Origin of the sequence: Cupriavidus sp. DL-D2, from assembly GCF_039710735.1 — a bacterium.
GTDB lineage: Bacteria > Pseudomonadota > Gammaproteobacteria > Burkholderiales > Burkholderiaceae > Cupriavidus.
The window spans coordinates 1-83,999 of sequence record NZ_JBDKXK010000057.1 but is presented as its reverse complement, the minus strand read 5'-3'; the positions used below and the strand labels follow the sequence as shown (position 1 = coordinate 83,999).

General features: G+C 63.9%; 68 protein-coding genes and 1 pseudogene. 37 read left to right on the top strand and 32 right to left on the bottom strand.

The features are described 5' to 3' along the window. The 6 genes from ABDB81_RS23775 to ABDB81_RS23750 form a co-directional block, all read right to left on the bottom strand. A partial coding sequence (locus tag ABDB81_RS23775) for a filamentous hemagglutinin N-terminal domain-containing protein (RefSeq protein ID WP_346813771.1) occupies positions 1-5,943 on the bottom strand: 5,943 nt, incomplete at its 3' end. Between the two features lie 104 nt (positions 5,944-6,047). Next, positions 6,048-6,854, bottom strand: coding sequence for a peptidylprolyl isomerase (locus ABDB81_RS23770; RefSeq protein ID WP_346813770.1), 807 nt, complete (start codon positions 6,852-6,854; stop codon positions 6,048-6,050). 12 nt (positions 6,855-6,866) lie between these two features. After that, complete coding sequence (locus ABDB81_RS23765) at positions 6,867-8,552, bottom strand: ShlB/FhaC/HecB family hemolysin secretion/activation protein (protein ID WP_346813769.1); 1,686 nt, start codon at positions 8,550-8,552, stop codon at positions 6,867-6,869. A 77-nt stretch (positions 8,553-8,629) separates the two neighbouring features. Beyond that, complete coding sequence (locus tag ABDB81_RS23760; RefSeq protein ID WP_346813768.1) at positions 8,630-11,110, bottom strand: filamentous hemagglutinin N-terminal domain-containing protein; 2,481 nt, start codon at positions 11,108-11,110, stop codon at positions 8,630-8,632. Positions 11,111-11,607: 497 nt separating this feature from the next. Continuing rightward, entirely contained in the window at positions 11,608-12,594 is a 987-nt protein-coding gene (locus ABDB81_RS23755; protein ID WP_346813767.1) for a tripartite tricarboxylate transporter substrate binding protein, read from the bottom strand. Positions 12,595-12,692: 98 nt separating this feature from the next. Then, complete coding sequence (locus tag ABDB81_RS23750; protein WP_346813766.1) at positions 12,693-13,808, bottom strand: hypothetical protein; 1,116 nt, start codon at positions 13,806-13,808, stop codon at positions 12,693-12,695. 141 nt (positions 13,809-13,949) lie between these two features. Here ABDB81_RS23750 and ABDB81_RS23745 point away from each other — a divergent pair, with 141 nt between their 5' ends. After that, positions 13,950-14,900 (top strand): LysR family transcriptional regulator, encoded by a 951-nt coding sequence (locus ABDB81_RS23745; protein WP_346813765.1) that lies wholly within the window; start codon positions 13,950-13,952, stop codon positions 14,898-14,900. A 64-nt stretch (positions 14,901-14,964) separates the two neighbouring features. Here ABDB81_RS23745 and ABDB81_RS23740 read toward each other — a convergent pair whose 3' ends face one another. The 8 genes and pseudogenes from ABDB81_RS23740 to pcaH form a co-directional block, all read right to left on the bottom strand. Next, on the bottom strand, positions 14,965-17,655 hold the full coding sequence (locus ABDB81_RS23740) for a tannase/feruloyl esterase family alpha/beta hydrolase (RefSeq protein WP_346813764.1): 2,691 nt from the start codon (positions 17,653-17,655) through the stop codon (positions 14,965-14,967). Positions 17,656-17,798: 143 nt separating this feature from the next. Beyond that, positions 17,799-20,117: a DUF2235 domain-containing protein gene (locus ABDB81_RS23735; protein WP_346813763.1), complete on the bottom strand. Its 2,319-nt coding sequence runs from the start codon at positions 20,115-20,117 to the stop codon at positions 17,799-17,801. Then, complete coding sequence (locus tag ABDB81_RS23730) at positions 20,117-20,944, bottom strand: DUF3304 domain-containing protein (RefSeq protein ID WP_346813774.1); 828 nt, start codon at positions 20,942-20,944, stop codon at positions 20,117-20,119. The genes ABDB81_RS23735 and ABDB81_RS23730 overlap by 1 nt, the downstream gene beginning before the upstream one ends. A 598-nt stretch (positions 20,945-21,542) precedes the next feature. Next, the gene (pobA, locus tag ABDB81_RS23725) at positions 21,543-22,730 is read right to left on the bottom strand and encodes a 4-hydroxybenzoate 3-monooxygenase (RefSeq protein WP_346813762.1); all 1,188 of its coding nucleotides are present in this window, start codon (positions 22,728-22,730) and stop codon (positions 21,543-21,545) included. 75 nt (positions 22,731-22,805) lie between these two features. Next, positions 22,806-23,195: a 4-carboxymuconolactone decarboxylase gene (gene pcaC, locus ABDB81_RS23720; protein WP_346813773.1), complete on the bottom strand. Its 390-nt coding sequence runs from the start codon at positions 23,193-23,195 to the stop codon at positions 22,806-22,808. A gap of 96 nt (positions 23,196-23,291) precedes the next feature. Next, a pseudogene (locus ABDB81_RS23715) lies at positions 23,292-24,650 on the bottom strand (3-carboxy-cis,cis-muconate cycloisomerase); the annotation flags it as partial. Between the two features lie 91 nt (positions 24,651-24,741). Beyond that, the gene (gene pcaG, locus ABDB81_RS23710) at positions 24,742-25,308 is read right to left on the bottom strand and encodes a protocatechuate 3,4-dioxygenase subunit alpha (RefSeq protein ID WP_346813761.1); all 567 of its coding nucleotides are present in this window, start codon (positions 25,306-25,308) and stop codon (positions 24,742-24,744) included. A gap of 3 nt (positions 25,309-25,311) precedes the next feature. Next, a complete protein-coding gene (gene pcaH / locus ABDB81_RS23705) occupies positions 25,312-26,025 on the bottom strand; it encodes a protocatechuate 3,4-dioxygenase subunit beta (protein WP_160474057.1) in 714 nt (237 codons plus the stop codon). Positions 26,026-26,128: 103 nt separating this feature from the next. Here pcaH and ABDB81_RS23700 point away from each other — a divergent pair, with 103 nt between their 5' ends. The 3 genes from ABDB81_RS23700 to treF all read left to right on the top strand — a co-directional run bounded on the left by ABDB81_RS23700 (position 26,129) and on the right by treF (position 29,684). Continuing rightward, entirely contained in the window at positions 26,129-27,070 is a 942-nt protein-coding gene (locus ABDB81_RS23700; RefSeq protein ID WP_346813760.1) for a LysR substrate-binding domain-containing protein, read from the top strand. A gap of 192 nt (positions 27,071-27,262) precedes the next feature. Further along, complete coding sequence (locus tag ABDB81_RS23695) at positions 27,263-27,838, top strand: shikimate kinase (protein WP_346813759.1); 576 nt, start codon at positions 27,263-27,265, stop codon at positions 27,836-27,838. Between the two features lie 76 nt (positions 27,839-27,914). Beyond that, positions 27,915-29,684, top strand: coding sequence for an alpha,alpha-trehalase TreF (treF, locus tag ABDB81_RS23690; protein ID WP_346813758.1), 1,770 nt, complete (start codon positions 27,915-27,917; stop codon positions 29,682-29,684). A gap of 484 nt (positions 29,685-30,168) precedes the next feature. Here treF and ABDB81_RS23685 read toward each other — a convergent pair whose 3' ends face one another. Then, the gene (locus ABDB81_RS23685) at positions 30,169-30,852 is read right to left on the bottom strand and encodes a Fe2+-dependent dioxygenase (RefSeq protein ID WP_137926528.1); all 684 of its coding nucleotides are present in this window, start codon (positions 30,850-30,852) and stop codon (positions 30,169-30,171) included. Between the two features lie 45 nt (positions 30,853-30,897). After that, positions 30,898-33,162 (bottom strand): TonB-dependent siderophore receptor, encoded by a 2,265-nt coding sequence (locus tag ABDB81_RS23680; RefSeq protein WP_346813757.1) that lies wholly within the window; start codon positions 33,160-33,162, stop codon positions 30,898-30,900. Between the two features lie 439 nt (positions 33,163-33,601). Here ABDB81_RS23680 and ABDB81_RS23675 point away from each other — a divergent pair, with 439 nt between their 5' ends. Continuing rightward, positions 33,602-33,988 carry a cupin domain-containing protein gene (locus ABDB81_RS23675; RefSeq protein WP_346813756.1) on the top strand — a complete coding sequence of 129 codons (387 nt, stop codon included), beginning with the start codon at positions 33,602-33,604 and terminating at the stop codon, positions 33,986-33,988. Positions 33,989-34,009: 21 nt separating this feature from the next. After that, a complete protein-coding gene (locus ABDB81_RS23670; RefSeq protein ID WP_249359505.1) occupies positions 34,010-34,663 on the top strand; it encodes an MliC family protein in 654 nt (217 codons plus the stop codon). Between the two features lie 75 nt (positions 34,664-34,738). Here ABDB81_RS23670 and ABDB81_RS23665 read toward each other — a convergent pair whose 3' ends face one another. The 5 genes from ABDB81_RS23665 to ABDB81_RS23645 are packed head-to-tail and all read right to left on the bottom strand — an operon-like array spanning position 34,739 to position 39,634. After that, positions 34,739-35,713 (bottom strand): acyl-CoA dehydrogenase family protein, encoded by a 975-nt coding sequence (locus ABDB81_RS23665; RefSeq protein ID WP_137926525.1) that lies wholly within the window; start codon positions 35,711-35,713, stop codon positions 34,739-34,741. A 12-nt stretch (positions 35,714-35,725) separates the two neighbouring features. Continuing rightward, entirely contained in the window at positions 35,726-36,883 is a 1,158-nt protein-coding gene (locus ABDB81_RS23660; protein WP_346813755.1) for an acyl-CoA dehydrogenase family protein, read from the bottom strand. A gap of 30 nt (positions 36,884-36,913) precedes the next feature. After that, positions 36,914-37,933, bottom strand: coding sequence for a tripartite tricarboxylate transporter substrate binding protein (locus ABDB81_RS23655; RefSeq protein ID WP_346813754.1), 1,020 nt, complete (start codon positions 37,931-37,933; stop codon positions 36,914-36,916). Between the two features lie 34 nt (positions 37,934-37,967). Continuing rightward, entirely contained in the window at positions 37,968-38,429 is a 462-nt protein-coding gene (locus tag ABDB81_RS23650) for a MaoC family dehydratase (RefSeq protein WP_160474065.1), read from the bottom strand. A gap of 35 nt (positions 38,430-38,464) precedes the next feature. Beyond that, complete coding sequence (locus tag ABDB81_RS23645; RefSeq protein ID WP_160474066.1) at positions 38,465-39,634, bottom strand: CoA transferase; 1,170 nt, start codon at positions 39,632-39,634, stop codon at positions 38,465-38,467. 110 nt (positions 39,635-39,744) lie between these two features. On the opposite strand from ABDB81_RS23645, the gene ABDB81_RS23640 reads away from it, so the two are divergent. The 15 genes from ABDB81_RS23640 (at position 39,745) to ABDB81_RS23570 (ending at position 52,054) form a co-directional block, all read left to right on the top strand. Beyond that, positions 39,745-40,644 (top strand): LysR family transcriptional regulator, encoded by a 900-nt coding sequence (locus tag ABDB81_RS23640; protein WP_160474067.1) that lies wholly within the window; start codon positions 39,745-39,747, stop codon positions 40,642-40,644. 351 nt (positions 40,645-40,995) lie between these two features. Continuing rightward, the gene (gene napE / locus ABDB81_RS23635; protein WP_137926519.1) at positions 40,996-41,178 is read left to right on the top strand and encodes a periplasmic nitrate reductase, NapE protein; all 183 of its coding nucleotides are present in this window, start codon (positions 40,996-40,998) and stop codon (positions 41,176-41,178) included. 97 nt (positions 41,179-41,275) lie between these two features. After that, positions 41,276-41,602 (top strand): chaperone NapD, encoded by a 327-nt coding sequence (locus tag ABDB81_RS23630; protein WP_160474068.1) that lies wholly within the window; start codon positions 41,276-41,278, stop codon positions 41,600-41,602. Beyond that, positions 41,583-44,078 carry a periplasmic nitrate reductase subunit alpha gene (gene napA / locus ABDB81_RS23625; protein ID WP_160474069.1) on the top strand — a complete coding sequence of 832 codons (2,496 nt, stop codon included), beginning with the start codon at positions 41,583-41,585 and terminating at the stop codon, positions 44,076-44,078. The genes ABDB81_RS23630 and napA overlap by 20 nt, the downstream gene beginning before the upstream one ends. A gap of 9 nt (positions 44,079-44,087) precedes the next feature. Next, on the top strand, positions 44,088-44,639 hold the full coding sequence (locus ABDB81_RS23620; protein ID WP_249359508.1) for a nitrate reductase cytochrome c-type subunit: 552 nt from the start codon (positions 44,088-44,090) through the stop codon (positions 44,637-44,639). Between the two features lie 21 nt (positions 44,640-44,660). Next, positions 44,661-45,260 carry a NapC/NirT family cytochrome c gene (locus ABDB81_RS23615; protein ID WP_137926515.1) on the top strand — a complete coding sequence of 200 codons (600 nt, stop codon included), beginning with the start codon at positions 44,661-44,663 and terminating at the stop codon, positions 45,258-45,260. Between the two features lie 4 nt (positions 45,261-45,264). After that, positions 45,265-45,906 carry a cytochrome c biogenesis heme-transporting ATPase CcmA gene (gene ccmA / locus ABDB81_RS23610; RefSeq protein WP_346813753.1) on the top strand — a complete coding sequence of 214 codons (642 nt, stop codon included), beginning with the start codon at positions 45,265-45,267 and terminating at the stop codon, positions 45,904-45,906. Continuing rightward, on the top strand, positions 45,903-46,571 hold the full coding sequence (ccmB, locus tag ABDB81_RS23605) for a heme exporter protein CcmB (protein ID WP_137926513.1): 669 nt from the start codon (positions 45,903-45,905) through the stop codon (positions 46,569-46,571). The genes ccmA and ccmB overlap by 4 nt, the downstream gene beginning before the upstream one ends. A gap of 52 nt (positions 46,572-46,623) precedes the next feature. Next, positions 46,624-47,334 (top strand): heme ABC transporter permease CcmC, encoded by a 711-nt coding sequence (gene ccmC, locus ABDB81_RS23600; protein WP_346813772.1) that lies wholly within the window; start codon positions 46,624-46,626, stop codon positions 47,332-47,334. Continuing rightward, the gene (locus ABDB81_RS23595) at positions 47,331-47,456 is read left to right on the top strand and encodes a hypothetical protein (protein WP_346813752.1); all 126 of its coding nucleotides are present in this window, start codon (positions 47,331-47,333) and stop codon (positions 47,454-47,456) included. Before ccmC ends, ABDB81_RS23595 begins: the two co-directional genes overlap by 4 nt. Beyond that, positions 47,453-47,908, top strand: coding sequence for a cytochrome c maturation protein CcmE (gene ccmE / locus ABDB81_RS23590; RefSeq protein WP_137926511.1), 456 nt, complete (start codon positions 47,453-47,455; stop codon positions 47,906-47,908). The genes ABDB81_RS23595 and ccmE overlap by 4 nt, the downstream gene beginning before the upstream one ends. Further along, positions 47,905-49,890 (top strand): heme lyase CcmF/NrfE family subunit, encoded by a 1,986-nt coding sequence (locus ABDB81_RS23585; RefSeq protein WP_346813751.1) that lies wholly within the window; start codon positions 47,905-47,907, stop codon positions 49,888-49,890. The genes ccmE and ABDB81_RS23585 overlap by 4 nt, the downstream gene beginning before the upstream one ends. After that, the gene (locus ABDB81_RS23580) at positions 49,887-50,417 is read left to right on the top strand and encodes a DsbE family thiol:disulfide interchange protein (protein ID WP_346813750.1); all 531 of its coding nucleotides are present in this window, start codon (positions 49,887-49,889) and stop codon (positions 50,415-50,417) included. Before ABDB81_RS23585 ends, ABDB81_RS23580 begins: the two co-directional genes overlap by 4 nt. Further along, positions 50,410-51,510 carry a cytochrome c-type biogenesis protein CcmH gene (locus tag ABDB81_RS23575; protein ID WP_346813749.1) on the top strand — a complete coding sequence of 367 codons (1,101 nt, stop codon included), beginning with the start codon at positions 50,410-50,412 and terminating at the stop codon, positions 51,508-51,510. Before ABDB81_RS23580 ends, ABDB81_RS23575 begins: the two co-directional genes overlap by 8 nt. A gap of 205 nt (positions 51,511-51,715) precedes the next feature. Continuing rightward, on the top strand, positions 51,716-52,054 hold the full coding sequence (locus tag ABDB81_RS23570; protein ID WP_137926507.1) for a LysR family transcriptional regulator: 339 nt from the start codon (positions 51,716-51,718) through the stop codon (positions 52,052-52,054). Positions 52,055-52,070: 16 nt separating this feature from the next. On the opposite strand, the gene ABDB81_RS23565 is transcribed toward ABDB81_RS23570, so the two are convergent. Then, positions 52,071-54,197, bottom strand: a complete 2,127-nt coding sequence (locus ABDB81_RS23565; protein WP_346813748.1) for a TonB-dependent siderophore receptor — start codon at positions 54,195-54,197, stop codon at positions 52,071-52,073. 307 nt (positions 54,198-54,504) lie between these two features. On the opposite strand from ABDB81_RS23565, the gene ABDB81_RS23560 reads away from it, so the two are divergent. The 5 genes from ABDB81_RS23560 to ABDB81_RS23540 all read left to right on the top strand — a co-directional run bounded on the left by ABDB81_RS23560 (position 54,505) and on the right by ABDB81_RS23540 (position 59,094). Beyond that, positions 54,505-55,584, top strand: coding sequence for an AI-2E family transporter (locus tag ABDB81_RS23560; protein ID WP_137926505.1), 1,080 nt, complete (start codon positions 54,505-54,507; stop codon positions 55,582-55,584). Between the two features lie 10 nt (positions 55,585-55,594). Further along, positions 55,595-56,503, top strand: coding sequence for a LysR family transcriptional regulator (locus ABDB81_RS23555; protein WP_346813747.1), 909 nt, complete (start codon positions 55,595-55,597; stop codon positions 56,501-56,503). Between the two features lie 138 nt (positions 56,504-56,641). Then, positions 56,642-57,253: a glutathione S-transferase gene (locus tag ABDB81_RS23550; protein ID WP_160474078.1), complete on the top strand. Its 612-nt coding sequence runs from the start codon at positions 56,642-56,644 to the stop codon at positions 57,251-57,253. Positions 57,254-57,304: 51 nt separating this feature from the next. Further along, positions 57,305-58,297 (top strand): pyridoxamine 5'-phosphate oxidase family protein, encoded by a 993-nt coding sequence (locus tag ABDB81_RS23545; protein WP_346813746.1) that lies wholly within the window; start codon positions 57,305-57,307, stop codon positions 58,295-58,297. A gap of 74 nt (positions 58,298-58,371) precedes the next feature. Continuing rightward, positions 58,372-59,094 (top strand): MgtC/SapB family protein, encoded by a 723-nt coding sequence (locus tag ABDB81_RS23540; protein ID WP_160474080.1) that lies wholly within the window; start codon positions 58,372-58,374, stop codon positions 59,092-59,094. A gap of 195 nt (positions 59,095-59,289) precedes the next feature. On the opposite strand, the gene ABDB81_RS23535 is transcribed toward ABDB81_RS23540, so the two are convergent. Genes ABDB81_RS23535 through ABDB81_RS23525 form a run of 3 tightly spaced genes read right to left on the bottom strand, consistent with a single transcriptional unit; the run spans position 59,290 to position 62,637 of the window. After that, on the bottom strand, positions 59,290-59,793 hold the full coding sequence (locus tag ABDB81_RS23535) for a GAF domain-containing protein (protein WP_346813745.1): 504 nt from the start codon (positions 59,791-59,793) through the stop codon (positions 59,290-59,292). After that, entirely contained in the window at positions 59,790-60,767 is a 978-nt protein-coding gene (locus ABDB81_RS23530; protein ID WP_160474082.1) for a tripartite tricarboxylate transporter substrate binding protein, read from the bottom strand. Before ABDB81_RS23530 ends, ABDB81_RS23535 begins: the two co-directional genes overlap by 4 nt. 40 nt (positions 60,768-60,807) lie before the next feature. Then, on the bottom strand, positions 60,808-62,637 hold the full coding sequence (locus tag ABDB81_RS23525; protein WP_346813744.1) for a gamma-glutamyltransferase family protein: 1,830 nt from the start codon (positions 62,635-62,637) through the stop codon (positions 60,808-60,810). Between the two features lie 129 nt (positions 62,638-62,766). Here ABDB81_RS23525 and ABDB81_RS23520 point away from each other — a divergent pair, with 129 nt between their 5' ends. From ABDB81_RS23520 to ABDB81_RS23510, 3 genes are all read left to right on the top strand, one after another. Continuing rightward, positions 62,767-63,711 (top strand): LysR substrate-binding domain-containing protein, encoded by a 945-nt coding sequence (locus tag ABDB81_RS23520; RefSeq protein WP_346813743.1) that lies wholly within the window; start codon positions 62,767-62,769, stop codon positions 63,709-63,711. Between the two features lie 227 nt (positions 63,712-63,938). After that, positions 63,939-64,256 (top strand): YnfA family protein, encoded by a 318-nt coding sequence (locus ABDB81_RS23515; RefSeq protein WP_137924500.1) that lies wholly within the window; start codon positions 63,939-63,941, stop codon positions 64,254-64,256. A gap of 260 nt (positions 64,257-64,516) precedes the next feature. Then, positions 64,517-65,041: a pilin gene (locus tag ABDB81_RS23510; RefSeq protein WP_346813742.1), complete on the top strand. Its 525-nt coding sequence runs from the start codon at positions 64,517-64,519 to the stop codon at positions 65,039-65,041. A 66-nt stretch (positions 65,042-65,107) separates the two neighbouring features. On the opposite strand, the gene ABDB81_RS23505 is transcribed toward ABDB81_RS23510, so the two are convergent. Genes ABDB81_RS23505 through ABDB81_RS23495 form a run of 3 tightly spaced genes read right to left on the bottom strand, consistent with a single transcriptional unit; the run spans position 65,108 to position 68,903 of the window. Next, on the bottom strand, positions 65,108-66,103 hold the full coding sequence (locus tag ABDB81_RS23505; protein ID WP_346813741.1) for a tripartite tricarboxylate transporter substrate-binding protein: 996 nt from the start codon (positions 66,101-66,103) through the stop codon (positions 65,108-65,110). A 58-nt stretch (positions 66,104-66,161) separates the two neighbouring features. Beyond that, positions 66,162-67,337, bottom strand: coding sequence for an acyl-CoA dehydrogenase family protein (locus ABDB81_RS23500; RefSeq protein ID WP_160474088.1), 1,176 nt, complete (start codon positions 67,335-67,337; stop codon positions 66,162-66,164). A gap of 12 nt (positions 67,338-67,349) precedes the next feature. Beyond that, positions 67,350-68,903: an AMP-binding protein gene (locus ABDB81_RS23495; protein ID WP_346813740.1), complete on the bottom strand. Its 1,554-nt coding sequence runs from the start codon at positions 68,901-68,903 to the stop codon at positions 67,350-67,352. Between the two features lie 107 nt (positions 68,904-69,010). On the opposite strand from ABDB81_RS23495, the gene ABDB81_RS23490 reads away from it, so the two are divergent. Further along, the gene (locus tag ABDB81_RS23490) at positions 69,011-69,901 is read left to right on the top strand and encodes a LysR family transcriptional regulator (RefSeq protein WP_160474090.1); all 891 of its coding nucleotides are present in this window, start codon (positions 69,011-69,013) and stop codon (positions 69,899-69,901) included. Here the strand turns inward: ABDB81_RS23490 and ABDB81_RS23485 are convergent, their stop codons facing one another. Then, positions 69,902-70,249 carry a cytochrome c family protein gene (locus tag ABDB81_RS23485; RefSeq protein WP_160474091.1) on the bottom strand — a complete coding sequence of 116 codons (348 nt, stop codon included), beginning with the start codon at positions 70,247-70,249 and terminating at the stop codon, positions 69,902-69,904. Between the two features lie 290 nt (positions 70,250-70,539). Here ABDB81_RS23485 and ABDB81_RS23480 point away from each other — a divergent pair, with 290 nt between their 5' ends. Next, positions 70,540-72,966: a DUF3772 domain-containing protein gene (locus tag ABDB81_RS23480; RefSeq protein WP_346813739.1), complete on the top strand. Its 2,427-nt coding sequence runs from the start codon at positions 70,540-70,542 to the stop codon at positions 72,964-72,966. A 374-nt stretch (positions 72,967-73,340) separates the two neighbouring features. Here ABDB81_RS23480 and pip read toward each other — a convergent pair whose 3' ends face one another. Next, complete coding sequence (pip, locus tag ABDB81_RS23475) at positions 73,341-74,303, bottom strand: prolyl aminopeptidase (protein ID WP_346813738.1); 963 nt, start codon at positions 74,301-74,303, stop codon at positions 73,341-73,343. 137 nt (positions 74,304-74,440) lie between these two features. Between pip and ABDB81_RS23470 the strand changes: the two genes are divergently transcribed. Then, on the top strand, positions 74,441-75,172 hold the full coding sequence (locus ABDB81_RS23470; RefSeq protein WP_160474094.1) for a DUF2076 domain-containing protein: 732 nt from the start codon (positions 74,441-74,443) through the stop codon (positions 75,170-75,172). Between the two features lie 102 nt (positions 75,173-75,274). Next, on the top strand, positions 75,275-76,396 hold the full coding sequence (locus ABDB81_RS23465) for a putative zinc-binding metallopeptidase (protein ID WP_137924509.1): 1,122 nt from the start codon (positions 75,275-75,277) through the stop codon (positions 76,394-76,396). Here the strand turns inward: ABDB81_RS23465 and ABDB81_RS23460 are convergent. Continuing rightward, on the bottom strand, positions 76,380-77,621 hold the full coding sequence (locus ABDB81_RS23460) for an MFS transporter (protein ID WP_171020355.1): 1,242 nt from the start codon (positions 77,619-77,621) through the stop codon (positions 76,380-76,382). The genes ABDB81_RS23465 and ABDB81_RS23460 overlap by 17 nt on opposite strands. 320 nt (positions 77,622-77,941) lie before the next feature. Here ABDB81_RS23460 and ABDB81_RS23455 point away from each other — a divergent pair, with 320 nt between their 5' ends. The 3 genes from ABDB81_RS23455 (at position 77,942) to ABDB81_RS23445 (ending at position 79,726) form a co-directional block, all read left to right on the top strand. Further along, positions 77,942-78,379: a hypothetical protein gene (locus ABDB81_RS23455; RefSeq protein ID WP_137924510.1), complete on the top strand. Its 438-nt coding sequence runs from the start codon at positions 77,942-77,944 to the stop codon at positions 78,377-78,379. Positions 78,380-78,485: 106 nt separating this feature from the next. Then, positions 78,486-78,728 (top strand): DUF3820 family protein, encoded by a 243-nt coding sequence (locus ABDB81_RS23450; protein WP_137924511.1) that lies wholly within the window; start codon positions 78,486-78,488, stop codon positions 78,726-78,728. Continuing rightward, positions 78,725-79,726 carry a 2-dehydropantoate 2-reductase gene (locus ABDB81_RS23445; protein ID WP_346813737.1) on the top strand — a complete coding sequence of 334 codons (1,002 nt, stop codon included), beginning with the start codon at positions 78,725-78,727 and terminating at the stop codon, positions 79,724-79,726. Before ABDB81_RS23450 ends, ABDB81_RS23445 begins: the two co-directional genes overlap by 4 nt. 8 nt (positions 79,727-79,734) lie before the next feature. Here ABDB81_RS23445 and ABDB81_RS23440 read toward each other — a convergent pair whose 3' ends face one another. Beyond that, the gene (locus ABDB81_RS23440; RefSeq protein WP_346813736.1) at positions 79,735-81,297 is read right to left on the bottom strand and encodes a glucan biosynthesis protein G; all 1,563 of its coding nucleotides are present in this window, start codon (positions 81,295-81,297) and stop codon (positions 79,735-79,737) included. Positions 81,298-81,568: 271 nt separating this feature from the next. On the opposite strand from ABDB81_RS23440, the gene bglX reads away from it, so the two are divergent. Beyond that, on the top strand, positions 81,569-83,893 hold the full coding sequence (bglX, locus tag ABDB81_RS23435) for a beta-glucosidase BglX (RefSeq protein ID WP_346813735.1): 2,325 nt from the start codon (positions 81,569-81,571) through the stop codon (positions 83,891-83,893). Positions 83,894-83,999: the final 106 nt, after the last annotated feature.

Here is an 83,999-nt window from a genome sequence, read left to right as displayed (position 1 = left end):
GCTGGCTTCGGTGTCTACCGAGCCGTCTTCGCGCGTGATGCGGAACGCATCGTTGATCGCGCGGATGCTGTCGGCTTCGATGTCCATGTGCATCGCCGACAGGAAGCCGCCGGGTTGCACCACCGTGCCGGTGACGACGTTCCAGCCACCTTGCGCCTTGTATGCGTTGGTGCCGATCGACACCACGTTGGGGCTCAGGTCGAGGCTCCCGGCCTTGACCGTCAGCGTGTCGCTGGCGATCACTTGCCCGGTGTTGCGTAGCTGACCGTCGATGGTCAGCTTGATGTTTTCGCCGCTGATCGTGCCGCCCGTGGGCACGGAGAGCGCTTGTGCGTAGCCTTCTGGTAGGTAGACCTGCGGGACCAGCGCGTTGACCGGCGCACAGATCGTGCTCGATACCGTGCAGCGCGGATCGGGGACGGCTTGCTCCACGTACCAGAGCATCGGCGCGTCGAGCGCCTTGACCTGGTCGTCGCTCAGCGCCGTGCCGAGCGCGATGTTGTGATCCTTTGCGTAGTCGGCCGCGTTCTTGTAGAGCGCCAGTTTTTCCTGATCGGTGACCGACAGGTTGTTCTGGCTATCCCAGGACAGTCCGCTGATAAAGCTCTCCTGGCCCGTCTGGGCCAGCGCGGCCTGCTGCAGTTTCTGCGATTCGGTGTACGGGTCGTAGTAGAACGACACATTGCCCGGGCGTAGTTCCGGCGGGAGTTGGCCCAGCAGGCTGTCGGGCGTGATGCCTGCGAGGACGCCTGTCGCCGGGTTCGGATTGACGTATTGGGCTCGGTCGTTCGATCCCGTCGGGGTCGTGATCGGCGTGCCATCCGGTTTGGCGTTGAAGTGCCAGTCGACCGTCGGCGGCGTGCCGGTGGTCGGTGCGCTCGGCGTAGCAACGATCACCGGCGTGAACTGCCACGGGTCGGTAGGATCGACGGCCGGTGTCGTGGCCGGGAGCGAGCCCGATGGCACCGGCGTGGGCCCAAGCGGAATCACCTGGCGCGGCGCGGTGTTGGCGGGTGTCGGCTGGTCCGGGCTTGTGATGCCGTTGACCATCGATGCACCCGTCAGATCGACCGCCGCACCTAGCAGGTTGCCGGTATTGACGATCTGCCCGCCCGAGTTCACGGTCAGTGTGCTGCCTGCCTGGATGCCCGATGCGATATTGCCGATGGTCGAGCGACCACCGGTGTCGTGCCAGCGATCACCGCCGCTGCGGTCTTCCTGCCAACGGCCGATCCAGTCTGCGTTCAGTGCGATGGCGGTATTGTCCACGCCGCCACTGGCCTGCACGTTGACATCGCGGCCACCGCTGATCAGTGCGCCGTGGTTGTTGAGCGAACCTGTCTGGATGGTGACGTCGCGTGCGGCGGAGATGACGGCAGCCGGGCCGGTCGCGGCGTCTTCCGTGGCTGCGCACTGGCTGTTGCCATAGGTGCCGCCCGGATTGCATCCACCAGCATAGGACGGGTTCTGGCCACCATAGCTCTTGTGCAGCTTAACCGGGTCCAGCGATGTATTGACCAGCGAAGCCGCCGTAATCGAGACATCGCCAGAGATCGATTGAATGGCGCCAGCCTGATTGGTGACCGTGCCGCCCGTCGTGATATCCACCTTGCCCTGCGCAGCCAGCGTCGCGCTGAGGTTCTGCACGTTGCCGGCATTCACCGTCAAGGTGTTCCCTGCGGCGATAGTGCTCGGGGTCTGCTTCCACGCTACCGATTGCACCGTCGGGAAACTGTCGTCCGGGCAATCGCCTCCGGGAACGCAGCCCTGCACGGTGGTCACGTTGACTTCGTTGATGCCCTTGTTCGTGAACGTGCCCGGCGTCGTGATCTTGATGTTGCCTGCTGCGGCGATATCGCCGGCATTGGTGAGATCGCCTGTTCCGGTCAGTGCGAGATTGCCACCCGAAGTGATCTGGCCTGCCTTGCCAAGCTGGTAGGTCGTCGATGACTTCGTGGGAGCCGTGACGGCCGCGTTGTTGACATCCAGACCGACCGTCACCGGCATGCCGGTCAGCGGTGGCGCACCGCAACTATCTCCCGAACAGGGAGGCGGATTGGTGCCAAACAACAGTTGGTTGTCCGCGCCCTTGGATTGCGTCCCGGGTACCGTCTGGCCGAGTTGCTTCAGGTTCGCCAGCAGTGCATTGAATTCAGCCTGGTTCACGGTATCGGTGACGCTGTCCACCAGCGTTGCCGAGCGACTGTTGTCGAGCGCGCCAACATCGAGTGTGACGTTGCGTGCAGCGAAGATGGAACCGCCCTTGTTGGAAAGGTTCGCTGCGGCGATATCGAGGTTTCCACCTGCAACGATCTGCCCGGCGGTGCCATCGGCTTGCTTGACCACGGTGCGATCCACCGTCGGCAAGGCAATGGCAGGGCCTGTGCCATTGACGGGGTCACGGCTCGTGATGTCGACGAGCTGGTACATCGGCAGGTATGTGACGCCGTTTTCTCCGCCCGCCGAGTAGGGCTGATAGCCGATCTCGGGCGCCAGTGCCGTGCCGTCAGCAGTGCGACGAATCTCGCCAATCGTGAGGTTGTGCGTCGCGCCAGCTCGCGGTCCATTGGATTCGCTGAACACCCACTCCGCGTAGTTGCCGATCACCGCGGAGTTGACCAGCGCATCATCCGTGATCTTCCCCGTCGTGCTCCCCGCATCCACCGGCCCGGTGCGATCGTTGATCACCGCGCCCGCCGCGATATGCATGTCACCGTTCGCACCGATCACGCCGCCCGTGTTGGTCACGGTGCCGCCGATATCGATCTTCACGTTGCCATTGGCCTGCGTCTTGGCGCCGGTGTTGTCGTAGTTGCTGCCAGTGACTATTACGTTGCCGAGCGCTTCGGCCACGCCACGGTTGGTGACGTTGCCATCCAGCGCCAGATCGCCGTTGGCATGCAGCGTGCCGGTGTTGGTCAGGTTGCCTGACGACAGCGATACGTTACTGCCGCCGATAATCTGCCCGGTGTTGGTCAGTGCACCACCCGTGGCCAGCGACAGATTGCCCGCCTTCTGGATCGTGCCGCTGTTGCTGATGCCCTGGCTCGCGTTCAGCACGACACTGCCACCGGGAACCGTCCAGGTGCCGGTGTTGTTGATCGCCAGTGCGCCCAGTGTCAGCGTGCCGTTTGCGTCGATCTTGCCCGTCGTGGACGCTGACGGATCGAACACCTGATTGAGGGCGTTCAGCGTCAGGTTGTTGCCGGCCAGCATCTGCCCGCCGACATTGTTGAAGCTGCCGTTGCCACCCTGCACGGCGAACGAGAGGTTGCCGCTCAGCGGATTCTGGCCGCTCAAGTCACCGGCGAACAGCGTGCCGCCCTGGTTGTTCACCAGCGCCCCCGTCGACACCGTCAGTGTCTGCGCGCCGGAGAGCAGCCCTGCCGCGTTATCGAAAGCGTTGGCAACGGTCACGCTGACGTTCTGGCCGCCCAGCACGCCACGGTTCGTCAGGTTCGCAACATTGAGCGTGGCGGCATTGCCTGCCAGCGTGCCGGTATTTGTGACCGATCCACCCGAGACCTGCAGTTGCTGAACGGCGACCGTACCACCGGTGTTGCTGATCGTCGCGCCATTCAGCGCGACGTTGGTTGCGGTGGTATCGCCAGTCAGTGACAGGCTGCGCGTGGCAGCCGCATCAAGCGTGCCGTTCACCGCGTTCTGCTTGCCTGCTGGCGCACCGATCGTCACGTCGCCGCCGCGCAGCGTGGCATCCTTGCCGATCCACGTCAGGTCACCGACCTGCAGCGTGCGTCCCGCCGACACGCCGAGGTTGCCGCCGACCATGGTGCTGCCGGACAACGTCGCGTCCTGCGCAGCGGAGACGCTGGCATTGCCGATACTCGTCAGCGATCCACTGATCGTGGCAGACCCCGTTGCCGCCGACACACTGGCATTGCCACCACTCGATAGACTGCCTGACACCGCGGCATTGCCACCTGCCGTGATCGTGGTGTTACCGTCGCTGGTCAGCGCGCCGTTGACGGCGACATGGCCCCGCGTGGCAGTGATCGTGGTATCGCCCGCGCTCTGTGCCTGGCCGCCCACCGTCACGTCCTGCGCCGCCTGGAGCGCGATGCTGGCATTGCTGCCGATCTGTCCGCTGGTGGTAATGCTCCCAGTCTGCGCGGTGACGTCGAGCTTCCCGGTGGAGATGACCTGGCCGCCCAGGCTGACATCTGTCCCTGCGTTCACGTTCAGCGTACCGGGCGATACCACGTTGCCCGTGGTCGTGACGCTGCCATCGACACCCGTCAGCGATACATTCCCGGTGGTGCTACCTGCAGCACCATGGATGGTCAGGTTGCGCTGCGAGGCAAGATTCAAGTCTCCAGCCGAAACAGCGCTGCCGTCGATGACCGTGTCTCGCGCTGCCTGCAACGCGATGGTTCCCGGCGACGTGACGTCGCCACCCAGGCGGATATCGCCCTGCCCGTCCTGGCCCGCAGCCTTGACGACAATCGTCGCCCCGCTGACCGCACCGCCAATGTCGACATTGGTTGCTGCATCCAATGCCACGGCCTGCTGCGCCTTGACACCTCCCGCGCCCTTGATTGCGCCTGCGGACGACAACACGGCCAGCGTGCTACCCGACTCCAGCGTGCCACCCAGCGTCACATCGCCCGAAGCGTTGACCGTGAAGCCCGCTTCGCCGCTGCCATTGCCCGATGCTTCCAGCGTACCGGCAGCATTCAGGTTCACCGCCTGCTTGGCATAGCTGCTGCCGATCTTGAGGTTGCCGGACGAATCGATAGTCAGGTTGCCGGACGATGCGGCGAGGTTGCCATCGGACCGTACGCCGACACCCGCCGCAGTACTGACGATGCGGATTTGCCCTGCATTCATCGCACCGAACGCTGTGGCGTCTATCGCCAGTCCGTTCGCAGCGGTAGTGGTGGTCGTGGCATTGTTGGCACCCGTGGGCACGGTCGTGAAACCATCGCCATCCGGCTTCACCAGTTGCCGTCCTGCCACCAGATTGATCTGCCGCCCCGCGTTGAGCGCCGCATCTACGCCAATCGATTCGGCTATCAGGTTGATGTTGCCAACCGAGCCCTCGATCCCGGTGCTCGCCGACCCCGGCGTGGGATTGCCGATCTGGATGCGGCCACCTTCCACAAGGAATCCTGCCGTTGCCGCCGCATCGAAGCTCGTGGCAGCGCCGGACGCCGACAACCACTGCGGTGTGCCCGTGGTCAGCGTGACCTGCGAAGTATTGGTGAATCCCGCACCGTTGGTATAGACCCCACCCGGCGCGGCGATGACCACACCGGCCTGGGTGCCAAAGACCTCGACCATGCCATTGATCTGCGCCGGCGCACTGCTGGTCACCTGATTGACGATCAGTCGCGCGGGGCCGGACGCCGCCAGATTGGCATTCGCTGCAACCTGTCCGCCCAGGAACGCGCCACCACCGCTGGTGCTGTTGTTGAGGATCAGCCCGATCGGATCGACGACGAACGAACGATACTGATTCAGCGATACGCCCTGAGCATTCGGCGTGGTGATGCCTACCACGGGCACGCCACCAGCGGGCGCGCCGGGGCCGGCCGTCGTCGAGATCGTCGGGGTAAAGCGGATTGGCGCAGTGGGGTCTGCGATGGGTGCGGCCAATGCTTCGGTCGGCCCGAAGCTCAGTACCACTGGCAGCCGTGACATCGCCCAACCCAGCAGACCCTGCCGAACCGCCCCAACGTGAGTGGCAAGACCATCCACGGGCGTAGCTCCCGCGCCTAGCACGCCGGCCGCCTGCTTCGACTGCTGCAGCGTGATCGACATCGGCCCCAACCACATCGTCGTGGCAATGCACGCCGCAACAGCACGTGCTGCAATGCTGCGACGGCCACGGTCGGCTAGCGACATATCCTCCGGACCCTCCGTAGTGGCAGGGGCGGAAGACGAATAGGCAGGGTACAGCGTGGCCGAGCGGTCGCGTTGCATGGTATGGCTAGACAGGAGGCTTCAGTCGGATGGCACCCGACGGCGAACAGGCAGCCGTCAGGGCTTCAAAAGAACAGCGATGACTTGACGAGCAAAGACGCTGACTACTGGGTGATCTTTGCCTTGGTCAGCAGGCCGGTCACCAGGGTCAGCGTGGCGCGCTCCAGTGCCTGTGCCTGAAGCGCCTGGCGAATACCTGGCGCGGCGGTGTCGAATGACGGAATCTGCGTGGGACGCACGGCATCGATCTTGATGAGGTAACGACGCTCGCCCAACACCACGGGTGCGGGTGTGACAGCACCCGGCGGCAGAGACGCCATCGCCTGCGCAATCGGCAGTGGCAGGTTCTGTGTCTTGCCCTCCTGCACCGGCACCTTGAAGCTGAGCCATTCCATCGCGCCACCCGCGGTCTTCGACGGTGCGAGGCTGATGTCCTGCGCGATCTTCGCGAAGTCTTCGCCGGCCTTGATGCGCGCCAGTGCGGCACTGGCCGTGGCATCGTCGGCCACCTCGATCACGCGCGCCTTGTACTCCTTGTCACCGAGCGTGGCGACGATGGCGTCATACCGCGCACGCACTTCTGCATCGGTCACCGGTGCGGGCTTGATGTGGTCCTTGAGCCAGGCCTGGGTGAGAATCTGGTTACGCGCCTCGCGCAGCAAGGCCTGGACATCTGGCCGCTGATCCAGTGTCTTGTCTTTTGCAGCTTCCTGACGGAACAGCTCGCGCGCGATCAGTTGCTGCTTCATGGCCTCGCGTGCAGGCGCGGAGTCGGGAAGGCCCGCCGCGCGCACGGCGTCGACGATGGCGCTGTCGGGAATCGCCACGCCATTGACCGTGGCGGCGTACGCGCATTGAAGACCCAGCGCCATGACAGCACCCAGGACGGCACGATGGAATTTGGCTTGCATGGTGTCTTGCTCCTAATAAATCCAGTTCAGGGTGGCCAGCACGATGCCGCGCTTCGGCCCAAGGTTGGCGGGCTGCGCCAGCGGCGCGCCCACCAGCAGTTCGCTTGTGAAGGTTTGTCGCGCCCATTGGGCCGACAGGCGGATACCCGCGCCGGCGCCGGCCACGGCTTGCCATTGGCGGGTGGCCACGTACTGCGTTTCGCCGCCATCGAGGAATACGTACGGTTCCATGCGGATACCGGCAATGACAGGCGCATTGACCCACGCGAACTCGTTACGCAGATAGGCACCGCGATCACCGGCGATCACACCTTCGCGAAAGCCACGCACCGTGCTCATGCCACCCGCATAGATCTGTTCCGAGCCGAACAACGCCACGTTGGTCCACTGCCCCACCAACTGGGCGCGCCATGCGAGTTGCACGCGCTCCGCAATCGTCGGCAGCGGCAATTGCGTGGTCGAGTTGGCGTCAAGTTTGTTGAACTGCGCATGTGCTTCGTCGTGCCGGATATCCGATGGATCGGACGTGGCGTGGAACGATGGCAAGCCGCGCGAGTACCCGGCTTCTGCCGTGACATAGCCCTGCTGACCATTCGCCGCAAAGCGCCACAAGCCGTTCCATGCCGCGCGCAGCACCGTCAGCCGTTGCGGGTCGAGCAGCAGATTGTTGATCTCGCGCTCGCTCTTGCGCCATGTGAGCGTGAGGTCCAGCGCCTGCCGGCCGCGCTGGTCGCGCGTGATGACCCGGTTCCAGCCGAACGTGTGCCCGACCGTGCGGCCATAGAGCAGCGCGCTATCGCCAATCGTGTTCTGGTACTCCGACAGCGATGCCGTGTAGCTGAACGTGTTGTAGCCAAATGGCACAGCGGCGGAGGCGACTGCCGCATTGGTATCGGCCGTGCCCACATAGCTCACGCCGAGCGATTCCTGCAGTCCCAAGGCGTTGTCGGCATCGATGCCCAGCCGCGTGCGCGAGATACCTGTCACGCGGCTGCCGTAGTTGTCTACGCCGGCATTGAAGCGGAAGCGGTCGCCTGGCTGGTTGGCCAATGCCACCACCGAACCACCCGGTGTCTGCCCCGGCAGGATCTGCATCTCGGCGCGGTTCCGGCGCAGCCGGTTCAACTGATCGACGCCCTGCTCCAGATCGGCCAGGCGCAAGGTGTCGCCCGGTGCCGGGAATTGCCATACGGTGCCGGCGTCGGTGACCCATCCGCCTGCGGACGTATCGAACAGCGGCAGCGATCCCGGACGCAGCGTCTTGCCATTGAACTGGAGTGACTCCACGCGACCCGGCACCACCGTCACACGCAACACGCCACTCGCCAGATTCTGCTCGCCAAGGTAGGCCCGCGTGGTGATGTATCCGTGGGCCACGAAGGCTTCGGTAAATCGGCGCAGCAGCAGGTTGATGCGATTGGCACCCAGCCTGTGGCCGACGAACCGGGCGGTAATCGCTTCGACCTCCGCGTCGGACAGCACGGTATTACCTTCGACGTCGATGCGATGAATCTCGAATGTGGCAGCGGTTTCCTCGATATCCTCGACGCGCACATCTGGCGACGTCGAGACACGATTCTCGATCTGCGGTGGTGGTTGCGTGGCTTCGCGCTGCAGGTCACGCTGCCGCTGCTCGCGCAACAAGCGCTGAGCCGGGTCTTCCGGTGGCACAGGACCCAACGGAGGCACCTGGGCCATGGCGGAACCTGCGACGGCCATCAGCCAGCATGCAGCCGCAGCGCGCAGGTGCCTATGTACTGGTACTGGCAATTGCGTCATCGCCACAGCCACGTTGTCATCCCGAGGTGGTTTTCCACCGAAACCGGCTCTTGCTTCCGTGGCCGGCTTGTCGTGGTGGTGCCAGCGATGACGACATCGCCATCAAAGCTGCCGCCGTTCACAATCCCATCGCCGCTGATGCGCGTGCGGCCTGTCGCCATCCAGCTTCCGCCAACGTCCATCGCGTACAGCCGTGCCCAGGTATCGCCGAAGAACACCTTGAAGCCGCGATTGCGAGCAATCGCCATGTATCCGGTGACGCCTGACGCATAGCTCGACGGCGCGTTCACAGTCAGGTCGCCCATCGCCAGTACCCGACCACCGATGTTCTCGGCAGATCGGCCGGCGGTGATGTCGATATTGCCGCCAGCGGATAGCAGGCCGCCCGTCACGGTGGTATTGGATGACGCTGAAGTCCGGCATACGATCATGCAGGTGCGCGAGTAATGCGCCTGGCCCGTGGTCACACCTTCCGTGCGGAACGTATCCGCAGCCTTTATCGAGATCGGGCCGTTGTTGGCGTAGATCTCGCCGCCAGTGTTGATGACGTTCCGGCCTCGGAGCGAGGTGCCGGTATCCGACAGCAGATAAGCGACCTGTCCCTGGCGATCGGCGGTGCCGTAATCGATATCGAACGTACTGCTACGTTTGGACAAGACCATCCAGCGTCGCCCGGATGTGGAATCGATCAGCGCCTGTTCACCGTTGGCACCGGGCTGCTTGGTGATCTCGTTGATGAGGTCGCCAGCTGCCGCCACATCGAGCCGCGCATTGGACAGCATGCGCGCATGCCGGTTGACAATATCGCCATCCGCTCGCACCACCACGTCATCGGCGGCGCCAAAGAGAATGCCGAGGTACTGCGGAGTGGATTCATTCCAGATGGAGCCACCCGCGCGAACCGTCACCGCCCCTTCTGAATCCGCGCCTTCGAAGCGGCGCTGGCCTTGCAGCAAGGCACCGGCATTGTTTAAGTCACCATCGACACCCAGCAGGACGCCGCCATTCCTCGCCACGATGGTGGATTGACGCGTGCCCGATATCAGATCCATCGATCCGGCGTGGAGCACGACATTGGAGGCTGCCATCACGTCGGCGTCTTGCTGGTGCCATGCGCCTGCCACATCAACGTCCACCGCGCCACCGGAAGACGTCAGCGTGGCATCCTGCAACGTGGCATTGCCTGCCTTGATGGATACGCCGCCGACGCCATCGATATCGGTCGCACTAGCAAGCAATCCCGTGGCCTTGATCGACATGGCACCCTGGTGCGAGACCAGCGACGAGCGTTCCCGGCCACCCGTCACGCTGAATCCGCCCATCCCCTCCAGCACGACATTGCCGTTCGCGCCCATGCGCACACCTGCGAGAGACACTCCTGCGCCTGCGTCGAACACACCCAGCCCGCCACTGGCGTCCAGCGTCGTATCGGTGAGTGACAACGTCTGGCTGTGCGCCTGCCCGGTCTTGCCGATGACCAGATCGCCAGTCGTCGTCGTTCCCGCTTCAATCGCGCTGTCTGCGAGGTGGATGCGATCGGACGAAACCTGTACGTGACGCCCTGCCGAGATGGACCCGCTCCCACGCAGGCCCCCGCTGCCGACGAGGACGTCGCGGTAGGCGCCGACCTTGCCTGAAGCGAGTTCCAGATCGCCACTGCCGGAAATCACGAAATCCCCCGCTGTGGCAAAGGCCGAGCCGGCATTCCGCACGCCCGCCCCTTGGTCAGTCACGATCAGTTCCACACGTCCGCCGAACAGGCTGCCTGCAGCCGTGATATCGAGCGCAATCTTGTTGGACGATGCGGTGCCTGCTGTGTAGGAGATCCACGGTGTCAGGTTGTCGCCAGGCGACACGCTGGCGTCTATCTCCGCATGGCTGTCCCCCACCACGGCGCGCACGCGCGAGTTAGGGTCGCCGTAGAGGTTCTCGATCGTTCCGTCCACGCGCAGTTGCTTGGAGATCAGTTCGAGGTTCAGCAGCGTTCCCGACAACCCGCCGGGTCCGATGTCGATTGCGCCCTGGCTTGTGTTCAGCACCAGGTTGCGCTGCAACTGTCCGTTGACAGTGAAATCGTTGAAGGTGACCTGCCCTGTCGTCAACGCAAGGTTGCCTACGTTCTGCACGACCATGCCATTCACGCTGATGCCGTTCGGATTGGCGATCACCACGTTTGCACGAGGTCCGAGCACACTGAGCGGGCCTTCCAGCAGCGAGGGGTTGGTACCGGTGACCTGATTGAGGATCGTGCGTGCCCTGGCAGCCGAGTTGTCGAGGTCGACACCCGCGCGCGGCACGTTGAACTCGCGGAAGCTATTCGTGGACACACCGCCAACGGCACCCGCCACGCCCACCGTCGTGCGTCCGCTTGCGCCCACGTTGACGGTGGTAGCCGTACTGCCATCGATCACCACACCCGCCGCGTGGCTCTGCACCGCTAGCGCGATCAGTGTCAGTCCCGCGACTGCACCGCGCACGCGGGGACGGACCGCCTGGCGTGCAAGGCGGCCTCCGATTACCCGGTATCCCAACAAAGTACTGCTCCGTTCGTTCTTGTCTTTTTGAATGCCGGTGGCCGTCGCGTCGCGTGGACTGACCCTGGCTATCCCTGTTGGAGCGCGACATTAGCAAAGTCCGACACTCTGTAAAACCCGACTTGCGGGCGTATTGGCAATCTTGTTGATGTTGCGCAACGGGAGAGCGCCGAGGGAGAAGACGGCTTCTGAAGAGAGATCGGAAAAGGACTTCCAGCCTATGCCGATATCTCGATTTCAGTCCGAAAGGCTTTGTATTACCGAGGAAGACAAGCAGTCACAGGTTTTGGCTGACGACTAAAGTTCTGCGCGCGAAAGCCGTTAATTCGTTTCGGGAGGATTCAACGACTATCCAGACAAGGGCACCGACACCCTGCCGATGGGGGTCATGCCCCCTACTGTGGGAGGATTTTCAAGAAAGCGAGGAGGCGTTCACGCCCTCAAACCAATCGTCCTGACACCGCAGCAATCGTCTTCCGCCAGACCTCGCGCTGTTGCGTCAGGTAGGTCACAGCTCCCGCGCCAGTGAGGCCAAGCGGTTCAGCGCCATCCTGTGACAGGCGTTGGCGCAGCGACGATGTTTTCAGCAAGCGGGCGAGTCGGAGTTCAAGCGTGGCGCGGCGCGCGGACGATACCGTGGGTGCGGCAAGTACGCCGTACCACGCGTCCTGCCACATGCTTTGCATGCCGGACTCGGCGAAGGTGGGGACAGAGGGTGCCAGCGGGCTGCGCGTGCGGCCGGTGACGGCGAGTGCGCGGACGCGACCCTGACGCATCAGGGGGAGCGATGCTTGCAACGTACTGAACAGCAGCGCCACGTGCCCGCCTTGCAGGTCGATCAATGCGCGGGCGCTGCCGGGATACGGAACGTGCGACATCGTGACGCCGGCCTCGCGACACATCTGTTCGGCCACGAGGTGCGCGCTGGAATGCACGCCCAACGATGCATAGGCGATTTCGCCGGGGCGGCGGCGGGCTTCGTCGAGTTGGAAAGCGAGGGCTGCGCGACGGTCTTCCGCGCGCGAACGGGTGCCGTCGCCGGCCATCAGCAATACGTGGGGTGTGCTGGCGACGATGGCCAGCGGATGCAGCGATGCGACCATCGCATCGGATGCACCGGGCAGCAATGGCGCGATGCTCACCGAGCCTACCGTGCCGAGCAGCAGCGTTTCACGCGTGGCGTCGGCGCGGGCGGCTTCCTGCATGGCGATCTGTCCGGCGGCACCGGGCCGGTTGTCGACGATCGTTGGTGCACCATCGCCAGTGAGCCCGTCCGCGACGATGCGCGCGATGTGGTCGGCCCCGCCGCCTGCGGCATAGCCGACAAGCAGATGCATGACATCAGCGGCAAGACTCGGATGCCAGGGGCGTGCAAACGGCAGCGACAGCAGCGCTGCGGTCACGCGCCTGCGGGAAAGCACGGACATGAGGCGGGGACGCGAATCGAAAGGCTGGCCGCATCGTAGCACCAGCCGCCCGCGCCCGCCGTGCGGACAAACCCACCTGCCCTATGTCTTGCGCCCTGCTACGGCTGCGGTGGTCGGCAGGTGGCTCCAGCCGAATTTGCGGACGGATTCGTGTCGAACACCGCCTGCGCACCGCATTGCGAACCGAACATGCGCGCCTGGTCGTGCCCCACGCCCACCACTTCGAATGTCTTGTGCGCGGTAATCGGTGCCGCGCCTGCCAGGAACTTCTCGTAGCGCCAGTAGGCGCGTGCGCGCTGCAGTCGGGTTGGTCCTTCGGCCTCGGCGCCGCACGCCTTGTCGAGCACGCGATGGTTCGGGTCATTGTCCTCGCTGCCCGCCATGTACGTCACCTGCCGCTGCATGTAGCGCCGATACAGCGTCATGCCATCGGCACCCTTTGCGTACGCCACCATGTCGCCCATGCCGTAGCGGTACTTGTCATAGTCGGCACAGACCGCCGTGCTGTAGGGCGCAAAGCGTTTGTAGTCCGGCGCAACGGGCCGGTCTGGCGTGAAGTAGAGGTAGGACGATGGATTGGCCACCACGTAGTGCAGGTCGATACCCGTGCCGCGCACTTTTTCATCCACGTTATTGAGCACCGCATAGCGATGCACGATCTGCGCGCCGCCCGAGTGGCCGGCCACCGTCACCTTTTTCACCAGCGGCACGCGCTTGCGGTCGGTCACAAAGGCCAGCAGATCGTCGAGCACCTGCAGCGAACTGGTGCCCTTGCCCGGACCCGACACCGCATCTTCCCCGCCGATCCACCCCTGCACGGTCCAGACCGGCATGTTGTCGAAGTGCTTCGCGGTATCGGGCGTGCCCGGAAAATTCGGCGCGATCAGCAGCACCTCGTCGGCGTTGCGGCCGCTGGTTTTCAGCAGTTCCGCACCGGCGGCGTAGTAGTCGTCGCCATTGCGCTGCAGCCCGTGCTGCACCAGTATGACCTCGCGAATTCGGCTCAGGTCGCCGTCGAGCCGATGATTGGCGTAAACCGGGAAGTCATAACCCGCGCCCGCCCCCAGGTGTACGCGCTGCCATGACGGTTTGGAAGCCTTGCTGGCCATCGCGGGACCATCGACAGTTGGCGACGGCGACGTAGCGCAACCGGACAACGCAGCGATGGTACTGATGGCGATGGCTACCGCAGCGAGGCGGACGTGGGATGGCATGGCGTCTCCTTGATGTTCTGTTCACGCATCCTGCGCGTGATGGCGGCGCCCGCCATCCGGCAAAACGCCAATATAGGCGCGTGGCGTCCGTTCGTAAAATATATGCATGACACGATTTCCATATTTCACGGATATACCGCGATGGAGTTGAGACACCTGCGCTATTTCCTCGCCGTGGCCGAGACGGGTTCGGTCACGCGCGCCGCCGAACAGCTTGGCATTCAGCAACCGCCGCTATCGCAGCAACTGAAAGCGCTGGAGATCGAACTGGGCGTGACCCTGTTCGATCGTCAGCCGCGCGGCGTAGCATTGACCCCAGCCGGCACCGCGCTACATGCCGATGCAACCGATCTCTTCGCGCGGATCGAGCAGATGCGCGCCCGCATGCAGCGCATGGCGCGTGGCGACGAAGGGTCGCTGTCGATCGGCTTTACGAGTTCCGCTGCCGCGCACAAGCTCACGCCGGAAGTCCTGCGCGCGTGCCGCCGTCAGTTTCCGCGCGTCGCGCTGACGCTGACCGAATGCAATGCCGCCGAAGCCATCGAGCGACTGGCCGATGGTTCGCTGGACGCCGCATTGCTGCGTGCGCCGGTATCGCATCCGGAAGGCGTGCGCTTCGATCTGTTGCTCGAGGAAGAGATGGTGATTGCGCTGCCGCTCGATCATCCGTTGCTGCGCCGACGTGCGCTGCGTGGCGAGGGTGCTGCAGACCCGGTATCGCTCAGCGAACTGGCGGCAGACCCGTTCATCCTGGTTCGCCGTCCTGGCGCACCCGGCATGTATGGCGATCTGCTGCGGGAATGCGAAGCGCTGGGCTTTACGCCACGCATCGGCGCGGAAGTGAGTCGCATGCTGACGAACCTGAATCTCGTGGCGGCTGGCGCGGGGGTCAGCGTCGTGCCCGCGTCGATGGCAGGACTGAATCGCCATGGCGTGGCGTACTGCCGCATGGTCGAAGCCGATCGCTTGCGCGCGCCGCTGACGCTGGGCTATCGCGAGCATCATGACAACGCGGCACTGGCCGCGCTTGTGGCACTGACCCATCGCATCGCCACACGTCATCGCAAGAAAGCAGAACCGCCAGAGCTTTGATGCTTCGAAAAAAATGAAGGGCAGGGAGCCATATGCGCCCTGCCCTTCCTTTGCCATGCATCACTCAATGCAGCACACCAAACTCCAGTTTTCCGGTGGACGTGCCTGTCAGCAAGCCGCTGCCATACAGATATGACGCAACCACGCCACCTGTGGCCCCGATCACGCCCGGCACCGGCGTGTTGTAGGTCAGCGTGCCCGACACACCGTTGCGCACGATGGTTGTTCCCGACAGATCCGCCGCGACCTGCGCCCCATCGGTGGCCTGTACGCGATACGCACCATCGGCCGCTCCGGCCAGCAATCCCGACGCCGCCTGCTTCGCATACACGTTCATGCCGTAGGCCGTGGTCGAGCGCGTGAGGATCAGAGGCACCGGCGTACCATTGACGATGCCGCTGATCAGCGACCCGCTCAACACGCCGTTAGCTGCCGCGATGGTGCCGCCCACAAAGTAGTCGAACGCCTGCCGCGTGGCATTCCACACGATGTAGCCCTTCGTCGTGTTCGTGCAGTTGGCGTCGTAGACGATGTATCCGCCGGTCGCGTTGGCTGCGCACGTTTGCCACGTGGCCGCCGAGGAGCGCAGCCGAGCCGAAGCGTTGACCGTGGACACCGCACCATTGGCAACCGCGGTCTGGATGCCGTTGACGTTGTAGATATCCGCCACCGCCGTGTAGTCGGCGGATACGTTCTGGAATGCGATCAACGGACGGAACGTGGCGCCCGATGCGGCCCGCACACCCGCCGACAGCAATCCGCCGCCGCCCAGCGTGAACTGCGCGCCGTTTTCGTCGCTGCCGTAGGTACAGCCACCCTGTGACACGAGCTGCCCCGTAATCGCCGTGTTTGCCGCGCGCTGCAGGCTGGCGTCGATGGTCACCGTGTATTGCAGCGTCACCGGATCGATGCGCACCGACAGTTCCTCGCCATCGGTATTGCCGCCCTTCCACGTCGTGGGCGTCGAAGGCATGTTCAGGCATGACTGCACGATGCCGGACGCGCCTTCGCACGTGTAGTTGACCGCTGCATCGGCACTGCCCGTGCCCTTGTACTTCGGCCACGATGGATACAGGCACAGCGGACGCGTACGTCCATAGGTGCCTGCATTCGTATCCATCACTGTGCGCGTGCCCGGTGCAGCGCCCAGTTCGACCCAGTTCTCCAGCGCAGTCAGCGAGTTCCACGCCGGCAGGAAGCTGCCCGTGCCATGGCCCATGCCCGGCACCGTATAGAAGCGGATACCTTGATCGACCGCCGTCTGTCCCACGCGACCGATCACGGCCTTGTACCAGGCAATCGTCGAATTGGGACTGATCACTTCATCGGCCAGGCCATGCAGCAGGATCAGGCGTCCACCTTTACCGAGAAACGCGGAGAGATCGGGATTGGTCGCGTCGGTCAGTGCCGACACGGTCTGCACCCGCGAGGTCCAGCTACCGGGGCTGGCTGGATCGAATGTCAGCGCATCGAACGTGGCATTGCGCGTGACGAAGTACTTCACCCACTGGTCGCCAGTGAGGTACATGTTCGCATCGGCAGTGGTTGCGGGATTGCCCGGCACGGGACGCGTGCCGAGGTCTCGCGACGTGAACGGTCCCGCCACCAGCGCCCCTTCCAGAATGTTGTAGCCGCCCGCCACCGTCACGCCATTGGCCAGCGGATAGTTCAACTGCAGCGGCTGCTCGATGGTCTTGACGGTGGCGATCTGCGCATCGGAGAGACAGGTATCGCCGGTATCAGTGCCACCCGCGCAGCGCAGGCTTTGCAGTACCTGCAGCGCACCTACGCGACAGCCTTCCACGTTGCTCACCACGCGATCGGCCACACCATCGAGCGTGTCGCAGGCGTCCATGGCGGCCTTCTGCACGAGCAAGGTCTTGTTGATATTGAGCCAACCCGTGCCACCGTTCAGATAGAGCGCGCGACCCAGTGCCACGTTGGACAGCCGTGTACCGGTGTAGTTGAGTGCAGGCTCGTTGGCGATCACCCCATCGTAGTCCGCCGGCCAGCGCTGGATATAGCTCAATGCATCGCGCCCGCCCGTTGAGGTCCCCAGGAAATATGCCTTGGTGAGCGCCTTGCCGTAGCGCTGCGTAATCAGCGCGATGGCCACGTCATGGGTCTTCTTGAGCGTGTCGCCGCCGTAGTTGGTCAGGGCCTCGTCGTTGGTGGCAAAGCGGCCATCGGTGATGCTCGTGCTCTGGTGGCCGGAATCGTCGCCCCAGGTTGCATAGCCACGTGCCAGCGGCGCGGGATCATCGGGCAAGGCAAAGCGCACAGTCTCGGTGCCGTCGATCAGCGTGCCGTCGAATCCGCCGCCGCCGAACTGGATGCCCTTGCCATTCCACTGCGTCGGCAAGTTGACCGCGAAATTGATGTTCGGCGATGCCGGGTCCACCGGCGCAATCGCGCCGCGCACCTGGCAGTACTCGCCCAGCGTATTGCCGCTGGCGTTCGCCGCAATCAGCGTCGCACCCGTGACCGTGGCGCCGCCCGTGGCCAGCGCAAGGCTCGACGCCGCGATACTGACGCCGTTCAGCGCATTGCACGCATCGAGTGCGCTCAGTGCAGGCTTGTCCGGGGTGGGCGAGCCAGTGCCGGTGTCGCCCTGCCCTGCACCCGTATTGCTTCCGCCACCATTCGATGCAGCGGGCGTATCGTCGCCACCGCCGCAAGCCGTCAGCGCGAGCGTGGCGGCACACATCGCGGCCAGCAGCCATGGCTGCCGCCGTCCATGAATTCGGGTTGTCATCTCGTCTCCTCCAGTGCAGCCGGTACTTTTGCCGGTTTGCTGGAGCGAGACGGTAGCACCGCGTTGGGGCTACGTAAAATATATGTCGGACGCTGTATTCATATTTTATGAATATGCGTCAGCGTGATGTGGCCCAGTGCCTGCTACAAGCGCGGCTTCTGAACTCGGAGTCGAGCACTCTTGTCGAGTGCGTCCAGAATGGCATCAGCACCATAGACGGCCGCGTCTGCCACGGCATCGATCACAACATCGACGGCATCGTTCACTGAGGCGATCACACCCTGTTTCGTGATGCCCAAATGGCGCACGCGGGTATCACTGCCGATAAAGAACGTGCGCACCCAGCCGTAGCCGCCGGGCGCGTACTCATGGAAATGCGGCACGCGGAACCACGCTCGGCTGTCATGAATGTAGTCATCGAACAGCTTGACGACGCCCTTTTCCTGTATCGCAAAGCGATCCACCGCGGCGGCCGAGGTCCACCGGCGCAGGTAGTTCACTATCTCTGGAGCAGGCTCCAGCACCGCATCGTCATCATTGGAGTAAGGCAGGCTGGCGGCACCCATCATGCGTATGTCCGAAGGCAGCATCACCACCATCCTCGAGTCGGAGCGTGGCCGTCCCTCGCGAACGACGACTGTGCGCAGACCTAAATTCTTTAAAAAACTGCCGATCGCCTTGTCGGGTCTATCCACGATGCCACCCAGCGAAACGGTCCGTACCTTCAGCGTGATGGTGGCTTGCCAAGCGTCGCGCTGATCCGGATGCAGCCATGCCAGCAAGAGACGGAAGTCCTCAGCGCCTTCCCGCAAATCCGTCCTGTCATTGACGACGATATCCCCGGCCTCTTCGCCAGGGCGGGCCGCGTCGCTGGGTTTTCCCGCAACCTCCGCATAGAGTTCTTCTTCGCGACGCTTGATGTCGGCCTGCCTGGCTTTGATCTCCTCGTTTAGGGCGTGAAGCTCCGCGACCTTCGACAAGCCGGAATTGGCCGAGGTCCGCATCCGGTTCAACTCGCGCGCAGCCTCGGTGCGCTTCGACTCCAACTGGCTCAATTCGCCTTGAAGACCGTCAAGGACACTGTCCCGCTTTTTGACCTCCGCATGGTGCTGATGGACCTGATTGGGCGTCAGCGCTTCCTCGGGTGCCGCCTGATAGAAGGGCTGATTGGTGATGTAGTGTGGCGTCCCAACTCGGGCGCGCAGTGTGCGCCACAACAGGTTCTGGCGCATACCGAACTCCATCGCGTCTTCGACGCGCTGGATGGGTATGACTTTGTCGAGCCAGGCGTTGAAGGCTTGGGACACCTGTGGAGATATTCTGAAATCACGGGCCAGTCTTTCAGTTGCCTTGATCCCGTCGTGACGCAGAAGCGGAACACCCGCTTTCAGCGCCTCGATATACATGTCATGCAAGGGAATCCTGCTGAGTTTGTCGTGGTCACCTTCTCGCGATTTGCCTTGCTCACTCTGCACATACCCGCCTCCTACGTCGGAGTGCACCCCTGGGTAGGCCACTTCAAGCAACCTTGCCGCGCCCTGTGGATAGCCCGCGCCCATGCGCACAGTATCCAGCGGGAAACTCATGCGCTGTTCGTGGATGGAGAAGAAATGCACGCAGCGCTGCACCGTATCCGGGATGTTCAGATTGCCCTTGCTGGCCCATGCAAAGTGGCCATCGAACATGTCTGCCTGGAGCACACCATTGATCGAATCCGGCGGCCCAACCGATGCAACAGTGTCGAACAATCCAACAAAGTTGACACCATAGGCAATGCTGCCAGCGATCTTCCCATCCGGCGCCCACTCCTTGATCAGCTTGTTCAGGAAGACACGCGCAGCGGCAGCACCACGAGAGAACCCGAACACGTTGATCCAGACGTGCTTGATGACCCGGTTGCGCTGACCATCGTCCTTGCGGTTTTGTTGCGAGACGGCGAGGACGTTCTCCTTGGCCTTCAATTCTGGCGAGTGTCTTCCGTAGTCGAGTGCTTCGCAGATTTTCTTGGCGGTGGGGTCGTCCATAAGCTCCACCTTGGCGGGGAGCATGATGGCGTCGTAGATAGCTGTCAGTATTCGCGTATAGCCCCAGGTGCATCGCTTAGCGAAACCGCTAGCGAACGCCTTGCCGAAGCTGCTATAGGTCTCTTCACCGAGTTCCGGGAATGGTGTACCGACACCGACAATGTAGAACTTGAACTTGTCCTGATCCGGGTGTTCGATTGCAGCGCCGAACAGCCGCGCAACATTGGTGTGCGACTGTTTTTTGGAATCCCGCCACCGATTGTTCTCGTCATCGTTGTTATTGGTGCCGTCGAAAAACAGACTGACATGCAATGTCCGCTCACAACTGCCTCGCGGATCCATGACCTTGCCCGCCCCCGTTTGATAAGCCTCCTGGCTTTCCGGCAAGCGGCCCTCTTCCGTCTCCGGCATCTTCTCTGGCCAGCGTAGGATGCTCATCACTTCGTTCTCCTGTCTGTGCAATCTGCCAGCGACGCTGATGCATCGCGCTTGCATCGTTCAACTGCCTCACGTTCCACCACCTGTCGATGGAGCATTTCCTTCTCGACCGCCTTCGCCTCTGCAACGTCCGCCATGCGACGGTCTTCCGCAGCTTCTCGCCGAAGTCTGATCAGGTCCTCTCCTGTCGCATCCTTCGCTTGCGCTTCCGCCGCGTTTGCTCGGCGGCGGCGCTCCCTAGCCTCTACCTCAGCATCGTGATAGCGGCTTCGCAGTAGCTCACGATTCGCCTCCTCGTCAATCACACCCTGTGCCACATACGGATCGTCGTCCGAAGGGCGCAACCAGACGTTATGTTTCCCATTGGGGTTGCCATCGCGCACTATCACCTTCACCCGGTTATCAGGCAGAAAGATCGCCCACATGCCTGCCGTCTCCCTCGCATACTCCGGAATGCGCGCTTCCGCCACGTAGTGGACCGCCGGCGTCTTGCCATCAGCCACCTTCTCCGCGCCCCAGCGGATCGTGACTTTCATGCCCGGCCTCCACACTTCGGGAATGCCGATGCAGCAGGTCTCAGCGCCACCACCGGCAGGCCCCTCCCCTTCAGCGCGCCAGATGTTCGGACCGCCACCCCTCATGCCGTTCTCGCCCGTGATGCCAAACCCCACGATGTAGTGCGGGGTGTAGTTGCGTCCCCGTACACCGCCCGGATTCACAACCGGTCGTGGCTTGTACGCGGGTGCGCTCGCCGCCGACACCTCGGCCGGACGTGCCGAATTGCCATCGGAGCACGCCAGCAGATGTGCCGTGGCAATCCCTATCATCAAGACTCTCAAGTACCTCATCGATGTCCTCTGTGAATACCGACATTCAGAACGCGCGTTGCCGGACTCGGCGCGGGTGCATGTCATTGGGGAGTGGTACTGCATGAAGGGGAGAGAAATCGCTCGCGAATGCGATTTTTTGTCAGGCTATGGGAATTCCAGATCGCTCGCAATTGCCTGACGGAAGGCGTTGCCGCATTGACGCCGGTGGTGCCATGGTCGTGGCGCGTGTCTCCGTATCGCTTATAAATTTCTTTTATCTAATCCTGGCGATAACACTATGCAGAAATGGAAATTTCTGCAGATCTATGCCGATCATTCCGCAAAAAAACGCGCTCACTTACAATCGTGTCACGAGGTCCATCGCATTAACCTTAAATTGATATGAAATTTTTATTTATCCTGGAATGGCAGACGCCACCGCGTCGCTCACTTCGATGGACGATCCATATCAACAACGACGGAAGGTTCTGCACGCGCATGGGCAGCGCGACACCGCTGTTGCAGCGGTGGTGCCCGTGACGTTCGGAGGAAGGTTGAGAAAGGATTCGCGTTGCGCGCTATCCCGCGGAAACAGAAGCGAAGATCCCGATATGCCTCATCGCGGCAATCCCACATAGTTCTCCGCAAGCGATCGGCACGCCGCTTCGGAACCCACGAGGTAATCGAGTTCGGCTTGCTGGATGCGGCGCGCAAAGACGTCGGCGTCAGGGAAGCTATGCAGCAGTGACGTCATCCACCACGAGAAGCGTTCGGCCTTCCAGATGCGGCGCAGGCATGTCTCCGAATACTGGTCGAGGCCGTGCGCATCGCCTTGCTGATAGTGCGCGATCAATCCATCGGCGAGATACAGCACGTCGCTGGCGGCGAGGTTCAGTCCTTTGGCGCCGGTGGGGGGCACGATGTGCGCGGCGTCTCCGGCGAGGAACAGCCGGCCGTATCGCATCGGCTCGCAGACGAAGCTGCGTAGCGGTGCGATGCTTTTCTCGATGCTGGGTCCGGTGATCAGTGCGTCTGCGGCTTCGGGATCGAGGCGGCTGCGCAGAGTTTTCCAGAAGCGTTCATCGGACCAGTTCCCGGCCTTTTCGGTGGAGGGCACCTGCACGTAGTAGCGGCTGCGTGTCATCGAGCGCATGCTGCATAGCGCGAAGCCGTCCGGGTAGCTGGCGTAGATCAGTTCGTCGGCTACGGGCGGCGTATCGGACAGCACACCAAGCCAGCCGAACGGATACACACGCTCGAAGATCTGTTTCGAGGGTTCGGGCACGCTGGCGCGACTGACCCCGTGGAAACCATCGCAACCGGCGATGAACTCGCATTGCACGGTATGCGTGACACCGTCCTTGCGATATTGCACGCTGGGACGGCTGCCATCGAACTCATGCAGCGACACCGATTCGGCCTCGTACACGATGGGCATGCCAGACGCCTGGCGCGTGGCCATGAGATCGCGCGTGACTTCGGTCTGGCCGTACACCGTGACATCGCGGCCGATCAGCGCATGAAAATCGATGCGGTGCCGCGTGCCGTTGAACGAAAGTTCGATGCCGTGGTGCTTCAGTCCCTCTTCTTGCAACCGCGCGGCCACGCCTGCGCGCTCCAGTGCTTCCACGGTCGTACATTCGAGAATGCCGGCGCGGATGCGGCCCAGCACGTAGTCTGCACTGCGTTGCTCGATGATGAGGTTGTCGATGCCCGCGACAGTCAGCAACTGGCCGAGCAACAGGCCGGCGGGGCCGGCGCCGACTATTGCTACGCGCGTGGCATGCGTTCCATGGGGGGCCATGGCGTGTCTCCTGTCTTGTTGTTATGGTGCGCGCCCCGCTCTATGTCGGCGAGGCTACGTGGTACTGCCCGTGGGTCAGCACGTCCCGCCCTCGTCACCGAGAATTTCCTGCGCCAGATGGAAAGCCGAATTTGCAGCGGGCACGCCGCAGTAGATGCCCGTTTGCAGCAGCACTTCCTTGATCTCGTCGCGTGTCACGCCGTTGTTGGCCGCCGCACGCAGATGCAGCTTCAGTTCCTCGGAACGATTCAGCGCCACCATCATCGCAATCGTGATCAGGCTGCGCGTATGGCGCGGCAGGCCGGGACGCGTCCATATCTCGCCCCATGCGTAGCGCGTGATCAGGTTCTGGAATTCCTCGGTCAGCGGGGTGAGCCGTTGGAGCGAGCGATCCACGTGCGCGCTGCCCAATACGTCGCGGCGCACCGCGAGGCCCGCTGCGTAGCGCGCCTTGTCGTCGCGAATGGGCGCTTGCGTTGGCGCCGCTTCCGCGTGCGGCGCGCTGCCGGAAGATGATGGTTCGATGTGCGATGCGACCGACGCCGTGCGATGTCCACGTCCATTGCGCCACGCCTTGACTGCCGCATCGGCAAACCGCATCGACTGCCCCGCGTAATGCGCAGGGTCTGCAAGACGATCCAGCGTGGCGTCATCGAGCAGACCGGCGTGTTTCGGATCTTCCGCGAGCGTCCTGGCCAGCGCATCACGCAGCGTGCTGCCCTCATCCACCGCGCGACGCGAAGCACGCTCCACCACATGGTGTGCGGCAAGCCGTCCGATATGTCGGCCAAGTTCGAGCATGGCGGCCTCGCCAAGAATCAGGCCACGTGTGATATCGAGATTGGCGCGCATGCGTGCCGCATCCACCTGCAGGCCGCTCACGACCTCGCCCATCTGTCGCAACGCGCCTGCGGCCAGCGCCACGATCTGCGGCAGCGTGTCCCACTCGGCCTGCCAGCCGCCCAGCGCGCGCTCGTGCTCCTGCGTCATGCCCGCCAGCATCGTGGCCACCAGTGGCGGTACGCGCACGGCAGCGGTCAGCACCGCCGCGCAACCCACCGGATTGCGCTTGTGCGGCATGGTGCTGGAGCCGCCGCGACCCGGCGCGGCGGGCTCGCTGACTTCCGCGATCTCGGTTTGCATCATCAGCGAGATGTCGCGCGCCATCTTGCCCAGTGTGCCGGTCAGCATGCCGAGCGTACTGGCAACTTCGACCAGACGATCGCGATGCGCATGCCATGGCAGCGTCGGCAATGCGAGTTGCAAGGCTTGCGCGAATTGCGCGGCCACGGCGGGCGCATCATCGCCGAGGCTGGCCAGCGTGCCCGCCGCGCCGCCAAATTGCAGCACGCGTGCCTGCTGGCGCGATGCATCGAGCCGATCGCGGTCGCGTCGCAGCGCGTCGAGCCATCCTGCTGCTTTGAGTCCGAACGTCATCGGCAGTGCATGCTGCAGCCAGGTGCGTCCCACCATCGGTGTGGCGCGATGCGCGGCGGCCAGATCCGCGCAGGTATCGCCAAGCGTCGACAGGTCGTTGTCTAGCGCGTGCAGTGCCTGCATCAGTTGCAGCACCAGTGCGGTATCGATGATGTCCTGGCTCGTGGCGCCCCAGTGAACATAACGCGCAGCGTCGGCATCGCGCAGCGCCACGGCAGCCGTCAATTGCTTCACGAACGGGATGGCGAGGTTGCCAGCCGCCACCGCATCGTTTGCCAGCTTGTCGGCATCGATGGGATCGGCCGCGCAGACTTCTGCAATCATCTGCGCCGCCTGCTGCGGAATCACGCCGCAACACGCTTCGGCGCGCGCGAGTGCGGCCTCGGTATCGAGCATGGCGCGCACCGTGCCTGCATCGGAAAACGCCGCGAGTACGGCGGGACTGCCAAACATCGGATCGGTCAGGCGGGAGTACGTGGGCATCGTCGTGGCGTGTCGTGGCGTGTCGTGGCATCAGGGCGGTGCGCCGATTGTGAGGGATATTGCGCTGCGGGTATCTTCGGGCGATCCCTCGTCAGATGTCGAAAAACACCGTCTCGCCCGCGCCCTGCAGCACCACGTTCCAGCGGTACTGACCGGCATCTCCCTCGGCAATCAGCGTGTTGCGCCGCGCTGCTGGTACGAGCGAAAGGACTGCGTCCGCGTTATTGGCCTCGACCTCGTCGGAGAAATACATACGCGTGGCCACGTGCTTGACCAGTCCGCGCGTAAAGACCGACACCATGATGTGCGGTGCCTGCGGGCGCCCATCGATACCGGGCACGGCGCCCGGCTTTACTGTGACGAATCGGAACTCGCCATCGGGGCCAGTGGGCACGCGGCCGAATCCGTTGAAGCCGGCAACGAGCGGAAGATCGCGCGTATCGTCAACGTGACGATAGCGTCCGGCCGGATTGGCCTGCCAGATCTCGATCATGCCATCGGGTACGGGATCGCCCCGGCCATCGGTCACGCGGCCTTCGATCACGATGCGCTGCGCGGCAAGCTCTGGCGCATCGGCGGTCAGGTCCGCGCAGTTGAGCCCCGTCAGGCCGATATGAAGATACGGTCCCACGGTCTGGGATGCGGTGGCGTACAGCATGGCTTACTCCATCGGCGTGGCATCGCGGCCACGCAGCACGATATCGAAACGGTAGCCCAGGGCGTACTCGGGCGCGGTGGTCTCCCAGTCGAACGTGGCAACCAGACGGTTGCGCGCTTTCTCGTCGGGCACGCACTGGAAGATCGGATCGAACGCGAGCAGCGGATCGCCCGGGAAATACATCTGCGTCACGAGCCGCGTGGCATACGCATTGCCGAACAGCGAGAAGTGGATGTGCTGGGGCCGCCAGGCATTGTGGTGATTACGCCAGGGATACGCACCTGGCTTGATCGTCTTGAACTGGTAGTTACCGTGCGCATCGGTGATGGTGCGGCCCTCGCCCGAGAAATGGGGATCGAGCGGTGCGTCGTGCTGGTCGCGCTTGTGCGTATAGCGTCCGGACGCATTGGCCTGCCAGATCTCGATCAGCGCGTTAGGCACGGGGCGGCCGTTCTCGTCGAGCACGCGGCCGGTGACGAGCATGCGCTCGCCAATCGGTTCACCGCCATTGCCAACGGTGAGGTCGTTATCCCCTTCACGCACGAATTCCGGGCCGAACGTGGGACCGGTCACTTCGGACAGCGACTGCGGCAAGCCGATCAGCGGCTGGGCCGGCGCGCGCAGCTGCGTCGAGGCATAAGGCGGATAGAGGTATTCGGGTTGGGTGTCCCAGTAAGGCTTGCGGTACTGGGCCGGACGATCGGAGCGAGGGGGCATCGCTGTCTCCGTGATGTGGATGTGGGGGCGTTGGACGAAGACTGTAAGCAACGCAGGAATTCATGTAAATTGAGTTTTTGAGTAATTAGCATGAATTTTAATTATGAAAACCTCGCCGCCGCCCGATGCTTTTCTCAGCCGTATCCGTCTGCGGCATCTGCATTGCTTTGTCGCCGTGGCGCAGGCGCAGCACCTTGGCCGTGCGGGTGAACGGCTGGGTCTGACGCAGCCCGCCGTGTCCAAGACACTGACCGAGCTGGAGGAACTGGTTGGCACGCGACTGCTGGTGCGCCAGCGTGCCGGCACCGATCTCACGGCGGCCGGCATGCGCTTCCTGCGCCATGCCTTGCGGATTCTCGAAGATCTGGATGCGGCAGCGCAGAGCTTGTCCGGCGATGCGTTGCGTCACGAACGCATCCGCGTGGGCGCGCTGCCGAGTATCGTGCCAGCGCTGCTGATCGACGCCGTTACCCGCTTCCGCAGCAGCCACGCGGACGTGGCGCTCGCCGTGCAGACCGGCATGAACCGCACGCTGATCGACTTGCTCAAGGCCGATGTGCTCGATGTGGTGATCGGCCGCCTGGACGATCCTGCCGCCATGGAAGGGCTATGGTTTGAATCGCTGGCCGGCGAGCCGCTGGTGCTGGCCGTGCGCGCCGGACATCCGCTGGTTGCGCACGCGCGCCCCACGATGCACGATGTGCTGGCGCATCCGATGGTGGTGCCCGCCATGGGTTCCATTCCACGCCACAGCACCGAAAGCCTGCTCGCGCGGCATGGTCTGACCCTGCCGGAGGGTTGCCTGGAAACCGCCGATGCCTACCTGAGCCAGCTCGTCACGCTACGCAGCGACAGCGTCTGGGCCGCGCCGTTGTCTGCCACGCGGCTGGCGGTGGCCGATGGTGACATGACGCTGCTGCCCATCGCCACGCCCGGCACCGAGGAACCCATCGGCCTGCTGCGCCGGAGCGACCGCACGCTCGAACCGGTGGCGGAAGCGTTCGTCGACACCATCCGGACCATCGCTGCGCGCCAGCCTGACTGATCCCGGCTCTGTTTTTTCTCCCCTCTCCCGCTGGCATGGGAGAGGGGAGCGCATAGCGACGGGTGATGGCATTTACGACGCGCTCGGTTCGCCCTCCTCCCGCGACAACAAATCGTGCAGAGGACGTGCTACCGTTGCGCAGGACTGGCAGTCACGTTGCGGCGCACTCTCTTTGACCAGCACATCGCTTCCATGGCTTCGAGCAACCCTTCGGACAACCTCGCAGGCAATCTCTTCCTGATCGGCTTCATGGGCGCCGGCAAGACGACCATTGGCCGGACGGTTGCGCATTTGCTCGGCCGTCCGTTCTTCGACACCGACCATGAGATTGAAGCCCGCTGCGGCGTGCGCATTGCCACGATTTTCGAGCTCGAAGGCGAAGAAGGCTTCCGGCGTCGTGAAACGCGCGTTTTGGATGACCTGACCCAACGCAGCGGCATTGTGCTGGCCACCGGCGGTGGCGCTGTGCTGCGGGCCGAAAATCGCGACATGCTGCGCACGCGCGGCCATGTGGTGTATCTCGATGCCACGGTGCAGGAGTTGTGGCGACGCACGCGGCGCAACCGCAATCGTCCGCTGCTGCAGGTGGAAAACCCGCGCGCCCGGCTCGAATCCATGTTCATGGAGCGCGACCCGCTCTATCGGGAAACCGCCCACGTCATCATGCCCGCGCACAGCGGCAGCGTGGCGCAGGCCGCCGCCAGCGTGCTGGCCCAGCTTGGCTTTGTGGACTGCGGCACCACGCACGACGCAGCGCCCAGCGACTAACCGGCAGGCGGAAACGTTGAACTTTGCAGCCGGCACCCGGCTCTGACCGTGGATGACAACCGTGGAGAGTGACGCCATGCGCGCTGCATCCGTGCCGCACGCCAGCCCGCGAACTGAACCGGCCCAACCGAATGCAGGCGTCGATGCGGCGGCGCAGCAAACCCGGCCGGCGCCATCGGGCGGCCATCCCTCTCATTGCCACGCGCACGCCCCGTCGATCACCCACCTGCCGTGCCCCGATCCTTCCGTCTTGCCGGGGTGCGCGGCATGCGATGCGCTGTCGCCCGCTGAGCGCTATGAAGAATTGTTCGTCGATGTGCAGGCCAGTGGCCTGTTCGCGGACAGCAAGACGTTTCCCGATTGCGTGCCGCTGGATGCGCCGGAAGCCATCCTCGCGCGCTATCGTGCCCAGCGCGATACGCCGGATTTTTCGCTGGAAGCCTTCGTCGGTGCGCACTTCGAGCGCGAGACCGTGCCGGATTCCCATTACGTCTCGCACCCCGAGCATTCGCTGCGCCAGCACATCGACGATCTCTGGCCGGTCCTGACACGCGAGCCAACCGAGCATCCGCCGATGTGCTCGCTGCTGCCGCTGCCCGGACCCTACGTGGTACCGGGTGGCCGTTTCCGCGAGCTGTACTACTGGGATTCGTACTTCACCATGCTGGGCCTGTCCGCCAGCGGGCGGCACGACCTGCTCCGCCCGATGGCCGATAACTTCGCCTATCTGCTCGACACGTATGGGCATGTGCCAAACGGTACGCGGTCCTACTACCTGAGCCGTTCGCAGCCGCCGGTGTTCTCGTTGATGATCCAGTTACTCGATGAACTGGAAGATGGCACCGAAACCGCCCTGCGCTACCTGCCGCAACTAAAACGCGAACACGCGTTCTGGATGGACGGCAGCACGCATCTGCAGCCCGGCTGTGCCCACCGGCGTGTGGTGTGCCTGCCCGATGGCACATGGCTCAACCGCTATTGGGACGACCGCGCCCATCCGCGCGAGGAAGCCTATCTGGAGGATGTGGAAACCGCGCGGCGCAGCGGCAGGCCCGCCCACCTGGTCTTTCGCGACCTGCGCGCGGCCGCCGAATCGGGCTGGGATTTCAGTTCGCGCTGGTGCGAACCCGTGGCTTTGCAGGACACCCCCGATCTCGCCACCATCCGCACCACGGCCATCCTGCCCGTGGATCTCAACGCGCTGCTCTGGCACGCGGAATGCCGCCTGGCGGAACTTTGCGACATGGCCGGCACGCCCGACGTAGCGACACGCTATCGCGACGCAGCATCGCGCCGACAGCAGGCGATGAACGATTTCATGTGGGACGAAAGTTCCGGCGCGTTTCTCGATTTCGACTGGCATTGCCACGCCATGCGGCCACACCTGACCGCGGCCACGCTGATGCCGCTGTTCGTGGGACTCGCCAGCACGGAACAGGCCGCACGCATGGCCGCGATGATCCCGGCGCGATTGCTCGAAGACGGCGGGCTGGCCACCACGGAAATCCGCTCGGCCGAGCAGTGGGACCGGCCCAATGGCTGGGCACCGCTGCAGTGGATCGCCATCGCCGGACTGCGCCGTTATGGCTACGGCGCGCTGGCCGACGACATCGCTCATCGATGGCTCTGCACGGTGTCGAACCTCTACACGCGCGAGTACAAGCTGGTGGAAAAGTACCGGTTGGTGCGACGCCATCCGCATAGCGCCGAAGGCGGCAGTGGTGGCGAATACCCGCTGCAGGATGGATTCGGATGGACCAACGGCGTGGTCAGCGCGCTACTGGCGTGTTATCCGGCGCATCCGGCTCGGCATAGCCAGGCGGGCAGGCCGGAGACTGCCGACTAAGCGTCATGGCGCGACCTCGTACGATGCATCAAGCCCTCGCGCCCCTGCCAACGCCTCGCGTTTGGAACCCGATTCTTTTGTTCGGAATGCTCACGCTGCGCGGCGCATGATTCGTGCGGCACCGCACATACGCCAATACCTCATGTGAGTTATTGGCGCTCGGCGCTGGCAACGTCACACTTGCCGCAGGGTCACTCGACACGACCCCAAACGACTTGGCAACTCTTACTGCCCCGACGATCCCGCGCGTCGGGGTATTTCTTTTGGGCGAAGGGTTTTGTGCAGTAGGTTCCGGGCCACCCGCCTATGAGACGATCCTCAAAATCGCATGACGACCGTCCACAGTGCAAGGTGCTCGAAGACTGGCTCCAGGCGATGCAACGTCACTACGGGCGCAACGTCTTGAGCGTCGACGCACGCGTGTTCGAGACTCTGCAGATCGCTAGTTCAGCAGATTGCGGCACCCGCCATGAGCTTCCCCGCCCTACGCGTCCGCCCAACGCCGTAGCAGGTTGTGATAAACGCCCGTCAATCCAATCACGGACTCGTGGTCCTGCCCGATGGTGTCCGCAACCTGGCGCAGTCGATTGTCGAGGTCGAACAGCAGTGCGCGTTGGCCATCGTCGCGCACCATGCTCTGGATCCAGAAGAAGGACGATACCCGCGCGCCGCGCGTGACTGGCGTGACGTGGTGAACGCTGGTGGCCGGGTACAACACCATGTGGCCGGCGGGCAGCTTCACGCGTTGGGGTCCGAAGGTGTCTTCGATCACCAGTTCGCCGCCGTCGTATTCCTCGGGTTCAGTGAGAAACAACGTGGCGGAGAGATCGCTGCGGATGCGGAAATCCGTGCCACCCAGGTAGCGGATGGCGTTGTCCACGTGCTGGCCGAAGGTCTGGCCGCCTTCGTACCGGTTGAACAACGGCGGAAAGACCTTGAGTGGCAGCGCGGCGGAGAAGAACAGCGCACTGTTGGCGAGCGCGTCCTGAATGAACCCGCCCAGTTGCTGTGCCACGGGCGAGGACTCTGGCAACTGCAGGTTGCGCTTGGCCAGCGCGGACTGGTGGCCCGAGGTGAGGTTGCCATCCGTCCAGTCCGCGGCGTCCATCAGCGCGCGGCAGTCGGCAACCTGGGCTTTGGACAGGACGTCCGGAATGTGCAGCATCATGATGGGAAAACCAGAACCCCGGGAGTGACCCCGGGGTGTCTCGGCTTAGAAGCGGAAGTTGGCGGTCAGCATACCAAAGCGGCCCGCACCCAATGCAGCATAGTGGGCGGCGAATGCCTTGGTGTAGTACGTCTTGTTCAGCAGGTTCTGGACGTTCAGCTGCAGCGTCAGGTTCTTGTTCACGCGATACGCGGCCATGGCATCGAAGCGCCAGTACGACGGCACGTACAGCGAGTTGGCCGCGTTGCCGTAGACCTGGCTGACATAGTAGGCACCCCCACCCACGGTCAGGGCGGGCAGCACCTGATAAGTCGACCACAGGCTGAAGCTGTTCTTCGGCGTGTTCGGGAACTGGTTGCCGTTGTTGGCGGCATTCGCGGCGACGGGGCCGTTGTTCTTGAGTTCGCTGTCCAGGAACGTATAGCCGCCGAACAGGTTCCACTTATCGGTGACGCTGCCCGCAAAGCCCAGTTCGAAACCACGCACCTGCTGCTTGCCCACGTTCTGCGTGGTGTTGGCATCGACGGCCACGCGTGCGTTGTCCTTGTCGATCTGGAACACGGCACCGGTCAGCGACAGGCGGCGGCCGAGCAAATCCCACTTGGTACCCAATTCCCAGGCGCGGCTGCGCTCGGGGTCGAGGTTCTGGATCTGCGCGGAGAGGTTGTCGGAGCCATCGCCGTTGGACGTGCCCGGTGGCGTCGAGGCCGTGCCGTAGGACACGTAGATGCTGCCGAAGTCCACGGGCTTGTAGACGATGCCGGCCTGGTAGTTGAAGAAATTCGCGTTGTTGCCGAGGTTCACCGCCGCCACCGATGCGCCGGTGTTCGGGTTGATGTAGGCCGGCGTGGCGGAGGTGGTGCGGTAGCTGTCGTAGCGGATGCCGCCGTTCACGAGCCACTGCTTGGTAATCTCCACCGTGTCGAACAGGTAGACCGCGCGCGTATCGGTCTTGGTCTTCTGCGTGTAGCCCATCTTGCCGACGCGGCCCGTCCAGACATCGCCCGGGTTCGGGTTGTACAGGTTCGTGCAGTCCCCGCTGGCCAGCAGCGACGCATTGCAGGTGTTGCCCGCACCGCCGCCCGGCACCACGTTGTACGGCGTGTTATCGGTATCGTCGCGGCTGAACTCGAAGCCGAACAGCATCGAGTGCTTGAGGCTGCCGGTATCGAACTTGGCGATGAAATCGGTCTGGTTGATCAGCGAATCGGTGGCCGAATCGCGATTCTTGCTGCTGCGGTAGACGTATCCATTCGCCACGTTGCCACGGCTGTCGTCCGGGTTCGTGACGATGTAGTCGTTGGTACTGCGGCCCCAGCGCGTGGTGTTGCGGAACGTCAGCTTGTCGCTGAACGCGTGTTCGAAGATGGCCGTGCCGATATCGGACTGCGTGTGCTGGAAGTCGCGATCGACCAGACCATAGAAGTTGTTGCGGTTCACGTTGGCCGGGCCGGCCGGGTTGGCCTTCGACGACTGCGCAGCCGGACGCGCATACGGGATGCTGTAGTCCGGCATGTTCTGGCCCTGCAGGTGGTAGTACGACAGCGTGAGCTTGGTCGGGCTGTTCAGGCCGAACGTGACCGACGGCGCGAAGCCCCACGAGTGGCCGCCCACCGCCTCGCGGCCCGGCGTGTTGGCATCCTGGGCCATCGCGTTCAGGCGCAGGCCGGTGTTGTCGTTGAGTACGTAGTTGCCGTCGAGCGTGGCGCGCTTGTACGCATCGGTGCCAATACCGACCGAACCCTGCACGAAGTTCTCCTTCGTCGGCAGCTTGGTCACGATGTTGATCAGGCCACCGACCGAACCCTTGCCGCCGTAGGCCGAGCTCGGCCCCTTGATGACCTCGATGTTCTCGATGTTGAACGTATCGCGCGTTTGCGAACCGGCGTCGCGCACACCATCCACGAAGATGCTGCTGCCCGAGTCGAAACCACGAATAAACGGACGGTCGCCAATCGGGTTGCCGCCCTCGCCTGCGCCGAAGGTGATACCCGGCGTAGTACGCAGTGCATCCTGCAGGGAGTTCGAGCCCGATTGCTGGATCACTTCGGCGGGCACCACCGTCACGGACTTCGGCGTGTCGAGCAGCGGCGCAGTAAATTTCGGAGATTCGGCCCTGTCGACCTTGTAGCCATCCTCACGGGCAGCTTTCACAGTCACGCCTTGCAGTTGCTGAACCGGGCTGGCCTTGGCCGTGGTGGCCGGCTTGGCTTCCTGGGCCGCAGCCCCTTGCATGGCCATGGCGGCCATCGGGCCGGCGAGCGCCGTCACCAGCACATTGGGCCGGAACACCTCCGAATACTTGCTCATTACTCTCTCTTCCCGTGGATTGCTTGTGTGGATACCGTCACGCGTCGTCAGTGGTCATCACTGATCGCCGTATCGGCATCCGAGGGCGCTGAACGCGGCTTTCCTCGGGGCGCGATTGTATGGAGGCGTCACTAAAACCTCAAATACGAATCATTCTTATACTCATCCGCATGTGCAGCGGCGCCTTCATCACAATCTGACCGATCAGATGTCTTCTGTCGGCAACTGCTCGAGATCGTTGATTCATCCGTTTGTAATCGTCTTGTAATGTTCGGTAACAAACCGTGTACGGAACGCGACAGGGACCGCATTACACGTATGGGACGAAGGGGCATCGAACGCGGCCCCGTGCATGACAGGACACCAAAACAGGCAGATTCGAAAGTGTCTGACCACTACACTTACGACTTTGCAACCTTGCTGCTGCCCTGATCGCATCGTGTCTGACGTTACGCTCGCCTCCGCCCCTTTCCTGACCGACTTCCGCGCCGATCCCGCACCGGCTCATGACAACCCGCGCCCCGACCGGCTCGTGAACGGCAACCCCGACCGAACGACGTGGACGCACTACAGCGCCAGTCAAGGCGATTTCGATTGCGGGATCTGGGCGTGCGAGCCGGGCGCCTGGCGGATTGCATTTCCCGCAGGCAAGGAAGAGTTTTTCCATGTGATCAGCGGCCGCCTGCGCATCACCCGCCACGACGGCGACGCCCGCGAGTTCGGGCCGGGCGATGCCTGCGTGATTCCCGCTGGCTTCGAAGGCGTATTCGAGGTGATCGAGCCCGTGCGCAAGCATTTCGTCGTCATCGACCGCAACGCGGGGTAGTTCGCTCCGCAGGAGACTGCCATGTCCGTGAACAGGTTCTTCGCCATGCTGGGCGCCGCCATTGCATCCTGGCTTGTTCCTGTTGCACCGGTCACTGCCGCGACCCCATCACCGTCTTTCGATTGCCGAAAGGCCCAGGGCGAGGTCGAGACACTGATCTGCAAGGACGACACCCTTGCCCGGCTCGACCGCGAAACCACGCGGCTGTATGGGCTTGCACTCGATGCGCAGTCCTTGCCGAAGTCTCAGAAGAAGCAACTGATCGCCGGGCAACGTGGCTGGATCAAGGGCCGCGATGCCTGCGCGAACGCCGACGACGCACGGGCCTGTACGGTATCGACGTATCTGGAACGGATCTACACGTTGCGGCACAGCTATGCCGGCGCGCGTCGGCAGGACGGCAAGGGCATCAGCCGCGGCCCCTTCAATATTCGCTGCGAAGGGTTGGACGCGGTGATCAGCGGCACGTTTATACAGACCGATCCCGGTTATGCGTATCTGCGCTGGCTCGACCAGCAACTGGTGCTGCCCCAAACACGCGCTGCGTCTGGCGCGCGGTATGCCGCCACATTGAAGGATGGCGACGCACTGTTCTGGGACAAGGGACCGGATGCGCAACTGGTGATACCGGGCAAGCCGGAGACGAGTTGCCGGGTGGAAATGTCGGGAGTGTAGCCGGCGACGCGTTTGGTTTGCTCCCCTCTCCCATTGACATGGGAGAGGGGAGCGCATAGTTACGGGCGTTGGCCTTTACGTGGTGCTTGCTGTCTCCCCAGCCCATCGCCGGATCTGATCTACCGTCTGCATCTCCGTCTCACACACCACCGTGCCGATTTCCCGCGCCCAGTAGCGTTCCGATCCATCGGCCATACGCCACGCGTGAAGCCGCCGTGTGAATAGCTGCAAATCGTATTCAGCGGTGATACCCAGCGCGCCATGTACGGCATGCGCAGCCGCGCTAACTGATGTCACAGCATCGCTGGCGTTGAACTTGCCGATAGCCGCGTGCATCCGGTCCGGTTGCCAGCCTTCGCCCGAACATGCGATCTGCGCCGCCATCCGCACGGCCGCCACTTGCTCCGCCATCGTACTGATCTGGTGCTGGATCGCCTGGAATTTGCCGATGGAGCGCCCGAACTGCGTGCGGTCGTTGGCGTACTGGAGCGTGAGGTCGAACACGCGCGACATCGCGCCAGCCATCAACGCCGTGTGCAGGGTCGCACCGATGGTCCGCAACAAGCCGTGCGGCAGCGGGAACGACATTGACGGCTTTCCAGCAATGCTCACTGTCAGGTCACCATGCACGCCTGTCGATTGCATCGTGGCATCGTCACGCGCCAGCAACCATGCGACATCCCCGCGCTGAACGAGAAACCACGCAGCACTCGCCCCGTCGGCAACATGCGTGCGAGGTACATCTTCTAACGTAGCAAGTGCGATGGGTCCAGCAGGAATCTCGTGGCCCGCAGCATGCAGCACCGCGCGCGCGAACATCGTCTGCGCCAGTGGCAATGGCAACGCGTACTGCCCCATCGCCATCAGCATCGGCAGCACATCGGCCAACGACAACCCAGCATCGGGCAGCAGGCTGTCAGCGAAACCACTCTCGTGCAGCGCATCCCATAGCGTCGATGCCGATCTGCCACCCTCGATGTCTCGCACCACCGCTGGCGTGCAGGCATCACGCAGCAGCGCTTCCAGGGCATCCGAATAGACGTTTTCCATGACAAGTCCCCGTTAGCGCAGGCCGAGCCCGCGCGCGATCATGCCGCGCAGGATCTCGCGGGTGCCGCCGCGCAGCGAATAGGTCGGCGAAATCTGGCTGATGTACGCGCAGGTGCGATACAAGTCGGCATCTGCAGCCAGCACCGGATCATCCCCGAGCGCCGCTTCCGCCAGCGCGCCAACCGCCTGTTCGAGTTCAGTGCCAAGGTCCTTGACCACCGCTGCCTCGATCAGCGGACTTTCGCCCGCGGCTAGCCGCGCGGTGACTGCCAGCGACATCGCACGCAGCACGGCCAGCCGGCCCACCAACCTGCCGATGGTGACGGTATCGCGCTGCACAGCCGGCAAGCGACGCAGCGTGGCAATCCATGCATCGAGCAGCACCACGCTCGAATACAAACGCTCGGGCCCGCTGCGCTCGAAGGCGAGTTCGGCATTGACCTGTTCCCAGCCAGCGCCCTCCTGCCCCACCAACGCATCGGTGGGAAGCATCACATCGTCGAACGCAACCTCCGAGAAATGCGCATCGCCTGCAAGATCGTGGATCGGTCGAACACTCACACCCGGCGCGGACAGATCGACGATGACTTGCGACAGGCCCTTCTGCCGATCCTCGGGCTGCCCCGAGGTGCGCACCAGTGCAAGCATGAACTGGCAGCGATCCGCATTGGTCGTCCAGATCTTGCGGCCATTCAGGCGCCATCCACCCTCGCACGGCGTGGCGCGCGTGGTCACGCTCGCAAGGTCGGAGCCTGCGTTGGGCTCGCTCATGCCGATGCAGAAGAATGCCTCGCCCCGACAAATGCGCGGCAGGTAGAAAGCCCGTTGCGCATCGGTGCCATAGCGCAGGATCAGCGGACCGCTTTGCCGATCCGCAATCCAGTGCGCGCTCACCGGCGCGCCGCAGGCCAGCAATTCCTCCACGAGCACAAAGCGCGAAAACGCATCGAGCCCCGCGCCGCCGTATTGCGCCGGCAGCGTGATGCCAACCCAGCCGCGCTGCGCCAACGCGCGGCTGAATGTTGCATCGAATCCCATCCACGAACGTGCGCGACGGTCGGGCGGCAGATCGGGAAGATGGTCGCGCAAGAATGCCTTGACCTCGCCCCGAAACGCCGAGGCTTCTCGCGGCAGCGCTGTCAGGGCGAACGTGTCAAACAGGGAACGCAAGATCGATCTCCTTCCAGGGAATGCGGTCGGTCAGTCCAGCGTCACGCCAGTGTCCTTGACGACCTTGCGCCACCGCTCCAGTTCCTGGGACAGATACGTCCCGTAGGCTTCGGGCGACGACCCGCGCGGTTCAGCCCCTTGCGCGGCCAGGCTGGCGCGCACGTCCGACGATGCCAGCGCCTTCAGCACAGCACCGTTGAGCCGACGCACGATATCCGGTGGCGTTTTTGCGGGAACCATCATGCCCTGCCACGCGCCCACCTCGAAGCCCTTCAGACCAGACTCGGCGAGCGTCGGCACATCCGGCAACTGTGCGCTGCGGGCGCTGCTGGTCACTGCCAGCGCCTTCATGCGCTTGCCCCGGATAAACGGCAGCGACGAGTTGATCGTGTCGGTCATGAACTGCACCTGTCCGCTAGCGAGGTCGGTCAGCGCCGGCGCGCTGCCCTTGTACGGCGCGTGCACCGCTTCGATGCCATTGGCCTGCAGGAACAGGAACGCGGCGAGATGGGTCACGTTGCCGTTGCCGGCGGAGCCGTACGTCATCTTGCCGGGGTTGGCCTTGAGCCACGCCACGAACTCGGGCACGGTGTTCGCCTGCACCTGCGCATTGACTTCGAGCACCAACGGCACGTTGGCAGTCAGCGCCACAGGCAGCAGGTCGCGCTTCACGTCGTACGACAGCTTCTTGTAGAGCGCGGGACTTAGCGCGATCGACGACGTGTTGTACAGCACCGTGTAGCCATCGGCCTGCGCCTTGGCCACGATCTCGTTGCCGATGTTGCCGTTCGCGCCGGGACGGTTGTCCACGAGCACCGTCTGGCCCAGATCCTCCGACATCTTCCTGGCGATCACGCGCGAGACGAGATCGGTGGGACCGCCCGGCGGGAACGGCACGACCAGCCGAATAGGACGATCAGGGTAGTCTGCTGCCAACGCGGCTTGCGGCAGTAGGGCTACGGCAACGCCGCACGCGGCCACCGCTCGCAACCATTTGCGGCGCAGCGCGATGGGTTGGGGATGCCTGGCATTCTTGCTCTGTATTGGCATGCTTGTGTCTCCTCCAGGTGAATCCGTTGGCTGCCTAGCGCCCAGCCAGCAGCCGCCGCGCCGTGTACGTCATCACCAGTTCCTGTCGCTGGTTGAACACCTCGATCGATGAATCGACCACTGCACGGCCGCTCTTCGACGTTGGACGAATGCCGGTCACGGTGATGCGGGCATGGATGGTGTCGCCCACCAGTACGGGGCCGAGGATCTTCTGCGTCAACTCCAGCATCGCCAGCCCCGTGCCCTGAATCATCGTTTGCAGGATGAAGCCTTCGATCAGCGAATACGTCAGCGCCGCCGGCACTGGGCGCCCCTTGATGGCACTCCCTTCGTAGCCTTCCTCGATGAAGATCGCTTCCAGCATCCCGGTTACCGAGATGAAGTTGACGAGATCGGTCTCGGTCACGGTGCGGCGGAAGGTCTCGAAAACCTGTCCTTCCTGAATGTCCTGCCAGTAAAACCCCTGCCCCAGTCGTTGCGGCTGCGTGTGACTCATGTCCCCTCCTTGATGGATTCTTGATGGATGCGTGTTCAGCCGCCCAATGCGGCAATCTCTTCGTCACTGAGTCCTACGCCGCCCAGCACTTCGCGCGTGTGTTCGCCAAGCCGCGGCGGCACGCTGGCGCGTGCGCGTTCGCCATCGAATCGCACCGGTGCGCCGGGAAAGCGCAGCGTGCCCATGGCCGGATCGCTTACCTGATCGAAGAATCCGGTGGCACGCAGATGCGGATCGTCCACGAGTTCGTCGAGACCGTTCACGCGTGCCACCGGTATCTGCAGCGATTCGCAAACGTCGATCCACGCATCGGTGGTCCGCTCGCGCACCAGTTCGCCAGTGATCTCGTAAAGCGTTTCGATATGGCGCGTACGTGCCGCGATATCGGCAAAGCGCGCATCGGTCGCCAGATCGTCGCGGCCTGCGGATTTGAAGAAGTCGCGCCAGTGCGCGTCGGTGTACGGCATCATGCAGACGTAGCCATCGGCGGTCTGATAGGGGCGGCGCAGCGGCGCCAGCACGCGCGGATAACCGGCCTGCGCGCGTGGCGGCTCGAAGTGCTGGCCGTACAGATGCTCCACGAGGTTGAACGCCACCATCGACTCGAACATCGGCACTTCCACCATGCCGCCCTTGCCGCCATTGCGCTCGCGTCCAGCCAGTGCCGCGCTGATCGACAGTGCCGCAACCAGCCCGCTGGTCTTGTCCGCAGAGATCGTCGGGAAATAGCGCACGGTGCCGGTCTGCGCCGCCATCAGTGCGGCATTGCCGCAGAGTCCCTGGATGATGTCGTCATAGGCGGGCCGGCCCCCGTAGGGCCCCTCTTCCGCGAAACCGAGCAGGCTCACGTAGATCAGTTGCGGATGCCGCGCCATCACGCTCGTCGGGTCGAGATCGAGCTTGCCGAGTTTTTGCGGACGCATGCTGTGCAGGAAGACATCGGCGGTTTCCAGCAGCTTGTGCAGCGCAGCCTGTGCGGCGGGCAGTTTGAGGTTCAGCACCACGCTTTTCTTGCTGCGATTCACGCCGAGGAAGATCGCCGACATGCCCTCCTCGGTGGCTGGCCCGGTGCGGCGTGTGGAGTCGCCCTCGGGCGTCTCCACCTTGATCACTTCGGCGCCCAGATCAGCCAGCCACTGGCTGGCGTACGGCCCCATCACAACCGTCGAGAGGTCCACTACGCGAATTCCGGCCAGGGGCAACATGCCTGGGTCTCCTTGTTTTTTCTAGGGGTTCCGAAGACCACAGCCTATGCCCGGCAGTCAATCGTGTCTAATATTAGTTTTTTAGTAACTGATATCCACTGTATATCACCATGGATCTACGTCAGCTCCAGCAGTTTGTCGTCCTCGCCGAAACCGGCAACTTCCACCGCGCGGCAGAACGGCTGCATATGGCGCAGCCGCCGCTGTCGATCTCGATCCGCAAGCTGGAAGCATCGCTGGGCACGCCGCTGTTTGTGCGCACCACACGCGGCGTGCGGCTGACGCAGGCGGGCGAGGCCGCGCTCGACGATGCGCGCCGGGCACTCTTCCACGCCGATCAGGCGCGCGCCGCCGCGCTGTCTGCCGCACATGGCGAACGTGGCGCGCTGCGCATCGGCTTTGTCGGCTCGGCCACTTATGCGCTGCTGCCGCGCCTGATTCCCGCCTTTCGCGACGAACACCCCGGCATCGAGCTGATCCTGCATGAGTCCACCTCGGCGTCGATCCTCGAACGCATCGAACAGGGGCAGCTCGATGCCGGACTCGTGCGCTTTCCCATCCTGAGCAGCGGACCATTTGCACTGATGCCACTGGAGTCCGATACGTTCGTCGCCGCCGTCCCGGCCGAAAGCCGCTTCGCCAGGCAGGATCGCATCGCGCTGAAGGCGCTGGCCAACGAGCCGTTCATCATGCATCCCGGCGCCGATGTGCCCAACCTGCGCGCCGTGGCAATGCTGTTGTGCCAGCAGGCGGGCTTCGTGCCGAAAATCGCGCAGGAAGCCGTGCAGGTACAGACCATCGTCAGCCTGGTGGAGAGCGGCCTTGGCGTGGCACTGGTGCCCGGCGTGGCCGCGCGCTATACCAATCGGCGTGTGCGCTTTCTGCCGCTGTCGAGCCCGCGCCCGGCTGCCGCCATCGGCATCGCGCTGGCCACGAAGGAGGACACCGATGATCGCCACGTGCTGCGCTTTGTTGCTGCGGCGCAGAAGATTGCGAAGGCCGGGGGATAGCGGACATCGCGGGAAAGTGCGTATTCCCCCACAACCGTTCACGACGGCGGAATCGAACTCGCTGTTGAACTCGCTGTTGAACTCGCTGTTGAACTCGCTGTTGAACTCGCTGTTGTCGAATTTATTGATATCGGCGGAAAACTTCTTCACATCACGGCCTGATCCAATCGTCGCGCCGCCGGAGGCTGCGCGCCGCCTGCGAAGTCGCACAGGCATCGCCCGGTCAGTGGCAGAAAAGTCCGCATCTTCGGACGGGTGCATGTCTTGACACCGCCGCATCGGGTTTCTTTAATGGGTTACGCATCACCGGCGCTCGTGCCGGGTGCGCCTGTTCAAGAGCCGGGGAAACACATGGATTCGGGCAGCGTTCAGGAACCACGGAACCCTCACGACCCACAGCGCAAGAAGGAAGAACTGCGCAGTTTCCTGTTTCTTACCGCCGTGATGGTGCCGGTGTTGTCCGTCATCATCGTGGCCGGCTATGGCTTCATTGTCTGGATGAGCCAACTGATCAGCGGACCGCCCACGCACTGACGTGCATTACCGGTAGCACCCTTGGCCCAAGGGCCAATGGCAAAAAACAGAAAGACTGGAACACTCCAACCAGCAGTCTTGTTTGCGGGGTATCTGCATGCCTGCAAGACGTTCCATCCCCATCACGCCCGTCGCATCGGGCGACGAGTGGCATATCGCCGGCATCATGGTCTATGCCCATCCAGCCAGCCTGGATCGGGTGCAGGCCGCCGTCGCGGCCATGACGGGTGTCGAGATCCATGCGGTCAGCGACATCGGCAAGCTCGTGGTCACGGCCGAGGCCCCTACCTCGCAGGCTATCGTGGCCCAACTCACCTGCCTGCATCAGCTTGAAGGCGTGATCTCCGCGACACTGGTCTACCAGCACAACGAGGATGCCGCAGCCATGTACGAGGAGATCGGCGATGCCAGTCACGCGACGTGAATTCATCAAGCAGACCGCCATTGCGGCCACGGCCTCCGTGGCCGGCATCCCCACGGCTGCCGAAGCGGCCAATTTCGTCACGGACAGCGAAGTCACGAAGCTGAAATGGTCGAAGGCGCCCTGCCGCTTCTGCGGCACTGGCTGCGGCGTGACCGTGGCCGTGCGCGACAACAAGGTGGTGGCCACGCAGGGCGATCCGCAATGCGAGGTCAACAAGGGCCTGAATTGCGTGAAGGGTTACTTCCTGTCGAAGATCATGTATGGCCAGGACCGGCTTACCAAGCCACTGCTGCGCATGAAGAACGGCAAGTACGACAAGAACGGCGAATTCGCACCGGTCAGTTGGGACCGCGCCTTCGACGAGATGGAAAAGCAGTTCAAGCGCGTGCTCAAGGAAAAAGGCCCCACGGCCGTGGGCATGTTCGGCTCCGGCCAGTGGACGGTCTGGGAGGGCTACGCCGCCTCCAAGCTGATGAAGGCCGGATTCCGCACCAACAATATCGATCCCAACGCCCGGCACTGCATGGCATCGGCCGTCACCGGCTTCATGCGCACCTTCGGCATGGACGAGCCGATGGGCTGCTATGACGATTTCGAGAACGCCGATGCCTTCGTGCTGTGGGGTTCGAACATGGCCGAGATGCACCCGATCCTGTGGACGCGCATCACGGACCGGCGCCTGAGCCATCCCAAGACGCGCGTGGCCGTGCTCTCCACCTTCACGCACCGCTCGTTCGACCTCGCGGATGTGCCGATCATCTTCACGCCGCAGACCGATCTGGCGATGCTGAACTTCATCGCGCATCACATCATCAGCACGAACCGCGTCAACAAGGATTTCGTCAACAAGCACACGGTGTTCAAGGAAGGCGTCACCGACATCGGCTACGGCCTGCGGCCCGACAACCCCCTGCAAAAAGCCGCCAAGAATGCGGGCAATGCCACCGACGCCAAGCCCATCACCTTCGACGAGTTCGCGAAGTTCGTCTCGAAGTACGACGTCAACTACGTAAGCAAGCTGTCGGGTGTGCCCAAGGACAAGCTGCTGCAACTGGCCGATCTCTATGCGGACCCCAACATCAAGGTGATGTCGTTGTGGACCATGGGTTTCAACCAGCACACGCGCGGCACGTGGGTCAACAACATGGTCTACAACGTCCACCTGCTGACCGGCAAGATCGCCACGCCCGGCAATAGCCCGTTCTCGCTGACGGGGCAGCCGTCCGCATGCGGCACCGCGCGCGAGGTGGGCACCTTCTCGCACCGGCTGCCCGCCGACATGGTGGTCACGAATCCCAAGCATCGCGAGGAAGCCGAACGCATCTGGAAGCTGCCCGCTGGCACCATCCCCGACAAGCCCGGTTATCACGCGGTATTGCAGAACCGCATGCTCAAGGACGGCAAGCTCAATGCCTACTGGGTGCAGGTCAACAACAACATGCAGGCCGCCGCCAACATGATGGAAGAGGGGCTGCCCGGTTATCGCAACCCCGACAACTTCATCGTCGTGTCGGACGTGTATCCCACCGTGACCGCGCTGTCCGCCGACCTGATCCTGCCCAGCGCGATGTGGGTGGAGAAGGAAGGCGCCTATGGCAACGCCGAGCGCCGCACGCAGTTCTGGCACCAGCTCGTCGATGCTCCCGGTGAATCGCGCTCCGATCTCTGGCAGTTGATGGAGTTTTCCAAGCGCTTCAAGGTAGAGGAAGTCTGGCCCGCCGACCTGATCGCGAAGAAACCCGAACTGCGCGGCAAGACGCTGTTCGACGTGCTCTATCGCAACGGCAACGTCGACAAGTTCCCGCTCAAGGAAGTCAACGCCGAGTACCACAACGCGGAGTCGAAGGAATTCGGCTTCTATGTGCAGAAGGGACTGTTCGAGGAATACGCCACCTTCGGTCGCGGTCACGGCCATGACCTCGCACCGTTCGATACTTACCATGAGGTGCGCGGGCTGCGTTGGCCTGTGGTCAACGGCAAGGAAACGCGCTGGCGATATCGCGAAGGCAGCGATCCCTACGTGAAGGCGGGCACGGGCTTTCAGTTCTACGGTCATCCTGACGGGAAGGCCGTGATCTTTGCGCTGCCCTATGAGCCGCCGCCCGAGTCGCCGGACAAGGAGTATCCCTTCTGGCTCGCCACGGGTCGCGTACTCGAACACTGGCACTCGGGTTCGATGACGCGCCGGGTGCCGGAACTCTATCGTGCATTTCCGAACGCGGTCTGCTTCATGCATCCCGAGGATGCGCGCGCCATGGGCCTGCGGCGAGGTGTCGAAGTGGAAGTGGTGTCACGGCGCGGCCGGATGCGTACGCGCATCGAAACACGCGGACGCGATACGCCGCCGAAGGGCCTGGTCTTCGTGCCGTGGTTCGATGCGAGCCAGCTCATCAACAAGGTGACGCTCGACGCCACCTGCCCGATCTCGCTGCAGACCGATTTCAAGAAGTGCGCGGTGAAGATCGTCAAGGTCTAGGAGGACGCCATCATGCCGACACGTTCCTGGCCCGCCCTGCTGGCCTTTGGCGTCTGGCTGCTGCTGGCGCTGGTCACGCTATGCATCGCCCCGGCCAATGCGCAGGGTCTGGTCGATGCCATGCGCGGCCCCACGCCGGTGGCCAATGAGACCAAGCCGCCGCTGCTCTTCCCGACCGAGAACAAGGACATCCGCCGCACGCGCAACTACACCATGCAGCCGCCGACGATCCCGCACAAGATCGACGGCTACCAGTTGGATCGCGACTTCAACCGGTGCATGTTCTGCCACGCGCGCACCAAGAGCGAGGAAACCGGTTCGATCCCGGTCAGCATCACGCACTACATGGACCGCGACAACAACGTGCTGGCCGAGGTCTCGCCGCGCCGCTACTTCTGCACGCAATGCCATGTGCCGCAGGCCGACACCAAGCCGCTGGTGGGCAACTCGTTTGTGGATGTGGAAACGATGCTCAAGCGCGCGGGCGGCGAGAAAGGCGCGAAGGACGGCAAGGGTGGCAGCGCCAAGGCCGGAACATCCGGTACAACGAGCACCAAATAACGGGATCGAACGGGGCGAGCGATGAAAGGCAGACTCTGGGACCTCCTCGTGCGCTACTGGCGCACCATCAACCGCCCCAGCGCGTATTTCAGCCTGGGCTTCCTGACGCTGGGCGGCTTCATCGCCGGCGTGCTGTTCTGGGGCGCGTTCAATACCGCGCTGGAAGTCACCAATACCGAGAAGTTCTGCACGGGTTGTCACGAGATGCGCGACAACGTCTACCAGGAACTGCAGGGCACCATTCACTTCACCAACCGTAGCGGCGTGCGCGCCAAATGCTCGGACTGTCACGTGCCGCACAACTGGACCGACAAGATGGCGCGCAAGATGCAGGCGTCGAAAGAGGTCTGGGCCAAGATCTTCGGCACGGTCAACACGCGCGAGAAATTCCAGGCGCACCGGCTGGAACTCGCCCAGCACGAATGGGCACGCTTCAAGGCCAACGATTCCCTCGAATGCCGCAACTGCCACGACTACCAGTCGATGGACTTCACGCGCCAGAGTCCGCGCGCGCAGGCCATGCACTCCACCTACCTGGCCAACAAGGAAAAGACCTGCATCGACTGCCACAAGGGCATTGCGCACCGCCTGCCCGATGTGGCCGCTGCGCCGGAGAAATAGCGCCATGGCGACCCCGGTGCTCGAAGCCAGCCAGTTGATGGTGCGGCGCATGGGCCGGATCATTTTTCGCGACCTCGACCTGTCGCTGACACCGGGCACGCTCATGCAGGTAGTCGGTCCCAACGGTGCGGGCAAGACCAGTCTGCTGCGTGTGTTGTCGAGCCTCGTTCCGCCTGCCGAAGGACGGTTGCTGTGGCGGGGACGCGTGGTGCGGGCTGGCGATGCCGAATTCCTCGCATCGCTCGCCTATGTGGGTCACACCAACGGTATCGATGTGGACCTCGATGCGGAAACCAATCTGCGCTTTGCGGCGCGCATGGCGGGTCTGTCCGCACCCGATGCCACTGCGATCCGCCACGCGCTGGCGCGACTGGGCCTCGATACCTTGCGCGATGTCCCGATGCGTGCGCTGTCGCAAGGCCAGCGCCGCCGTGTGTCGCTCGCCCGCCTGGCACTGGCACCGCGCGAACTGTGGCTGCTCGACGAACCGCTGACCTCGCTCGACCTCGATGCATCGGATCGCTTTCATACACTGTTGGCGCAACACCTTGCCGATGGCGGCATGGCCGTGATCGCCACACACCAGGCGATACCGTTGCCGTGTCAGACGCTCACGCTCGGGCCCACGACGAGCGCACGGCGATGATCGCGACACTGGCTTCGCTGATTGCTCATGACCTGTCGATTGCGTGGCAACGGCGCAGCAGCCTGCTGGCGAGCGTGGTGTTCTTCGTGATCGTGTCGAGCCTGTTTCCGCTGGCCATCGGACCCGACCCGCAACAGCTACGCATGCTCGCGCCCGGCATCCTGTGGGTGGCGGCGTTGCTGGCGTCGATGCTCTCGCTGTCACGCCTCTTTGCACAGGAGCATGCCGATGGCAGCCTCGACCAGTTGTTGCTCTCGCCCCATCCGCTGGCCTTGCTGGTACTGGGCAAGATTTGCGCGCACTGGCTATCGAGCGGCCTGCCGCTGCTGATCCTGACCCCGCTGCTCGCGCAGCAATACAGCCTGCCAGGCGGTGCCACGCTGTTGCTGACCGCATCGTTGCTGATCGGCACCCCGGCACTGAGCCTGATCGGTGCCGTCGGCGCCGCGCTGACGCTCGGCGTGCGCGGCGGCGCGGTGTTGCTGTGCGTACTGGTACTGCCGCTGTCGATTCCCGTGCTGGTATTCGGCGCCAGTGCCGGCGCTGCCGCCGATGCAGGACTCGATGTGATGCCGCATTTTTCGTTGCTGGGCGCATGCCTGGCGCTTTCGTTGTGCGTGTGCCCGCTGGCGACGGCGGCGGGCCTGCGCATTGCCATGGAATGAGGCGATGAACCGCGATATTCCACTGCAAGACACTTCCGCGCGCAAGCACCACATGGCGCGTAGCCGGTGGACGCGGCTTGCATCGCCCGCTGTGTTCTATCCGCTGGCAGGACGCATGGCGCCGTGGTTCTTTTTGCTTGCTGCTGCGTGGCTCGTCATCGGTCTCTGGATCGGCTTCGCCGTAGCGCCCACCGATGCACAGCAAGGCGAGGTCTATCGCATCATCTTTATCCACGTTCCTGCCGCGTGGATGTCGATGTTCATCTACCTTGTCATGGCCGGTTACAGCGCGCTCGCGCTGATACTGCGCACGCGGCTCTCGTCGATGATGGCGCTGGCACTCGCCCCCACCGGCGCGATGTTCACGTTCCTCGCACTGTGGACCGGCGCCTTGTGGGGCAAACCCACATGGGGCACATGGTGGGTGTGGGATGCACGGCTCACGTCCGAACTGATCTTGTTGTTCCTGTATCTCGGCTACATTGCGCTCGCTTCCGCCATCGAAGAACCCCGCCGCGCCGAACGTGCCTGTGCAGTGTTATGCCTCGTGGGCGTGGCGAACATCCCGATCATCTACTTCTCCGTGCAGTGGTGGAACACGCTGCATCAAGGCGCATCGGTCAGTCTGACCGCCGCTCCGTCGATGGCGGCGACGATGCTCGCCGGCATGCTGGCGATGACACTGGCGTGCTGGATGTACACCATCGCCGTGGCGCTGGTGCGCGTGCGTTGCCTGCTGCGCGAGCGTGGAGAGGCATCATGAGCGGGCACATTCCCTACCTCGTCGGCGCATTTGGCGTGACATGCGTCGCCATTGCGCTGGAGATGGTGCTGCTGAAGCGACGCAGTCGCAGGCATGCCGATCACGAGGACGACACACCATGACGCCGCGCCGGCGCCGTCTCGGCTTGCTGCTCGCCGCACTGGCCTGTGGTGGCGTGGCACTCGCACTGGTGCTCAATGCGTTCCAGTCGAACCTTGTATTCTTCTTCAGCCCCAGCCAGATCGCCGCTCACGAAGCGCCGCAGGGACGCGCGTTCCGCGTCGGCGGGTTGGTCGAACCGGGATCGATCCGGCGCGAAGGCGAATCGCTGACGATCCACTTCGTGGTCACCGATACCCGGCACACCGTGCCTGTGGTGTATCGCGGCCTGCTGCCCGACCTGTTCCGCGAAGGCAAGGGCGTGGTCGCGCGTGGCGCGCTCGATGCCAACGGTACGTTCGTCGCCAGCGAAGTCTTGGCCAAGCACGACGAGAACTACATGCCGCCCGAAGCCGCCGAAGCCTTGAAGCGCGCGGCCAACGATGATGCCGTGAATCGGAAGGTGCAGCGATGAGCGTGGAACTCGGCCACTTCGCATTGATCTGCGCGCTGCTGGCCTCGTTCGTGCAGGCCGTGCTGCCGCTGGCCGGTGCAGCGCGCAACGTCGTGCCGTGGATGCTGTGGGCGCGGCGTGCAGCCATTGCGCAATGGCTGCTGGTACTGGGCGCGTATCTCTCGCTGACGTTCGCCTTCGTCGATAACGATTTCAGCGTGCGCTATGTGGCCGGCAACTCCAACAGTGCGCTGCCGCTGATGTATCGCATCGCTGCGGTCTGGGGCGGCCATGAAGGTTCGATGTTGCTGTGGACCTTGATGCTGGCCGGATGGTCGTGCGCGGTGGCGCTGTTCAGCCGGCCCCTGCCGCTGCCGTTCGTGGCGCGCGTGCTTGGCGTAATGGGTGCGATCTCCAGCGGCCTGCTGCTGTTCCTGTTGCTGTCGTCGAATCCGTTCATCCGTCTGCTGCCGCGCGCGATGGAAGGTCGCGACCTCAATCCGCTGCTGCAGGACCCCGGCATGGTGTTCCATCCGCCCTTCCTCTACATGGGCTATGTGGGCTTTGCAGTGGCCTTTTCCTTCGCGCTGGCCGCGCTGCTCGAAGGCCGCCTCGATGCCGCCTGGGCACGGTGGTCCCGGCCATGGACGATCTTCGCGTGGCTGTTTCTGACCATCGGCATCGCACTCGGCAGCATGTGGGCGTACTACGAACTCGGCTGGGGCGGCTGGTGGTTCTGGGACCCCGTGGAAAACGCCTCGTTCATGCCGTGGCTGGCGGGCACCGCATTGATCCACTCGCTGGCCGTGACCGAAAAGCGCGGCGCGTTTCGCGCATGGACGGCGCTGCTGGCGATCTTCACGTTTTCGCTGAGCCTGCTGGGCACCTTCCTTGTTCGCTCGGGCGTTCTGACATCGGTGCATGCGTTTGCAGTCGATCCCAAACGTGGCATCTTCATCCTGACGCTGCTCGCGCTGGTCACGGGCATGGCCTTGGCGATCTTCGCATGGCGCGCACCGCAACTGACGCGTCGCGCCGATTTCACGCTGGCCTCGCGCGAGACCTTCCTGCTGGCCAACAATGTGCTGCTGGCCGTGGCCGCCGCCGCGGTGTTGCTCGGCACGCTCTATCCGCTGTTGCTCGATGTATTGGGTGCGGGCAAGGTCTCGGTGGGGCCCGCGTACTTCGAGCAGGTGTTCGTGCCGTTGATGGCGCCCGCCGTGCTGCTCATGGGTGCAGCGCCGCTGGCACGCTGGCGACGTGGCGAGTTTCCGCCGATGGTACGGCGGCTGCGTTGGGCGGCGCTCGCCAGCGTGGTGATCGGCATCGGTCTGCTGCTTGTTCTTCGTCACCCGTCGGCGCTGACGGGGCTCGGCCTGACGCTGGCCACCTGGTCGCTGGCCGGAGCAGCGGTAAGCCTTGCAGGCAAGCTGAAACACCGCGACGGTTGGCGCGCGTCGCTACGGCAGTTGCCGGCTGGTTACTGGGGCATGCTGCTGGCCCACGCCGGCGTGGGCGTGTTCATTATCGGCGTGACCATGGTGAACAGCCAGGAGACCATGCGCGAACTGCCGATGCGGGCTGGCGATACGGTCAACGTGGACGGTCATGTGTTCCGCTTCGATGGTGTGGTGCCGGTGGTGGGTCCCAACTACGAGGCGTTGCGCGCCGTGTTCACGGTCAGCCGCAATGGAAAGGCCGTCACCACGCTGGCTTCCGAGCGCCGCATCTACCGCAGCCAGGACATGCCGACCACCGAGGCGGGCATCGACACGGGCTTTGCGCGTGATCTCTATGTTGCGATTGGCGAGGCCGCCGGAGAAAAAGTCTGGGCCGTGCGCATCTACGTGAAGCCTTTCGTGAAATGGATCTGGGCCGGTTGCGGCCTGATGGCACTTGGCGGACTGGTTGCCGCGAGCGACCGTCGCTATCGCGTGCGCCGTCCCGTGGCAGATGCCGCGCCAATCGCCACGCCGCTGCCCTCATTCGACACCCGGCCATGACGCGCTTCCTCCTGCCACTGGCCGTCTTCGTCGCCATCGTGCTCGCCCTGGCTGCGGGCCTGCGGCATGATCCGCGCGAACTTCCCTCTGCGCTGGTCGGCAAGCCTGCCCCGCAATTCACGCTACCCGTGCTCGATGCGCCCGCATCAGTGAGCGCAGCCGATATGCGAGGCAAGGTGTGGATGCTCAACGTATGGGCGTCGTGGTGCGCCGCTTGCCGCAGCGAGCATCCCTTGCTGGTGGACTTCGCGGGCAAATCCACGGTCCCGCTCTATGGACTCAACTACAAGGACACCGTGCCAGCGGCGCGAAGCTGGCTGCAGCAGATGGGCGATCCGTATGTGCAATCGCTGGTCGATGCCGATGGCCGCGTAGGCATCGACTTCGGCGTCTATGGCGTACCGGAGACCTACATCATCGACCGACGCGGCGTGGTGCGGTATCGGCAGGTGGGTCCGGTGACGAAGGACACGCTGGAGCGGCAGATCAAGCCGCTGCTGCTGCAACTGGAGCGAGAGCATGCGTAAGGCGCTGCTGGGTGTTCTCTTTGTTGCGATGTCGATGCAGGCGAGCGCTGCCACCGACGCCGAACTCGATGCGCGCGTGCATGCACTGGCGCAGCAACTGCGCTGCGTGGTATGCCAGAACCAGACGCTGGCAGACTCCAATGCACCGCTGGCGATCGATCTGCGCGCGCAGATACGTGCGCAGTTGATGCAGGGGGCGAGCGACGACGCGGTCAAGGGGTATCTCGTCGAACGCTATGGTGAGTTCGTGCTTTACGATCCGCCGTTCAAGGCGTCGACGTGGTTGCTTTGGTTGGGGCCGTTCGGGTTGTTGGTTGTGGTGGTGGCGGTGTTGTGGCAGCGGCTGCGCCGTACACGGCTCCACGCCCGCCCGGTGGTCTCCCCTCTCCCGCCTGCGGGAGAGGGGCGGGGGAGAGGGCTGGCCGATCAAATTGCAACAAGTCGGCAAGCAGGAGCCCCCGCCCTCTCCCCCAACCCCTCTCCCGCGCGCGGGAGAGGGGCGCAAACCGGTGGCGCAGCGAGAAGCCGATGGACCACCGCCACCCTATGCGTCGTGCTTCCCCCCGCTGCCGCCATGATCTACCTCCACCTCGGCAATCCCGCCGCGGTGATCCAAGGTGACGATTCGCATAGCCTGTCCGGCGACGCTCACACGCCCACCATCGCGCAGATCGAAACCATGGTCGATCAACTGGCGCGGCGCCTGCAGGCCAATCCCAACGATGCGCAAGGCTGGGCCATGCTGGCGCGCTCTTATACGGTGATGGAACGGTTCGATGATGCGGCCGCCGCATATGGCAAAGCGGTGGCGCTGGAACCCGCGGTGGCTTCGTTACGATCGGACTATGCCGACGTGCTCGCCAGCATCAATGAGGGTTCGCTGCAAGGACCAGCGCTGGTGCAAATCCGGGCCGCGCTCGCCGCAGACCCCGATGACCCGAAGGGGCTGGCGCTGGCTGCCAGTGCGGCGGCTCAACGTGGTGACGCCGCCGAAGCCACAAGGTACTGGGAGCATCTTCTGAAACTGCTGCCGCCCGACTCATCGACGGCAGCACGCGTCGCGGCGAACCTCGCGGCGGCCCGCGGCAAGTGACGAAAACTCCGCGCTACAGCACAGACCGGTATCAGGATGCTGCGTCTCGACCTTGCGCGAGCGCAAACGCCATACCCGGGATTAGTCAGACAATGCCTCGCATCCAATCTGACCTTCGAGGCTTATGTGGTCGACTGATTCGTTTCACACTCCGGATGGATCGTCCCAGCCGGACGGTGCTCCCGCTCCTCGTGAGCGGCTTAGCATGGCGTTGCCAGTACGTCCACCGGAAGATGTCCAGCATCCCAATACTCCAATCCGCCACGTCAATACCGATCACCTGCGCCGGTTTGTATTGCTGATGCAGTTTCGCTCCGCCATTGCAGCGGAGCGGCACAGCGGCATTCGCGCCGCATGCATTCTCTACGCGACGCGCCGCATCGAAGAGCGCCTTGGCGTGGCGCTATTCACGCGCGAATCCACGCAGATGCATCCCACGGCTGCTGCAGTCCGCCTTTATCCGTGCGCGATCCGCCTGCTGAGCATGTGGGACACCCTGATGGCCGACACGCGCGGCCAGGACGAAGCCCCGGCCAGCGCATGAAGCGGCCCGCCTGCCTTTAGAAGCCTGCGCGTGCCTGGATGTAGACCATGCGCGGCGCACCCACCATGCGGCCAGCGTTGCCGTCGACATTGCGCGTGTAGTAGCGCTTGTCGAACAGGTTGTTCAGGCCGATGGTGATGTCGGTCCGCTTCATCTGCGGCACCTTGAACATCGCCTGAATGTTCCACGTACGGAAGCCCGGAATCTTGCCCACATTGGCGCTGGCCGATTCCGCCACGGTGTTGGCCGTGTCCGAATACTGCGAACTCTGGTGCGTGGTGGACACGTTGAACGTCCAGTTGCGCCAGTCGTAGCGCGCGCCGATCGTATCGGTGGTACGCGAGTAGAACGGTACGTCCAGCCCCGCCGTCGTGCCCGACTTCTGGATCGCACGCGTGTACGTATAGTTGGCGTACACGTTCAGGCCGCCCAGCATGCTCGCGCGGTCGAACGTGTAGTCGATGGCCGATTCCACACCATCGTGATCGGTCGCGCCGATGTTCTGGAACGTGGCAGGCACCAGGCCCGGCACCTGCAGGATCTGGTTGTCGAACTTGATCTTGAACGCAGTCAGCTCGCCCTTGATGCGGCTGTCCGTCCAGCGCGTACCCACTTCAAACGTCTTGGCCACTTCCGGCTGCAGCGGGTTGTTCGGTGTCTGCGAGTTCAACTGGATGTTCTGCACCGGGCCGAACGACGTGCTGTAGTCCGCAAACACGGTCCAGGCATTGTTCACGAGGTACGAAACGTTGACCGACGGCAGCGCCTTGTTGTTCACACTGTCGTACTGCGTCGTGGTGCCGGCCTGCTGGCGGTTGGTGCTGATGTGCTCGAAGCGGACGCCCGGCACGATGCGCCACTGGCCATAGGCGATACGGTCGTCGATGTAGACGGCGTGCGCATCGGTGGCATTGTCGAACGTCGAGTTCGGGGTCCGGACGCCCGTGCGGGTGTTGATGGTGATGACGTTGTCATCGCCGCGCTCGCGGATGTAGCGATAGCCGACCGTCACGTCATGCGTGGTCGGGCCCACGCCAAAACGCTGCGTGAAGCGCGGCTCGATACCGAAGGTGTTGTAGTTGCGCGGCTGGAACGAAGCGGTGGTGGCGGTCTGCTGCAGGGTGCTCTGGCGGTAGCTGTCGTTGTACCAGGTACGGATCTCGAACTCCTGATTCGCCGAGATCGTGTTCAGATAACCCAGGTCGAAACCGTAACGGTTGCCGCTCCAGTAGTCGTTGGGACGCGTGTTCTGGAACGGATCGGCGTTGTACTGGGCCACGGTCAGGCCGCCCGGCGTTTTCGATTTCACGTCGAAGTACGAGAGCTTGCCGTAGACCTGCTGCGTCGGCGTGATGTCGTACGCGAACTTCACCGCCAGATCGTTCACGTCGTCGTCGCTGCCCTTGCGCCAGTCGCGGCCGGTCATGCCCGAGTAGAGCAGCGCGATCCCGAGGCCGCTGTCGAGCGTGGTGCCCACGAAGGCGTCGTACTGGGTGTTCTTGCCACCGCCTTCGGTGTAGATGTTCTCGCGCACCGATGCGTCGCCGGTGATGCCCGGGCCGGCCGGAATCGGCTTGGTGGTGAAGTTGATGATGCCGCCCACGTTTTGCGGGCCGTAGCGCACGGCGCCGCCGCTGCGCACCACGTCGATCGATTCGATATTGCCGAGGCTCACCGGCGCGAACGACAGTTGCGGCTGGCCGTAAGGCGCCACGGCCATCGGGATACCATCCAGCAGTACTGTCGAGCGCGGCGTGTAGCGGCCCGTCAGGCCACGTACGCCGATGTTCAGCGAAATCGAGCTGCCCGCCGTGCCGGAGTTGTCCGTGGACTGCACGCCCGGGATGCGGCGCATCACATCGCCGATGTTGGTGGCACCGCTCTGCTCGATCTGCTTCTCGTCGACGATGGTGCGCGCGCCGGCAAACGTCTTCACGCTGTTCTGCAGGCCCGTACCAAGCCAGTTACCGCTGACCGACACCGTTTCGAGCATTTTTTCGTTGCCGGCAGATTCCCCTGCCCCCTCGGCCTGCTGGGCGAGTGCCCCAAGCGGCGCCATGCAGAGCATCGCGACGGCCACCGCCGTTGCGCACAATGCGGATTGAGGAACGGCGGGCTGCTGGCCGCGGCGGCTCGAATTCATGATCGGTCCTTCCTTGTAACGATAGCGATACGAAAGGGAGGAATGTAAATGATAATTGTTCGCGGAAGTCTGTCTTGAAATAAAAGACGGGGATAATCTTTGCGTCCCAAAACCAACTGTTGCCTGGACACGACGAAATGCTGTTCACCCCTTGCTCGATGGGGTTGTTGACGCGGCAAGCCAGCCGGTTGTCCAGACATTCCATGTGCGCATACCTGCCACAGACATGTAGGCGGCCGCCAGACAGAAGCGACGCAGCCGGCATCGTAGAATGGCGCCTGGCTTCGTCCGACATAGGGAATCGCCCATGACCGAATCTTCCGGTCTGCATCACAAGGTCTTCTTGCTGCTCCTGGCGGTGGTATCCATCGCATTTGCGTGGATCCTGCTGCCGTTCTACGGTGCGGTGTTCTGGGGCGCGGTGCTGGCCATCATCTTCGCGCCCCTGCAACGGCGGCTGGTGGTAGCCCTGCGGGGCCGCAACAACGTGGCGGCACTGCTGACCCTGCTGCTGGTACTGGTATTGGTGATCCTGCCGATGACACTCATCACGGCCTCGCTGATCCGGGAAGGCGTGAACCTCTACGAGAGCATCCGCTCGGGCCAGATCAACTTCGGCCACTACTTCCAGTCTGCCGCCGACGCCCTGCCACCCTTTGTGCGCGACATCCTCGCGCGAGCCGATCTCGCCAGCATCTCCGACGTCAAGGACAAGCTCAGTGCCAGCGCGCTGCAGGCCAGCCAGACGCTGGCCACGCGGGCACTGAGCATCGGCCAGAACACGGCGCAGTTCATGATCAGCTTCGGCATCATGCTGTACCTGCTGTTCTTCCTGCTGCGCGACGGCCCCACGCTGGCGCGCCGGATCCGGCAGGCCGTACCGCTCAGCGCCGGTCACAAGACCCACTTGATGCAGAAGTTCACGACGGTGGTGCGTGCCACGGTCAAGGGCAATATCGTCGTGGCGCTGGTGCAGGGCATGCTCGGCGGCGGCATCTTTGCGATCCTCGGCATCCAGGGCGCGCTGCTATGGGCCGTGGTGATGGCGTTCCTGTCGTTGCTGCCGGCCGTGGGCGCGGGCCTCATCTGGGCACCCGTGGCCGTCTACTTCCTGCTCACCGGCGCAATCTGGAAAGGCTGCGTGCTGATTGGCTTTGGCGTGCTGGTGATCGGCATGGTGGACAACGTGTTGCGCCCCATCCTGGTCGGCAAGGACACGCAGATGCCGGACTACGTGGTGCTGATTTCCACGCTGGGCGGCATGGCGCTGTTCGGACTTAACGGCTTCGTGATCGGTCCGCTGGTGGCGGCGCTGTTCATCGCCTGCTGGGACCTGAACGGTGCGGACGATCCCACCCGTCCCACGTTCGAAGACCCCCCGCACTGAGGCACGCGGCATGGACCGGCTTCAGGCAATGAAGACCTATGTGGCCGTAGTGGAAAGCGGCGGTTTCACGGCTGCCGCGCGCCGGCTGGATATGTCGTTGAGCGTGGTCAGCCGCGTGATCACGGAGCTGGAAACCCACCTCGGCGTGCGGCTGCTGACGCGCACCACGCGCGTGGTGCGGCCCACCGCTACCGGGGTGGCCTATTTCGAGAACTGTCGGCGCATCCTCGGCGAGATCGACGATGCGGAATTGTCCGCTGCCGGCGCACACACGGCGCCGCGCGGGCAACTGTCGATCACGGCCCCGGTATTGTTCGGCCGGCACTATGTCACGCCGGTGGTGGTGGAGTACCTGAATCGCTATCCCGAGGTGGATGTCGATTGCCTGTTCATCGACCGGGTTGTGAACTTCATCGACGAGGGTATCGACGTGGGCGTGCGCATCGGCCCGCTGCCGAACTCATCGCTGCAGGCCATTCCGGTGGGGTACGTGCGGCGCGTGACCTGCGCCTCGCCGGCCTACCTCGCACGGCATGGTGTCCCGGCTACGCCCGAGGACCTCGCGCAACACACCATCATCCAGACCACCGGTATTTCCACACTGCCCGAGTGGCGGTTCCAGCGCCACGGCGAACCGTTGCCGATACGCGTGGCGCCGCGCATGTCCACGACCACCAATGACTCGGCCATCGCCGCGGCGGTTGCCGGTTTCGGCGTGGTGCGCGTGCTGTCCTACCAGGTGGCCGATGAAGTGCGCGACGGCCGGCTGCAGTTGGTGCTGGAGGATGTGGAGCCGGTGCCGCTGCCCATCAACATCATCCACCGCGAAGGCCGCCATGCCATGCACAAGGTGCGCGCCTTTATCGATCTGGCCGTGGATACCCTGCGCAGTTCCCCTGCCCTGAATCCTGCGCGCTGATTTTTCTTGATTCTTCCTGAATTCAGAAGAGTGCCTTCCCGCGCCGACCGTTTTTCAACGGAGGAGGCACCTCTATAGTCGATTCCAACGCGGCATCCATACCGGACACCGCAACAATCGACTCCAGGACGCCTCGCCATGCAACTCTACGGCCACCCCCTCTCCGGACACTCGCACCGCGCCCGCCTGTTCCTGGCGCTGCTCGGCCAGCCCGTCGAACTGATCGACCTCGATCTGGCGGCCCGCGCCCACAAGGCCCCCGAATTTCTCGCGCTCAACCCGTTCGGCCAGTTGCCGGTGCTGGTCGATGGCGAGACCGTGGTCTGCGATTCCAACGCGATCCTGGTCTACCTGAGCAAGAAGCTGGGCCGCACCGACTGGCTGCCAGAATCGCCCGCTGCGGCGGCAGCCGTGCAGCGCTGGCTGTCGGTGGCCGCTGGCGATATCGCCTTCGGACCCGCCACCGCGCGGCTCAAGACGGTTTTCAACGCCCCCGTCGACGCCGACGCGGCCATCGCCCGCGCCCATCTGGTGCTGGGCCGTATGAACGATGCCCTGGCCGCCAATCAGTGGATCGCCGCCGATCATCCGACCATCGCCGATGTGGCGCTGTACAGCTACACGGCACGCGCACCCGAGGGCTTCGTCGATCTCGCTGGCTATCCCAACGTGCGCCAGTGGCTGGCACGTGTGGAAGCGCTGCCCGGCTTTGTGCCGTTCCAGCAGACGCCAGTCGGCCTGGCCGCCTGAGTTGTACTGAACCGCATTGAATCGCCGCACGTTCCTCGACTGGAGCCTGACATGACCTCGCATTCGAATTCGCACTCGCCATCGCAAGTGGAACGCCAACCGGGCACGCCGTGGCATGCCGGTGAGCGCGTGTTGCAAGCCCACGCAGGCATGGAGGAACGGCTCGCGGAAGTGGGGACGCGCGTGGTGCGCCCCTTCATGCCCGACCAGCATCGCGATTTTTTCCATCAGTTGCCATCGATCGTGATCGGCACCGTGGCACCCGATGGCCGCCCCTGGGCCACCGTGCGGGCCGCGCATCCGGGCTTCATGCACTCGCCCGATCCGCGCGTGCTCGACATGTCGCTGGTGCGCGATGCCGCCGATCCCGCCGATGCGGGCATGGAGGATGGCGACCCCATCGGAATGCTCGGCATCGAACCGGCCACGCGTCGGCGCAACCGGATGAATGGCACAGTGCGGCGCGACGATGCGCAGCATTTCAGCGTGGAGGTGGGACAGAGCTTCGGCAATTGCCCGCAGTACATCCAGAAGCGCGACTTCACGTTCACGCGCGATCCGGCGGAACCGGCCGATACGCCGCCGCAGGCGATGACTGCGCTCGACGACCATGCGCGCAAGCTGATTCGTGCTTCGGATTCGTTTTTCGTAGCGTCGTATGTGGATCTCGCGGATGGCGAGCGGCAGGTCGACGTCTCGCATCGCGGCGGCAAGCCGGGCTTTGTGCGCGTGGATGACGATGGCGGGCTGACGATTCCCGACTTCCCGGGCAATACGTTCTTCAACACGCTCGGCAACCTGATGGTGAATCCCGTGGCGGGACTCGTGTTTGTGAATTACGCCACCGGCGAACTGCTGCAGATGACGGGCCGCGCCGAAGTGCTTACCGACTCCCCGGACATCGCCCGGTTCGAGCGCGCGCAGTTACTTTGGCGCTTTCTGCCCGAGACCATCGTGCGACGCGCCCGTGCGCTGCCACTGCGCTGGGATTTCATCCCGGGCGGCGAATCGCCGCAGGCGCTGGCAACGGGAAGCTGGGGTTGATCCCACGGTTTGGGGGAATCGACACGCGGCTGTGCCACAATCGCGCCAATTTCTGGCCCGAACGGATACCGCCCATGTCCCTCCAAGCCCTGCAGCACATCAATCCGCAATCGCTGCTCGACACCGCGATCAGCCTGGCCGCCGCCTTCATCCTGGGCGGCATCATCGGTTTCGAGCGCCAGTATCGCCAGCGCACGGCCGGCCTGCGCACCAACGTGCTGGTGGCCGTGGGCGCGGCGATCTTCGTCGATATGGCCAATCACCTAACCGGTCCCGAGGGGGCGGTGCGTGTGGTGGCGTATGTGGTATCGGGTATCGGCTTTCTCGGCGCTGGCGTGATCATGCGCGAGGAAGGGAATGTGCGCGGGCTGAATACGGCGGCCACTTTGTGGGGGTCTGCGGCGGTAGGCGCCTGCGCTGGCGCCGATCTGATCGTCGAGGCCGGCATCGGCGCGCTGTTCGTGCTGGCTGCCAATACACTGCTGCGCCCCGTGGTGGACCGCATCAACCGTCAGCCACTCGACACGCCCGCCGTGGAAGTCACGCACACCGTGCATGTGATCACGGCGCGGTCGTATCAGAAGACTGCGATGCGTTTGCTCGAAGAAGCGCTGGAGGCCGCGCAATATCCCACGGGAGATCTGGAAGTGCGCGCGTTCGGGGAACAGGACGTGGAGATCGAAGCGGTGCTGGCAGCGACGTCAGTGGATGGCGACGTGCTGGACACGATCGTGGCCCGGTTAGGTGGGACGAGCGTGGTGAGTCAGGCGTTCTGGAGTGCCAGTACGTCGGATTGAACGCCGAAGGCGTTCGCTATGCGCTTGTTGTCTCCCCTCTCCCGCAGATATGCGCTCCCCTCTCCCGCTTGCGGGAGAGGGGTTGGGGGAGAGGGCTGGAGGTTCTGCTTGCCGATGTTGTCGCAATTTTCACCGCTGGCCCTCTCCCCCGCCCCTCTCCCACTGCGCGGGAGAGGGGAGAAAACAAGTGGGTATTCAGCGTCCAGCCACCGCCCCCACCACCATCTGCCCCAGCATCCGCAACGCCGTCAGATCCTCGGCCGTCCAAGCGTCCACGCCAGCCAGGTAATTGAACGTCCCGATCACCCGGCCGCCATGACACAGCGGCACATTCACCACGCCGTTCAACCCCAGATCCCGGATGACCGCGATGTCGTCGAAGACGGCAGCCAGCGCCTCGTCGCCCTCACCAACAAAGACCTCGCCACGCACCAGCAACTGACGCGTCCAGGCCGTGTCACCCTTGATCTTCTTGCCGCCGACGGGATAGGCAAGCGGGTCCGACGACCAGAGGCGTTCGATCTCGCCACTGTCCGCATGCCACGCATTGATCGTCAGCAGGCCCGGCCCGACGATCTCCAGCGTGGCCTGTCCCACCGCATCCATCACGGCCTCGGGCGTGGCCGCACCGCGCAGGCGATCGAACAGCGGATGCAGATGCGTCTGCCAATGGCCCAACGTATCGACGCTCGCCATCATTCCCCCTGGATGCCGAGTTCCTTGATCAGCTTGCCGTAGCGCACGGCATCGTGGCGCAGGATCTTGCCGAATTCCTGCGGCGTCGATGTCGCGGTTTCCACGCCGATGCCATCCATCTTGGCCTTGACCTCGGGCAGCGACATCACGCGGTTGATTTCCGAATTCAGCTTTGCCACCAGCGGTGCGGGCATGTTCTTTGGACCGAACGCGCCGTACCACACGGCCAGTTCATAGCCGGGAATCGTTTCGCCGACGGTCGGCACGTTCGGCAGCAGCGGCGAGCGCTTGGCCTCCGTCACGGCCAGCAGCTTGAGCTTGCCAGCCTTCACGTGCGGCAGCGTCTGCGTGCCGGCCGAGAACAGCAGTTGCGTCTGCCCTGCCACGGTATCCACCACGGCAGGCGCGCCGCCCTTGTACGGTACGTGCAGCATCTGCACGCCAGCCATCTTCTCGAACAGCACCGCGCTCAGGTGATTGGTCGAACCAGGACCGGCGCTCGCATAGGCCAGCTTGCCGGGATTGGCCTTGGCGTAGGCGATCAGTTCCTTGACGTTGTTCGCCGGCACCGACGGATTCACCACCATCGTATTGGTCACGTAGGCCAGCAGACCCAGCGGCGTGAAATCGTCCACGCCCTTGAACGGCATGTTGGCCATCAGCGCCGGGTTCATTGCGTGCGTGCTCATCGAGCCGACGAGTAGCGTGTAGCCATCGGGCTGCGCACGCGCGACCATCGCGGAGCCGATGTTGCCCGACGCACCGGGCTTGTTGTCGACGATCACCGGCTGGCCCAGCGACTTCGTCAGATGCTCGGACAGCACGCGCGCGAGGATATCGGTGGAGCCGCCAGCCGCCCAGGGCACGATCAGCGTGATGGGCTTGGTGGGATACGCATCGGCCGCGCCGGCGAGGCCGGCGAACGATGCGGACAAAGCAGTCACGCCGCACAGCAGCGCCTTGAATACGGACTTCATGATGCAACTCCCCTTCTGTCTTCAGCGTTGTAGTAATCCTTCAGCGGCCCACGGCATAGCCCTGCATGCCGCGCGCATTGGCACCGGCGCGCAGCACCAGCCGGCCCTTTGCATCGCGCTCGCGCGTGCACGCAGACATGCGGCCTTCGGACCAGTCTTCTCCTACGCGAACTTCGTGCCCGCGTGCGCGCAGCGCATCGATGGTCTGCGCTGGCATGCGGCCTTCGACGGTGATGCGGTTCAGCGTGGTCTGGCGCGGCCAGAACGATTGCGGAAAGTGGTCTACGTGCCAGGCCGGTGCGTCGATGGCTTCCTGCAGATTCATGCCGTGTACGGCGTGGCGCATGAAGAAGGCCAGCGACCATTGATCCTGCTGGTCGCCACCGGGCGTGCCGAACACCATGTAAGGTTCGCCATCGCGCAGGCACATCGATGGCGACAACGTGGTGCAAGGACGTTTGCCGGGTGCCAGCGTATTGGGCAGGCCCGGTTCGAGCCAGGTCATCTGCAGCCGCGTGTTCAACGCGAAGCCGAGCGACGGAATCGTCGGGCTCGACGACAGCCAGCCGCCTGACGGCGTGGCCGCCACCATGTTGCCGTGTCGGTCGATCACGTCGATATGGCAGGTATCGCCGACAAAGACTTCACGCTCCGCCCATTCCGCCACCGGGGGCAGCGCGGCGAAAGTCGGCTCGCCAATGCCGAAGCGCGTATCGGCTTCGGCCAGCGTGCGCTCGGCCACGGCGAGGTCTGGCATGCGCGGCGCGCGGCCACCAAGCGTGCCGGGTTGCATCGTCGCGATGGCGCGATCACCGATCAACGCGGCGCGCGAGGCCAGGTAATGCGGATTCAGCAGCGCGCCGAGATGGCTGTCTTCGAACAGCGGATCGCCATACCACGCGGCGCGGTCGGCCATGGCCAGCTTGGCAGCCTCCGCGATCTTGTGGACGAACTCGGGCGACGTGGGCGCGTGGGCGTCGAGTCCTGCGTGGCGCAGCATGCCGAGTTGCTGCAGGAAGACCGGGCCCTGGCTCCAGATATCGCACTTCGCCACGGTGTAGCGGCCGAAGTCGAGCGTGGGCGGCGTTTCCACCACGGGCCGCCAGTTCGCCATGTCGTCATAGCGCAGCAGGCCGGTGTGCTTCTCGCCCGTGGTGTCGCGCACGGGCGTGTCCTTGCAATAGGCGTCGATGGCTTCGGCCACGAAACCGCGATACCAGCCATCCATCGCGGCTTCGATCTGGCCGGTACGGGTATCGCTCTTGGACTGCGCGATCTCGACGATACGCGTGTAGGTATCGGCCAGCACCGGCAGCGTGTGCAGTGCGCCGGGGCGCGGCACCTTGCCATCGGGCAGCCAGGTTTGCGCGGAACTGTGCCACTCGTCACGGAACAGCGACTGCACGGCGAGGATGGCTTGCGAGATGCGCGGCACCAGTGGAAAGCCGTCTCGCGCATAGCCGATGGCCGGTGCCAGCACATCGGCCACGGACCACGTGCCGTGATCGCGCAACATCGTCATCCATGCGCCAAACGCGCCGGGCACCGTGGCGGGCATCAGGCCGATGCCGGGCATCATCTCCATGCCCTGCGCGAGGAGCGCTTCCGGATCGGCGAGTGCCGGAGCCGGACCCTGGCCGCAGACCGATCGCATCGCGCGCTCGCGCTCGCTCCAGAACAGGATCGGCACTTCGCCGCCCGGACCGTTCAGGTGCGGCTCCACCACTTGCAGCACGAAACCAGCCGCCACGGCGGCGTCGAAGGCATTGCCGCCCTTCTCCAGCACACCCATCGCGGTTTGCGTGGCCAACCAGTGCGTGGAGGCAGCAACGCCGAACGTGCCGACGATCTCGGGGCGTGTCGTGAACATGGGTGAATGACTCCTGTTGCAGGCAATTGACTTGTGATTCGAGTATAGGCAGGGAAAATAACTGCCAAGATCGAATAACTTATCGTTGCATTACCATTCGGTTATACGACTTTGCTGATTCGCGCCCCTATGCCCATCGCTACTGACAAGCTGCTGCATCAGATTGTGTCGCGCCTGCGCCTGCGGCATTTGCCGTTGCTGCTGGCGCTGGAACGTCAACGTTCGATCTCGCGTGTCGCCGCCGAGCTGAACCTGTCGCAGCCCGCCGTGACCAAGGCGCTGCGCGAGATCGAGGACATCTTCATGACGCCGCTGTTCACGCGCACGCGCAACGGACTGGAGCCGACCGCCACGGGCGACGCGGTCCTCGCTCATGCGCGCACGACATTGGCCGATGCCGATGCACTGGGCCGCCAACTGGCCGTGATCGAGGCGGGCGGGCGCGGACGACTGCGGCTCGGCGTGATTCCCTACACGGCTCGCGCGGTGCTCGATGCCGCGCTGGCCTATGGGCTGGGACAGTCGCCACGTATCTCGGTGCTGGTGCGCGAGGGCACCACCGATGAACTCGTCAACGCGCTGCGCGGCCACGAACTCGATTGCGTGATCGCGCGCTCGTTCTACGTGACCGGCGAGGACATCATGCAGCAGCCGCTGTATCGGGAAGAACCCGTGCTCGTGGTACCGTCGCAGGCGCGAGCGCGGCTGACGCGCGCTGGACTCGACTGGAAACGGCTGGCCGAACTCGACTGGATTTTGCCGCCGCCCCATACGCCGGTCCGCCGCACCATCAACACGATGTTCGCAGTAGCTGGTGTTGCACCACCGCTGCCCATCGTCGAAACCTACTCGATCAAGCCGATGGCGACGCTGCTACGCAGCCAGCCGGACACCATTACCATCGTGCCGCGCGCCGTGGCGGCGGAACTGGCTGAACTGGGCGATGCGGCAACGCTGCCGTTTTCGCTGAGCTGGGATTTGCCGTCGGTGGGGGTGATGTGGCGGCGGGAGGCGGAGGTGAATGAGATGGTGGCGGGGATGGTGGCGGCGTTGAAAGGGGCGGTGGGAGCTTGACACCCCCTCTCTGTTTTGACTCCCCTCTCCCGCAAAGCGGGAGAGGGGTTGGGGGAGAGGGCTGGAGGCTCTGCTTGCCAACCACATCGAAATTTGCACCGCTGGCCCTCACCCCCGCCCCTCTCCCGCAAAGCGGGAGAGGGGAGAAAACCAAGGGATGCGGGAGAGGGGAGAAAACCAGTGGTCGATTCAGGAATCGCGCGAACACGCATCAACGAACAGCATCAATGAAAACCGTATCCCTCTACTTCCTCACCGCCCTTGCCGAAATCCTCGGCTGTTACCTGCCCTACCTCTGGCTGCGCCAGAATGGCAGCCCCTGGCTCTTGCTCCCCGGCGCCATCTCGCTCGCCGTCTTTGCCTGGCTGCTCACACTGCATCCCGACGCCTCGGGCCGGGTCTATGCCGCTTATGGCGGTATCTATATAGCGGTTGCCATCGCATGGCTCTGGCTGGTAGACGGCGTCCGGCCCTCCGTCTGGGATATGACAGGTGTCACAATCGCCGTCGCTGGCATGGCCGTGATCGTCTTTCAGCCTCGCTAAGATCAGAGTTAAAGGCGATTTACCGGTCACTTCTCGCTGACAAAAACCGTCAATTTATGCATCATTCGCCTCACCCCTCGCCCGTGGGGTGACAAATTTCGACAGATACATTCGGTTACACCTGACAAGAAATCTCACATTTCTGTCCTTGGATGCCGATAAAGGGGCGATACGGGCGGTTTTGGACCCTGGCACACCTGTTGCTCTATTGATTCCCGACAGCAACACGCTGTTCTCTACAAATTACAGGGGTCAATTCCATGAAAAAAGCACGGATGGGAATCCACCAACGGGTCCAGAAGGGTTTCACGCTGATCGAACTGATGATCGTGGTCGCGATCATCGGTATCCTGGCTGCTATTGCGATTCCGCAATATCAGAACTACGTTGCCAAGTCGCAAGTTTCGCGTGTGGTGGGCGAACTGTCGGCTCTGCGTACGGCAGCTGAGGGTTGTATTACTGACGGTAAGACGGGCGCAGCTGGCTCAGCAACAGCATGCCTGCTGGGTGGCACGAAGTCGAGCCTCATCACAGGCGACGGGATGCCTACTTCCAACCTGACTGCGGTTACGGATACGTTGACCGGTACGTTGGGTAATTCGGCTTCCACGTCGATCGCTGGAACCAAGATCAGCTGGAACCGCGCCAACGATGGTACGTGGAGCTGCACAATTACGGGCGCCGGCGCCGGTTGGAACGCGGCATACATTCCGGGTGGTTGCGCTGCACCGGCGGCCGCTGGCGGCGGCTCGGGCACTCCGGGCACAGGCGACGGTACGACCTGATAGCTTTAAGATTAAACCCCCCCTGGCCTTTCCCCAGGGGGGGTTTTCTTTCCAGCAGTCCGTTCGTTACCCCACCTCCCCCCGCATCCCAATCTCCGCAATCAACTTCCCATACCGCGCATTCTCAGCCGCCACCATCTGAGAAAACTGCGCCGGCGATTCACTCTTCCTCAGTTCCCCCGCATTCGCTTTCGTCGTCGCATCGAGTTTGCCGCTCGCCTGCAATGTCGATACCGCATCGAACAGCCGCTTCGTCAGCGCCGCAGGCAAACCCGCTGGTGCAAACAACCCACTCCAGTTATCGAGCACGAACCCTGGCGGCAGTACCTCGCCCAGCGTCGGCACATCCGGAAAGTAGACCGAGCGAGCCGCCGATGACACCGCCAATGCGCGGATCTGTCCGTTGCGCAGGAACGGCGCCGCCGTCGCCAGCACGGGCATGCCGAACTGGGTCTGGCCGCTGATCATCGCGGTCAGGATTTCGCTGGCGCCCTTGTAGGGGATGTGCACGGCGTTGGTGTGCGTCTGGTGCAGCAGGCTTTCCACGGCGAGGTGCGACACCGCGCCCTTGCCGCCCGAGCCGTAGTTCAGTGCGCCGGGCTTCTGCTTCATCGCGTCGATCAGTTCACGCGCGGTCTTGTACGGCGACGAAGCGGGTACAGCCAGCACCACGGGGCCGCCCGATACCGACGAGATGGCCGTGAAATCCTTGGCCGCGTCGTACGGCGGATCGCGGTACAGGTGAACGTTGATCACGTGCTGGTTGGCCAACACGCCGAGCGTGTAGCCATCGGGTTCGGCACGCTTCAATGCGCGGGCGCCGATGATGCCGCCTGCGCCGCCGATGTTCTCGACCACCATCGGTTGGCCGAGCATCGGGCCGAGTTCGGCGGTCAGGCTACGGGCCATCGAATCCGGCGCGGTGCCGGCGATGAACGGCACGATCACGCGGATCGGGCGCGAAGGATAGTTGGCGGAGGGGGCGGCTGCAAAGCCGGTGCGGGTCACGATGCCGCCCAATGCGGCGGCGCCCGTCGTGGCAAGCCACTGACGTCGGTTCATGTCTGGTCTCCTGTTATGGCCGGCGCGCGGTCTGATGCCGCGTCGCCGTGGGTCTTGGTCAGGCCGAAGCGGGGTCGAGGATGGCCTTGGCGATGGTGTTGCGCTGGATCTCGCTGGTACCCGTGAAGATGCGGAACATCCGCAGCTTGCGCCAGGTCTGCTCCACGGGATGGCCGCGCGTCACGCCGAGGTTGCCGTGAATCTGCACCGCCTTGTCGGCCACTTCGAAGCAGCGCTCGGAGACGAACAGCTTGCACGCCGCCGCCTTCATGCGCAGGTCCGCGCCGGCATCGGCCAGCAGCGCGGTCTGGGCGATCATGCTTTCGCACGCCCACAACGCCGCCGCCATATCGGCCAGCATATGCTGAATGGCCTGAAAGCGCGCAATAGGTCCACCGAACTGGCGACGCTGTCCCGCATATTCCACCGATGCCTCGTACGCACGCATCGCCAGCCCCAGCATCGACGGGCAATGCAGCAGCCGGTTCACGTTGATGCGCGACATGCCCAGCTTGAACCCCCTGCCCTCGCCGCCGAAGATGTTGGCGCGCGGCACGCGCACGTTCTCGAAATGGATGTCGGCATCGATATGCTGGCCCGACATCGGCACATACTCGGTGCTCACTGTCACACCGGGCAGGTCGAGATCCACCAGCACCGCCGTGATCGATGGCGGCGTGGTCGAGGCATCCGTCACGCACATCACGATGGCGAAGTCCGCAAACGGTGCGCCGCTGATGTAGTGCTTCGTGCCGTTGATGACGAGTTCGTCGCCATCCACCACCGCGCTCGTGCGGATGCTTTGCGCGTCGGAGCCCGAGTGCGGCTCGGTCAGCGCGAAGCACGTGGATTTCTGGCCGCGAATCACGGGTTCGAAGTAACGCGCCACCTGATCGGCCGTGGCGTACTTCAGCATATTGCCCACGCGAGGCGGGCCGCCGAGATCGCCGAGCACATGTGGCGCCAGCGCGGCCCCGCTTGCAGCGAGATCGGCTTTGAGCGCGCACTGCTCCGCAATATTGAGGCCGCGCCCGCCCAGTTCCACGGGCAGGCACGATGCATACAGCCCCAGTTCGCTGGAGCGACGCCACACACCGCGCAGCACGTCGCGCGGCCATGCATCTTCGCTGCCGAGGCCGAGTTCGCGTTCCAGCGGACGCAGTTCCTCGTCGATGTAGCGCTGCACGGCGGCGCGGGTTTCGATCAGTACCGGATTGTTCAGATGGTCGAACATGGTGGCGCCTCCTTAGTTCACACGGCGGCTTTCACCGGCCCAGTACTGCTCGCGCACGAGCTTGCGCGCCAGCTTGCCGCTGGCGTTCTTCGGCAACTCGGCCACGAAATCCACACTGCGCGGCGACTTGTAATCGGCAATGCGCGCGCGGCAATGGCCGATCAGGTCCGCAGCACTCGCCTGCCGGCCCGGCCACAGCGCCACCACGGCCTTTACGCTCTCGCCCCATGTTTCATCTGGCACGCTGATCACGCATGCTTCCATCACATCGGGATGCTGGTACAGCGTGGCCTCCACTTCGTTCGGATAGACGTTGAAGCCGCCCGAGATGATCATGTCCTTCTTGCGATCAACCAGGTACACGTAACCTTCCGCATCCACGCGCGCCAGATCCCCCGTGTGCAGCCAGCCATCGATCAACACTTCGCGCGTCAGTTCCGGCGCGCCCCAGTAGCCCTGGAACACGTCGGCACCGCGGATCACCAGTTCGCCGATCTCGTCGCCGCTGACTTCCTCGCCGTGCTCGTTGACCACGCGCACTTCGGTCTCGCCCAGCGCACGGCCACACGATGCCAGGCGTTCCGGATGCGTTTCCATCGCGATGGCATGGTCGGTTGTGGAAAGCCGCATCACGCCCGATGTGGATTCGCTCGTGCCATAGCCCTGCGAGAGGATCGGGCCGATGCGCTGCCACGCCTCGCGGATACGCGCCGGTGCCATTGGTGCCGCGCCGTAAGCCAGCGTGCGCAGGCTGCTCAAGTCCGCCGTGGCCAGCGTGGGCTCGGCCAACAGCATGTTGATCATCGCCGGCACCATGAAGACGTGCGTGAGCTTGAGACGCGACACGTCGGCCAGGAATTGCGCGGGGTCGAATTTCTCGAACAACACCAGCGTGGCGCCGAGGAACAGATAGGGCTGCATCAGCATGCCCGACGCATGCGTGATGGGACCAATCAGCGCGAGGCGATCACCGGGACGCGCCGGGCGGTCCATGGTCAGGATCAGCTTGCGCAGCGACGCCAGGCGATTGCCATAGGTCTGCATCGCGGCCTTGATCTTGCCCGTGGAGCCCGACGAGAAATGCAGCACGGCAAGGTCGTCGGGTTGCGGCGCGTAGTCGACGGGTGTGTCGGCGCCCTGCTCGATCAGGCTTTCATAGGCGCCGTAGCCGGCGGTGCTTCCCGCAATCGCGAAATAGTGTTCGATGCTGCCGAAGCCCGGCGTTGCACCCGAGTACCCCGTGTAGCCCGGTCCGGCGATCAGCACGCGCGGCGTGCAGTTCTCCACCACGTCCGAGGCCTCGCTGGCCGTGAAGCGCGGATTCAGTGCCGCCTTGACCAGCCCGGCCTTGTACAGCGCGCATTCGATCTCCACCACCTCGGGGCAATTGCGCGACTGGATCGCCACCCGGTCGCCTTTCCGCAAGCCCAGCGCCAGCAGCGCGTTGGCAAGGCGCGTGGATCGCTCGTCCAACTGGCGGAAGGTCAATACGCGGTCCCGGTACAGCACGGCGGGGTTGTCACCCCAATAGCGCGCCGCGCGCCGCAGGAAATAGGCGAATGTCATCGGAAGTCTCCTTGCCTTTGGTTTTTGTCGTGTGCGCCAAGTCTGTAAGATGGCAGCCATCACTACAATGCCGCGCCGGGAATGAAGGCATAACCAACAGGAATGTGATGGAGACTCGGGATCTGGAATATGTGCTCGCGGTGAGCACTCACGGCGGCATTGGGCGGGCGGCGGAGGCGCTGGGCATGACGCAACCGGCACTGACCAAGGCAATCCAGCGTGTGGAAGCGCAATTGGGCGTGCCGCTATTCGAACGCACCACGCTCGGCATGCGCGTGACGCAAGCCGGTACGGTGTTTCTGGAGCGGGCGCGTCGCATCCGGCTCGAATACGAGGACGCGCTCAAGGAGATGCGCGGCATCCAGACCGGCGAACAGGGCCTGCTGCGGCTCGGTTACTCGCCATCGATGCCCACCGGGTTGGTGCTGGGCGCCTGCCAGCAACTGATTCGCGAGCGGCCCGTGGCGCGCCTGCGGCTGACCATGCGCGTGGCACGCGAACTGATGGATCTGGTGCAGGCCGGTGAAGTCGATCTTGCCGTGGCCCCGCTACCGCGCCAGCCCAATCCCGCGCTGGCTTCGAAGGAACTGTTCACGGACCGGCTGGCCGTGGTGGCCGATGAAGACCATCCGCTGCATCGACGGCAGAACCTGGGACTGGCCGATCTGGTCGGCCAGCACTGGCTACTGCCCAGTGCGCATGTGCTGGTGCGGCAACAACTCGAAGCGGCGTTTGCCGAACTGGGCTTGCCCGCGCCCATCCTGCGCGTGGAGACCGATTTCGGCAGCACGACGTTGTTCGACCTCGTACGCGGCACCGAGATGCTGTGCATCGCGGGGGCAACGGGCAACAGCACACGGGCAAGCCTGCGGCCGATTGCCCTGCGCGCCGATGCGCTGGACCTCGGCCGCCGCGTCGGCGTGATGTCACGCGCAGGCGCCTACCTGTCGCCGCTGGCGCAGCGCATGATCGACATCCTCGAATCGCACATCGCGTAGTTATTGCAGTGTGCGGAGGTAGGCCAGCAGGTCGTCCAACTGCCGCGCATTGCTCATGCCCCAGAAACGCATCTTGGTGCCGGGCACGACCTTGGCGGGAGATTGCAGGAAAGCGCGCAGGGTGTCATCGGTCCAGACGACTGTCGATGTCTTCATCGCATCGGAATAGCGGTAGTCATCGGTGCCGCCCGCCTTTCTTCCGATGATCGCGTTGAGTTGCGGGCCAAACGCACCGCGTGCGGAAGGACCGACCTGGTGGCATGAGGCGCAGCGGGTGGTGAAGATGTCACGGCCGGCGGTGAGATCGGCGGCTTGGGATGTTTGAGCGAGCGCGATGAGCATCACCATGACCGCAAACCGACTCCCCTCTCCCGCTTGCGGGAGAGGGGATGGGGGAGAGGGCTGGCGGTTAATCATCGAACGTGTTGGGGCTTGCTTCATGAAACGATTGTTTTGGATATTTGATGCGCCTGCCCTCTCCCCCGGCCCCTCTCCCGCGTTGCGGGAGAGGGGAGAAAACAGAGCGGCAGGCCAAACCACCGATTATGTAACAGCATGTGAGCCTGTGCAGCCTGAGGCCGAAACCACCTCACCCCGCTGCTTATAATGCCCGGCCGGTCAACCACCGCGCCCCCCTCATGCGTCGTATCTCCTGGCTCGTCATGAGCCTCGTCATCGCTGCGCTGATGCAAGTGCCCGTCGCGTTCTCTGCCGAGTCGGCAGCCCGATCCGCGTCCGAAGCCGAAGCGCAGCAGATTCCCGTTCTCACGCACGCCGAAGCCGTCGCCGAACTCAAGCGCCTGCAATCCGAACAGGATCGCATCAAGCAGCTGGCCTCCGGCACGTCGGGCGACCTGCGCCTTGGCGATCTCAACGAAACACTGCGGCAACTCGACGACGATGTCGACAAGCTCAACGCCTCGCTCACACCGCAGCGCGCCCAGATACAGGCGCAAGTGGACCTGCTCGGCCCGCCACCCGATGCTGCCACGGCACGCGAAGCGCCCGCCGTGGTGCGCCAGCGCGCCGAACTCAATGCGCGCAAGGCACAACTCGACGATGAACTGAAGCAGGCCGCCGACAGCAAGGACAACATCGCCCATCTGCGCGACCAGTTGGCCAAGCTGCAGCGCAGCCGGCTCAAGGATCAGCTCGCGCTGCGTTCGGACAGCATCCTGAATCCCTCGTTCTGGACGCCGCTGTTCAAGCTGGGCGAAGAAGACCGCATGCGGCTCGGCAACTTCACCGATGAAATCAAGCCGATGCTGCGCGAAGCCTGGGAACCCGGGCAGCGTGGCAAGACCATCCTCCTGCTGGCCGTGGCGCTGGCCGTATGGTCGCTTGGGCGGCGATTGCTGGAGCGCGGCCTGGCGTGGTTCTGCCTGCACCAGTTGCCCGAAACACGCTTGCGCCGCAGCGCACTGGCACTCGCGACCGCATTGACCACTGTCGTCACCACGGCCGTCGCCGTGCGCATCGTCTATGCGGCGTTCACGGGTGGCGAAGAATTACCGGCTGGCCTGCAGGACCTGATGGCCGAGATCGCCAAGCTGACGATGACCTCCGCGCTGATCGCCGGACTGGGCCGTGCATTGCTGTGCACGCAGCATCCGTCATGGCGATTGCCTGCGCTGGCCGACCCCGTGGCGCTGGCGATGAAGCCCTTCCCCACCGTACTGGCTGGTCTGCTGCTGCTCGCGGGCACGCTCGAACAGTTCAATCGCATGGCCGATACCAGCGTGCAGGTGACGCTGCTCGGTCGTGGACTGGTGTCGCTGGTGGTGGTGCTGACGATTGGTGCGGCGTTGCTGCGCGCCAATCGCGTGCGCAGCGAACTGGTGGCAGCGGGCGAGCGTCCCGAGGAACGCGCCACGCTGGCCGGGCTGATCCACGCGGCAGTCACACTGATCGTGATCGTTGGATTCGGTGCGCTGTTGATCGGCTATATCAGCTTTGCGCGCTTCCTGACCTATGAACTGGTCTGGTTCGATATCGTGCTGTGCAGCCTGTACCTGCTCACGCAACTGACGCGCGATACGTGCGAGGCGCTCTTCTCGGCGAATCACCGCAGTGGCCGCGTGATCAAGCAGTTGTTCGGCGTGGACGATTCGCACCTGGAGCAGGTCTCGACAGTGCTGTCCGGTATCGGCGCCAGCGCGTTGCTGCTGGTGGCGGTGCTGGCGCTGCTGACCGGCGGCTTCGGCACCACGCCCGCTGACCTGCTCAACACATTGCTGACCGTGCTCGGCGGCGAGAAGTTGCGCAGCATGAACATCATGCCGGACCGCATTCTCAACGCGGTCATCGCGCTGATCGTCGGCGTCTGGTTACTGCGTTCGGTGCGGCGCTGGCTCGACGCCGAGATGCTGCCCAAGCTCTGCAAGGAGCCAGGATTACGCGCTTCGCTGATCACGCTGTTCAGCAACGTGGGCTATGTGCTGCTGGTGCTGCTGACGCTGTCGCTGCTGGGCGTGAAATGGGAAAACCTGGCGTGGATCGTCAGTGCGCTGTCCGTGGGTATCGGCTTCGGCCTGCAGGAGATCGTGAAGAACTTCGTGTCGGGGCTGATCCTGTTGACCGAGCGCCCGGTGAAGGTGGGCGACATGGTGAGCCTGGCCGGCGTGGAAGGCGATATCCGCCGCATCAACGTGCGCGCCACGGAGATTCAGCTTGGCGACCGTTCCACGGTCATCGTGCCGAACTCGCAACTGATCTCGCAGAACGTGCGCAACGTCACGATGAGCAACAGCACGCAGGGCGTGGCCACGCTGCAACTCACCTTCCCGCTCAACACCGACCCCGAGGCCGTGCGCGACCTGCTGCTCGACGTCTACCACCAGCACGAGACCATCCTCGATATCCCCGCGCCATCGGTCACGTTCAGCCAGTTGGCGCCGAACGGCATTACGTTGAGTGTGACGGGCTACGTGAGCAGCCCGCGGATTGCGGCGGGCACCAAGAGCGACCTGCTGTTCGAAATCCTCAAACGGCTGCGCGCCGCGAACATCTCGCTCTCGGAGCCGCAAACCCTGCGCGTGGAAAACATGGCGGCGCTGGGCATGTAGTGCCGCGGATGGCGCCAATATCGCTATCGGCCGGGGCCGGCGTGCCCCGTCCAGATATCGGAACCGTCATCGCACGTGGATAGCGCGATCATTTGCTGGCAGTGCTGGCATCTGTAGACAAAAACCTGCTTCCCGGCGTGCCGCCCATGCGGCAAGCCGTCATCCGTTCGTAACAGTCTTGGGTGTGGCGGAACATAACCCGGACGGCCCAGCAGGCTCTTGCAAAGTTCGCAAGGAACCATGGTGCTCTCCAAATACTGCATTCGGTCGGCGCAACAACAAGGTCTCGAACAATGCAGACATTGGTGCAGCGCAGCAAAAATTCAGTATAGGCGCACGATCGTTCGGTTGCCACGGCGCAAACGGCCAATAGACTAATCCTTCGCCTGCCTGGCGAAACGGTCGGTTGCGGCAAGCAATTGATCCATGATGCCGGGCTCGGTCCACGCATGGCCCGCACCCTCGATCAGGTGGAAATCGGCATCGGGCCACGCCTTGTGCAGAGCGTAGGCGTAGCGCACCGGACATGGCATGTCATAGCGGCCATGCACGATCACGCCGGGGATGCCCGCCAGCTTGTGCGCATCGCGCAGCAGTTGTCCGTCCTCCAGCCAGCCGCGATGCGTGAAATAGTGGTTCTCGATGCGCGCAAAGGCCAGCGCAAAATGACCCTCGTCGTGTTTGGCGCTGTTGTCGGGATTCGGCAGCAGCGTGATGGTCTCCCCTTCCCACACACTCCAGGCGCGGGCGGCCTCCACCTGCTTGTCGATATCGTCGCCGGTCAGCAGTTTCCGATACGCCGCCATCATGTTGCCGCGCTCGGCCTCGGGTACGGGCGCCTGGAAGCGCGCCCACTTCTCCGGAAACATCTCCGACACGCCGAACTGGTAATACCAATCCAGTTCCGCCTGCGACACCGTGTAGACGCCGCGCAGCACCAGTTCGCTCACGCGCTGCGGATGCGTTTGCGCATAGGCCAGCGCCAGCGTGGAACCCCACGAGCCGCCGAACACCAGCCAGCTTTCCACGCCAAGCTTTTCGCGGAGCTTCTCGATATCGGCCACCAGATGCCACGTGGTATTGGCTTCCAGCGACGCATGCGGCGTGGATTGCCCGCATCCGCGCTGATCGAACAGCAGCACGTCGTAGCGCGCCGGATCGAACAGCCGCCGATGATCGGGCGAAATGCCGCCGCCCGGCCCGCCATGCAGGAACACGGCCGGCTTGGCGCCGCGCGTGCCTACGCGTTCGTAATGCAGGACATGGCCGTCGCCCACGTCGAGCGTGCCGGTCTCGTAAGGTTCGATGGCAGGATAGAGCGAGCGCAGTCCGGTCATGGCGGCAGATGGGTAGGCGAATCGGAAAAACAAAGTGTAGCGCGATGAACTGCAGACTTGCGCGGCGTCTTAAGCTTCGTTTAAGTTTCCGGCCCTAGATTGAAGCCGTACCGCAACCGAACCGAAAAGGTGACGCCATGACCCCCCAAGACGCGCAAGCACTGGAATCCTTCCTGAGCCAACTGACCCAAGCGCGTGCCGAAGCCAAGGACCCGCAGGCCGCCGCGCTGATTGCCGACGCCGCCGCGCGCCAGCCCGACACCGCCTACCTGCTGGTGCAGCGTGCCATGCTGCTGGACCGCGCGCTGCAGAATGCGCAGGCGCAGATACAGACGCTGCAGGGCCAGCTTCAGGCGGCACAGGCCGGGACTTCGCGAGGCTTTGTCGATAACGACTCGGCATGGGGCGCCAGCGCAGGCCGCGCATCCACCGGATATCCGCAGCAAGGCGCACCGCAATATCAGCAATCGCCGCAGTATCAGCAGCAACCGCAGTATCAGCAACAACCGCCGCAATACCAGGCGCAGCCCGCCCCGGCCGCCGCACCCGCGCGTGGCGGCTTCCTGAGTGGCGGGATGGGTGGCACGCTGGGTTCCATCGCCACCACGGCGGCGGGCGTGGCCGGTGGCGCGATGCTGTTCCAGGGCATCGAGAACCTCTTCCACCATGGCAGTGGCGGTGGCGGCTTCCTGGGCGGCGGCCAATCCTCGCCAAACGAAACCGTCGTCAACAACTTCTATGGGGACGATGGCACGGGGAACAACGGCAGCAACGGAAACAACGATCTGCTGGCCGATAACGGCAACCTGGACAACGGACTCGACGACTATGTCGACGACAACAGCCAGTCCGACGATTCGTTCTTCTGACAAGGCGGTAACGGGCGCCGTGTAGGACGGCGCCCGGTTGCATACCTCTGGCCAAAGCAGGCACCATCTCCGCATTCGGGAACCCCCGTCGGAGCCGGTGCCATGAAGACCTTCCACTGCAATCGCTGCGGCAACCTGGTGTTCTTCGAGAATGTGGTCTGCGAACGCTGCCAGGCCATGCTGGGTTTCATTCCGGCGCTGTCGCAGATCGCGGCGTTCGAAGGCAGTGACGAGACCGGATGGATCAGCCTTCATCCCGACGCCAAGGGGGCCCGCTTCCGCCGTTGCCACAACTATCAGGTGGAAGCGGTCTGCAACTGGATGGTGCCCGCCGAGGACGAAAGTCCGCTGTGCGAAGCCTGCCAGCTCACGCATACCATTCCCAACCTCGACGTTCCGGACAACCGCCTGTTCTGGTATCGGCTGGAAACCGCGAAGCGGCGGCTGCTCTATACGCTGCTGTCGCTGCAATTACCCGTGGTGTCGCGCGACGACGATCCCACGTCCGGCCTGCAGTTCGATTTCCTGGCCGCCACCGAACCGCACGAGGCCGTCCTGACCGGCCACGACAACGGCCGCATCACGATCAACATTGCCGAGGCCGATGACGCGCATCGCGAGCAGACGCGCAACCAGATGGGCGAAGCCTATCGCACCCTGCTCGGCCACTTCCGGCACGAGGTCGGCCATTTCTATTTCAATCGGTTGATTGCCGGCACGCGGCGGCTGGAGCCGTTCCGCAAGCTGTTCGGCGACGAACAGGCCGATTACTCGGCGGCCTTGAAACGGCATTACGAGGAAGGACCGCCTGCCGACTGGCAGGCGTCATATATCAGCGCCTACGCCACGATGCATCCATGGGAGGACTGGGCCGAGACCTGGGCGCACTACCTCCATATGGTGGATACGCTCGACACTGCAGTGTCATGCGGACTGGTGCTGCAGCCGGACAGTCCGCAGGAACCCACGCTGACCGACCAGACGCCGGTGGAGGATGCCAGCTTCCGCAGCCTGATGAATCGGTGGTTTCCGCTGACCTATGTGCTGAACAGCCTGAACCGGAGCCTGGGGGCGCCGGACAGCTATCCGTTCACGCTCTCGCCAGCCGTGGTGGCCAAGCTCGAATTCGTGCATCGTGTGATCGATGCCGCCGCGCGGGAGCATGGCGCTCCCGATGCGGTGGCCACACATGCAGAAGAGAAGGCGATCAAGCCGGCACCGTAAGATCGCAGCGGCGCGTGCTCATCAGCGACCACGCGAAAACGGCCAGACCACCCAGCGCCAGCAACACACCCACCCAGCCCGTGGACGTATAGCCCATGCCGGCCGCGATGGTGATGCCGCCGAGCCACGCGCCAAGCGCATTCGCCAGATTGAAGGCCGAATGGTTCAGCGCTGCCGCCAGCGTCTGCGCATCGCCCGCCACATCCATCAGGCGGATCTGCAGCGGCGGGCCGAGCGCAACGGCCGTGCCCACCAGCATCACATTGAGCGACGCCAGCCACGGATACGGCGCCGTGAACACGAACGCGCCCAGTACCAGCGCAGACCACACCAGCACGCCGCCTACCGTGGGCATCAGCGCACGGTCCGCCAGCTTGGCGCCGACGAGATTGCCCGCCACCATGCCGACGCCGAACAGCGCCAGCACGATGGGGATGCCGCTGGCGGGCATATGCGCCACTTCCAGCATCGTCGGCTTGACGTAGCTGAACACGGCGAACATGCCGCCAAATCCAATCGCACCAATACCGAGCGTGAGCCACACCTGCTTGCGCGCCAGCGCGGAGAGTTCGCGCAGCGGGCTGGCATTCCGGTCCGCCGGGACGAACGGCACCCAGCGCCACACCAGCAGCACGGTCAACGCGCCGATGGCGCCGACAATCACGAACGCAGCACGCCAGCCCAGCCATGTGCCGATGCCCGCCGCGATGGGCACGCCCACCAGCGTGGCCGTGGTCAAGCCGAGCATGACGAGGCCCACCGCCTGTGCGCGACGCTCGCGCGCCACCAGGCTGGCCGCCACCAGTGCGGCCACGCCGAAATAGGTGCCGTGCGGAAAGCCGGTCAGCAGGCGCACCGCAGCCATCGAGACATAATCCGGCGCCATGGCACTGGCAAAGTTGCCGATGGCGAAGAACGCCATCAATGCGATCAGCAGATTGCGGCGCGGCCAGCGTGCGCCAAGCACGGCCAGCAGCGGGGCACCGATGACCACGCCCAGCGCATAGGCACTGATCAGATGGCCGGCTTCGGGAATGGTGATCGCCAGGTCTTTCGCCGCATCGGGCAGCAGGCCCATGATGACGAATTCACCGGTGCCGATGGCGAAACTACCTACGCCAAGCGCCAGCAATGCGCGGCGGTCCGCGGCGCGGTCACGTGGCGTGTCGGCGTGAGACAAGGCGAGTTCGGGGAGATTGTCGAAATTTCCGGAGGGAGCTGACATGTAAGGGGGCGCGAGACTTGGGTTTTGGCATTGCGCCGCGCGCTGATGGGCGGATCTTGCGTCCGGCCTCGGGGGCTCCAGCGTGTCTCGGGTGCGGCGTAAAGGCGCTATTGTGAAGCAAAACCGCGATTCCTGCCGAGGTCGCCTTCACGTCATCCACGGCGCCATGCGCCCTGCCGGGCGCTCATGTGGGAAAGACCACAGAGCCAAAATCGCGCAAAAGGGCCTCGCCCTATGCTGAAGTCATGCGGCGTCTCCGCACTGTCTTCACGAGAGACGGCGAGCCGGAATGCCGCCCGGACAACGATTGGGGAGACGATATGTTTCGGCGTAGCGCAGTGCTGATAGCAGCCATCGGCATGGCCTGGGTGCTGCCCGCATCCGCCCAGGGATGCCAGTTCGACATGCAATGCAAAGGCGAGCGGATCTGCCATATGGGCATGTGCATGGCGCCCGATGCCGACCCGGCCAGCGCCGACGCGGCATCGCGATCGTCGCCCTCGTCAACCTCGTCGGCCACGTCTTCCCCACCCGCACCGTCCGCATCCTCATCTCGAAACGGCGCGGCAGCGGCGCCACCTGCGATGTCGACCGCGAGCCATCTTGCACCGCAGCCCGCGCCGCGCAGTTGCTGCACGGTAGCCGGCCGGCTCAAGCTGCCGCCGCCGCAATCGGGCGATGCGCCGCTCGTGGTGGGCGATGCGTGCCAGGGCGTCACCAATTCCGGCAAGCCGGTGCCGGGCACGGCGTGTAACTAGGAAGCGCCGACCGACTGCGTCGCGTGCGGCAGCACATGAGCGGGCAAGGCCACGGCGGGTCAGGCCGGCGCTACAATGCCCGCTCCTTGCCTCGAAAAATCCCGCCATGCTGCCCGACGGCGACGCCCTGCTCCTGCTTGTGACCCGTGAGATGCCGTATGGCAAGCATCAGGGCACGCTGATTGCCGACCTGCCCGGCAACTACCTGAACTGGTTTGCACGCGAGGGATTTCCGCCCGGCGAGATTGGCCGCCTGCTGGCCTTGATGCACGAACTCGACCACAACGGGCTATCGCACCTGCTCACGCCGCTGCGCGCACAGGCCCGCCTGAACAGGAGTCCTCGATGAAGGTTTGCATTGTCGGCGCTGGCGCCATTGGCGGCTGGGTCGGCACAAAACTCGCCGCCTCCGGCGCCGCGCAGGTCAGCGCCCTGGCGCGCCGCGACACACTCACCGCCCTGCGCACGCATGGCTGGCGCATGCTCGAACGCGGCACGCTGGTGCAGGCACCGGTGCATGCCGATGACGATGCGTCACGCCTCGGTGTCCAAGACGTGGTCGTCATTGCCGTCAAGGGACCCGCGCTGCAGCAGGTGGCTGCGCAGATCCGTCCGCTGATCGGTCCCCACACGCTGGTGGTGCCCGCGATGAACGGTGTGCCGTGGTGGTTTTGCCATGGACTCGATGGCTTCGGCAGCCGGCCGCTGACCTCGGTCGATCCAGGCGGCCAGATTGCGGCGGCCATCTCCTTCGAACAGGTGATCGGCTGCGTGGTGCATGTGAGCTGCGCGGTGCCCGAGCCCGGGCTTGTCGATCACAAGATGGGGAACCGCCTGATCATCGGCGAACCGTTCGGCGGGAGCGATACGACAGCGCGTGTCCGCCAACTCGGCGCGCTGTTCGCGCAGGCGGGAATCGACGCGGAGATTTCGGAGAATGTGCGCCAGGACATCTGGTTCAAGCTCTGGGGCAACCTCACGATGAACCCGATCTCGGCCTTCACCGGCGCCACCGTCGATCAGATCCTGGCGGACCCGCTGACGCGCGCCTTCTGCACATCGGCCATGGAAGAGGCTGCAGCCATCGGCGCGCGGATCGGATGCCGCATCGACCAGTCTCCCGAGGATCGCCACGCGGTCACCGCGAAGATCGGGGCCTTCCGCACCTCGATGCTGCAGGATGTTGACGCAGGCCGCGCCATCGAACTCGACGCCATCGTCGGCGCCGTGCATGAAATAGGGCGCACGCTCGGCATGCCCTGCCCGAGCATCGACGCCCTGATGGGCCTCACGCGGCTGTTCGGCCGCGTGCATGGCCTGTATCCCGAGGCTTCCGCCCCGGGTTGATGACCTGACTACTTGACCGCCTGCGCCGGCGTGGAATGCGCCGTGCCGGGCGGGATCTGGTAGCTCCAGGTCTCCGAGAGCGGCTTGCCGTTCGACACCAGTGCCTCGCGCAATTCCACCACCTTGTTCGGATCCTTGACCTTGATGCGCAGCGTCACGCGATAACCCTTGGTCACCGGGTTCGGTTGCAGCACGTTTTCGATCACTTCGGCGTTCTCGCCCACGCTGAACGATGCCTGTACTGCGTTGGACGACAGGCTGGGCAGCGCACCGCCTTCGAAATCCACCACGAAGCCAAGGCTGCCGTCGAGATGGCGGATCAGGTTGGCCTGCGTAATTTCACCGGCCGTGCGCAGCGTCTGCTTGACCCATGCGAGGTCCTTCGTCACCGTGCCGCGCTCGTCCATGGTCCAGCGGATCGTGTAGTCGGCCTTGATCGGCGTGCCCTTCGGCGGCAACTGGTCAGGCGTCCAGAACGACACGATGTTGTCATTGGTCTCGTCCGGCGTGGGAATCTCCACCAGTTCCACCTTGCCGCGGCCCCAGTCGCCCTGCGGCTCGATCCACGCGCTCGGGCGCAGGTCGTAGCGGTCCTTGAGATCCTCGTACGCAGAGAACTCGCGGCCACGTTGCATCAGGCCAAATCCGCGCGGGTTGTTCACCTGGAACATGCTCAGCGCCACGTACTTGGGATTGTTCAGCGGACGCCAGATCCATTCGTTGTCACCGGTGTGGATCGACAAGCCATTGGAGTCGTGCAGCGCCGGACGGAAATTGTTGGCGTCGCGCATCTGGTTGGGGCCGAACAGGAACATGCTCGTCAGCGGCGCGATACCCAGCTTCTTCACGGGACCGCGCATGAACACGCGCGCCTGCACCTTGAGCACGGCATTGTCGTTGGGATTCAACTCGAAACGGTAGGCGCCGGTAGCACTGGGCGAATCCAGCAGCGCATAGAAAACGAGTTGCTTGTCCTGCGGCTTCGGACGTTCGATCCAGAACTCGCGGAACGCCGGGAATTCCTCAGGCTCGGACAGTCCGGTGTTGATCGCCAGCCCGCGCGCCGACAGGCCGTAGACCTGACCCTTGCCAATCACCCGGAAATAGCTCGCACCCAGCACGCTCATGACTTCGTCGAGCTTGTCGGGCCGGTTGACCGGGTACATCACGCGGAAGCCCGCGTAGCCAAGCTTGTTGGTGGCTTCCTTGTCCAGCTTCAGGTCACCGAAATCGAAACGGCCCGGCTCGTAGCGGATTTCCTGCACGCGGTTGCCCACGACTTCGCTGATCCGCACGGGTGTGCTGAAATGCATCCCCTGATGGTAGAAGCCAAGCTTGAATGGCGTGGCATCGCCCTTCCACTCCACCTGATCCATCTTCGGCTGGATCTTGATGTAGTCAGCAAACTGCATCTTCGCGAATACGGGCGGCAGGTTGCTCACAGGAGCAGCGTACGGCTGGTCCGCCAGCTTCCTGGCACGCGCCGTGACATCGTCGAGCGAAAACGCGTGGACGGGTGCGGCAGCGCTCACGCAGCCAGCAAACGCAATGCCCCACAAGGCAATTTGCATCCGGTTACGAAACGACGCGGCGCGGCGGGCAACAAAAACGGATAGCACCAATCAATCTCCAGGTTCACATCGGCAAAAAGCCACGAATCAGCCATTCTAAGCACTGTGCAGGCACTGTAAGGCTGTAAACTTGCGGCGCAGTTCAGAAAAATAACCGATTTCGCCCGACGTGCCTGTCAGACGCGCGGCGACAGCCGCGAGCGCGGACCTGCTGCACCATGGCGGGGCCAATCTCCGGCAGTCTGCCCATCAGAGACTACGAATAATGCGAATGCTTTCCTCGCTGGCGCTGGCCGCCAGCCTTGCCTGCGCGCCCATGTTTGCCGGCGCTGCACCTGCCGCTTCATCCGTTGCCGCTACCCCCGCCGCTGTCCGCGCGCCGATGGCCGACAAGCAGGCGTTCGTCGACGACCTCGTGCGACGCATGACGCTCGACGAGAAGATCGGCCAGCTTCGCCTGATCAGCATCGGGCCGGAGATGCCCGCCAAGCAGTTGATGCAGGAGCTAGCTGCTGGCCGCGTGGGCGGCACGTTCAATTCCGTGAACCGCGCCGAGAACCGTCCGCTGCAGGAAGCTGCCATGCGCAGCCGCCTGAAGATCCCGATGTTCTTTGCCTATGACGTGGTGCACGGCCATCGCACGGTCTTCCCGATCAGCCTGGGCCTGGCATCGAGCTGGGACATGGGCGTGGTCGAGAAAGCCGCGCGTGTCTCCGCCGTCGAGGCCGCTGCCGACAGCGTGGACGCAACCTTCGCGCCGATGGTCGATATCTCGCGCGACCCGCGTTGGGGCCGCACCTCCGAGGGCTTTGGCGAAGACCCCTTCCTGGTCTCGCAATGCGCGCGCGCCAGCGTCAAGGGTTTCCAGGGTTCGTCGCCAGCGAATGCCGACAGCGTGATGGCGTTCGTCAAGCATTTCGCGCTGTATGGTGCCGTGGAAGGCGGTCGCGACTACAACACCGTGGACATGAGCCTGCAGCGCATGTACCAGGACTATCTGCCGCCCTATCGCGCCGGTCTCGACGCGGGCGCGGGCGGCGTGATGATCGCGCTGAACTCGGTCAACGGTCAGCCGGCCACGTCCAACAAATGGCTGCTGCGCGATCTGCTGCGCAAGGAGTGGGGCTTCAAGGGCGTGACCGTCAGCGACCATGGCGCCATCGACGAATTGCTGCGCCACGGCGTGGCCCGCGATGGCCGCGAAGCCGCGAAGCTCGCCATCGAGGCTGGCGTGGACATGAGCATGGCCGATTCGCGCTATCTCGAACAACTGCCGTCGCTGGTGAAATCGGGCGAGGTGCCGGTGAGCGTGCTCGATGACGCCGTGCGCGAAGTGCTGGGCGCCAAGTACGACATGGGCCTGTTCGCCGACCCGTTCCGCCGGATCGGCAAGGCCGCGGACGACCCGGCCGACATCGATGCGGAAAGCCGCCTGCATCGCACCGAGGCCCGCGAGATTGCGCGCAAGTCGCTGGTGCTGCTGGAAAACCGCAACCAGACGCTGCCGCTGAAAAAGTCGGGGACGGTGGCGGTGATCGGTCCGCTGGCCGATGCGCCAATCGACATGCTGGGTAGCTGGTCAGCGGGCGGCAAGCCCAAACAGTCGGTCACGCTGCTGCAAGGCATGCGCGACGCGCTGGCCGGCAAGGGCAACGTGGTGCATGCGCGTGGGGCCAATATCACCGACGACGCACGCGTGGTGGGCTACCTGAACTTCCTGAACTGGGATAACCCCGAGGTGGTGCAGGACAAGCGGTCCAGCGGCGACATGATCGAGGAAGCCGTGCGCGTGGCGCGCGGTGCCGACACCATCGTCGTGGCCGTGGGCGAGACGCGCGGCATGTCTCACGAGGCATCGAGCCGCTCCAGCCTGGGCCTGCCGGGTAGCCAGCTGACGCTGCTCAAGGCGTTGAAGAGCACGGGCAAGCCCATGGTGGTGGTGCTGATGAACGGCCGCCCGCTGACGATCAACTGGGAAAAGGAGAACGCCGACGCGATCCTGGAGACCTGGTACGCGGGCACCGAAGGCGGCCACGCCATCGCGGACGTGCTGTTCGGCGACGAGAATCCGTCCGGCAAGCTGCCGCTGACCTTCCCGCGCTCGCTCGGGCAGATCCCGACGTACTACAACGCACCGCGCATCGGCCGCCCGTTCACGCCGGGCAAGGCACCGAACTACACCTCGCAATATTTCGAGGAAGACTACGGCCCGCTCTACCCGTTCGGCTACGGACTCAGCTACACCACGTTCAGCATGTCGGCGGTGCGCCTGTCGGCCCCGACACTGGCGCGCGGCGGCAAGCTGACGGCCAGCGTCACGGTGAAGAACACTGGCGACCGCGCTGGCGAAACCGTGGTGCAACTCTATCTGCAGGACGTGGTGGCTTCCACGATTCGACCGCTGATGGAGTTGAAGGACTTCCGCAAGGTGATGCTGGCCCCGGGCGAAACGCGCGTGGTGGAATTCCCGATCGACGAGGACAAGCTGAAGTTCTACGACGCCAAACTGAACTACGTGGCGGAGCCGGGGGAATTCAATGTACGGGTGGGATTCGATTCGGCGGAGGTGAAGGAGGCGAGGTTCAGGTTGGAGTGAGGGTGGCCAATCGCTCCCCTGCCGGTTTTCTCCCCTCTCCCGCAAGGCGGGAGAGGGGTTGGGGGTGTACTGGTCAAGTTTTTTCAGACACCTCGATAGGTTGTTG

Excerpts from the sequence above, each read along its gene's own strand:
- ABDB81_RS23470 (WP_160474094.1), top strand. The coding sequence starts at position 74,441 with ATGACCCCCCAAGACGCGCAAGCACTGGAATCCTTCCTGAGCCAACTG.
- ABDB81_RS23495 (WP_346813740.1), bottom strand. The coding sequence starts at position 68,903 with ATGACATTCGCCTATTTCCTGCGGCGCGCGGCGCGCTATTGGGGTGAC.
- ccmE (WP_137926511.1), top strand. The coding sequence starts at position 47,453 with ATGACGCCGCGCCGGCGCCGTCTCGGCTTGCTGCTCGCCGCACTGGCC.
- ABDB81_RS23580 (WP_346813750.1), top strand. The coding sequence starts at position 49,887 with ATGACGCGCTTCCTCCTGCCACTGGCCGTCTTCGTCGCCATCGTGCTC.
- ABDB81_RS23455 (WP_137924510.1), top strand. The coding sequence starts at position 77,942 with ATGTTTCGGCGTAGCGCAGTGCTGATAGCAGCCATCGGCATGGCCTGG.
- napE (WP_137926519.1), top strand. The coding sequence starts at position 40,996 with ATGGATTCGGGCAGCGTTCAGGAACCACGGAACCCTCACGACCCACAG.
- ABDB81_RS23745 (WP_346813765.1), top strand. The coding sequence starts at position 13,950 with ATGGAGTTGAGACACCTGCGCTATTTCCTCGCCGTGGCCGAGACGGGT.
- ABDB81_RS23770 (WP_346813770.1), bottom strand. The coding sequence starts at position 6,854 with ATGCAAGCCAAATTCCATCGTGCCGTCCTGGGTGCTGTCATGGCGCTG.
- ABDB81_RS23680 (WP_346813757.1), bottom strand. The coding sequence starts at position 33,162 with ATGAGCAAGTATTCGGAGGTGTTCCGGCCCAATGTGCTGGTGACGGCG.
- ABDB81_RS23700 (WP_346813760.1), top strand. The coding sequence starts at position 26,129 with ATGAAAACCTCGCCGCCGCCCGATGCTTTTCTCAGCCGTATCCGTCTG.
- ABDB81_RS23480 (WP_346813739.1), top strand. The coding sequence starts at position 70,540 with ATGCGTCGTATCTCCTGGCTCGTCATGAGCCTCGTCATCGCTGCGCTG.
- pobA (WP_346813762.1), bottom strand. The coding sequence starts at position 22,730 with ATGGCCCCCCATGGAACGCATGCCACGCGCGTAGCAATAGTCGGCGCC.
- ABDB81_RS23685 (WP_137926528.1), bottom strand. The coding sequence starts at position 30,852 with ATGATGCTGCACATTCCGGACGTCCTGTCCAAAGCCCAGGTTGCCGAC.
- pip (WP_346813738.1), bottom strand. The coding sequence starts at position 74,303 with ATGACCGGACTGCGCTCGCTCTATCCTGCCATCGAACCTTACGAGACC.
- ABDB81_RS23540 (WP_160474080.1), top strand. The coding sequence starts at position 58,372 with ATGTCCCTCCAAGCCCTGCAGCACATCAATCCGCAATCGCTGCTCGAC.
- pcaG (WP_346813761.1), bottom strand. The coding sequence starts at position 25,308 with ATGCTGTACGCCACCGCATCCCAGACCGTGGGACCGTATCTTCATATC.
- ABDB81_RS23560 (WP_137926505.1), top strand. The coding sequence starts at position 54,505 with ATGACCGAATCTTCCGGTCTGCATCACAAGGTCTTCTTGCTGCTCCTG.
- ABDB81_RS23585 (WP_346813751.1), top strand. The coding sequence starts at position 47,905 with ATGAGCGTGGAACTCGGCCACTTCGCATTGATCTGCGCGCTGCTGGCC.
- ccmB (WP_137926513.1), top strand. The coding sequence starts at position 45,903 with ATGATCGCGACACTGGCTTCGCTGATTGCTCATGACCTGTCGATTGCG.
- ABDB81_RS23595 (WP_346813752.1), top strand. The coding sequence starts at position 47,331 with ATGAGCGGGCACATTCCCTACCTCGTCGGCGCATTTGGCGTGACATGC.
- ABDB81_RS23520 (WP_346813743.1), top strand. The coding sequence starts at position 62,767 with ATGCCCATCGCTACTGACAAGCTGCTGCATCAGATTGTGTCGCGCCTG.
- ABDB81_RS23485 (WP_160474091.1), bottom strand. The coding sequence starts at position 70,249 with ATGGTGATGCTCATCGCGCTCGCTCAAACATCCCAAGCCGCCGATCTC.
- ABDB81_RS23570 (WP_137926507.1), top strand. The coding sequence starts at position 51,716 with ATGGCGTTGCCAGTACGTCCACCGGAAGATGTCCAGCATCCCAATACT.
- ABDB81_RS23440 (WP_346813736.1), bottom strand. The coding sequence starts at position 81,297 with ATGCAAATTGCCTTGTGGGGCATTGCGTTTGCTGGCTGCGTGAGCGCT.
- ABDB81_RS23670 (WP_249359505.1), top strand. The coding sequence starts at position 34,010 with ATGTCCGTGAACAGGTTCTTCGCCATGCTGGGCGCCGCCATTGCATCC.
- ABDB81_RS23575 (WP_346813749.1), top strand. The coding sequence starts at position 50,410 with ATGCGTAAGGCGCTGCTGGGTGTTCTCTTTGTTGCGATGTCGATGCAG.
- ABDB81_RS23450 (WP_137924511.1), top strand. The coding sequence starts at position 78,486 with ATGCTGCCCGACGGCGACGCCCTGCTCCTGCTTGTGACCCGTGAGATG.
- ABDB81_RS23755 (WP_346813767.1), bottom strand. The coding sequence starts at position 12,594 with ATGTCCGTGCTTTCCCGCAGGCGCGTGACCGCAGCGCTGCTGTCGCTG.
- pcaH (WP_160474057.1), bottom strand. The coding sequence starts at position 26,025 with ATGCCCCCTCGCTCCGATCGTCCGGCCCAGTACCGCAAGCCTTACTGG.
- ABDB81_RS23525 (WP_346813744.1), bottom strand. The coding sequence starts at position 62,637 with ATGTTCACGACACGCCCCGAGATCGTCGGCACGTTCGGCGTTGCTGCC.
- ABDB81_RS23765 (WP_346813769.1), bottom strand. The coding sequence starts at position 8,552 with ATGGCCCAGGTGCCTCCGTTGGGTCCTGTGCCACCGGAAGACCCGGCT.
- ccmA (WP_346813753.1), top strand. The coding sequence starts at position 45,265 with ATGGCGACCCCGGTGCTCGAAGCCAGCCAGTTGATGGTGCGGCGCATG.
- ABDB81_RS23750 (WP_346813766.1), bottom strand. The coding sequence starts at position 13,808 with ATGCCATCCCACGTCCGCCTCGCTGCGGTAGCCATCGCCATCAGTACC.
- ABDB81_RS23650 (WP_160474065.1), bottom strand. The coding sequence starts at position 38,429 with ATGAGTCACACGCAGCCGCAACGACTGGGGCAGGGGTTTTACTGGCAG.
- ABDB81_RS23730 (WP_346813774.1), bottom strand. The coding sequence starts at position 20,944 with ATGATAGGGATTGCCACGGCACATCTGCTGGCGTGCTCCGATGGCAAT.
- ABDB81_RS23735 (WP_346813763.1), bottom strand. The coding sequence starts at position 20,117 with ATGAGCATCCTACGCTGGCCAGAGAAGATGCCGGAGACGGAAGAGGGC.
- ABDB81_RS23555 (WP_346813747.1), top strand. The coding sequence starts at position 55,595 with ATGGACCGGCTTCAGGCAATGAAGACCTATGTGGCCGTAGTGGAAAGC.
- ABDB81_RS23500 (WP_160474088.1), bottom strand. The coding sequence starts at position 67,337 with ATGTTCGACCATCTGAACAATCCGGTACTGATCGAAACCCGCGCCGCC.
- ABDB81_RS23460 (WP_171020355.1), bottom strand. The coding sequence starts at position 77,621 with ATGTCAGCTCCCTCCGGAAATTTCGACAATCTCCCCGAACTCGCCTTG.
- ccmC (WP_346813772.1), top strand. The coding sequence starts at position 46,624 with ATGGCGCGTAGCCGGTGGACGCGGCTTGCATCGCCCGCTGTGTTCTAT.
- ABDB81_RS23615 (WP_137926515.1), top strand. The coding sequence starts at position 44,661 with ATGAAAGGCAGACTCTGGGACCTCCTCGTGCGCTACTGGCGCACCATC.
- ABDB81_RS23645 (WP_160474066.1), bottom strand. The coding sequence starts at position 39,634 with ATGTTGCCCCTGGCCGGAATTCGCGTAGTGGACCTCTCGACGGTTGTG.
- ABDB81_RS23545 (WP_346813746.1), top strand. The coding sequence starts at position 57,305 with ATGACCTCGCATTCGAATTCGCACTCGCCATCGCAAGTGGAACGCCAA.
- ABDB81_RS23695 (WP_346813759.1), top strand. The coding sequence starts at position 27,263 with ATGGCTTCGAGCAACCCTTCGGACAACCTCGCAGGCAATCTCTTCCTG.
- ABDB81_RS23550 (WP_160474078.1), top strand. The coding sequence starts at position 56,642 with ATGCAACTCTACGGCCACCCCCTCTCCGGACACTCGCACCGCGCCCGC.
- ABDB81_RS23630 (WP_160474068.1), top strand. The coding sequence starts at position 41,276 with ATGCCTGCAAGACGTTCCATCCCCATCACGCCCGTCGCATCGGGCGAC.
- ABDB81_RS23445 (WP_346813737.1), top strand. The coding sequence starts at position 78,725 with ATGAAGGTTTGCATTGTCGGCGCTGGCGCCATTGGCGGCTGGGTCGGC.
- ABDB81_RS23465 (WP_137924509.1), top strand. The coding sequence starts at position 75,275 with ATGAAGACCTTCCACTGCAATCGCTGCGGCAACCTGGTGTTCTTCGAG.
- ABDB81_RS23535 (WP_346813745.1), bottom strand. The coding sequence starts at position 59,793 with ATGATGGCGAGCGTCGATACGTTGGGCCATTGGCAGACGCATCTGCAT.
- ABDB81_RS23505 (WP_346813741.1), bottom strand. The coding sequence starts at position 66,103 with ATGAACCGACGTCAGTGGCTTGCCACGACGGGCGCCGCCGCATTGGGC.
- ABDB81_RS23740 (WP_346813764.1), bottom strand. The coding sequence starts at position 17,655 with ATGACAACCCGAATTCATGGACGGCGGCAGCCATGGCTGCTGGCCGCG.
- bglX (WP_346813735.1), top strand. The coding sequence starts at position 81,569 with ATGCTTTCCTCGCTGGCGCTGGCCGCCAGCCTTGCCTGCGCGCCCATG.
- ABDB81_RS23515 (WP_137924500.1), top strand. The coding sequence starts at position 63,939 with ATGAAAACCGTATCCCTCTACTTCCTCACCGCCCTTGCCGAAATCCTC.
- ABDB81_RS23655 (WP_346813754.1), bottom strand. The coding sequence starts at position 37,933 with ATGCCAATACAGAGCAAGAATGCCAGGCATCCCCAACCCATCGCGCTG.
- treF (WP_346813758.1), top strand. The coding sequence starts at position 27,915 with ATGCGCGCTGCATCCGTGCCGCACGCCAGCCCGCGAACTGAACCGGCC.
- ABDB81_RS23530 (WP_160474082.1), bottom strand. The coding sequence starts at position 60,767 with ATGAAGTCCGTATTCAAGGCGCTGCTGTGCGGCGTGACTGCTTTGTCC.
- ABDB81_RS23510 (WP_346813742.1), top strand. The coding sequence starts at position 64,517 with ATGAAAAAAGCACGGATGGGAATCCACCAACGGGTCCAGAAGGGTTTC.
- napA (WP_160474069.1), top strand. The coding sequence starts at position 41,583 with ATGCCAGTCACGCGACGTGAATTCATCAAGCAGACCGCCATTGCGGCC.
- ABDB81_RS23565 (WP_346813748.1), bottom strand. The coding sequence starts at position 54,197 with ATGAATTCGAGCCGCCGCGGCCAGCAGCCCGCCGTTCCTCAATCCGCA.
- ABDB81_RS23665 (WP_137926525.1), bottom strand. The coding sequence starts at position 35,713 with ATGGAAAACGTCTATTCGGATGCCCTGGAAGCGCTGCTGCGTGATGCC.
- ABDB81_RS23490 (WP_160474090.1), top strand. The coding sequence starts at position 69,011 with ATGGAGACTCGGGATCTGGAATATGTGCTCGCGGTGAGCACTCACGGC.
- ABDB81_RS23640 (WP_160474067.1), top strand. The coding sequence starts at position 39,745 with ATGGATCTACGTCAGCTCCAGCAGTTTGTCGTCCTCGCCGAAACCGGC.